At 40.3% G+C, this 85236-nt stretch carries 83 protein-coding genes, 1 tRNA gene and 1 pseudogene; 31 read left to right on the top strand and 54 right to left on the bottom strand.

The window, feature by feature from the left end:
- Nucleotides 1-537, bottom strand: a pseudogene (locus tag PSF42_RS16645) (signal recognition particle-docking protein FtsY); the annotation flags it as partial.
- Nucleotides 538-813: 276 nt separating this feature from the next.
- Between PSF42_RS16645 and rsmD the strand changes: the two are divergent.
- Together rsmD and PSF42_RS16635 are read left to right on the top strand one after the other, a co-directional pair.
- Nucleotides 814-1395, top strand: a complete 582-nt coding sequence (gene rsmD / locus PSF42_RS16640) for a 16S rRNA (guanine(966)-N(2))-methyltransferase (RefSeq protein WP_272680383.1) — start codon at nucleotides 814-816, stop codon at nucleotides 1393-1395.
- Nucleotides 1396-1406: 11 nt separating this feature from the next.
- On the top strand, nucleotides 1407-1703 hold the full coding sequence (locus PSF42_RS16635) for a DUF1145 family protein (protein WP_213914273.1): 297 nt from the start codon (nucleotides 1407-1409) through the stop codon (nucleotides 1701-1703).
- 6 nt (nucleotides 1704-1709) lie between these two features.
- Here the strand turns inward: PSF42_RS16635 and PSF42_RS16630 are convergent, their stop codons facing one another.
- On the bottom strand, nucleotides 1710-2060 hold the full coding sequence (locus PSF42_RS16630; protein WP_125890484.1) for a DUF2500 domain-containing protein: 351 nt from the start codon (nucleotides 2058-2060) through the stop codon (nucleotides 1710-1712).
- 152 nt (nucleotides 2061-2212) lie between these two features.
- On the opposite strand from PSF42_RS16630, the gene PSF42_RS16625 reads away from it, so the two are divergent.
- From PSF42_RS16625 to PSF42_RS16615, 3 genes are all read left to right on the top strand, one after another.
- Nucleotides 2213-2842, top strand: a complete 630-nt coding sequence (locus tag PSF42_RS16625) for a lysoplasmalogenase (RefSeq protein ID WP_125890485.1) — start codon at nucleotides 2213-2215, stop codon at nucleotides 2840-2842.
- Nucleotides 2843-3003: 161 nt separating this feature from the next.
- A complete protein-coding gene (locus tag PSF42_RS16620) occupies nucleotides 3004-5415 on the top strand; it encodes a zinc/cadmium/mercury/lead-transporting ATPase (RefSeq protein WP_272680382.1) in 2412 nt (803 codons plus the stop codon).
- A 229-nt stretch (nucleotides 5416-5644) separates the two neighbouring features.
- Nucleotides 5645-6595 carry an Rpn family recombination-promoting nuclease/putative transposase gene (locus tag PSF42_RS16615; RefSeq protein ID WP_272680381.1) on the top strand — a complete coding sequence of 317 codons (951 nt, stop codon included), beginning with the start codon at nucleotides 5645-5647 and terminating at the stop codon, nucleotides 6593-6595.
- A gap of 52 nt (nucleotides 6596-6647) precedes the next feature.
- Here PSF42_RS16615 and tusA read toward each other — a convergent pair whose 3' ends face one another.
- Nucleotides 6648-6896 carry a sulfurtransferase TusA gene (gene tusA, locus PSF42_RS16610; protein WP_125890488.1) on the bottom strand — a complete coding sequence of 83 codons (249 nt, stop codon included), beginning with the start codon at nucleotides 6894-6896 and terminating at the stop codon, nucleotides 6648-6650.
- Between the two features lie 168 nt (nucleotides 6897-7064).
- Between tusA and PSF42_RS16605 the strand changes: the two genes are divergently transcribed.
- Complete coding sequence (locus PSF42_RS16605) at nucleotides 7065-7733, top strand: 7-cyano-7-deazaguanine/7-aminomethyl-7-deazaguanine transporter (protein ID WP_125890489.1); 669 nt, start codon at nucleotides 7065-7067, stop codon at nucleotides 7731-7733.
- A gap of 94 nt (nucleotides 7734-7827) precedes the next feature.
- Here the strand turns inward: PSF42_RS16605 and glpC are convergent, their stop codons facing one another.
- The 3 genes from glpC to glpA are packed head-to-tail and all read right to left on the bottom strand — an operon-like array spanning nucleotide 7828 to nucleotide 11958.
- Nucleotides 7828-9021 carry an anaerobic glycerol-3-phosphate dehydrogenase subunit GlpC gene (gene glpC, locus PSF42_RS16600; protein ID WP_272680380.1) on the bottom strand — a complete coding sequence of 398 codons (1194 nt, stop codon included), beginning with the start codon at nucleotides 9019-9021 and terminating at the stop codon, nucleotides 7828-7830.
- Entirely contained in the window at nucleotides 9018-10313 is a 1296-nt protein-coding gene (glpB, locus tag PSF42_RS16595) for a glycerol-3-phosphate dehydrogenase subunit GlpB (RefSeq protein ID WP_125890491.1), read from the bottom strand. Before glpB ends, glpC begins: the two co-directional genes overlap by 4 nt.
- Nucleotides 10303-11958 carry an anaerobic glycerol-3-phosphate dehydrogenase subunit A gene (glpA, locus tag PSF42_RS16590; RefSeq protein WP_125890492.1) on the bottom strand — a complete coding sequence of 552 codons (1656 nt, stop codon included), beginning with the start codon at nucleotides 11956-11958 and terminating at the stop codon, nucleotides 10303-10305. Before glpA ends, glpB begins: the two co-directional genes overlap by 11 nt.
- Nucleotides 11959-12394: 436 nt before the next feature.
- On the opposite strand from glpA, the gene glpT reads away from it, so the two are divergent.
- Together glpT and glpQ are read left to right on the top strand one after the other, a co-directional pair.
- A complete protein-coding gene (glpT, locus tag PSF42_RS16585) occupies nucleotides 12395-13744 on the top strand; it encodes a glycerol-3-phosphate transporter (RefSeq protein ID WP_036958039.1) in 1350 nt (449 codons plus the stop codon).
- Nucleotides 13745-13847: 103 nt separating this feature from the next.
- A complete protein-coding gene (gene glpQ / locus PSF42_RS16580) occupies nucleotides 13848-14921 on the top strand; it encodes a glycerophosphodiester phosphodiesterase (protein WP_125890493.1) in 1074 nt (357 codons plus the stop codon).
- Nucleotides 14922-14983: 62 nt separating this feature from the next.
- On the opposite strand, the gene epmA is transcribed toward glpQ, so the two are convergent.
- On the bottom strand, nucleotides 14984-15961 hold the full coding sequence (gene epmA, locus PSF42_RS16575; protein ID WP_272680379.1) for an elongation factor P--(R)-beta-lysine ligase: 978 nt from the start codon (nucleotides 15959-15961) through the stop codon (nucleotides 14984-14986).
- A 799-nt stretch (nucleotides 15962-16760) separates the two neighbouring features.
- On the opposite strand from epmA, the gene frdA reads away from it, so the two are divergent.
- The 4 genes from frdA to frdD are packed head-to-tail and all read left to right on the top strand — an operon-like array spanning nucleotide 16761 to nucleotide 20063.
- Nucleotides 16761-18557 (top strand): fumarate reductase (quinol) flavoprotein subunit, encoded by a 1797-nt coding sequence (gene frdA / locus PSF42_RS16570; RefSeq protein WP_272680378.1) that lies wholly within the window; start codon nucleotides 16761-16763, stop codon nucleotides 18555-18557.
- The gene (locus PSF42_RS16565) at nucleotides 18550-19284 is read left to right on the top strand and encodes a succinate dehydrogenase/fumarate reductase iron-sulfur subunit (protein ID WP_004258616.1); all 735 of its coding nucleotides are present in this window, start codon (nucleotides 18550-18552) and stop codon (nucleotides 19282-19284) included. The genes frdA and PSF42_RS16565 overlap by 8 nt, the downstream gene beginning before the upstream one ends.
- Nucleotides 19285-19298: 14 nt before the next feature.
- Complete coding sequence (gene frdC, locus PSF42_RS16560; RefSeq protein WP_109911650.1) at nucleotides 19299-19694, top strand: fumarate reductase subunit FrdC; 396 nt, start codon at nucleotides 19299-19301, stop codon at nucleotides 19692-19694.
- Between the two features lie 15 nt (nucleotides 19695-19709).
- A complete protein-coding gene (gene frdD / locus PSF42_RS16555) occupies nucleotides 19710-20063 on the top strand; it encodes a fumarate reductase subunit FrdD (RefSeq protein ID WP_248467094.1) in 354 nt (117 codons plus the stop codon).
- 76 nt (nucleotides 20064-20139) lie between these two features.
- Here the strand turns inward: frdD and tetR are convergent, their stop codons facing one another.
- On the bottom strand, nucleotides 20140-20739 hold the full coding sequence (gene tetR / locus PSF42_RS16550; RefSeq protein WP_272680385.1) for a tetracycline resistance transcriptional repressor TetR: 600 nt from the start codon (nucleotides 20737-20739) through the stop codon (nucleotides 20140-20142).
- Nucleotides 20740-20817: 78 nt separating this feature from the next.
- On the opposite strand from tetR, the gene tet reads away from it, so the two are divergent.
- Nucleotides 20818-22020 carry a Tet(A)/Tet(B)/Tet(C) family tetracycline efflux MFS transporter gene (gene tet, locus PSF42_RS16545; protein WP_272680377.1) on the top strand — a complete coding sequence of 401 codons (1203 nt, stop codon included), beginning with the start codon at nucleotides 20818-20820 and terminating at the stop codon, nucleotides 22018-22020.
- A 236-nt stretch (nucleotides 22021-22256) separates the two neighbouring features.
- Here tet and PSF42_RS16540 read toward each other — a convergent pair whose 3' ends face one another.
- The 4 genes from PSF42_RS16540 to PSF42_RS16525 are packed head-to-tail and all read right to left on the bottom strand — an operon-like array spanning nucleotide 22257 to nucleotide 26268.
- Nucleotides 22257-23441 carry an MFS transporter gene (locus tag PSF42_RS16540; RefSeq protein ID WP_125890500.1) on the bottom strand — a complete coding sequence of 395 codons (1185 nt, stop codon included), beginning with the start codon at nucleotides 23439-23441 and terminating at the stop codon, nucleotides 22257-22259.
- Between the two features lie 52 nt (nucleotides 23442-23493).
- Nucleotides 23494-24258 (bottom strand): helix-turn-helix transcriptional regulator, encoded by a 765-nt coding sequence (locus tag PSF42_RS16535; RefSeq protein ID WP_125890501.1) that lies wholly within the window; start codon nucleotides 24256-24258, stop codon nucleotides 23494-23496.
- A gap of 15 nt (nucleotides 24259-24273) precedes the next feature.
- On the bottom strand, nucleotides 24274-25467 hold the full coding sequence (locus PSF42_RS16530) for an MFS transporter (RefSeq protein WP_125890502.1): 1194 nt from the start codon (nucleotides 25465-25467) through the stop codon (nucleotides 24274-24276).
- Between the two features lie 39 nt (nucleotides 25468-25506).
- Entirely contained in the window at nucleotides 25507-26268 is a 762-nt protein-coding gene (locus PSF42_RS16525; RefSeq protein WP_125890503.1) for a hypothetical protein, read from the bottom strand.
- A gap of 206 nt (nucleotides 26269-26474) precedes the next feature.
- On the opposite strand from PSF42_RS16525, the gene PSF42_RS16520 reads away from it, so the two are divergent.
- On the top strand, nucleotides 26475-26684 hold the full coding sequence (locus PSF42_RS16520; protein WP_004908101.1) for a helix-turn-helix domain-containing protein: 210 nt from the start codon (nucleotides 26475-26477) through the stop codon (nucleotides 26682-26684).
- A 108-nt stretch (nucleotides 26685-26792) separates the two neighbouring features.
- Here PSF42_RS16520 and sugE read toward each other — a convergent pair whose 3' ends face one another.
- Nucleotides 26793-27107 carry a quaternary ammonium compound efflux SMR transporter SugE gene (gene sugE / locus PSF42_RS16515; protein WP_125890504.1) on the bottom strand — a complete coding sequence of 105 codons (315 nt, stop codon included), beginning with the start codon at nucleotides 27105-27107 and terminating at the stop codon, nucleotides 26793-26795.
- 268 nt (nucleotides 27108-27375) lie between these two features.
- Here sugE and PSF42_RS16510 point away from each other — a divergent pair, with 268 nt between their 5' ends.
- The 3 genes from PSF42_RS16510 to PSF42_RS16500 all read left to right on the top strand — a co-directional run bounded on the left by PSF42_RS16510 (nucleotide 27376) and on the right by PSF42_RS16500 (nucleotide 31165).
- Nucleotides 27376-28284, top strand: coding sequence for an EamA family transporter (locus PSF42_RS16510; RefSeq protein WP_125890505.1), 909 nt, complete (start codon nucleotides 27376-27378; stop codon nucleotides 28282-28284).
- Nucleotides 28285-28625: 341 nt separating this feature from the next.
- Nucleotides 28626-30719, top strand: a complete 2094-nt coding sequence (gene cstA, locus PSF42_RS16505) for a pyruvate/proton symporter CstA (RefSeq protein WP_102138006.1) — start codon at nucleotides 28626-28628, stop codon at nucleotides 30717-30719.
- Between the two features lie 248 nt (nucleotides 30720-30967).
- Nucleotides 30968-31165 (top strand): YbdD/YjiX family protein, encoded by a 198-nt coding sequence (locus tag PSF42_RS16500; RefSeq protein WP_004258665.1) that lies wholly within the window; start codon nucleotides 30968-30970, stop codon nucleotides 31163-31165.
- 78 nt (nucleotides 31166-31243) lie between these two features.
- On the opposite strand, the gene efp is transcribed toward PSF42_RS16500, so the two are convergent.
- Nucleotides 31244-31810 carry an elongation factor P gene (efp, locus tag PSF42_RS16495; RefSeq protein ID WP_125890506.1) on the bottom strand — a complete coding sequence of 189 codons (567 nt, stop codon included), beginning with the start codon at nucleotides 31808-31810 and terminating at the stop codon, nucleotides 31244-31246.
- Nucleotides 31811-31853: 43 nt separating this feature from the next.
- Between efp and epmB the strand changes: the two genes are divergently transcribed.
- The gene (epmB, locus tag PSF42_RS16490) at nucleotides 31854-32882 is read left to right on the top strand and encodes an EF-P beta-lysylation protein EpmB (RefSeq protein WP_125890507.1); all 1029 of its coding nucleotides are present in this window, start codon (nucleotides 31854-31856) and stop codon (nucleotides 32880-32882) included.
- A 44-nt stretch (nucleotides 32883-32926) separates the two neighbouring features.
- Here the strand turns inward: epmB and PSF42_RS16485 are convergent, their stop codons facing one another.
- From PSF42_RS16485 to PSF42_RS16470, 4 genes are all read right to left on the bottom strand, one after another.
- Nucleotides 32927-33271: a DUF4156 domain-containing protein gene (locus PSF42_RS16485; RefSeq protein WP_004908089.1), complete on the bottom strand. Its 345-nt coding sequence runs from the start codon at nucleotides 33269-33271 to the stop codon at nucleotides 32927-32929.
- 417 nt (nucleotides 33272-33688) lie between these two features.
- A complete protein-coding gene (gene groL, locus PSF42_RS16480) occupies nucleotides 33689-35332 on the bottom strand; it encodes a chaperonin GroEL (protein ID WP_125890508.1) in 1644 nt (547 codons plus the stop codon).
- A 51-nt stretch (nucleotides 35333-35383) separates the two neighbouring features.
- The gene (locus PSF42_RS16475) at nucleotides 35384-35677 is read right to left on the bottom strand and encodes a co-chaperone GroES (protein WP_004908085.1); all 294 of its coding nucleotides are present in this window, start codon (nucleotides 35675-35677) and stop codon (nucleotides 35384-35386) included.
- A 163-nt stretch (nucleotides 35678-35840) separates the two neighbouring features.
- Nucleotides 35841-36356: an FxsA family protein gene (locus tag PSF42_RS16470; protein WP_125890509.1), complete on the bottom strand. Its 516-nt coding sequence runs from the start codon at nucleotides 36354-36356 to the stop codon at nucleotides 35841-35843.
- Nucleotides 36357-36794: 438 nt separating this feature from the next.
- Here PSF42_RS16470 and aspA point away from each other — a divergent pair, with 438 nt between their 5' ends.
- The 6 genes from aspA (at nucleotide 36795) to PSF42_RS16440 (ending at nucleotide 42153) form a co-directional block, all read left to right on the top strand.
- A complete protein-coding gene (gene aspA, locus PSF42_RS16465; protein WP_125890510.1) occupies nucleotides 36795-38219 on the top strand; it encodes an aspartate ammonia-lyase in 1425 nt (474 codons plus the stop codon).
- 144 nt (nucleotides 38220-38363) lie between these two features.
- Nucleotides 38364-39686, top strand: a complete 1323-nt coding sequence (locus PSF42_RS16460; protein WP_125890511.1) for an anaerobic C4-dicarboxylate transporter — start codon at nucleotides 38364-38366, stop codon at nucleotides 39684-39686.
- A 625-nt stretch (nucleotides 39687-40311) separates the two neighbouring features.
- Complete coding sequence (locus PSF42_RS16455; RefSeq protein WP_102138014.1) at nucleotides 40312-40605, top strand: helix-turn-helix domain-containing protein; 294 nt, start codon at nucleotides 40312-40314, stop codon at nucleotides 40603-40605.
- Between the two features lie 218 nt (nucleotides 40606-40823).
- Nucleotides 40824-41396, top strand: coding sequence for a division control transcriptional repressor DicD (gene dicD / locus PSF42_RS16450; protein WP_413776252.1), 573 nt, complete (start codon nucleotides 40824-40826; stop codon nucleotides 41394-41396).
- A gap of 126 nt (nucleotides 41397-41522) precedes the next feature.
- Nucleotides 41523-41598 (top strand) — tRNA-Phe (locus PSF42_RS16445).
- A 237-nt stretch (nucleotides 41599-41835) separates the two neighbouring features.
- Complete coding sequence (locus PSF42_RS16440) at nucleotides 41836-42153, top strand: MGMT family protein (protein ID WP_125890514.1); 318 nt, start codon at nucleotides 41836-41838, stop codon at nucleotides 42151-42153.
- 658 nt (nucleotides 42154-42811) lie between these two features.
- On the opposite strand, the gene ushA is transcribed toward PSF42_RS16440, so the two are convergent.
- Genes ushA through PSF42_RS16410 form a run of 6 tightly spaced genes read right to left on the bottom strand, consistent with a single transcriptional unit; the run spans nucleotide 42812 to nucleotide 49428 of the window.
- A complete protein-coding gene (gene ushA / locus PSF42_RS16435) occupies nucleotides 42812-44416 on the bottom strand; it encodes a bifunctional UDP-sugar hydrolase/5'-nucleotidase UshA (RefSeq protein ID WP_413776242.1) in 1605 nt (534 codons plus the stop codon).
- Nucleotides 44417-44448: 32 nt separating this feature from the next.
- A complete protein-coding gene (locus PSF42_RS16430; protein ID WP_272680376.1) occupies nucleotides 44449-45597 on the bottom strand; it encodes an esterase-like activity of phytase family protein in 1149 nt (382 codons plus the stop codon).
- An 18-nt stretch (nucleotides 45598-45615) separates the two neighbouring features.
- On the bottom strand, nucleotides 45616-46530 hold the full coding sequence (locus tag PSF42_RS16425) for a carbohydrate kinase family protein (protein ID WP_125890517.1): 915 nt from the start codon (nucleotides 46528-46530) through the stop codon (nucleotides 45616-45618).
- Between the two features lie 15 nt (nucleotides 46531-46545).
- On the bottom strand, nucleotides 46546-47589 hold the full coding sequence (locus PSF42_RS16420; protein ID WP_125890518.1) for an SIS domain-containing protein: 1044 nt from the start codon (nucleotides 47587-47589) through the stop codon (nucleotides 46546-46548).
- On the bottom strand, nucleotides 47586-48668 hold the full coding sequence (locus PSF42_RS16415; RefSeq protein WP_125890519.1) for an ADP-ribosylglycohydrolase family protein: 1083 nt from the start codon (nucleotides 48666-48668) through the stop codon (nucleotides 47586-47588). The genes PSF42_RS16420 and PSF42_RS16415 overlap by 4 nt, the downstream gene beginning before the upstream one ends.
- 13 nt (nucleotides 48669-48681) lie before the next feature.
- The gene (locus PSF42_RS16410) at nucleotides 48682-49428 is read right to left on the bottom strand and encodes a GntR family transcriptional regulator (RefSeq protein ID WP_125890520.1); all 747 of its coding nucleotides are present in this window, start codon (nucleotides 49426-49428) and stop codon (nucleotides 48682-48684) included.
- 263 nt (nucleotides 49429-49691) lie between these two features.
- Between PSF42_RS16410 and PSF42_RS16405 the strand changes: the two genes are divergently transcribed.
- From PSF42_RS16405 to add, 3 genes are all read left to right on the top strand, one after another.
- Entirely contained in the window at nucleotides 49692-50459 is a 768-nt protein-coding gene (locus tag PSF42_RS16405; RefSeq protein ID WP_125890521.1) for an oligogalacturonate-specific porin KdgM family protein, read from the top strand.
- Between the two features lie 106 nt (nucleotides 50460-50565).
- Nucleotides 50566-51897 carry an MFS transporter gene (locus tag PSF42_RS16400; protein WP_125890522.1) on the top strand — a complete coding sequence of 444 codons (1332 nt, stop codon included), beginning with the start codon at nucleotides 50566-50568 and terminating at the stop codon, nucleotides 51895-51897.
- Nucleotides 51898-51924: 27 nt separating this feature from the next.
- The gene (gene add / locus PSF42_RS16395; protein ID WP_125890523.1) at nucleotides 51925-53103 is read left to right on the top strand and encodes an adenosine deaminase; all 1179 of its coding nucleotides are present in this window, start codon (nucleotides 51925-51927) and stop codon (nucleotides 53101-53103) included.
- A gap of 186 nt (nucleotides 53104-53289) precedes the next feature.
- Here add and PSF42_RS16390 read toward each other — a convergent pair whose 3' ends face one another.
- Complete coding sequence (locus PSF42_RS16390; RefSeq protein WP_102138017.1) at nucleotides 53290-54861, bottom strand: AbgT family transporter; 1572 nt, start codon at nucleotides 54859-54861, stop codon at nucleotides 53290-53292.
- A 457-nt stretch (nucleotides 54862-55318) separates the two neighbouring features.
- On the opposite strand from PSF42_RS16390, the gene PSF42_RS16385 reads away from it, so the two are divergent.
- Both PSF42_RS16385 and PSF42_RS16380 read left to right on the top strand, forming a co-directional pair.
- The gene (locus PSF42_RS16385; protein WP_125890524.1) at nucleotides 55319-55699 is read left to right on the top strand and encodes a DUF1992 domain-containing protein; all 381 of its coding nucleotides are present in this window, start codon (nucleotides 55319-55321) and stop codon (nucleotides 55697-55699) included.
- Nucleotides 55700-55854: 155 nt separating this feature from the next.
- Complete coding sequence (locus PSF42_RS16380; protein ID WP_125890525.1) at nucleotides 55855-56262, top strand: DUF2628 domain-containing protein; 408 nt, start codon at nucleotides 55855-55857, stop codon at nucleotides 56260-56262.
- A 38-nt stretch (nucleotides 56263-56300) separates the two neighbouring features.
- Here the strand turns inward: PSF42_RS16380 and PSF42_RS16375 are convergent, their stop codons facing one another.
- The 18 genes from PSF42_RS16375 to PSF42_RS16290 form a co-directional block, all read right to left on the bottom strand.
- Nucleotides 56301-57014 (bottom strand): helix-turn-helix domain-containing protein, encoded by a 714-nt coding sequence (locus PSF42_RS16375; protein ID WP_272680375.1) that lies wholly within the window; start codon nucleotides 57012-57014, stop codon nucleotides 56301-56303.
- A gap of 183 nt (nucleotides 57015-57197) precedes the next feature.
- Nucleotides 57198-57533, bottom strand: a complete 336-nt coding sequence (locus PSF42_RS16370) for a tRNA-binding protein (protein ID WP_125890527.1) — start codon at nucleotides 57531-57533, stop codon at nucleotides 57198-57200.
- Between the two features lie 199 nt (nucleotides 57534-57732).
- Nucleotides 57733-58059, bottom strand: a complete 327-nt coding sequence (locus PSF42_RS16365) for a DMT family transporter (protein ID WP_042845455.1) — start codon at nucleotides 58057-58059, stop codon at nucleotides 57733-57735.
- Nucleotides 58060-58080: 21 nt separating this feature from the next.
- A complete protein-coding gene (locus tag PSF42_RS16360; protein WP_272680374.1) occupies nucleotides 58081-58509 on the bottom strand; it encodes a DMT family transporter in 429 nt (142 codons plus the stop codon).
- Between the two features lie 61 nt (nucleotides 58510-58570).
- Nucleotides 58571-59263 carry a hypothetical protein gene (locus PSF42_RS16355; protein WP_272680373.1) on the bottom strand — a complete coding sequence of 231 codons (693 nt, stop codon included), beginning with the start codon at nucleotides 59261-59263 and terminating at the stop codon, nucleotides 58571-58573.
- A 14-nt stretch (nucleotides 59264-59277) separates the two neighbouring features.
- Nucleotides 59278-59922, bottom strand: a complete 645-nt coding sequence (locus PSF42_RS16350) for a phosphate propanoyltransferase (RefSeq protein WP_213913618.1) — start codon at nucleotides 59920-59922, stop codon at nucleotides 59278-59280.
- Nucleotides 59919-60350 (bottom strand): BMC domain-containing protein, encoded by a 432-nt coding sequence (locus tag PSF42_RS16345; RefSeq protein WP_272680372.1) that lies wholly within the window; start codon nucleotides 60348-60350, stop codon nucleotides 59919-59921. The genes PSF42_RS16350 and PSF42_RS16345 overlap by 4 nt, the downstream gene beginning before the upstream one ends.
- A gap of 13 nt (nucleotides 60351-60363) precedes the next feature.
- Nucleotides 60364-61314: a choline TMA-lyase-activating enzyme gene (gene cutD, locus PSF42_RS16340; protein ID WP_213913620.1), complete on the bottom strand. Its 951-nt coding sequence runs from the start codon at nucleotides 61312-61314 to the stop codon at nucleotides 60364-60366.
- Between the two features lie 101 nt (nucleotides 61315-61415).
- A complete protein-coding gene (cutC, locus tag PSF42_RS16335; protein WP_125890533.1) occupies nucleotides 61416-64847 on the bottom strand; it encodes a choline trimethylamine-lyase in 3432 nt (1143 codons plus the stop codon).
- Nucleotides 64848-64905: 58 nt separating this feature from the next.
- A complete protein-coding gene (locus tag PSF42_RS16330) occupies nucleotides 64906-66036 on the bottom strand; it encodes a 1-propanol dehydrogenase PduQ (RefSeq protein WP_125890534.1) in 1131 nt (376 codons plus the stop codon).
- A 7-nt stretch (nucleotides 66037-66043) separates the two neighbouring features.
- Complete coding sequence (locus tag PSF42_RS16325) at nucleotides 66044-66301, bottom strand: EutN/CcmL family microcompartment protein (protein WP_004259057.1); 258 nt, start codon at nucleotides 66299-66301, stop codon at nucleotides 66044-66046.
- Between the two features lie 26 nt (nucleotides 66302-66327).
- The gene (locus PSF42_RS16320; RefSeq protein ID WP_125890535.1) at nucleotides 66328-67956 is read right to left on the bottom strand and encodes an acetaldehyde dehydrogenase (acetylating); all 1629 of its coding nucleotides are present in this window, start codon (nucleotides 67954-67956) and stop codon (nucleotides 66328-66330) included.
- A 69-nt stretch (nucleotides 67957-68025) separates the two neighbouring features.
- Nucleotides 68026-68304 (bottom strand): BMC domain-containing protein, encoded by a 279-nt coding sequence (locus tag PSF42_RS16315; protein WP_004259063.1) that lies wholly within the window; start codon nucleotides 68302-68304, stop codon nucleotides 68026-68028.
- Between the two features lie 15 nt (nucleotides 68305-68319).
- Nucleotides 68320-68604, bottom strand: a complete 285-nt coding sequence (locus tag PSF42_RS16310; protein WP_004259066.1) for a BMC domain-containing protein — start codon at nucleotides 68602-68604, stop codon at nucleotides 68320-68322.
- 20 nt (nucleotides 68605-68624) lie between these two features.
- Nucleotides 68625-68903, bottom strand: coding sequence for a BMC domain-containing protein (locus PSF42_RS16305; protein ID WP_004249182.1), 279 nt, complete (start codon nucleotides 68901-68903; stop codon nucleotides 68625-68627).
- A gap of 618 nt (nucleotides 68904-69521) precedes the next feature.
- Nucleotides 69522-70040 (bottom strand): FidL-like protein, encoded by a 519-nt coding sequence (locus PSF42_RS16300; RefSeq protein WP_125890536.1) that lies wholly within the window; start codon nucleotides 70038-70040, stop codon nucleotides 69522-69524.
- A complete protein-coding gene (locus PSF42_RS16295; protein WP_125890537.1) occupies nucleotides 70037-70879 on the bottom strand; it encodes a transcriptional regulator in 843 nt (280 codons plus the stop codon). The genes PSF42_RS16300 and PSF42_RS16295 overlap by 4 nt, the downstream gene beginning before the upstream one ends.
- Nucleotides 70880-70958: 79 nt before the next feature.
- The gene (locus PSF42_RS16290; protein ID WP_125890722.1) at nucleotides 70959-71531 is read right to left on the bottom strand and encodes a TetR/AcrR family transcriptional regulator; all 573 of its coding nucleotides are present in this window, start codon (nucleotides 71529-71531) and stop codon (nucleotides 70959-70961) included.
- 293 nt (nucleotides 71532-71824) lie between these two features.
- Between PSF42_RS16290 and PSF42_RS16285 the strand changes: the two genes are divergently transcribed.
- Nucleotides 71825-72385 carry an NADPH-dependent FMN reductase gene (locus PSF42_RS16285; RefSeq protein ID WP_213913627.1) on the top strand — a complete coding sequence of 187 codons (561 nt, stop codon included), beginning with the start codon at nucleotides 71825-71827 and terminating at the stop codon, nucleotides 72383-72385.
- A gap of 97 nt (nucleotides 72386-72482) precedes the next feature.
- Here PSF42_RS16285 and PSF42_RS16280 read toward each other — a convergent pair whose 3' ends face one another.
- From PSF42_RS16280 to potA, 7 genes are all read right to left on the bottom strand, one after another.
- On the bottom strand, nucleotides 72483-72962 hold the full coding sequence (locus tag PSF42_RS16280) for an Hcp family type VI secretion system effector (RefSeq protein ID WP_125890539.1): 480 nt from the start codon (nucleotides 72960-72962) through the stop codon (nucleotides 72483-72485).
- Nucleotides 72963-72975: 13 nt separating this feature from the next.
- The gene (locus tag PSF42_RS16275) at nucleotides 72976-73269 is read right to left on the bottom strand and encodes a DUF1240 domain-containing protein (protein ID WP_272680384.1); all 294 of its coding nucleotides are present in this window, start codon (nucleotides 73267-73269) and stop codon (nucleotides 72976-72978) included.
- A gap of 101 nt (nucleotides 73270-73370) precedes the next feature.
- Nucleotides 73371-74282 carry a hypothetical protein gene (locus PSF42_RS16270; RefSeq protein WP_125890541.1) on the bottom strand — a complete coding sequence of 304 codons (912 nt, stop codon included), beginning with the start codon at nucleotides 74280-74282 and terminating at the stop codon, nucleotides 73371-73373.
- A 221-nt stretch (nucleotides 74283-74503) separates the two neighbouring features.
- Nucleotides 74504-75553: a spermidine/putrescine ABC transporter substrate-binding protein PotD gene (gene potD / locus PSF42_RS16265; protein WP_125890542.1), complete on the bottom strand. Its 1050-nt coding sequence runs from the start codon at nucleotides 75551-75553 to the stop codon at nucleotides 74504-74506.
- A gap of 163 nt (nucleotides 75554-75716) precedes the next feature.
- Nucleotides 75717-76505: a spermidine/putrescine ABC transporter permease PotC gene (potC, locus tag PSF42_RS16260; protein WP_125890543.1), complete on the bottom strand. Its 789-nt coding sequence runs from the start codon at nucleotides 76503-76505 to the stop codon at nucleotides 75717-75719.
- Nucleotides 76502-77365, bottom strand: a complete 864-nt coding sequence (potB, locus tag PSF42_RS16255) for a spermidine/putrescine ABC transporter permease PotB (protein WP_125890544.1) — start codon at nucleotides 77363-77365, stop codon at nucleotides 76502-76504. Before potB ends, potC begins: the two co-directional genes overlap by 4 nt.
- A complete protein-coding gene (gene potA / locus PSF42_RS16250) occupies nucleotides 77352-78461 on the bottom strand; it encodes a spermidine/putrescine ABC transporter ATP-binding protein PotA (protein WP_125890545.1) in 1110 nt (369 codons plus the stop codon). The genes potB and potA overlap by 14 nt, the downstream gene beginning before the upstream one ends.
- A gap of 901 nt (nucleotides 78462-79362) precedes the next feature.
- Between potA and PSF42_RS16245 the strand changes: the two genes are divergently transcribed.
- Nucleotides 79363-81009 carry a fumarate hydratase gene (locus PSF42_RS16245; RefSeq protein WP_102138038.1) on the top strand — a complete coding sequence of 549 codons (1647 nt, stop codon included), beginning with the start codon at nucleotides 79363-79365 and terminating at the stop codon, nucleotides 81007-81009.
- Between the two features lie 160 nt (nucleotides 81010-81169).
- Here the strand turns inward: PSF42_RS16245 and PSF42_RS16240 are convergent, their stop codons facing one another.
- From PSF42_RS16240 to PSF42_RS16225, 4 genes are all read right to left on the bottom strand, one after another.
- Entirely contained in the window at nucleotides 81170-82135 is a 966-nt protein-coding gene (locus PSF42_RS16240; protein ID WP_125890547.1) for a fimbrial protein, read from the bottom strand.
- A gap of 12 nt (nucleotides 82136-82147) precedes the next feature.
- The gene (locus PSF42_RS16235; RefSeq protein ID WP_248467109.1) at nucleotides 82148-82624 is read right to left on the bottom strand and encodes a fimbrial protein; all 477 of its coding nucleotides are present in this window, start codon (nucleotides 82622-82624) and stop codon (nucleotides 82148-82150) included.
- 85 nt (nucleotides 82625-82709) lie between these two features.
- Nucleotides 82710-83438 (bottom strand): fimbrial biogenesis chaperone, encoded by a 729-nt coding sequence (locus PSF42_RS16230; RefSeq protein WP_125890548.1) that lies wholly within the window; start codon nucleotides 83436-83438, stop codon nucleotides 82710-82712.
- Nucleotides 83439-83449: 11 nt separating this feature from the next.
- A partial coding sequence (locus tag PSF42_RS16225) for a fimbria/pilus outer membrane usher protein (protein WP_272680371.1) occupies nucleotides 83450-85236 on the bottom strand: 1787 nt, incomplete at its 5' end.

The raw sequence follows: 85236 nt of genomic DNA, 5'->3' as shown, positions 1-85236 counted from the left end.
TTGTTCTTCTGCCGCTTGGATTGCAGCTAACTCTGCTTGACGACGCTGTTCTTCGGCTTCTTCTACAGCCTGGAGCGCCGCTAACTCAACTTGACGCTGACGTTCCATTTCTGCTTCGGCAATACGTATTGCTTCAGTTTCTTGGCGTTCACGCTCTGCTTTTTCTTCCGCGAGTATTTTCTCTTGGGCTTCCTGATGCGCTTGTTCCGCTTGATCTTGAGCTGCTTGGAGCGCCGCTAATTTAGCTTTTCGCTCACGTTCTGCTTGCTCGGTTGCTGCATCAATCGCAGCTTGCTGCGCTTCATACTGTCGCTCTGCTTCATCTTCAGCAGCTTTAATAGCGGCTTGCTCTGCTTGAGCTTGACGTTCCGCTTCGGCGGTTGCGGCATCAACCGCAGTTTCATGGGGTGATTTGTTTTCAACATCCTTGACTACATCATTATCATACTGTTGAGCTTCTTGTTGCTGAGTTTCTTCTTCATTTTTACGCCCAAACCCCAACCATGAGAAAAAACCTTTTTTCTTGTCTTTAGCCATTTGCCACTACACTCCTCGCGGTAAAAATATGGCACTCGATAATCAAATCGCAATAAAATTATATGCAGTCTACCATTTCATCGCTCAGCAACACATATCTGAAAGAAAAATCCTGCCAATTTAATCTGAATTTCCGTGTTAAAACGGTGAAAATGAAGTTCTATAATTGAAAAATGACCAATCAGAGATAACAACACTGCAACTTATCGCCTGACAGGTATACAATAGTAACAATCAAATTTAAGTACATAAACCCGTTAAGTAACAATAAACATTATGGCAAAAAAACCACAATCCCCCTCTTTAGGGCAAATTCGTATTATTGGTGGAAAATGGCGCGGAAGAAAGCTGCCAGTTCGTGATAGTGAGGGCTTACGTCCAACCACAGACAGAATTAAAGAAACGTTATTTAACTGGTTAATGCCAATTATTCGAGATGCGCGTTGCTTAGATTGCTTCGCAGGAAGTGGCTCACTGGGCTTTGAAGCTCTTTCTCGTTTTGCAGAAACGGTCACTTTTATTGAGCTCGATAAACAAAACGCACAACTGTTAACTGAAAACAAAGCTCGCTTACAAGCTGATAACGCAACTATTATTCAGAACAATAGCCTCGCTGTTTTAAGCCAAGCTGGAACCCCTTTTGATGTGGTTTTCATTGATCCACCTTTTCGCAAGGGGCTGCTCAATGAAACCATTCAATTGTTAGAAAAAAACCAATGGTTAGCTGAAGAAAGCTGGATATACGTTGAGTCAGAAGCGGAGTCACCACTTACTGACATTCCGGCAAATTGGCAGCTTCATCGCGAAAAAATAGCGGGGCAAGTCGCATATCGCCTTTTTATTCGGACTTCACTTTAGGAACAAAAAACATGTTTATCAATATTGGGCGCCTACTCATGATTTGCGTTTGGGGCTTTATGGTCTTTAACCTTGTCCATCCATTCCCTAAACCATTGAAATACTTTATGGATATTGCAATGGTTTTTATGGTTTTCATGCACGCATTACAAACTATTTTCCTAAAAGCAACCCTACCAAAAGGCGAGAAAATATCGGGTTTAGCTCAACTGCGCATTTTCTTTTTTGGCGTATTCGAAATGCTAGCGATGCAGAAAAAAAATAAAACTGATTTAGAAGAAGCGAAGAAAAAACAATCAGGTGAATGAGTTATGCTAAGCTGGCTCAAAACGAATAAAGCGGGTACCTTGCATAATCAGCTTACCCTCATGGCCAAGCTCAACGCCTTGATACTGTTCTTCCGTTACAATGGTTTTAATAATTTCGCCGCTTGATAGCGTCTTAAAGTGAATCTCATAGCGAAAAGTTTCAGGAGAAACAACATCCCGCTCTCGAGAGCGCATATTTGGGTATGGATAGTCTTTTTTGCTATCAACTTTGACTAAGTAACTCACAGGCAAGGCGTTATCGTTGATTTCATTTTGCTTGCGTTGATCAAAAAAACGCTTAGTTGCTAGGACAGCAATGACTGCTAAAACAATGATCAATAATATAGGCTTATTCATAATGTATGCTTTTCACTTAAAAAGTCAGTCGCTATAGTTTATCTTATTTAACTAAGCTGGACACATTTCTATACTCTAAATAGCTTGAAATAAACGAGTATAAGTTGCCGGATCACTGTCGTGTCATTCATTGAACATATAAGGATGTGTATATGATTAGTTGGCCATTCCTCGCAGTACTCTTTTCTGGTTGGTTATATGTCGATGCCGCCTATCGAGGACCCGGGTGGCAACGGTGGTTATTTCGCCCGATCACACTGCTACTTTTATTACTTTGGGGCTGGAGTTCCGACGATCTTAACCTGCAGAATTACCTCATTCTTGCGGGGTTGCTAGTCTCGCTCGTCGCAGATCTGTCTCGTATGCTTTCAAGTGAGCACTTACTAGCTTCCGTTGCGTTGATGTTCTTGAGTTACTTGATTTATACCATTAGTTTCGGAATGCAACTCAATTTTGGGCTCTATCTACCTTGGTTGGCCGCCCCTCTGATTGTCGCTGCCATTACTTTAGTGTTTATTTGGGGTAAACTTGAAAATCTTCAAGCCATTGTTTTTGCATCATTAATAATGTGTATGATTATGGCATGGGTTGCTGGCGACCAATATTTTGGTCTCGGTCGTGAATACAATTTTTCAATCATGATTGGTGCGTCACTCCTCTTTCTTTCTAACTGCGTATGGCTAATTGCTCGATTCCGTATCCCATTTAAAGCTTCAAAAGCCGTTGTTGCTGCGCTCTATTTCATCGGGCAATTCTTTATTGTCCGGGCCATTTATTTGTAACTCTTCGGTTAGTAAATACCATGCCAATTGATAAAAAGTGCTATTTGAAAATTTTATCAGTTGGCAGCTCCTCTTTTAGTTTGACTCTGGAGTAGACTCCAGAGTGTAGACTTATCTGCAATGAATAATGAAACGAATTATTGTTAGATAAGGGGGCGCTTATGCACTCACACTCTCATAAAGAAAATCATGTACATACCAGTTCTTGCTGCTCAAGTAGCGCGGCCTGTTCTTCTGTAATAACAGAAAATAGCAAAGAAGTGAGTAATGACTCACATACTCACGAACATGGCTATACAAAGCAACACTCAGATGACGATGAAGAATCTCACCAGCATCAAGGATGCCATTCACCCCATAAGCATGATACAGACGATACGCACCATAGCCATGCAGGCCATGGCCACCAACACGGTGATAGTTGTGGATTAAGCTCGAATATCATCAATGACGTTGAGCCAACCCAAGCCGCAGGGCAACGATTCAGTTGGGTTATTCGCGGTATGGATTGCCCTAGTTGTGCCAATAAAATTGAAACCGCAGTCGGCCAAATTAGTGAAGTTAAACAAGCTAAGGTGTTGTTCGCTACTGAAAAATTAGTGGTTGATGCCAATACGGATATTAGTGCAGCGGTTCGTTCCACGGTTGAAGCTGCTGGCTATGAATTGCTCGAAGTGACTGGTAACAGTGCGGCGGCTATTGCGCCACCACAAAGCTTACTCAGTGAAGCTAAGCCTGTCATTATATTAGCGATTTTGATGGCAATTAGCTGGGGTATTGAATCATTCAGCCCAAAAATTGGTAACATCGCCTTTATTTTGACAACCCTGTTTGGATTGTATCCGATCGCACGTAAATCACTCCGCTTAATGCGTACAGGTTCACCTTTTGCTATCGAAACTTTGATGACCGTTGCCGCTGTGGGCGCTATCTTCATTCAAGCAACAGAAGAAGCCGCGATGGTTATCTTACTGTTTATGTTAGGCGAAATGTTGGAGTCTTATTCTGCTGGTAGAGCCCGACGAGGAGTTAGTGCCTTAATGGCATTGGTTCCAGAAGATGCTGTTTTAATCAAAGATGGGCAAAAATCGACGATCCCTGTTGCGCAATTACGCCCAGGAGACATTATTGAGATTGCTCCGGGTGGGCGTTTACCGACCGATGCCGTATTACTCTCAGGTTTTGCTAGCTTTGATGAAAGTGCGCTAACAGGTGAATCCGTTCCTGTAGAACGCAATGCGGGCGAAAAAGTGGCAGCAGGTTGCTTATCTGTCGATAGATCTGTTCAAATGCAGGTGGTATCAGAGCAAGGCCAAAATGCCATCGACCGTATTTTACAGCTCATTGAAGAAGCTGAAGAACGTCGCGCACCAATAGAACGTTTTATTGATCGCTTTAGCCGTGTATACACACCAATCATCATGCTGATTTCCGCATTAGTGATTGTTATTCCACCCATTTTCTTTGATGCATCATGGGAAACATGGATTTACCGCGGTTTAACACTGTTACTAATCGGTTGCCCTTGTGCTCTAGTGATTTCGACACCTGCAGCCATCACCTCTGCACTCGCAACGGCGACACGACGCGGTGCATTAATTAAAGGCGGTGCAGCACTTGAGCAACTGGGTACAATCACAACAATTGCTTTAGATAAAACAGGCACACTAACGGAAGGTAAACCTCATGTCACTGACCTTGTTCCTGTAAAAGGCATGACAGAAAGTGAATTAGTTCAAATCACGGCGTCTGTTGAGGTTGGCTCTCACCACCCACTCGCTAAAGCAGTGGTGAATAAAGCAGAGTCGCTATCACTGAGCATTACTGAAGCTCAAGACCGTAAAGCGTTAGCAGGAAAAGGCGTCGAAGGCATACTGGGTAGTAAACGTATACTGGTGAGTGCACCAAACCGCCTTGATACTCCACTCAATAGTGAATGGAAAAATAAGGTCGATGTTCTAGAAGCAGAAGGGAAAACGGTTGTTGTCACACTCGAAGATGACAGTGTAATCGGTTTAACTGCGCTGCAAGATACACTACGTGGTGACGCGTCGGATGCGATGAGTATGCTTAAAGCGCTTAACGTTAATGCGGTAATGTTAACGGGTGATAACCCTCGTGCTGCGAGTGCTATTGCAGGGCAACTAGGCATGGAGTTCCGTGCTGGCTTATTACCTGAAGATAAAGTGACTGCAGTAATAGAACTTAATCGTAACCACAGCACCATGATGGTCGGTGATGGCATTAACGACGCTCCGGCAATGAAAGCCTCCAGTATCGGGGTAGCCATGGGAAGTGGTACGGACGTTGCGTTAGAAACCGCCGATGCCGCATTAACCCATAACCGTTTAACGGGGCTAGCTGAAATCATCGCGCTTTCTCGTGCAACGCGAAAAATCATTCGTGAAAATATCGCGATTGCCTTGGGGCTAAAAGCGGTCTTCCTCGTGACCAGTTTATTAGGCATTACCGGGCTTTGGGTTGCTGTACTTGCTGACTCAGGTGCAACAGCACTCGTCACAGCAAATGCAGTGCGTCTACTACGCGTTAAATTACCCCAAGTGAAAAAATAGCTTTAATTAACAGGGCTTCAATCAATCTAGTTTCAATCAACTGATTTAAACGCCACGCTAAGTGGCGTTTTTCATTTGCAACCCTTCCAATAAACGTCTGTATTACAATATGTTAAATACAAATTCAATTAAATAATTAGGACTAACTTTTTCTCCACGAACCTCAATTTTCGCTAAAATACGTTTTATCAATAGACTATTTTGGTATAACGTTTAGTGGGTTCTGAGTATGGTAAAAAATCACAGTTCAACACCGCATGATGCTGCATTTAAAGGGTTTATGTCCAAAATTGATAATGCACGTGATTTTTTTGATATTCACTTACCCAACCATATTAAGCAATTATGTGATTTCAAAACATTAGCAATAACAAATTCATCTTTCATTGATAATCAGCTACGTACTCGTCTTTCGGATGTTCTCTACACTGTCGAGACACAGCAAGGTGAGGGGTATATTTATATGTTAGTTGAACATCAATCAACACCCGATAAACTAATGGGTTGGAGGATGATGCATTATGCGTTCCTTGCCATGAATCAGCACTTACAACAAGGTCATCGCGATTTACCACTGGTTGTCCCAGTTTTATTTTATCATGGGAAAATAACCCCCTACCCATATGCTCAGCCGTGGACACACTGTTTTCCGTGGCCTGAAATTGCGTCAAACTTATACAGTCAGCCATTTCCTCTCGTCGATATTACTGTTATTGATGATAATGAGCTCGTAAACCATCGCAAAGTTGCCGTCATGGAACTTGCTATGAAACATAGAGACCTAAGAGATAACATAGAAAAAATTACGCAATTACTAGCTGAAGCGATGAATCGAAACTATCATCATAGTGATGATATAATTACTATTTTCAATTACTTATTTATTACTATGGATTCACCACATTTTGAAACAGTGGTCAATCAACTTATACACCAACTAGAAAATAACCAAGAGGATATCATGAACATCGCACAACGATTAAAAAACCAAGGGTTACAAGAAGGCATTGATATCGGTGTAAATAGAGGCATTGATATCGGTGTAAATAGGGGCATTGATATCGGAGCAAACAATAAACAACATGAAATTGCTCTTAAAGGCTTACAACTTGGTACAAGTATTGAACTTATCTGTCAACTTACAGGGCTAAGCTATCAGGAAGTATTAAACCTACGTTAATCCCTACTTCTTGGCAGGAATTAACGTACAAAATGAAATTAGCTAATGACTACTAGCTCGACTTTTTACGCAACAAATAACGATACGGGGTATCATCAACCTCTACGGCTAATAAATCATGCTCCATAAAACGGCAAAAGCCCGGAATGTCGCGTGTGGTTGCTGGGTCATCCGCAATAATTAACAACGTTTCCCCATCTGCCATATTACGAACCGTTTTACGCACTAACATAACAGGCTCAGGGCAACGCAACCCAAGTGTGTCAAGGGTTTTAGTGGCATTATCAAAAGAATCAGACATTAAAAAACACTTCCAAAAGGGAACAATAAATTGATTATATAATAAAATAACATTCAATGAATGAACTGTTTTGCTTTTGTTGCGCAACAGGCGTATTATGCGCAGTTCCCAACTGTTGGGATGAATTTCATGGGTTCCCTCACCCCATTGTCACTAAAAAGGTACAATATGTTTAATTTTACTGCGCAGCAAAAAGCCACTGCGTTAATTTGGCTTTCGTTATTTCATATTTTAATTATTACTTCTAGTAACTACCTAGTGCAATTGCCGATTAATATTTTCGGTTTCCATACCACTTGGGGCGCATTTACTTTTCCATTTATTTTCTTAGCAACTGACTTAACCGTCCGTATTTATGGCGCACCGCTTGCACGTAAGATTATCACTGCAGTTATGCTACCCGCACTATTAATATCCTATGTAATTTCAGCGCTATTTTTCCAAGGGGAATGGCAAGGCTTTACCGCATTATCTGAGTTTAACTTATTTGTCGCACGTATTGCCGCAGCAAGCTTTATGGCTTATGTGTTGGGTCAAATATTAGATGTCAGTGTTTTTAATCGATTACGTCAAAATGCACGTTGGTATGTGGCTCCTGCTTGTGCCATGTTCTTTGGTAATTTAATTGATACTATCGCATTCTTCTTTATCGCATTTTTCCGTAGTAGCGACCCATTTATGGCCGCAAACTGGGTAGAGATTGCATTAGTTGACTATGTCTTCAAACTACTTATTTGTATGCTATTTTTCTTACCAGCTTACGGTGTACTTTTGAATTTTATTTTGAAATATTTCTTTGCAAACTCAGATAAAAAACAGTTAGTCAATCAACACTAAAAACAAAAAAGGAGATAGCTAAATGCTATCTCCAAAATAAGTTTAACTGAGCTAAAACAAAAAATAACAACCCTACAATTTGATAAGTAATAGATCACAAAGCTTTTGCTAGAAGTGAAATCGGGTGCTCACACTTCTTACTCGTCGACATCTCAATCTGCCACTTACAAGTCTCGCAGTCTGTGATCACCATATCCGCGCCACTTTCTTCAATTTGGCGAAATAACCCTGCACCAATACCTTGAGAGACTTCATAGTTTTCTTTTTTGAAACCATAGGTTCCTGCGATACCACAACATTGTGAATCCAACACAATCAGTTCAACGCCGGGTACACGCTTAATTAACTCTAATGTGTAGGAAGTCCAGCCCATTTTTTCCATATGGCATGGTGTGTGATAAGCCACTTTTAAAGGCGTATGTTTCAGTTTAAGTTCACGACCTTCTTCCAGTAAACGATAGATATAACGTGTTGCAAGCTCGATGTTATCCCTCATTGCGGAAGTATCAACATCAAGGACATGCGTATATTCATCACGGATGGTAAATGTACAGGTTGATGAAGTTGCAACAACAGGCACATGTTTTTCAAGGATAGTTTCTTGCAACGACTCTAAGTTCACATTTGCTTGACGTTTTGCCTGTTTCATAAAGCCATTGGCAATTAACGCCACACCACAACACTTTTCGCGTTTCAGTAATTGAACGCCAATGTTCATCCCATTGAAGACTTTAATTAAGTCTTTACCTAATTGAGGGTGGTTATAATTCACATAGCAACCATGGAAGAACGCAACTTGCTCTTCGTATTTAGCTTGCTCCGCAGCCTGCTTAGAGTACCAACGACGGAAGGTCCCAAATGAATATTTTGGTAATTCTCGACGATGGTCAATTTTCAAAGCTTTATCAAGAATTTGACGTACAGGTTTTAACCCTGTAATGGTATTCACCACGGGTGCAAATGGTGTCGATAATGACCCCATTAAATCAGTATGGCTGAGAATTGCATCACGAATTTTAGGTTTTTGCTGGCTGTAAGTATTACGCGCACGAGCGATAATATCGCCAATTTTCACATCCGACGGGCAAGCCACTTCACAGCGTTTGCAGTTTGTACAATATTTAAGTGCCTCGTCATATAACATTGGGTCTTTTAAGCGCAAACGCTCACCATCAGGTCCTGCTTGCTTAGGACCAGGGTACAATGGATTGACCTTTGCAACCGGGCAGTAAGTGGTACACACCGTGCATTTAATACAGCTTTCAAAGCTTGCATCTTGAATACTCATTGTGCCACCTCCACCTGCTGGGCTTTACTCTTAATCCGTTCATTAATGATTTCATTAGCGGCATATAATGCGCTAATTATTGATACCCCCGCCCCACAACCTTGGGTGAGAGGGTCAAAACCGCCTAATACAGCGCCGGCGACATAAAGGTTTGAAATAGCGTTGCCCTCTTTTTGAGCGCGCAATTTTTCATCGGTTTTCACACCAAAAGCCATATACGGTTGGGAAGCAAAAAACTCTTTGTTAGTCCATTTTGCACGTTCTGAAATTTCACACAGGTCCAATTGCATCAATGGTTCATACACACGATCGAACTCTGCCACCAATCCATTATTGAAAAAACTCCCCGTTGCCAGAACAAAATGCTTAGCTTTTAAAGAGATATCACCATGATTACGAGTCTGGACAGATTCAATTCGGCCATCCACACAGTTTACCGCGGTGACTTTATCACCTGGCATCACTATGCCACCTTGACGCCGAAACTGACGCAATAACATTTCGTGTAAACGGATCCCCAATAAAGAAGGCGGAAGAGTCGGCAATAAAAATATAGGCTTACCTAAGCTCCTTTGTAACTCCTGTAAAGGTTCATCACTGTCGAGTCCGATACACGCTGGCATGAAAATCGCTTCTGCATCTGCGACCAACGGAGAGATTTCAGCCACCATTTGAGTCATGTTTTCTGGACGATCTAACCAACGAGCAACATTAATAGCTCTAAATTCGCTCGGGTTTTCTCTTAGTCTGTCTAATAAGGGTAAATGCACGTAGTGAGCTGTTGCTTGTAGCCCTTCACGTTGTAGCTCATCAGCCACCATCTGGGGTTGAAAATCCAAGAAACCTTCGATACCAACCACCGCGATTTTGTTAGCATCCATTTTATGGTGCAAGCCGACAGTTGGAACCGATTTAGGACTAAGCCAAGTCATGCGTTTATGGCCTAGAGGGGTAATCCGATAGTGATTTTCCTCGCACGAACCTTTTAAATGAACACCTGCTTGCTGCAATATCGACTGAGCCACATGCGCTAACTCAGTAACCTGCGTTTTTCCAATTAAACTATAAGGGTGTGCTGGCGACTGTTCCTTTAACGCATCAAGCATTTCTAATGGTTTTTCAGCCACTTCCCCATTAGGCAAATGAGTTAATAAATCTAAGGAGCCTGATGAAAAATGCAATGCATTTTGCCCTGCGCTAACTATTGCACAAGATAGCCCAGACTGGGTTAAGCGTATGCCGCTCATTAATCCAGCTAAACCGCCGCCCATGACTACTACATCATATTTCATTGTCCGCCTCCTTCTGTGCATCCTTACCAAGTGTCGCTTCATTCATGCCACATAACCCGTGATATACCCAGCTGGTAAATTCACTTTCACGCAATGCGTCACCCCAAGCAATTGGACGTACACCTTTCCAACGTTCATTCAGGAAGTGACTTAATTGCTGCTCTGTTTCATGGGGCGTTGTGACATTAAAACGGTTGAGTAAGCCAGCTGCGCGGCATGCACATAGCTCACCTTGGCAAGTTCCCATCCCCACACGAGTACGGCGCCTTAAATCAAGTAAATTATTGACTGTTAATGAATTAACGGCATAGCGCACTTCACCCGCAGTAACGGCTTCACACTCACAAACTAAACTTTTATCGAGCCTATCCGCACTGAGAATTGCAGAAGCCCTGTCGCCATGGCGGTAAACCGCTGAGCCACGAATAGGGGCTGGAATGGAAACAACATTGCGTAAGGCTTCTTCTGCACTATGTTGCGAACCCGGTAGTTGCGCTTCTGCTGTTGTACATTTGGCACTGTGGCCTAATTTTTCACAAACTTTATCAGTAGCCCATTCCGCCATCAGGCGATATGTCATTAACTTACCACCAGTGATAGTGATAAACCCTTCTAAGCCATCGCGTTTAGCATGGTCTAACAACACAATACCGCGGCTGACATTACGCCCTGATGGATCATCATCACTGGCAACTAATGGCCGAACACCGGCATATGCACGTAGAATGCGCGTTGTCGCGAGTGCAGGAGACAGCATCGAACCTTCACGAATCAGAATATCCACCTCTTCAGGGGTGACATACATATTATCAATTTGGTCATATTCAATGTGCGTGGATGTGGTACCGATCAGTGAAATGGTGTCGCCAGGCACAAGAATATCAGCATCAGCAGGCTTACGGCAGCGGTTTATCACCATGTTGTTCAAACGGTGACCTAAAATTAATAATGCCCCTTTCGCAGGGAACATTTTAATTTTTAGTTCGCCATATTCTGCAATTTTTTGTCCCCAGATCCCGCCTGCATTGACGACAATTTCTGCGTAAATATCATATTGTTTTTTAGCATGGTGATCATAAACCGTCACGCCACGTACCGTATCGCCATCACGAATCAAGCCAATAACTTCATGATAAGTTAATACTTTCGCGCCATGCTCTCTGGCATCTAACATGTTTGCCGCAGTCAAACGGAATGGGTCAACCGTACCATCAGGAACACGAACCGCACCGATGAGATGTGGGTTAACAGAAGGTTCAAGACGAATTGCCTCTTTAGGGTCAATCGCAGTCGCATCAATACCCGCCGCTTGGCAGGCCGTAATGAATTGCTGCTGATATTCTAAGCTGTCTTCAGGGAGAGTAATAAACAAACCGTCCGTTCGTTCAATACAATGATGTGCGATACGCTTTAAAATTTTGTTCTCTTCGATACATTCTCTGGCAGATTCACCATCGGTGACGGCATAACGCGCGCCACTATGCAATAATCCATGGTTACGACCTGTTGCGCCAGTCGCAATATCATGCCTTTCGAGTAAAACGGTTCTTAGACCTCGGCGAGCGCAGTCACGAGCGACTCCTGCACCTGTTGCGCCACCACCGATAATGATGACATCCGTTTCAGTCACAGATGAGCCATTCATGTCGCATTCCTCACATTAATAAACGTTTCTATAATAAATAAGTATAGGTTCTATTTTTATAATCTATTATTAAATATAGTCCAGAAACGCGATCAATGTTTGATAAGGAACAAAAACGAAAGCATTTAATGCGTATTTAGTGTTCAAAAGAACAAAATCGTGATGAGAATCACAAAATAATTAACATTTCCAGTTCCATTCTATTCACAAATGTCATTTACTATGCAACTTCATAAACAAAATCAATAATTGTGCGTTGGATTACAGATAAATTGTTTTTTAACGACTACAATTTAGAGCAATTAAGAAAACAAAGACTCTTAAATTACTCGATTATTTTCGTTTTTGTTACTTCACCAATAATAAACACTCAATATTTCTCTGAAATAGAGAAATGGAAGTGTAAATAAAAATTAGCATGCCATCGGAGGCGTATATGTTAAGCATTTTTAAACCAGCACCTCATATAGAGAGGCTGCCAGCGGATAAGATAGATCCTGTCTATCGTAAGCTTCGTTGGCAGATCTTCATGGGTATTTTCTTTGGTTACGCAGCGTATTATCTAGTCCGAAAGAACTTTGCGTTAGCGATGCCATATCTTGTTGAACAAGGTTTCTCTAAAGGTGACCTTGGTTTTGCATTATCAGGGATCTCAATTGCTTACGGATTTTCTAAATTTATCATGGGGTCGTTTTCCGACCGTGCAAATCCGCGCTATTTCTTACCCGCAGGTTTGATTCTCGCCTCCGCAGTGATGTTAATCATGGGCTTCGTACCATGGGCAACATCAAGCATCATGGTCATGTTCGTATTACTGTTCCTTTGTGGTTGGTTCCAAGGTATGGGTTGGCCTCCTTGTGGACGTACCATGGTTCACTGGTGGTCACAAAAAGAACGTGGCGGTATCGTTTCGGTTTGGAACTGTGCGCACAACGTCGGTGGTGGTATCCCGCCATTACTGTTCATGTTAGGTATGGCATGGTTTAACGACTGGAAAGCTGCGCTGTATATGCCTGCATTGGCTGCTATTCTAGTTGCAATCATTGCATTTGCGTTAATGCGCGACACTCCGCAATCTTGTGGTCTTCCTCCAATTGAAGAGTACAAAAACGACTATCCAACTGACTATAAAGCATCAGATGAGCAAGAGTTAACCGCAAAAGAAATCTTCATGAAGTATGTTTTCCCTAACAAACTATTATGGATGATTGCGATTGCGAACGTGTTCGTTTACTTACTGCGTTATGGTGTTTTGGACTGGTCTCCAACTTACCTGCGTGAAGTTAAACACTTCGCAATGGACAAATCTTCATGGGCTTACTTCTTATATGAATACGCAGGTATCCCAGGTACGTTACTGTGTGGTTGGATGTCGGATAAAGTCTTCCGTGGTAACCGTGGAGCCACTGGTGTGTTCTTCATGGTTCTGGTAACCATTGCAACTATCGTGTTCTGGATGAACCCAGCGGGTAACCCAAATGTTGATATGGCATGTATGTTGATCATCGGTTTCCTAATCTATGGTCCTGTTATGTTGATTGGTTTGCACGCCCTTGAACTTGCACCGAAAAAAGCAGCAGGTACTGCCGCAGGATTTACAGGCTTGTTCGGCTACCTCGGTGGTTCTGTCGCAGCAAGTGCTATCGTTGGTTATACCGTAGACTACTTCGGTTGGGACGGTGGCTTCGCTGTCATGATCGGTGGTTCAGCATTAGCGGTTGTTCTACTGTTTATCGTCATGTTGAGCGAAAGCAAACATAAACGTGAATTAGCAAACTCACAATAAACATTCATCAAATGTTCATTGTTAATCGCTAGACTCGTGGGCTATATCAAAAAATGATGTAGCCCATTTTTTTACCCAAATAAAGTGCCAAGGAGATATAATCATGAGCTTTCCATTAAAAACATTGGTGGCTAGTATGGTTTTAGTGATGTCAGTGTCTGCTGTAGCTCAAGCTTCAAGTAAAGTTGTCATTGCACATCGTGGTGCAAGTGGTTACTTACCGGAACATACCCTACCTGCAAAAGCAATGGCTTACGCACAAGGTGCTGATTTTCTTGAGCAAGATTTAGTTATGACGAAAGATAACGAGCTCGTGGTCTTACATGACCATTATCTCGATCGCGTGACAGATGTTGCTGAACGTTTCCCTGATCGCGCCCGTAAAGATGGCCGTTACTATGCGATTGACTTTACCCTTGATGAAATCAAATCACTCAATTTTACAGAAGGATTTGATATTGTTGATGGTAAAAAAGTGCAAAGCTATCCGAACCGCTTCCCAATGGGCAAATCAGACTTCCGCGTTCATACCTTCCAAGAAGAGATTGAATTTGTTCAAGGACTAAACAAATCAACGGGTAAAAATATTGGTATCTACCCAGAAATTAAAGCCCCTTGGTTCCACTTACAAGAAGGCAAAGATATCACCAAGAAAACACTCGAAGTCCTTAAAGAGTATGGCTACACCACCAAGGATTCCAACGTTTATCTACAGTCATTTGACCCTAATGACCTAAAACGTATCAAAAATACCTTGATGCCAGAAATGGGAATGGATCTTAAATTAATTCAATTGATTGCTTACACCGATTGGAATGAGACTCAAGAGCAAAAACCTGACGGAACTTGGGTTAATTACAATTATGATTGGATGATGAAACCCGGTGCCATGAAAGAAATTGCGACCTATGCCGATGGTATTGGTCCTGATTATCATATGCTAATTAATGAAGAATCTACACCTACCAATATCAAAGTGAATGGTATGGTCAAAGAAGCCCATGACAACAAAATGGCGGTTCATCCGTTCACTATCCGTGTTGATAAGCTGCCAAAATACGCCAAAGATGGGCAACAGCTTTATGACATCATTTATAACCAAGCCGATGTCGATGGGGCCTTCACCGACTTCCCTGACTTAGGGGTTAAGTTCTTAGAACAACAGAAACAAAAATAGTTTTCTGCACCAAATAAGAATGCAGCCATTTGGCTGCATTTTCTTCAAGTTGGACGCCTTAGTTAAGCGATAGTGACAGGGAATGCGATCACATCACTGATTTTGCCTGCATTTAAAGCAATCATAATCAGCCTATCCACCCCAACAGCGACCCCCGAACAATCGGGTAGACCATGCTCTAAAGCCGCAAGTAAATGCTCATCAATAGGTGCTGTCGGTAGCCCCATTGCCGCACGCTTACGGTTGTCTTGTTCAAATCGCTGACGTTGCTCACTGGCATCAGTTAGCTCGTGAAAGCCATTCGCCAGCTCCATCCCTTTGAAATACACCTCAAAACGCTCGGCGACTCGGTGATCTTCGGTACTGATTACAGCAAGAGAAGCTTGGGTTGCAGGAAAATGATACACAACAGCGGGCTTTTCTTTACCAATATGAGGCTCAACCCCCATGGTAAACAATAACTGCAATAAAGTGTCTTTATCTTCTTCGTTATCAGCGATATTGCTTAAATCTAAGCGCGCTGCAACTTCACGTAATTCACTTTTCTCAGCAGATAATGGGTCAATATCCAAATAGCGTAAAAACGCTTGCTGGTATGAAAGTAGCTCTGCGCTCTCACATTCTAAAACTTGTTGCAGTAAGTCATCCACTTCATTAATCAAACGATACATATCAAAATGCGGGCGATACCACTCTAACATGGTAAATTCAGGGTTATGATGCCGCCCTGCTTCTTCATTTCTAAAGCTGCGACCTAGCTGATAGATAGGACCACTACCTGCAGCTAATAAACGTTTCATGTGGTATTCAGGGCTAGTCATTAAATATAAATTAATGCCTTGTGCCGCACCTGGCCCCACAAAACGCGTTTCAAATGGAACAAGATGAATGTCAGTGACTGTTGCCTGACTCATTGCGGGGGTTTCGACTTCAAGTACACAGCGATCAGTAAAAAAACGTCTGATTTCCGCAACTATTTTTGCGCGCTGTAACAGGTTAGCGATGGGGGCGGTTGGCTGCCAATTCGCTATATCACTCATTAAGATGACTCCAAAATAAACTTAGTCGTGCAGTGTACCCACCTCACTTGCAACACACAATGCATTTACACTGATAAAGCGCATTTATCTGAGCGTCAGCGCTTGTGACTGTCGACATAATGAGTAAGTAGGGATAGCCTGATTATCCCTTGCTTTATACGATTAGGCAAAGCCTTTGCTTTTAGCTTTACATAGACTGATGGGAAGACGTAAATAAAACCGCCTAAAACATGATTATTTCTTATGTTATGTGACATAACTGTTACTAAAAAAACGAAACGATTCGCTTTCTCAATCTATTTTAAAATTTTCGCTTAGAAAATAAATTTATTCTAAAAATAAATAGTGAGACTCCTCGCAAATTAGCATTCAATATGAATTAAACTCTTCAGCTATAATAATAGTATTATTCACTTATTATTGATAAAACCCGACTAATCCACTTGGTTTTATACACTAAAACTCCCTGTGAATTTAATGATAATCATTTGAAATTCCTTTTTATTCGATGTTAACCACCTACAAAATCGAGTAATATAAAAACAATTTACAAAAAGAAGATCTACCTCACACTTTATTGCTAAATTTGGCCAAAACCCCCCTCTATATCAAATTTATCTTGAGTACTATTCGCTATAATTCACAGCATGATAAGTCATTATTAGCTATTATATTATTTACTATTAAAAAACAGATATTTCGTAGTTTAGCTTTAAGTTGAACTGAAAATGACATAGCTAATTATCAAAAGTATTTAAAAGAATTTATCAATTTTACACTTGAACAATGGAGAAGCGCAGTGCAAACCTTCAATGCCGATTTAGCGATTATCGGGGCCGGGGGCGCAGGCTTACGTGCAGCAATTGCTGCCGCTGAAGCAAATCCCAATATCAAGATTGCTCTGGTCTCAAAAGTATACCCAATGCGTAGTCACACTGTGGCCGCAGAGGGGGGATCAGCAGCAGTTACTCAGGCTCATGACTCCTATGACTATCATTTTAATGATACTGTTGCTGGTGGAGACTGGCTGTGTGAGCAAGATGTTGTCGATTATTTCGTCGAACATTGCCCAACAGAAATGACCCAACTAGAGCTATGGGGCTGCCCGTGGAGCCGTAAACCAGATGGTTCAGTTAACGTTCGCCGCTTTGGTGGGATGAAAATTGAGCGGACTTGGTTTGCAGCCGATAAAACAGGCTTCCACATGCTCCACACCCTGTTCCAAACTTCATTAAAATATCCACAAATTCAACGTTTTGACGAACATTTTGTTCTCGATATCATTGTTGATGAAGGCCAAGTCCGTGGTCTTGTCGCGTTAAATATGATGGAAGGAACAAAAGTCCAGATCCGTGCTAATGCCATCGTGATGGCAACTGGCGGTGCTGGACGCGTTTATCGCTACAACACCAATGGCGGTATTGTAACCGGTGATGGTATGGGTATCGCATTCCGCCATGGCGTGCCGCTGCGTGATATGGAATTCGTTCAGTATCACCCAACAGGTCTTCCTGGTTCTGGTATCTTAATGACCGAAGGTTGTCGTGGTGAGGGCGGGATCCTTGTCAATAAAGATGGCTATCGCTATCTGCAAGACTACGGAATGGGCCCTGAAACGCCACTGGGCAAACCTGAAAACAAATATATGGAACTGGGTCCGCGTGACAAAGTTTCCCAAGCGTTCTGGCACGAATGGCGTGCAGGCCGCACTATCAGTACCCACCGCGGTGATGTTGTTTACTTAGATCTTCGCCACCTTGGCGCAGAAAAACTGCATGAGCGTTTACCATTTATTTGTGAGCTGGCGAAAGCCTATGTGGGGGTTGACCCAGTAACAGACCCGATTCCTGTTCGCCCAACCGCTCACTACACCATGGGTGGTATCGAAACGGATCAACGCACAGAAACACGTATCAAAGGCCTGTTTGCAGTCGGTGAGTGTTCCTCTGTTGGCTTGCACGGTGCAAACCGTTTAGGTTCTAACTCATTAGCTGAATTAGTTGTATTTGGTCGTCTGGCAGGTGAAGAAGCCGCTCGCCATGCTGCTGAAGCAACACCTGCAAATGCTAGTGCTATTGAAGCCCGTACCAAAGATATCGAAAATGACCTACAAAAACTCATGAACCAAAAAGGGAAAGAGAGCTGGTCGAAAATCCGTGACGAAATGGGTATTTCAATGGAAGAAGGCTGCGGTATCTACCGTACTCCTGAATTAATGCAAAAAACCGTTGATAAAATTGCTGAACTGAAAGAACGCTTTAAACACGTCGAAATTACCGACCATAGCAGCGTCTTTAACACTGACCTACTGTACACCATTGAGTTAGGCTTTGGCCTTGATGTGGCGGAATGTATGGCTCACTCTGCAATCAACCGTAAAGAATCACGTGGTGCACACCAACGTCTCGATGAAGGCTGTACTGAGCGTGATGATGTTAATTTCCTTAAACATACTTTGGCATTCTATAACCCAGAGGGCTCCCCTCGTTTAGAATACAGTGACGTAAAAATCACGAAATCTCAGCCAGCTAAACGTGTTTACGGTGCCGAAGCTGAAGCTCAAGATAAGGCGAAGAAGGAGCAAGCTAATGGATGATATGAAACACCTAAAAATGGAGATCATGCGTTACAATCCGGAAACGGATAGTGAGCCCCATTTGGTGACGTATGATGTCCCTTACGACGAGCAAACTTCTTTGTTAGATGCGTTAGGCTATATCAAAGATAACCTCGCTCCAGACCTGTCTTACCGCTGGTCCTGTCGTATGGCGATTTGTGGTTCTTGTGGCATGATGGTGGATAAAGTGCCTAAACTGGCTTGTAAAACATTCCTGCGCGAATACCCGCAAGGCATGAAAGTTGAGCCATTAGGTAACTTCCCAATCGAGCGCGACCTTGTTGTTGATATGACACACTTTATTGAGCGTTTAGAGGCGATCAAACCGTACATTATTGGTAATGACCGTAAACCTTCTGAAGGCCCAAATAAGCAAACGCCTGCCCAGATGGCGAAATACCATCAATTTTCAGGCTGTATCAACTGTGGTCTGTGCTATGCAGCTTGCCCACAATTTGGACTGAACCCAGAGTTCATCGGCCCAGCCGCGATCACATTGGCAGAGCGCTACAATTTAGATAACCGAGACCATGGTGCGAAAGAACGCATGACCTTGTTAAACGGTGACAATGGTGTCTGGAGCTGTACGTTTGTAGGCTACTGCTCTGAAGTCTGTCCTAAGCATGTCGACCCTGCGGGCGCGATCCAACAAGGTAAAGTTGCCAGTGCGCAAGACTTTGTTATCGCCATGCTGAAGCCACGATAAGGAGAATTGAAGTCATGACAACGAAACGTAAACCCTATGTTAGGGAAATGAAGGGCGATTGGTGGCAAAAGCTGGGTTTTTATCGCTTTTACATCATGCGTGAAAGTACTTCAGTCCTTCAAGTTTGGTTCAGTATTTTAGTCCTATATGGGGTATTTGCACTGAAAAGTGGCCCTGAATCATGGGCGGGTTTTGTTGGGTTCTTAAGTAACCCAATCATCCTTATCATTAACATTATTACTTTGGCAGCAACGCTATTGCACACCACAACGTGGTTCAAACTTGCACCAAAAGCCGTCAGTATTATTGTAAAAGATAAGAAAATGTCAGAGGAGCCTATCGTTAAAGGCTTCTGGGCACTCACGATTGTTGTAACTGCGGCAATCTTAGCAATCGCATTGTTATTTTAATCTAAGGAGAATCTGATGAATCTAACGCCTAAACGTTCCGATGAGCCGATTTTCTGGGGGTTATTTGGTGCAGGTGGTATGTGGAGTGCCGTGATTGGCCCTGCTATCATCATTCTGTTAGGAATTTTAATTCCGCTGGGTGTTGCACCAGAAATGCTGAGCTATGAGCGCATTATGGCATTTAGCCAAAGCTTTATCGGCCGTATTTTCTTATTATTGATGATTATTTTGCCAGTATGGTGTGGTATGCACCGTATCCACCATACGTTGCACGACTTTAAAATCCATGTCCCAGCGACAAAATGGGTTTTCTATGGCGGCTCAGCAATCATCAGCGTTATTGCAATTATCGGTGTATTCACACTGTAAATAATTCAATCACACATTATTTTAATACAAGGTATGGCAGCAATGGCCATACCTTTTCTTTTTTAAAGCTTAAAAACTACTGCTTAAAGCCTCGAATAAGTGATTCTAAACCGAATAAGAAAGCTGCCGTTCCATCATCACTATCTATGATGTGTATCGCCTGCTTTAATAACAATGGCATTGAGCTATCTTGTTCTACATCCCGCTCACTGATTGCGGCAATATGTTCTTGCTGTTCTAGCACCGAACCTAACGTAAAATGCCCCACCGCGCTAATTGCATATAAACCGTTTTGTAATGAAAAACCGTTATCGACCATAAACTGTAATTGTTTTTCCACAGTAGCATATTGCTCTGAACTAGGGCGAGTCCCCAGATGTACCTTTGCCCCATCACGATAGCGAAGCAAGGCACGGCGAAAACTTAATGCGTTATGACGCAAAAATTCCTGCCACGTTTCCCCTTGGGCTGGTAATGGGTGGTCATGGTGCCGTTTTAGCATTTCAACCGATAATGCATCCAACAACGTGCGCTTATTCTTCACATGCCAATACAGTGTAGGCTGCTCAACGCCCAGTTTTTGAGCCAATTTTCGAGTTGTCAGCCCTTCCATCCCCACTTCATTCAGCAAGTCTAATGCAGCACTAATAATGGTTTCTCTATCTAACCTTGCCATCATGTTCCCCTATTTTTATTGACACTCTATCACTGATAGGGATATATTCCAACTCTATCACTGATAGAGAAATCAATTATGAATAATTTTGCGATCACTGCTTTAACGATCACCGCCCTCGATGCCATGGGGATCGGCATGATCATGCCTGTTTTGCCAGCCTTACTTCGTGAGTATGTAACAATAGAAAATCTGGCAAACCACTACGGCATCTTACTAGCCCTGTATGCCGTCATGCAGGTGTTTTTTGCGCCAATACTGGGAAAATGGTCCGATAAATTCGGTCGCAGAGCTATCTTACTGCTTTCCCTTGCGGGAGCCGCTCTCGACTATACTTTACTAGCTTTATCTAGCTCACTTTGGATACTGTATTTAGGCCGTTTAGTTTCGGGGATCACTGGTGCAACAGGCGCTGTTGCCGCTTCTATTATTGCTGACAACACAGCCCCAAAAGAGCGTACAAAATGGTTTGGACGACTAGGTGCAGCATTTGGTCTTGGCCTAATCGCTGGCCCTGCGATTGGCGGCTTTGCAGGGCAATTCTCTCCACATTTACCTTTTGTTATTGCAGCCGTCTTGAACGCGTGCTCTTTTGCCGTGATCTTGCTTATTTTTAAAGATCAAAACAGACGTGCTATACAGAATGATCAAAATGAAACTGTAGAGCAGCCGGTTTCCTTCATACGGCTGATAAAACCTGTCATTTTGCTCCTTTTTGTCTTTTTTATGGCGCAGCTAATTGGCCAGATCCCTGCAACAACCTGGGTGTTATTTACCGAAAATCGCTTTCAATGGGACAGTATGCAAGTTGGGTTATCTCTGGCGGGTTTAGGCGTCATGCATGCCCTATTTCAAGCCTTTATTGCCGGGGCGATAGCCAAAAAATTCAATGAGAAAGTGACAATTATTGTCGGTTTTATCGCAGATGGCACCGCATTCATTATTTTGTCATTACTGACAGAAGGCTGGATGATTTACCCAACATTGGTCTTACTCGCTGGTGGCAGTATTGCATTGCCAGCGCTACAAGGGCTAATGTCCGCTCAAGTCAATCAAGCTAACCAAGGTAAATTACAAGGGATTTTAGTCAGTTTAACCAATGCCACTGGGGTTATTGGTCCATTATTATTTAGTTTTATTTTTGGTCAAACACTCGCAACATGGGATGGCTGGCTATGGCTGATTGGTGCGATGATGTATGTTTTATTGATCGCATTTATTTTATCTTTTCATAGAAGTAGCAGCCAGATAGTTGAAACAGCAAAACTACCAAAGAGCTAAGTTTTAGCATGCCAACATTAAGTGCAATGATGGCCTTATCAGATTTGCTTTTGGAACATGACGTTAAGAGATATTTCAATGACAATACAACCTAAAAAGCCGAGAACGAAACCTGTAGAAGAAAGGCAAAATATTTATATAGTTAATAAGGTAACAAGCTGATTTTTCGTTACTATAACCCTATGGTGTATTGTTATTTAATCCCCCTTGCGGGGGGGACTAAATCATAGCTAACACTAAACAGGATTTGGTTTTGGCAACCAAGTAGATATAAAGTAAGAAAGCCCACAACCCGCAATAAATAGCCCAACATAGCCTAAGTTAAAGTGACTTAAATAACTAACAATCAGAGGGGTGATCCCCCCGATAGAGGCAGAGGCACCATTGTAGCCTACGCCTAGTATTGTTGCTTGCCCATTAGATTTATCCATCAGTACGGCCGATAAATTACACAATATCATCGCTGAATATGCGGACATAACGACTTGAGCGAAAAAGACGAGAAGTAAATTATCTAGCTGCAATGAAAAATAGAGTGGTACTGAAAGCAATACCATCCCAATGACGCCCATATTAAAAACAGATTTAACTGAGCTATATTTATCGGTTAACCAACCACATATCAGCATAAAAATTAACAATAGACCGGACGAAAATATTTCATAAAAACTCTTTATCTCGTCTATCATTAATTTTTCAATAATTAATGAAGTTGATAAATTTTGAGAGTAGAAAGTGACAGTACCAGGAATGGTAAATAAGAAAACCCAAAATACATGGAGCCAACTGAATATTGGTTTTTCATCTAATTCACTTTTATAATCCGGTAATTTTGCTCTAAACCAAAAACTAATTAAAATATTAATTAAACCAATTAATAGTGGGAGCCTCCAGCCAATTGACTGCATCGCTTCTTCAGAAAATGTGTTCTTTAACATGAAAACGACAGCTAATGATGCGATTACTCCACATAAAGAGCTACCAACAATAATTGACGAAACTCTAGACTGAATATTTCCATCTAAATCCTTAAATAAATACGTAATTAGAGAAGGAAACTCACCTGCAAAACTAAAAGAAAGGGCCAATTGTAAAATTAATATTGCTAATGGCGTATAGTCTCCTAATAATTCAATGGGTAACAGTGCCATCATTAATGTTGCCGTACCGGTTATCATACTTGTTAATACTAGAGCTGATTTTTCCCCTACCGTATCAGCATATCGGCCTATAACATACCCACCTAGTGGGCGGATTAAAAAACGTAATGCAAAAATCCCCCATACCATTTCCGTTGCTTGTGTATAACCTAAATTAGTTAATTCCGTACTTAAATAAGTGGATATAGCCGCAAACACAGCAATATCATAATACTTTAAAGCATTACCTGCGACGGCGCCAAACATGAATCTCCATTTCATTATTTATCCCTTTTCTATTAATCAATTTCCTTGTAGAAAAATATTCTCATATTTAAGGGTAACTCACCAAAGATTCCAAACACGCAAGAGTAATGCCATTTTCTTTTAAAGCCAGAAATAAACCACTAGGTGAAGTATAAGAGCAACCTAGTTTTTCTTTAATGCGTAGAATACGTTTATTTTCTGTCGCTTCCGAACAACCTTGAATATAACTAATTTCCTTTACTCGGCAATGTGATAATAATAAACGAATAGTTATCATTTCCTTACGGGTAAAACGAATGTTACCAAAACGCATATAATGATGAAAATCTAAAATATCTCGGTTATTATCTTCAATTTGTTGAGATAAGCTTATGTCCGCCCTAAGTGGTAAAATAATATTTTCATTATCTTTCCAGACATGCTGAGAGTAATCAGAAATAACAGCTCTTAATTTATAGAGCTCTAATAACTCATTAGATGAGAATTTCTTTCTTGAATTTATTGATGTAATTTCATATACACCGCCATATTGAGTACAAAAATCCACTTTCATTTCTTTCTTATCTGTTTTAGATAATGTTTTTTGAAATTCGGCAGAGTAATTATTCCAATATTGAATACCAGGGATTAATCGCTCCTTTACTTTCTTATCTAAATCATCATCCCAAACCATAAGAACCCAATTATAATTACTAGAAATAGTCCTTACAGAATGATTAATCAAATCTACTCTACTATAAGTAACATCTATATCATTCCAATCGAAGTACTTTAAAAACTTATCACCAAAACCAGAACAAGAAAGTTCTAGGTGTTTATTTTCTATATTCATATGTCACCCTTACATTTAAATAGTTAATAACCTTTGTTTTTTACTCAATAACAATGAAACAAATAGAGTTAACGAACTCAACGAAACAAAAACACCAACCAAGGAAACATCAATGAGGACTAAATAATTGATAATTAAAGGCGTTACCCCTCCTATAATCGTCGATGCAAGATTGTATCCCATACTTAAGGTTGTAACTTGTCCATTGGCGGGTTTTGCCACAGCATAATTCCAATTACATAAAACCATCGCTGAAATAATAATAATTGACGATTGAGAGATAAGTACTAATGATAAAACCTTAGTCGACATTAGGTAATAAATAGGAATTGATAGTATGGCAGCAAGCTTTACCCCTAAGTTAAAAACCCGTTCAGCGTAACTGTATTTATCGGTTAGCCAACCAACTATTGCCATTAAAACCAATAATAACGTTGATGATATCATTGAATATATGCTTTTAAATTCTTCGAGTTCTAACTCTTTAAGTAAAAATGAAGATGAAAAATTTAAGGTATAAAAAATAACTGACCCAGGAATAACAACCAGTAAAATATTAAATACCTTAAGCCAATCTATTTTTTGGCCCCCATCATACTCAATGGGTTGGTCTGGTAAGCGATAGCGAAACCAAAAACAGATCAGTATATTACCTAGACCTAATAGTAGTGGTATCCGCCACCCCACCCTTTGCATGGTTTCAGGGTCTAATATATTTTCGAGAATGAACACGACCCCTAGTGAGCCAATAACACCAACAACCGCACTTCCGGTTAACAACCCAGAAATTCTACCTCGTTCTTGGGGTTTAGAATCTTTATATAAATAGGTAGACAGTGATGGGCTTTCACCCGCATAACTAAAAGATAACAACATTTGAAGAAATAAGATGGCTAAAGGCGTATATACCCCTAAGAGTTCAATAGGCAGAAATGCCATACATAATGTTGCACTACCGGTAAGAATACTGACCAAAATCATGGCCGGTTTTTTACCGACTTTATCTGCATAACGGCCAATCACATACCCACCTAGTGGCCGTATAAGAAAGCGTAAAGCAAAAATACCCCACACCAGCTCCGTTGCTTGCTGATAACCTAAGCGAGTTAATTCTGCACTTAAATATGATGAAATCGCAGCAAAAATTGCAAAATCATAAAACTCAAGAGAATTCCCAACCACAGCGCCAAAACGTAATTTCCATTTCATAAAATGATCCCATATCCCTATAGAAAACCAATAGTTAAATTAATTAATAGGCATTAATTTTTCTAAGCTTGCTAATGTAATCCCATGATCTTTCATTACCGAAAAACATTCCTTTTGAGATGCCATTTCACAGTTTAATTTTTTTTTGATATTGTTAACCCTTATATATTCGTCCTCCTCCGAACAGCCTTGAATACGGCTAATTTCATTTATATTTCGGTGGGAAAGCAACAAACGGATGGTTAATACTTCTTTATTTGAAAATGACAACTGCCCAAAACGTATATAATTAGAGGTTTCATTACCCCTGCAAATAATAGGTGCGGTTTCGTCTAATTCAATTTTTTGGCGTAACGGTAATGCAACCGTTTTATTTTCAGACCATTTTTCATATGCATATTCAGAAACTATTGAACGCCATCGATATAATGAAAATAAATGATCATATGGGACTTTATGGTTCGCATTGAGTGAAAATATCTCAAATAAATTATTGTATCTATTGCAAAAATCAATTTTTTTATTTCCTTTATCTAATTTGGTTAAAATTTTCTGGTATGCATCTGAATAATTACTCCAATATTGAACACCCGCAAATAACCGTTCTTTTAATGATAAATCCATATCATGATGCCAATAAATTAATTGCCATTCATAGTCGCTTGACAATGCATATATCTTTTTTTCGTCAATATCAATAATATTATAATTAACATCAATATCATTCCAATTAAAATAATTACATAGGTCTAATTTCACACTAGCACTTATTTTTTCCATCCTATTGTTTTCTATATCCATAAAAATCACCTTTTAGTTATTTAAATAAAAATAAAGATAATAAAAACGTTGAATTTATATCTTTAACACATAAAAATAAATATTCAAAGGCCAAAATTTAAAGGTATTCAAAATTAAGAATTATTTTTTTATCTTTATATCTCAATTGAATTACAGTTCATTAAAATAATTTAAATTATATTTATATATTAACTATTGGAGATCATATGAAACAAGATTGGCACTCGGCTGATATTATTGCAGCAATAAAGAAAAAAGGTTCTTCTCTTTCACAAATATCACGTTCAGCAGGGTTAAACTCATCAACATTAAATAACGCCCTATCAAGACGCTGGCCAAAAGGAGAGCGCATTATTGCCGAGTTTTTGGGTGTTGCACCATCTGAAATTTGGCCATCGCGTTATAACGAAAAATAACATAAGAATTGTTTTCTCTATGTCCCCAAAAATATCAAAAAAAGCGGGTAACTTTCTCTGTCACCCGCTTATTATTCATTTTTAATTAAAAAATGCTTAATTTGAAAGCTAACTTGACACTTTTAAACCAATTAGCCCTGTAATAATCAAGGCAAGGCTTAATAAGCGAAACATATTCGCTGATTCCCCAAGGAAAATAATCCCAACAATTGCCGTACCCACAGCACCAATACCGGTCCAAATTGCATAAGCCGTGCCGACAGGCAAATCACGCATGGCATAAGCCAATAGCCCCATACTCGCAATAATAGCGATAATAGTGATGATACTTGGTGTTAAACGGGTAAAACCGTGGGTATATTTTAAGCCAACAGCCCATACCACTTCTAATAAACCTGCAAATAAAAGGATAATCCAGGCCATTGCTGGTTACTCCTGTTAAATACTTGGGGCCGTCCCCATAATTAAATGACGTTTTTCAGGTCGTCCTGAATACGTGTGATGTGAGAACACATTATAAACATTCACAGACCCAGACTCAAACAACCAAAAATAACAAATAAGTGCAAATTAACAATAATGTTTAACATTTTTATACTGTATTTTATAATTAAGCATCATAACCATCGCACTCAAAATTATACGCAGGTAAAGTAGGTCTCTTATCTGGCAAGTTCATCGAGAAAATAGCATGAGTCTCAGAGACATCTTACTCGCCCTTTGTGTCGTGGTTATTTGGGGTGTTAACTTCGTTATCATTAAACTCGGCGTGACCGCACTTCCGCCGTTATTATTAGGCGCATTACGTTTCATGTTTGTAGCCTTTCCCGCTATTTTTATTTTTAGACGCCCTAAAATTCCATTCAAATTATTGCTTCTCTATGGGCTAACGATTAGCTTTGGTCAATTCGCCTTCTTATTTTGTGCTATTCGAGTTGGTATGCCTGCGGGTATAACCTCTGTCATATTGCAATCCCAAGCTTTCTTTACCCTATTACTTGGCGCAATGATTTTAAAGGAATCATTACAGCCAACCCACTTTATTGGTATGTTTATCGCGATTGCAGGGCTGACGGTGTTAGCCAATGGCGCCACTGCCGGCGGGCTAGATGATATCCCATTGCTCGGGTTAGCATTTACTTTAATTGCAGGATTATCATGGGCTTGTGGTAATATCACCAATAGAATTATTATGAAACAGGAAGGCTCAGAGAAATGCAGTGCCCTATCTTTAGTCAGTTGGAGTGCACTTATCCCAATCATCCCATTTTTAATTAGTTCATGGATATTAGAAGGTGAAGAAGCAATTATAGAAGGGCTATCCGGTTTTAACTGGTCAGTCTTTGGTGTCATTATCTATTTAGCTTACTTATCAACATTCGTCGGCTATGGGATCTGGGGAGTCTTACTTGGTCGCTATGAAGCGTGGCGAGTTGCTCCTTTTTCATTGTTAGTTCCCGTCTTTGGTTTAAGCAGTAGTGCATTATTTCTTGATGAGCACATTAATGGCGTACAAGTTGCTGGCCTTGTTTTAATCATGTTTGGCCTAATTACTACACTTTTTGGTAAAAAAATAATTCAAAAATTAAGACATTCCTAGTTAACCCATTAATAATCGAAGGTTTTTTAACTTTCGATTATTTACCCTACCTTTATTTATCCCATCATAGAGAAAAATACATCAATAGTCATTAATTTCAAAATCAACAATAAATCAAGATAAAAAACCAATTCAATAGATAACTGCTAGTTCAAAACCAAATAAAATCCAATAAATAATCCTAAATTAGTGATACTGCCTACAATTATGAAATTTATCTCAAATCTCAATTGGGTGTATCGGTTTAGCTACTTTTTCTTTGACTTAAGTCTGGTTATATCTTTCTCAGTTTTACTTAAACAAATAACAAAAAGTAATCAACTGAACAGATGGGGATGGCTATGGGTAAACAATTAATATGGATTGTGCTCGCATTACTTGGTGCTTTTTCACTGGGTTACATCGCCTTAAATCGAGGTGAACAGATTAATGCCCTGTGGATCGTTGTTGCCGCCGTGTGTATTTATCTGATTGCATACCGATATTACGGGCTTTTTATTGCTAAAAAAGTGCTCCAAGTTGATGCAACTCGTATGACACCGGCAATTCGTCATAACGATGGCTTAGATTACGTACCAACAGATAAAAAAGTATTATTTGGCCACCACTTTGCTGCTATCGCAGGAGCTGGCCCACTTGTCGGCCCTGTACTTGCGGCACAGATGGGATATTTACCCGGTATGCTTTGGCTACTTGCCGGGGTTGTCCTAGCGGGTGCCGTACAAGACTTTATGGTGCTGTTTGTTTCAACACGTCGAGACGGCCGCTCACTGGGTGAATTAGTTAAAGAAGAAATGGGCAATACCGCAGGGGTGTTGGCTTTAATCGCTTGTTTTATGATTATGGTGATCATCTTAGCAGTACTGGCCATGATCGTCGTAAAAGCGCTTACTCACAGTCCATGGGGGACTTATACCGTTGCGTTCACGATCCCACTGGCCATTTTTATGGGTATTTATACCCGTTATATACGCCCTGGACGCATTGGTGAAGTTTCTATTATTGGGTTAGTTTTCCTCGTATTTGCCATTATCTCTGGAGGTTGGGTTGCTGAAAGCGAAACTTGGGCACCTTATTTTGACTATACCGGTGTTCAACTTACTTGGATGTTAGTGGGATACGGCTTTGTTGCTGCCGTTTTACCCGTTTGGTTGCTACTTGCTCCCCGTGACTACCTATCAACTTTCTTAAAAATCGGGACTATTATTGGTTTGGCAATTGGTATTTTAATCCTCAATCCAAATCTACAAATGCCATCCCTGACGAAATATATTGATGGTACAGGGCCTGTCTGGGCAGGGGATCTGTTCCCATTCTTATTTATTACCATTGCTTGTGGTGCGGTATCCGGTTTCCACGCACTGATTTCATCAGGCACCACACCAAAAATGTTGGCGAATGAAAACCAAGCTTGTTTTATTGGCTATGGTGGCATGTTAATGGAATCTTTCGTGGCAATTATGGCGTTGGTTGCCGCTTGTGTGATTGACCCGGGTGTTTATTTTGCGATGAACAGCCCGATGGCGATGCTAGCGCCTGCGGGTACACAAGATGTCGTCGCCTCTGCCGCCCAAGTTGTCAGTAGCTGGGGCTTCCAGATCACCCCTGAACAGCTCAACAGCATTGCTAATGACGTGGGTGAAACCAGTATTATTTCACGTGCCGGCGGTGCTCCAACACTGGCTGTTGGGATGGCGTATATTCTCCACGGTGCCCTTGGCGGCCTAATGAATGTTGCCTTCTGGTACCACTTCGCCATTTTATTTGAAGCATTATTTATTTTAACCGCAGTGGATGCAGGAACTCGAGCAGCACGCTTTATGCTGCAAGATTTACTGGGTGTGGTTTCTCCCTCCTTGAAACGCACCGATTCGTTACCCGCAAACTTGATAGCAACAGCTCTGTGTGTGCTGGCTTGGGGCTACTTCCTTCATCAAGGCGTTGTCGACCCACTTGGCGGTATTAACACCTTATGGCCGCTGTTTGGTATCGCGAACCAAATGTTGGCGGGTATGGCATTAATGCTGTGTGCTGTGGTACTGTTCAAAATGAAGCGCCAAAGATACGCATGGGTCGCTTTAGTCCCAACTGCATGGTTGTTAATCTGTACCATGACTGCTGGCTGGGAGAAAACCTTCAGTGAAGATGCCCGTGTTGGTTTCTTAGCTGTCGCAAATAAATTCCAAGCAATGATTGATAGCGGTAATATTCCAGTTCAATATACGGAATCTCAATTAACTCAGTTAATTTTCAATAACCGCTTAGATGCAGGATTAACTATTTTCTTTATGATTGTTGTGGTATTACTGGCTCTATTCTCCATCCGCACTGCGTTGAAGGCATTAAAATCTGACCAACCCACTGCGAATGAAGTACCATACGAACCCATGCCAGCTAATTATGAAGAAATCGTGGCAAATACACGCCATCATTGATTTTCGCGGAAAAGCTTGTCACTGTTTAGGGCATATACTCTTTCTCCAAAATAATTCACGTTGGAGCAAGGCGGCAAAGAAGATAATCCCTAGGAGCATACTCCAGTATGTGACTAGGGTTAGCGAATGAAGCCAACGCAGCAACAGCGTGAAGTATAAAGGAGAAACGAGGAGCATACATAACAGTATGTTACTTGGGTAGCCGAGAGCAGCCAACACCGCTACAACACAAAGTATGACGAGGATTTATGTTTGGAGAACTGGGAAAAGCAGCCCGCTATTTAGGTCAAGCGGCAAAAATGATGGTTGGCGTTCCCGATTACGACAACTACGTCGCTCATATGCAAAAAACGCATCCAGACCAAACTCCCATGACCTATGAAGAGTTTTTTAAAGAGCGGCAAGATGCACGCTATGGTGGCAAAGGTGGTTTTAAGTGCTGTTAGCCACTTAAAATAGACAAAAAAAGCCGTGGCACTCGACCACGGCTTTTTATTTTTAACGATTCAGTATAGGATCAACCGTTATTTTACACGTGCAACATACTCACCAGAACGAGTATCAACACGGATCACTTCACCGATCTGAACAAACAGAGGAACCTTAACCACTGCGCCAGTGCTCAGTGTTGCAGGTTTACCACCTGTACCTGCGGTATCACCTTTCAGGCCAGGGTCAGTGTCGGTAATTTCTAATTCAACAAAGTTAGGTGGGGTAACCGCGATAGGACGACCGTCCCACAGGGTTAAAATACATTCTGCTTGGTCGACTAACCATTTCGCGTTATCGCCAACGGTTTTTTCGTCCGCAGCTAATTGTTCGAAAGTTTCGTTGTTCATGAAATGCCAGAACTCACCATCGTTATACAGGTAAGTTAAGTTCATATCCATGACATCAGCAGCTTCAACAGAGTCAGTAGACTTAAATGTTTTTTCCAACAGTTTGTTAGAAATCAGTTTACGGATACGCACACGTGCGAAAGCTTGACCTTTACCCGGTTTGACGAATTCACTTTCTAAAACGACACAAGGCTCGCCATCTAACATGATTTTAAGACCTGAGCGGAATTCATTGGTACTATAAGTAGCCATGGTGATCCTCTAATTTATAAACTAAAAATGGCATAGCCAAAAAATGGTCGATATTGTAACTCAAAATACCTCATCCAGAGAAGTCTGGATACAACAACTTGCTGAAGCAATCACTAATCCAGATGAATTGCTGCAAATACTTAACCTAGAAAACCACCTTTCATCGAAAGAAGGCAGTGAGGCACGCAAATTATTTCCCTTACGCGTTCCAATGCCCTTTATTTCCCGCATGAAAAAAGGCGATCCACTAGACCCTCTGTTATTGCAAGTATTAACCGCAAAAGCAGAGTTTGATATACATCCAGGTTTTTCTACTGACCCACTAGAAGAGCAGGATAATGAAATTCCAAGTTTACTGCATAAATACCACAACCGCGCATTACTGCTGGTAAAAGGTGGCTGTGCAGTCAACTGTCGCTACTGTTTTCGCCGGCATTTTCCTTATGAAGACAACAAAGGAAATAAAAATAACTGGTTGATGGCTGTGGATTATATAAAAAACCACACCGAACTCAATGAAATCATCTTCTCGGGTGGCGATCCGTTGATGGCAAAAGACCATGAACTCGATTGGCTCATCAGCCAATTAGAAGCAATTCCTCATATAAAACGCCTTAGAATTCATACTCGTTTGCCTGTAGTGATACCAGAACGTATCACTGAAACGCTCTGCAAACGCCTTGCTAGCTCAAGGTTACAAGTCATTATGGTGACACATGTTAACCACGCTAACGAAATCGACGAGTCATTCACCAATGCTATGCAAAAACTAAAGTTATCAGGTGTGACATTATTAAACCAAAGCGTATTACTGCGCCAAGTTAATGACAACGTGACAGCCCTGATAAATTTAAGTAATGCTCTATTTGATGCAGGTATTTTACCTTATTACTTACATGTATTAGATAAAGTCCAAGGCGCTGCACACTTTTTAGTGAGTGATGCTGAAGCTAGACAATTAATACAGCAATTATTAAGTAAGGTCTCAGGGTACCTAGTGCCTAAGCTCGCTCGGGAAATTGGGGGAGAGCCGAGTAAAACACTGCTCGACCTGAACTTAAGGCAGAACTAGAAAGCAAAACGCCCAAATAACCATTTGGGCGCTATGAATTCATTTTAGGGGCACTTATAAACTTGGCCAACCATTTTGCTATCTAATGGAATGAAGCTAGATAACACGGTTTCACTTGGGCTTGATGCACCAAAAATCACGTTACCGCCCATTGCCGCGGCTTTATTACGTAAATCATTAGCTGCACTGCGCATTGAGCTAGATTCATTGTTCACACCGCTCAACCAGTTGCTTTGAGTCCCTGCAACCTGACCGAGAAGTTGGCAATCACTTCCAGGTTGATTCTCAACAAAACGAACTTGTGAGCCTGCCGCAGTTAAATTAGTTGTCGTTGAACAACCAGCTAAAAGCAATAATGCAGCAGCACCAAGCAAGACTTTAATTCGCATGTTTTCCCTCATTTTTCATTGTGTTTTTGCAGCTGGCTTGAAAATCGCTTTAGTTCCAATAGCCTATTGATTGAAATACCTAGGAGGTGATTAACATGCAGCACCATCATTGCCGCACACCACCAGCCGAATAGAGTCTATCACAAATTAACCAAAAACCTGCTCTATTCTTTGCGAATTCAAACCATTTACCTTACGTTAAATATAACCCGCGAAGCAACGTTGACGCAAAAATAAATCGCATAACGCATAAATTGTACATTGTTTCGAGATATTGCTTTCATCAATAATTAATAGTTATTTATTAATTAAAAATCAATAAAAAACCGGCACCGTTAGGAACACTAACGATACCGGTCTTATGGTGGGTAGTCCTAACTGAGTTAGTAACTACTTGAGTTTGATGTCGCCAAAGGCTTACATCATACCGCCCATTCCACCCATGCCGCCCATACCAGCTGCGCCTAAATCAGGTGCGTCTGATTTTGGCAGTTCAGTGATCATCGCTTCAGTGGTGATCATCAGACCCGCGATAGACGCTGCAAATTGCAGAGCAGAACGCGTGACTTTAGTTGGGTCTAAGATACCCATGTCGATCATATCGCCATAAGTATCAGTTGCAGCGTTGTAACCTTCGTTACCTTTAGATGCTTTCACGTTGTTAACAACAACTGAAGCTTCTTCACCTGCGTTGGTGACGATTTGGCGCATAGGCGATTCCATCGCACGCAGAGCAACACGAATACCTACTGTTTGCTCTTCGTTATCACCTTTCATGCCTTCCAGTTTCGCTGCAACACGAACCAGTGCAGTACCACCACCAGCAACAACGCCTTCTTCAACGGCTGCACGAGTTGCATGCAGAGCATCATCAACACGAGCACGTTTTTCTTTCATTTCAACTTCAGTTGCTGCGCCCACTTTGATTACCGCAACACCGCCAGCTAATTTAGCAACACGCTCTTGCAGTTTTTCACGGTCGTAGTCTGAAGAAGATTCTTCGATTTGTTGACGAATTTGTGCAACACGGCCTGCAATCGCAGATTCTTCACCCACACCATCAATGATAGTGGTTGTGTCTTTGTTGATAACAATACGTTTTGCTTGACCTAAATCTTCTAATGTCGCTTTTTCTAACTCCATACCGATCTCTTCAGAGATAACAGTACCGTTGGTCAGAATCGCGATATCTTGCAGCATTGCTTTACGACGGTCACCGAAGCCCGGCGCTTTAACCGCTGCAACTTTAACAATACCGCGCATGGTGTTAACAACCAGAGTTGCCAGCGCTTCACCTTCAACATCTTCAGCGATGATTAACAGTGGTTTGCTTGCTTTAGCAACGCCTTCTAATACTGGCAGTAACTCACGGATGTTAGATACTTTTTTGTCAACTAACAGGATGAATGGGTTTTCTAACTCAACAGCACCTGTTTCTGGTTTGTTGATGAAGTAAGGAGACAGGTAACCGCGGTCAAATTGCATACCTTCAACCACATCCAGCTCATCTTCCAGACCAGTACCTTCTTCAACCGTGATAACGCCTTCTTTACCGACTTTATCCATAGCTTCTGCAATTAATTTACCCACGGTTTCGTCGGAGTTTGCAGAAATAGTACCAACCTGTGCGATTGATTTAGTGTCTGAACAAGGAACAGACAGGGCTTTCAGCTCTTCAACTGCAGCAACAACTGCTTTGTCGATACCGCGTTTCAGGTCCATTGGGTTCATACCCGCAGCAACCGCTTTTAAGCCTTCAGTAATGATAGCTTGAGCCAATACAGTTGCAGTTGTTGTACCGTCACCCGCTGCGTCATTAGCTTTAGAAGCAACTTCTTTCACCATTTGAGCGCCCATGTTTTCGAATTTGTCTTCTAATTCGATTTCACGTGCAACTGAAACACCATCTTTGGTGATAACTGGTGAACCAAAAGATTTATCTAAAACTACGTTACGGCCTTTAGGACCTAAAGTCACTTTTACTGCGTCTGCCAGAACATTCACACCACGAAGCATTTTCGTACGTGCATCACTACCAAATTTAACGTCTTTAGCTGCCATTATCTCTTTCCTTCAAATTCTTTTCGTTCGTTGAGAAGTTTTAAGTGAAAATTACGCTTCAACAATTGCCAGAATGTCACTTTCGGACATGATCAGGACTTCTTCATTGTCGATTTTTTCAGCTTTCACGCCATAACCATCGTTAAAGATTACGATATCGCCAACTTTCACATCCAGTGCTTTGATTTCACCATTTTCGAGGATGCGGCCGTTGCCAACAGCAAGAACTTCACCACGAGTTGATTTGCTTGCAGCAGTACCCGTTAGAACGATCCCGCCTGCAGATTTTGATTCAACTTCTTTACGTTTAACGATAACACGGTCATGCAATGGACGAATTTTCATTAATAGTTCTCCTATAAATAAAGTCCATACTAGGTAAAAGGACGATACCAGCATGTCTTAAATAAACTAGTACCATGTTTGAGCAGATTGGGGCGAAGAAGAGGGACTTCAAGGGGGGAGATAAAAAATTTTTCATTTTTATCTCCCCATAAATAGGGTGGTTTTATGATTTAGGGCGATCGTCTTTATCCGATGAATCTGTTTTATCTGAATTATCGATTGTAAAAGAAGGATCATCTTGCTTACGTTGGAATTCCCCCTCAAAAGTATCGCCACGTTGAAAGCCGCTATTTCCTGTTTGGTTAAAACCTGAACCCGGCTGGTAAAAACGAATATGAGGAATTAAACGCATTACAATAAGCTTTTGAATTGGTGGAAGTAACAATAGTAAGCCAATAAAATCCGTAAAGAACCCAGGCACAATCAACAAGAAACCGGCTAAAACCAGTGCGACGCTCTTGATCATTTCGGCTGCGGGGCTTTCACCTGACGCTAACTTTTGTTGGATTTGCAGTACATTTTTCATGCCTTGATTTTTAACGAGTGACACACCTAAGCACGATGTTAAAACAACTAAAATCAAAGTCATTAAAACACCCACTTCGGATGCAACCCGCACAAAAATGACGGATTCAATGTAAACGAGAATACATATCAGAATGAGTGGTAACCAGCGCACAAGTTCTCCTTTATTTCAATAAGCTATCGATTATTTTACGCCCCTAGGGAAACCTTTGTGAACTGCATCTAAGAGACAACTATCAATATTCGCTTTTTTCTTTAGTATAGCCATAATAATTGGGGCAGATATAACGCTTTTCAACTCACAGATTTTTTTCATTAATGATACTTATCTGTGATGAATATCACACAACGTAAAATCTGTTGCATAAATCAAACTATATAGTGATCTAGGTTCAAGGCAACACATGATTAAAAGCATATCATCTACCCATAAATCAGTAGATCATAATGCTGATAACGTAGTATACGGTGTTAATTGCTTGTAAAGTTTTATTTTACAACATTAATCGCTTGTGAATTTTGTTTTACGAAGTATCAATTTTTTAAAGCGCATAAAACGGACAGTAACTGTAATCTAATTAAGAAGGTTCTCATGTCAAACAATACTCGTATCGAAGAAGACCTGTTAGGTAAAAAAGAAGTTCCAGCCGATGCCTATTATGGTGTTCATACTCTGCGTGCGATTGAAAACTTTTATATCAGCGACCGCACTATTAACGATGTCCCAGAATTTATTCGTGGCATGGTTATGGTTAAAAAAGCGGCGGCTTTAGCCAACAAAGAACTGAAAACTATTCCTCGTAATATCGCAGACACCATCATCAAAGCCTGTGACGTTGTGTTAAATGAAGGCAAATGCATGGATCAGTTCCCTGTTGACGTATTTCAAGGTGGTGCGGGCACATCACTGAATATGAATACCAACGAGGTTCTTGCAAACATCGGTCTTGAACTGATGGGTCATAAAAAAGGTGAATATGAATTCTTAAACCCTAATGACCACCTGAACAAAAGCCAATCCACTAACGATGCTTACCCTACGGGGTTCCGTATCGCAGTGTACAATTCTGTATTGAAGTTAATTGAATCTGTTGAATATCTGAAAAAAGGCTTTGAAGCTAAAGCTGAAGAATACAAAGACATTCTGAAAATGGGCCGTACCCAGTTACAGGATGCCGTTCCAATGACTGTCGGCCAAGAATTCCATGCCTTCGCGACTCTCTTAAAAGAAGAAGAGAAAAACTTAAAACGCAGCATTGAATTACTGCTCGAAGTAAACTTAGGCGCAACTGCTATCGGTACTGGCCTGAATACGGCGCCTGGCTACTCAGAGCTTGCAGTTAAAAAATTAGCCGAAGTGACTGGTTTACCATGCGTTCCAGCTGAAGACTTAATCGAAGCAACCTCTGACTGTGGTGCTTACGTCACTGTTCATGCAGGTTTAAAACGTCTGGCAATGAAACTGTCTAAAATTTGTAACGACTTACGTCTGTTATCTTCCGGTCCTCGTGCAGGTCTGAAAGAAATTAACTTACCTGAGTTACAAGCAGGTTCTTCTATCATGCCAGCAAAAGTTAACCCTGTTATCCCTGAGGTGGTTAACCAAGCTTGTTTTAAAGTTATCGGCAATGATATCTGTGTAACGATGGCTGCAGAAGCAGGCCAATTACAGTTAAACGTAATGGAACCTGCAATTGGCCAAGCGATGTTTGAGTCTATCTCTCTGATGAGCAACGCCTGTCGTAATCTGCAAGAAAAATGCATTAGCGGCATTACAGTAAACAAAGAAATCTGTGAAGCGTTTGTATTTAACTCCATCGGTATCGTTACTTACTTGAACCCATTCATTGGCCACCATAATGGTGACATCGTGGGTAAAATCTGTGCTGAAACCGGTAAGAGCGTGCGCGAAGTTGTTCTTGAACGCGGTTTACTGACTGAAGCTGAACTGGATGATATTTTCTCTGTTGAGAACTTAAAACACCCAGCTTATAAAGCAAAACGCTTTGATGACTAAAATTTTATGTTTATCATAAATAATACTTAAAAATAAAGGCACGCCTCTCAATAGAAAGCGTGCCTTTTTTGATTGATACACACACAAATAATTAACATAACAGTTTCATAATTTTAATTTTCATTTTGTCGAGGAGTAAACACTATGTTAGCCGTAGAATTTATTATTGTTCTGCTGGCCATCTTTTTGGGGGCCCGTTTAGGTGGGATTGGTATCGGCTTTGCCGGTGGCCTTGGTGTACTGGTACTCGCTGCTATTGGCGTAAAACCAGGAACCATTCCATTTGACGTTATCTCAATCATCATGGCTGTTATTGCCGCAATCTCTGCAATGCAAATTGCAGGGGGTCTGGACTATTTAGTTGCTCAAACTGAGAAATTACTGCGTCGTAACCCTAAGTACATTACCATTCTTGCACCTATTGTTACCTACTTCCTGACACTTTTCGCAGGGACTGGTAATATCTCTTTAGCAACGCTACCTGTTATTGCAGAAGTTGCAAAAGAGCAAGGCGTAAAACCGTGTCGTCCATTATCCACTGCGGTTGTTGCAGCACAAATAGGTATCACAGCATCACCAATTTCAGCGGCAGTGGTTTATATGGCGTCAGTCATGGAAAACCCAGCAATGGTGGGGGCAGGTAATACCGTCAGCTATATCACACTTCTGAGTGTACTATTGCCTGCGACATTCCTTGCAATTATTTTGATGTCATTCATTATCTCTTGGACATTCAACTCTAAGCTATCTGATGACCCTATCTACCAAAAACGTTTGGCAGAAGGTTTAGTTGAACTGCGTGGTAGCCAAGCAAAAGAAATTAAAGCAGGTGCTAAATCCTCTGTATTGTTATTCTTACTCGGCGTTATCGGCGTTGTTTGCTATGCCATCATCAATAGCCCAAGCTTAGGAATTGTTGAAACACCATTAATGAATACCACAAATGCAATTTTGATTATCATGCTGACTGTGGCGACACTTATTACGATCCTTTGCCGTGTTAATACTGATGCAATCTTGAACTCAAGTACCTTTAAAGCAGGTATGAGTGCGTGTATTTGTATTTTAGGTGTTGCTTGGTTAGGCGATACTTTCGTACAACACAACATTGACTGGATCAAAGAGACTGCGGGAGATTTAATCCACGAACACTCTTGGATGTTAGCGGTTATTTTCTTCTTCTGCTCAGCTTTACTATACTCGCAAGCCGCTACAGCAAAAGCATTGATGCCAATGGCATTAGCGTTGAATGTTAGCCCATTAACGGCTATCGCATCATTCTCTGCGGTTTCTGGCCTATTTATTCTGCCGACCTACCCAACACTGGTTGCGGCGGTACAAATGGATGACACCGGTACCACACGTATTGGTAAATTTGTCTTTAACCACCCATTCTTTATTCCAGGTACTATTGCCGTCGCATTAGCTGTTTCATTCGGCTTCTTGTTTGGCGGTATGATCATCTAGTTTATATGTGTACCAAGTCATCTTATATCAACCCGTGCAAATCGCACGGGTTTTCTATATTTGCAGAAAATATATTACTTTGGTTTCCATACATAAAGTCACGTAAGTAATTATAAATTGATAATAACTATTTAGGTAAAAATAAAATAGTAATAAGATATATATATTTAACTATAAATAATTAAGACAATGTCAAAAATATTTTATCTAATAATATATGTATATTAATACTTCACATATAAGTGTAACAAATAATGACTATAAGTATGTAACGATAGGCTAACTTAATCATTTTACAATAAACATAAATCAAAATATAGCTTCAATAAAGGCAGTAAAAGAACAAGTTGGCGATACAAAAAACCAAAATAAAAAAATAAAGAGGCAATTAATCCAAAGCAACATTTCGATTACACAAGTTTAGGGTAGTAAAAATAGAAATCATCTATCAAAAATTTAAAATCAATCCGTCATAAATATTGGTAATAATCAACTCATCCTTGTTTAATAATAGCTGGAAGTCTGATTATATTCATTTAATCATTCAAACTGATACCAATAAACAATAAGATTTTTTGGTAGAAATATACTTTATTTTAACAAGATTTATATATTTGGAGGAGGCATGCTCAATACTCAACGAAATGAAAATACAAATGTAACCGTTTATATTGGAACCTTTTTAAAACACCGCAGAAAAGTGGTTGGCTTGACTGGCGCACAATTAGCCTCTCGGTTAAAAATCAGCCAACAACAAGTTTCTCGTTATGAAAGAGGTAAAAACGCCATTACGATCCAAGGTCTTTTGGATATCTTACAAGCTCTCGAATTACGAAAACATGACATCGATGACTTTATGGAGAAAGTCTTTCAGTTTTATTATATTGATGCTGCGTTGGAAGCTAAATTGATCAATTAGGGCCTGATATAAACCCACAAGTTCGTTCCAGGGGGGTTCTTCCCCCTCCTGTTCCCTTTAAACTACCTACTTTTAAATACCCACTCAATTTCCTATTTGATTTAATCCCCCCTCGAAAACAATGTCTCGTGATAACACCGCAAATCGCTATAATTCGCAATTGAACATTGTTATGATGGAGAAAAATCAGACATATTGTGATGGAGTTAACAATGCCTATCCAACGCGAAACTATTTTGAGCCATGCGTTAAATCAATTGGAAATCCAAGGCTTATCCGCATCTACAGAAAATTTACTTAGTGAAATTGAATCTGATTTCTCAGCTATTCGACAGTTCTGGCCAGACGACGAAGCACTTGTTTATGATTGCTTGCGTTTTCATAGCCAGCAAATTGAAGTATGGCAGCGCCAAACCTTGCTAGATGAGTCTCTAAGCCCACATCAAAAGTTAATGGCTCGCTACCAACAATTATCTGAAAAAGTCAGCCAAGGGCGTTTTCCTGGCTGTTTATTCATTTCTGCATGTAATTATTACCCAGATGCAGAGCATCCTATCCACCAATTAAGTCGCTTGCAAAAAGATAATTCATTTCACTTCACTAAAAACCTATTAGATGAGCTAGATATTGAAGACTCTACATTGGTTGCTAACCAAATGGAATTAGTGCTTGAGGGTTGTTTAAACCGCTTATTAGTACAGAGGGATATTCGAGATGTGGAGATCGCACAGCACCTTTCTGAGGATATTCTCACAATCGCGCTGTGCCGTAAAAAAGGGGCGTTAAGTTAAAAAAGCAATTAACGCATACTAAACACACACCTTTTGCTGAAAAAGAAAACACTCAGTAAAAAAAAGTGGTTTTTTATAAAAAATGCATTGACGCAAACGGCTGAATACGGTTTAATGCGCCCCGTTGCCCGGATAGCTCAGTCGGTAGAGCAGGGGATTGAAAATCCCCGTGTCCTTGGTTCGATTCCGAGTCCGGGCACCACTTATTTAAAGAACCCGCCCAAAAGGCGGGTTTTTGCTTTTTATCGCTGAACAAAACCCTGTTTCATAAATATCCAGTACTACCACCAATATTAAACTGCCAGTTGCTCCCCTATCCTATTGGTTTAGCGTAATCGCCATGAGTATTTGCCAATAAAACCAATTTAGAACAGAATAGTTATTAGCATTGCCTATACTTATAGACTGATAATTCCTCATCATAATTAAGACATTCACCATGAACAGTGCGCCATCTTTTCAAGATATCATTTATAGCATTATGGGAAATATCCCTAGTGGCAGGGTCGTCACATATGGCGTACTCGCTAAAATGGCGGGTTACCCTGCTCATGTTCGTCAGGTATGCCGCGCAATTAGAAATATTCCACCTGGCAGTACCCTGCCCTGTCACCGTGTTATTAATAGTCAGGGAAAATTGTCCGTCACGGGAGAATGCTATCTACGCCATAAACAAGCCCTTATACATGAAGGTATTGTTTTTAATGCAAATGATAAGATAAAGTTAAAAGACTACTTATGGGAAGGGGGAGATTAATCCTTTCAAATATATTCATAGAATAAAAATATAAAATTATTTTTTATCTTTTAAATACCGAATTTTTTCATTATAAATATAATAAATATTATATAATCACTAAGTTAATTAGTGATTAATATGTATCATTTATAGTTTACACTACTGATGATGTATCTGAGTGAGATTAACTAATAAAATATTAACTTGTATTGTTTTAGTTATGAACTATATTTAATTCTAAATCCATCTATGTCTCATGTTGATTATTTATTTTTGAAATCGACTTTATTACGGCAAGAAATGTAGCTCCTTGGTCCGCTCCAGATAGAGAGGAGTTAATATTTCTCGCGGATCGAAGATTTAAAGTTGTTGAAATTGATGAGGCGACATTTAATTATAAAACCTTAGCCTTAGTCGTCAGGTTACAAGAAATCCCTGAAAGTTCAGTACCTAAAAAAACCCCTTACAGGGACTTAATATCAGGTGAAACATATTATTCACCCATCCCAATCAATGAGCTAGAACTAAAGAAAATAATTGATTTATCAAATGAAAAACAGAATCCATTAATTAATAAAATCATAAGCTATGTAAAAAATAGATAATATAGTGACGCCTCAGATTGGCTCCGCCACGCTATCGAGCATAAGAATAATTTGAGGCGTTTTTTAAATTATTAAAGATTAATAGGCGTATTCTCTTCTATATACGTTTTTAAAATATCTGCATCTATAGAGCCTGTATTCATGAATCGATCCGTAATAATTGGATAACCATCTCCCCCATTTGCATTATAACTTGGCAAGCTAAAGCGATAGGTTTTGTTTAGTTCAATAGGATTACCTGCAATCTTAATGTTTTTTAATTTCCCATCAGAAAGGTCAAAAGTAATATTAGCGAATTGTGGATATGCTCCTGCACCAGGAGTCATATTGGCAATCGTTGTTAAATAAGGTATTAATTCTTTTCCTGTCATTTCAGCAAAACCGACTGAGTTACCAAAAGGCTGAACGGTTAATATATCACGGTATGTAATATCCCCTTGCTCTATTGGTGCACGAATACTTCCGCTGCTTATCAAGCCAAAATTAGCATCTGTTTTCCACATTTGTGCAAGTATAATTAGTTTGCCGAGATTTGTTTGTTGATGGCGAACAACGCGACGGTCACCTTGTAGTAAATTCTCAGTTTTTCCAATAATCACACCCAGTTTTTCTTCCCCTTGTTGCTGATATGGAGTCAATTCTGTAATCACACTCGGGTCCGCTTTAATTTCTTCCGTGTAATAAACATATTGCTTATTGCCGTCCGAGTCTTTTACGGTATATTTTAGATTAACAGGAAGCATCTGATAGCTTAACAGTGTGATTTTATTCTCAGTAATTTGAAAGTTTGCACGGCCAACAAACTTACCCCACTCACCTGCTTGCATAATCCAGACTCCATTTTGATAATCTGGGCGGCAATCTTCACCCACTTTATATTCAAGATCAATGGAGTTTTCCTTTACCATACAAAGTGTTGAATGTGAATGTGCACTGATAATGCCATCGATATCTCCTGGGCTTAGTGCGCGTGCTAGCTCAACATCGCCATAAGCACTCGTCCCTGATTTACCATCCTCATAGTACCCAAGATGGGATAATACCACGACCATATCTGCAATATTGTCTTTTCTTATCTGGGTTGATAGCGTTTTAACTTCAGTAATCGGGTCAGTAAAGCGCACATTCTGTAAGATTTTTTTACTACCCAGTTTTGGGGTATCTGGTGTCGTTACACCGATAAAAGCAATTTTTACATTCCCTTTTTTTAATACTACGTAAGGGGAAAATAAACGTTGATCCGTGGTTTTATCATAAATATTGGCGGATAAAAAAGGAAAATTTGCCCATTGTTCTTGTTGCTTTAATAACTCAACAGGATGGTCAAACTCATGGTTGCCAATTGCCATCGCATCATAACCAACGAGGTTCATACCGATAAAGTCAGGTTTAGCATTGAGTAAGTCAGATTCTGGAGTACCTGTATTAATATCCCCACCTGACAACAAAAAAGTCTCCCCGCCTTGTTTAGAAACTTCTTCACGGATACTATCCACCAGTGTTTTTTGCGCTGCAAGACCATATTCACCGTGCTTACTTTGCCAAAAGTGCCCATGATGGTCATTGGTGTGCAATAGTGTAACATATGAACTTTTCTGAGGTGCTGAGCAACTAATCAACAACAGAGTCAGCAGTGCAAAACCAAGGCGAGCTGCATATTGTTTTGTAGAACGAATAAGTTTATTCATTATCAAACATCCTTATAGAATTACTTCAATATGTCGTTGCTATCAATAAAAACATAAAACTTATTGCTTTGGTAAGATTGGAAATTGTTATCAGTAACAAAAACCAGGGTTTTATGTCCATCAATAACTGGGCCAAAAGTAATACCTTCAATATTATCTGGGGTCTTGGTATAATCAGAAAAGTCGATGAGTAGTTTCTTCGTTATTGGCTGAAATTGGCTTTTTTCTTTAATATCGCTCAGTGTTTCCATACCTTTAATATTTGTGCTTTTAGAAATATCTCCTAAATAGACTCGAATATTAAAATCCCAATCATCATAACCTTTGCTGGCATTACGACCCGCTCTCTCAATAAATAACAATTGATGTTCATTAACGGCTAAAATATCAGAAACGCCATTATCATTAACTGCAAACTCAGACACGTCAGGAATAGGATCAATATTATAAATATACTCGCCCACTAAAGTTAATTCATTGGTTTGTGAGTTTGCATCATATTTCAATAGCCTAGCAGGGCTAGAATTTAATGGCGTTGAAATAGGCCCATCTTGTTTTAATGCCGTTTCAACAGAAATAAATACATTTTTTTTATCTGGCGTGAGAGATACTCCCTCAAAACTAGTTCCTGAACGAACACCAACTTTCGAGGTTTTATCAGCAATACCTAACACATTATAGTATGGGGGGATAACATCATTATAATCAGCAATAAATGAGCCATCAAAGTCTGTGATACGTAATGCGATTCCTAATTCAGATGTCCAAAACAAGCCCTTTCCATTTGGCGTTGGTGCAATTCCTTCCGCATCAACTTGCCCATTTGACCAAATTTTACCGTCTTTATCGAGAAGGTTTTTCATGCCCATAATATTGACGCTATGAATCCCTTGCTTATCAATATTCATTGTTAAGGTATAAAAGCGAGAAACACCTTCTTGTTTAGTATTTCGTGCATCAGAGATACCATAATAAATGGATTTTTCAGCATCAAAATACAATCCTGAAACACCTCCAAATAATACATCTTGATATGATGTACTCGTCGGAAGTGAATATTCCCCTATAAAGTCAAGTTTTTCGAGTGCGGTTGAAAATTGACTATAAAATAAAGTCGATGCAGTAAATAGGCTAGCAACTAGTTTCCATGATTTATTTTTTTTCTTCATAATTACCCCTGATTAATATTATTTGTAATCGTTAATAAATTTTTCAACTTTACTTTTGGTTAATATGGAGTTTCGAGCCCCCAAATAACCAATAGAAATAGCGGCTGATGCACAAGCAAAAGCCAATGCTTCTTTCAATGTTATTTCTGCAAGTAAGGCGTGGATAAAAGACGCATTAAAGGTATCTCCAGCCCCAGTGGTATCAATCACGTCAACACAAAAGCCATCATGTTTCTCATCGCTATCTTTTGTAACAGCGATAGCGCCTTGCGCACCACAAGTGACAACAATCACATCAAGTTGATATTGCACAACCAAATGTCGTAATGCATTAACAGTGAGTTCAAGCCCTGTACAGGTAAGAAATCCTTCTAAATTGAAAATAACGATATTGCTAGCGGTTAAAATCGTTTCAAGCTTATCTTGGGTGTCCGCGATATGAGGCTCAATATCCACTGCAATTTTAGTGTCATGTATTTGGCAGATTTCAGACATGTATTTGAATTTTTCAATATTCCCCGGCATGGTATACAGCACCTTACTTTCTTTAATTGCCTGAGTGTAATTCGCCTGATTGATTTTAGTTTCTTCACCGGGGGAAAATACCAATGCCTTTTCTCCACTATGATCAAGGAAGATAATGGCCAAATTCGGAGAAAGACGAGGAATAATTTCAACAAAACACGTATCGACACGGAAGCGTTTAAAGTCATTTAAAATCATTTGCCCATAATTGTCATCCCCCACCGATGAAAGGGATAAAGTCTTAGAGCCCAATTGCCCAAGAACACAAGCGCTATTAGCGACTGTCCCTCCGACGCATTCATTAATTTTTTCACCGACGACTTTACTGTCATATCTTGGCAAACTAGGCACTCTAAACATGAGATCAATATTGGCATCGCCCACCGCAACAACATCATATTTTTTCATTATTATTCCCTTTCTTTAGTTATTGCTAAAAGCTCTAACGCCACCTTGAGCGACCCAATGCTCAGCGAGCTTTAGAGATAAAACTTGTAAAAAATTGAGGCTATAAAAGCTAAATTCCGTTGAAGTACTGCAAGGAAAAGTTATTACCATAAAACCATTCATGTCATTTTCTTTTAGTGGATAAGCAGATAGCAATATGACGCTAGCCCCTTGTGCAACTAATGTTTTTGCAGTATTCAAGAAAATAGACTCATGTTTTTTATCACTAAGTAACAGAATAAAACGACGTAAATGGTTGTCATGTAGAAGGCGTAAACTATGGTGATATTCTTCTATAAGGAATGAATGGGCTAATAATTGTGGCCCGCAAGCGAGTAAATTGCACCCCATTTCGGCAATAAAAGAGGTTATTCCTGTTGATAGGAATACATGAGCAGCTTCGAATGGGTAGTTTCTGTCTATCTGATATTCAATAGTTTTTTTCTGAATAATCGGGGCGGCCAGATTCTCAACGATTAATCGGAGCTCAGCTAAAGCATCATTAATATCTGATGACTTCAGATAAATAGATAATTGAATTAATAGCAATAAACTTGCAGTTGTGCTTTGAGTGGGAATCCCTTGCTTTTCTGCACCGGTATACAACACAAAATTAGCTTGTTCACGTATCCTGTCATTTTTATGATTTGTCACTACAACAACAAATGCACTTGAGTCTGAGGCAATGGCTAAAGCATCGATAACCGGTGAGGGACGACCACTGGCTGTAATAATAAAAACGACACTATCCTTCAGGAGCAGGCGTGCCCCATTGACAAACTCATAAGACTGAATCGCTTTGCAATCTATACCTAATTGCTTTTCATAATATATAGCTATGAATTGAGCAATCGCATAGGAGTCACCAGAACCAACAAACAACATCTGTGTGATTGTTTGTTGTTTGATACCAATTGCTAACTCACGAACAAGATGAGGTTCTTCCAATAAGTACGCCAGAACCCTAGGCGTACTTGTTATCTCTTGCCATGTTTTATCTAATGGCATGATGGCATTCATTGCGCTTCACCCTGCAAAGCTTGCCATGCGAGCTCTGATAACCCTTGTGCAATTTTAGGGATATCAAAATCATGGCTGTTTACTTTGCTAAAGAACTGGTACTGGTCTTGTGGAAGACTATCAAACCCTTGTAGTGCCCCTGCCATGGCCCCTACCATCGTGGCAATACTGTCGGTGTCATTTCCTACGTTTGTTGCAGCAACAATGCCATCCCAAACTTGACCTTTAGTGAATGCAAATAACCCAATAGCCGTTGGAATAGATTCATGTGCCGCTACGGAATTTCCAACATATCCTTCAAGCTGTCTTAAGCAAATCTCTAAGTCTGTATTTTCACGGGCGATTCTAAGGGCTAATTGAATACGCATTTCAATACTTGGCCCAGCAACAACACGCCCTATTTTTTTAGCTAAAACTTCACCATACCGTGCACCGTATAAACACGCTTCAACCACAGACTCTACTGTTGCACTCACCATCATTGCCTGGCTCACACCAGCCGCAATAGCACAGGCACTCGCTATCGCGATGTTGGTGTCATGAGACGGAATGCAAGTCAATGCTGCGAGTTCACAGGCTTTGTCTAGCTGCCCTGGATAAATAAGCCCTGCAGGCGCAATGCGCATACCAGCTCCATTTGTCGTACCAATATTTGGCGCTTGGCGTTCAGAAGTCCCTATGCGGCCTATTGTGTTAGTTGCTTGCCCTGATTTTAACGCATTAACAATCAGTTCAGTGGTCGGCCCCTTATAGTTTGCATAAGGTTGCATATCCGCCCAGCGTAATAAACAATTCACCCAATCTTGGTTAGTAAATCTATTATAACCCGCAGAGATGAGACCTTCTGATAAAACATACATTTGACTTGAGTCATCGGTAATTAAACCTGCGACCCCGTTTAATGACCCGGCGAATGTATCTTTAGGCGGTGTAATAAAATGGTCTAGAAAGCCTCGATGAGCAGCGATAATTTCATCAATACTGTATAACTCCGTGGGTGCACCAAGCGCATCTCCCATGCCTGCTGCAGCGAGTGAGCCGTATATTTTGTTATAAATAACTTTCTGAGTAAGTTGCATTTTTTATCCTTAATTATTTATTGCGACCAAAACTATCGCGATTGATTTTCATGTTGTAGGTATAGCGGCTCGCGGGATAAACCATTTCAACGTATTCCATTGGTTTTAGTGCTTCAGATAATGTAATTCGAGTACAAGCGAGTACGACCCCTTCATGATCCAACTCTAAAAAACTTCGCTCTGAAGAAGAGGCTAAACGAGCACTAATTGACTCATAGGCTTCCAATGGAAATAAATTATATTTTTCTTTCAATACCTTATATAAAGAACCATACTCAAGAAGCGTTTCTTTTTCGATAGGCATATTATGCGGTAACGGTATATATGAGGTATGGATCCCCATTGGGGTTGTTTCTGAAAAACGAATACGTTTAATACGAAAAATAGTGCGTTCATGTAGCGATAATTGCAAATTTTGCCTAATTATATTGCTAAGAGGAACGAACCCAATTTCCAAAATTTCTTGTGATGGAGTCCCACCTCGAGACGAAATATCATCGGTAAAACTGTGCAATGAGCGCCTAGATAACCGGCTTTTCTCTGGTAAAACAAATGTACCTCGACCATGTTGACTAAACAGATAACCATCTTGCTTCAGTAACTCAATGGTTTTTCTAATCGTGGTACGGCTAGTTTGATAAACTTCAGCAAGCTCCCGCTCTGTTGGAATGACATCCTCCTCCTGCCATTCTTGCTGATCAATTTTATTTTTAATATCCAGATAAATTTCCTGATATTTCAAAATATAGTTTTTTGACATTATTTATATCTCTAAGATTGGTAACTACCAATATTGTTAACTAAAAAAGAAAAAGAACAATTATTATTGCTATTTTTTGCGATCAAAATCAAAATTTAATATTTTTTTAATAAAAACAAATAGTTATTTTTATTTTCATTTATTAGTGACATCGTTCACAATTTAAACAATGGTTTATTGTGGTATATACCAATATTATTAATCTCTAAATCAAACAGAGAGAAAAAATATAAATAATGTTAATTGAGAATAAGGAATGAAATATGTTTAATCAAAAAAATAAAGCCGAATGTTCACGAAGAAAACCCTATTACTTATCATTAAGCACCCTAGCTTTTACGACTATTTTCATCTCATCCTCGTATGCAGGTGGTGGTTACCTTGATTACCGTAATGAATATTTAACTAAGCAACGCGTTTCCAATGATCGCGTTAAAATGGGGTACTTTTTTGATAGTGGACTAGATGTACACCTTGAATTAATGTGGAAACAAAAAAACAATGATAAAAGAGGGGAACTTCCCGCTAACCGTGATAGTTGGGGTCATTTTGAAAATAATGGTCATGGTATTATCTTAAATTATCCACTTCGATTTGAACCTTTAAAGAATTGGACATTTACCCCCACTTTTTCCGTCTATAGTTCAAGTTATTGGACAACCTATGAGCCCGGTCTTGAAGTCGCTTATAAAATTAATGCCGACCATCGCATTCGTTCAAGATTCCGTGTGGATTTAGATCATCCAAGTTCCAGTAATTCTGCGGATAAACAAAAAACCTATAGAACCGATTTTTGGTATGACTGGCGCCCTAAAGATTTACCAATTGGGATCACCTACAACTTTGTTTGGTATGACACTGAAAATGTACGTTGGGATAATAAAAAACGCGACTATGCCCAAGATATTAAAGTCCAATATACCATCGAGAATTGGACACCTTATATTGCAATCGGTGATGTAAAAGGATATAGCAAATACAGTGATAACCGCCAGTTAAGATTAAGAACAGGAATATCATATAGTTTTTGATTATCAAAAATACAAGGACGTAATTATTCCAAAGCAAATAAAAGCGCAGCTTGGTAGTAAGGAATTAAAAGCTAACTATCATGCCGCTCTATAAAGGTTAAATAAGATGAAACTATCTATTTATGAAAAAGTTGGCTTTGGTGCAGGTGACATGGCAATTGCCATTGTCATGATCTCCATGCAACTATTATTAGCGTATTTTTATACTGATATTTATGGCTTGTCTGCGGCCGACACTGGTGTTTTATTTATTATTGTTCGCTTTGTTGATGCTTTAGTTGACCCAATGATTGGCATATTTACTGATCGAATAAATACGCGTTGGGGACGGTATCGCCCTTACCTACTCTTTTTGGCTGTCCCATTCGGCTTTGCTATTTACTTAATGTTTGTCACCCCTGATATCGCCTATACAGGTAAACTAATTTGGGCGTATACAAGCTATATCTTACTTACCATTATCTATACATTTATTGCCATTCCTTATGTTTCTCTCATTAGTGTTATTAGTGACGAACCATTAGATAGACTGAGTGCAAATGGCTATCGTTTTGTCATGACCAAAATAGCTGCCTTTATTGTCACTATCATCGTGCCCTTAATGGCGGTGTATTTTGGCCAAGGACAATTAGCTAAAGGCTACCAGAGCTCAATGGCCATTATGGGGATATTAGGTACGGTACTTATTTTATTCTGTTTTTTTTCCACCAAAGAAAGGGTCTCTGTAAATATAGAAAAAACACCAATAAAACAGCAGGTAAAATTATTATTTAAAAACGACCAGTGGATTATTTTAGGTATTGTTCTGACATTAATTATGTGTGGTGGGACGATCCGCGCATCTGTATCAGCCTATTATGCTAAATACTATTTATCCGGTGGCGATAGCTTAATTCCTGCATTCTTAACCACAGGAGTGATTGCTTCGGTGTTAGCTATGATTGTGAGTACATGGATGACTAAATTTTATGATAAAATAAAGTTGTTTCGTTATTCCCAAATCGCGACCTTTCTATTTAGCACATTAATGTACTTTATGGTGGGACAGGGCGATATTGCTCTCGCCTTTATATTCTATTTTGCCGTTTCATTCTTATGTGATTTACAACTACCTATTTTTTGGTCATCGATTGCTGAGTCTGTCGATTATGGTGAAGTAAAAACAGGAACTCGAGTTTCTGGGCTGGCTTTTGGTGGCATCTTATTTTTCCAAAAATTTGGAATGGGGGTCGCAGGTGGTGCCTTAGGTTTTGCCCTAGCTTATATAGGCTACCAACCCGATGTTGAACAAACAGTGTCATCCCTTATCGGCATATCACTCATGATGACATTAATACCGGCAATATTTCATTTGTTAGTCGGGTTATTAATGTTCAAATTTATTATTAATAACCAATATTACCAAAAAATAAAAAACGAGTTACTCAAAATAGCCTAGTTATTTATCACATAAAATGAGAAAGAAATGAACATAGATCAACAGAGTTATTTACCTAAAGTCATTTTACATGAGCATTTGGAAGGATCGGTTACCCCTAAAATTGCCAAGCAATTAGCCATGAATAATGCCATTAATTTACCATCATCGTTATTTTATCCAGTAGGGGAGTATGATGATATACAATTTCCTGATGGGCGCTATTTTTATGATGAAAGCCAGTTTAATGAATTTATTACCATCTATGATCGTGTTGCTTCACTCATTCAAACCGCAGATGACTACTATCTGATCACCGAAGATTATCTCACTCGAAATGCGCAGCAAGGGCTAATTTATTGCGAATTATTGATCTCCCCCTATCATATGAGCGCCAGTGAAGTTAACGGGAAAGTATCCTGGGACAGCACGCGCTATATGGATAGGCTATTAGCCATTACACGAGCCATTGAGGATGTGAATCAGTTGTATCCTTTAATTGTCAGGTTACATGCCGTGGGAGTCAGGCATTTAGGTCCTGATATTGTCTATCAAACGCTCCAGTTTGTTCAGCAAAATCCCCATGATGTAATAACTGGTTTTAATATTGCAGGTAATGAGTTGAGCTACCAATTTGCTGATTTTTCCATGAGCCACCAATTAGCAAAACAACTGGGGCTGGGCCGGTCATACCATGCAGGTGAAATTGGTTCAGACCAGCAAATACAAAATGCAGTTAAAGCTGGTGCTGTACGTATTGGCCATGGTATTCGCGCCATTGATAATGAGGCTTTAATAAAGCAATTAATTGAGAACAAGATCCTCTTAGAAATCTCGATGACAAGTAACCGTATATTAGTCCCTGAGTTAAATGGCGATATTCATCAACACCCTATTCGCAAACTGTATGATAAGGGAGTGCGTATTGCGATTAATACTGATGATGCAGGGATTTTTGGTACAGATATCAACAAAGAATACCAAATCGCCCAACAGACTTTTCAATTTACACGCATCGAATTATTAGACATCACTCTTTGTTCCCTTGAAGCCGCTTTTTTAGAGGATGAGTATAAAGAACTCGCACTGCAACAGGTTTACAAAACTTTTACCGAGGACGATATTAAACAACTACAGAAGTATGTTGACAGACCATCAATTAGTTCCGCATTAGTCTCTCGGTTAAATAACCATTTACACTATTTAAAAAATTATTTATTACCGTGACATTATGATTATTGGTGTTTGGTAAAATAAACTGCTTCACTCACGGCAGTTTATTTTTATAATCTTTATTTAATCTAGATTCTCTGCTCATAACAACAAAATCACACTTTATACCCTCACTGGTTGCCCCTAACCTAATGAACTAAAATAGGGCAACCAATGATTTTCTAATTACACATCAAAAGGCTAACTTCCCGGTGTGAAATAAATTGGGGAACCAGGACCTACAGGAATACCCAATACAAATACCCACACAATAAAGAACAGCGACCAGCCAATGAAGAAAATGATGGAATATGGCAACATCATTGAAACCAATGTCCCTATTCCTGCATCTTTTTTATATTTAACCACTATCGCCATAATCAACCCAAAATAGCTCATCATTGGCGTGATAATATTGGTTACCGAATCCCCAATACGATAAGCGGCTTGGATAGTTTCAGGCGCATAACCTGCCAACATCAACATGGGGACGAAAATAGGCGCGGTGACAGCCCACTGAGCCGATGCAGAGCCAATCATTAAGTTGATAAAAGCACAAATAAGAATAAAGCCAATAAACAGCACCCCACCGTGAAGGTCGATACTATTTAAGAAGTTGGCACCTTTAACCGCAATAACTTGCCCGATATTTGTCCAACCAAAGAAAGCAACAAATTGTGCAGCAAAGAAAATGATAACCAGATATAAGCCAAGAGTGCTCATTGCCCCTGCCATTGCGTCAACAATGTCTTTATCAGAACGCATGGTTTTAGCGATATAGCCGTACACAATACCCGGGACAGCAAAGAACACAAAAATGAATACCACTATGCCTTTTAGGAAAGGCGAGTTGCTGACTAACCCAGTATCTTGGTTACGTAATATTCCGTTTTCGGGTACCACCATTAACGCCAAAATCGCGGCTAATCCCCAAAACGTCACTGATGCCCAAAATAACGCTTTTTTCTCTAGCGGAGTGACATTTGCTGAGGCATAGAGGCTATTTTCATCTTCGTCAACTGCACCGCCAGTGTATGGACCAAGCTGTGGCTCAACTATTTTTTCTGTGATCAAGTAACCTAAAATAGTAATCAAAAACGTACTCGCAAACATAAAGTACCAGTTCGCTTCCGCTCCCACAATATAAGTCGGGTCAATGATTTGCGCAGCCTGCTGGGTGATACCTGACAGTAACGGGTCAACCGTACCTAATAATAAGTTTGCTGAATAACCGCCTGAAACCCCTGCAAATGCAGCGGCAAGGCCAGCTAAAGGATGACGTCCTAATGAGTGGAAAATGATAGCGGCTAACGGAATAAGTACCACATAGCCCAGTTCTGCCGCGGTGTTTGACATAATACCTGCAAACACGATCGCCATCGTCGTTAATTTACGTGGGGCTTTGGTTACAACCAAACGCATGGCCGCAGAAAGCAAACCGGCTCGTTCTGCAATTCCAACCCCTAATAACGCAACTAATACCGTCCCTAATGGCGCGAAGCCGGTGAAGTTAGTAACGACATTAGCAATAATTTTTCGGATCCCTTCAGCATCCAATAAACTGACAATGTGAATAATACCGTCTTCTGCACGCCCTTTCGCCCCTTCTGGGCGAGGATCTGGCACGCTGACACCAAAATACTGACCAATTGCTGAAGAAACTAATAAAATTGCAATTAAAATAATAAATAAGATGACGGGATGTGGTAGTGCATTACCTAGCCACTCAACCGTTCGCAAAAAACGGCTTCCCTCTTGTTTCTTTTGTTCCATATTTTCTCCTTATAAACAAGCAAAACGGACATTACACAATGTTTTTCCTTTTTGCTATTTACAAACAGATAATTTCAATCCAACAAAAATCATACAAATTAGACATAAAATTCAACATAATTAGAAATTATTTATCCAAACCAGTTATTAATATCACTTATTTATATCAAGGCGAAAATTAAGACCAAAATAAACAAGATAAATTAATTTCCATAAGTGTGGTCAATATAACAATTTTCATATTATTCTTCGCTTTTTTACCTCATTTATCACTAATTAAACATCATTTTTCAGCCGTTTTATTTTATAAAAATAACCAACCCTTCATTTATAAACCCTCGGTAAAACCTTACTGATAACTCGGAATAATAACCATAATAAAGAATAATCTGCCAACTTCCTTTATATTGATATGGAGGGCTATAATAGTAAAAAATCAACTTTTGGAGCCACTATCATGTCAGTTATCGACCTTTGGGCTGAGCGCCATATTCAAGCCGCACTGAATAAAGGGGAATTATCGAGTTTAGATGGGGAAGGCAAGCCACTGCAGCTCGAAGACGATAGCTTAATTCCACCTGAACTTAGGGCTGGATATCGGATATTAAAAAACTCAGGCTATTTGCCTGTAGAATTACAACAAAGAAAAGATGCATTAACGTTAAGTCAAATGCTACAAAGCTTATCTATAGACGACCCAAATTACACATCCATAAGCAAACAGTTAGCGTTACTCGAATTAAAGCTCAAACAAGCCAATGTCAATACCGATTTTTTACATGGCAACTATGCAGTTTCAATTTCTGAACAAATAACAAGAAAATCAGATACAAAATAATGCTAAGTAAGCCGATCTCTCAGTAAATGAAGATATTACCCTTTTATTAAGAAAACTCTGTAATAGTCAAATTAAGAATATCCCTCCTGCATTTATAGAAGCATCCAAGTATTATCAATCCCGATTTTATAAGTATAAATAGATAAGGGATGAAGATGGAACAGAAACAATATTCTAATAAATGGCAAAAACGGTTCGATTTCTTTGATAAGCATGGTGCTCCAGATACGCCTGAATTCAAAGCAGCGTTAAAAGCGGCCTCTTTCGGTGAGCGTATTCTCATTAATATGAACATTTTTGCCTTCTTCTTCGGCATTATTTATTTCTTGATTTTAGGGCTATGGAAGAAAGGGTTAGTAATGCTTGGCATCACTCTTGGGGTTGCTATCGTTTTGAATATTATTGATTTTATGATTGGTGGAACGATTCCTAACGCCGTCTTTACTGGGGTATCTGTCGGTATGTCAGCGCTGTGGGCCATGGTTGCCAACTATGCTTACTATATTAAAGAAACCAAAGGATTGGATAACTGGAACCCATTTGAAGGGATCCGCATGCTGTAGATAGCAAATATTGTAAAGATTGGTGGCTAGCAAGGCTGCTAATTTTTACAAGGTACTAAGTTAATGCCCTGAATTCGATATTCATTTGGTGTTCTGCCATAAAATCGACGAAAAGCTTGGCTAAATGCCGAATGAGATTCATAACCGACAGATAATGCAATTTGTTCTATTGAAGTATTTGTTAGTAATAAGCTTCCTGCGATTTCCATGCGTTTTTGTAATAGAAATTGCATCGCTGTTAATTGTGTTTCTGCTTTTATTCGCCGCTGCAATGTACTCACCGACATACAAAAAGCAATCGCCATATCTTCACAACTAATAGGATGATGCAAACGCAACTCCACCCATTGAGAAACTTCATCAATCCACTTATTTTCAGGTTTTAATTGAGCCAATAATAGACGAGCAACGGTAAAATTATGTTCGGGAGCTTGTGGAAAACTTTGTAACCAACTCAAAAGACCGACTGCGGCTGGAGTCAGAGTGAATTGTGTCATCTTTTCATTTAATGCCCACTGCGCTGTATTTGGCATTTCTAATACATAATTTTGATTTCCTAGCTGGCCACTAAATGCATGATTGACACTCGGAGGGATCACGACGCCCTTCCCTGCATTTAACAAGAAATGTTGCCGATACATATTGATTTCCATCTGCCCAGATAACGACAACACGACTTGCCACTGCCCATCATGTTGATGAGAAATGACTTCGTCTGAATATTGGCGAAAATGTAGTTCAGGTAATCGCAAAGGGTCACACTCCTATTGATACAGAGAATAGCAGTATAACCTTTTTACTAATAAATAGCAGTGATGGCACCGACGACACTAGGCGGCAAGCAAGCGAGACCCTAAATATGGCCCCACTGAACCAGGTAAGTATAACCAAAAAGCCATATCAAATTAATGTATTAACACGAAGTATAACGAGTATTATGCTAATAAAGCACCGTTTGGCAAAGGCAGGTTAAATTCAGCAAGAACGATCGCCCCCGTTTCGTCAGGCGCCCCCGTGATCAATACTTCTGATTTAATGCCTGCTATACGCTTTACTTCAAAATTACACACGCACAGCACTCGCTTACCAATCAAATCTTCAGGCGTATAATTGACGGTGATCTGTGCACTTGAACGCTTAATACCCAATTCGCCGAGATCAACCTCCATAATATAAGCGGGTTTTTTAGCTTTAATATTCACTTCTGCACTAATAATCGTACCGACGCGCATTTCAACCCGAGTAAAATCGTCCCATTCAATTATGTTCATTCATTTTTTCCTAATTAGATTATTTATAGAACGTAAATTAACATAGGATAGATCCTTTCTTTTATCGCCAAACCATCACTTTGTATCGTGAAACAGTCATACTATCGCATGATAAAAACGGATGATAAAAAAATAGCCCTCACGAAAATACATGGAGGGCCAAACAATGAACGAAAGAAAGAATGCAATAATGAGTCAATTACATCGTTGAGAATGTATTCATAATAATCCCACCACTAATGATGAGCCCCATCGCGAATACCGCTGGAAAATCGGGTTTTTGTTTATATAAAACCATAGAAACGAGTGTCACACCGACAATACCAAACCCACACCATAATGAATAAGCCACACCAACTGGGATATAGCCCATTGCACGAGTTAAAGCGAAATAACACAAACAATACGCAATAATGACTAATACAGATGGCCCCAATTTACTAAAGCTATTGGTCTTTTTAATCATTGAGGTGCCCGTTATTTCAGAGCCAATAGAAAGTGCTAACCATAGAAATCCAGTAAACATAATATTCCCCTTAGCTTTAAATTAATGCGCTGTATTATTTTTTGCGGATAATAATGAAGACTCAGTGTCATCTTGAGATGCTTCGGTTTCTTCTGGATCATCTGAGCCCATTTTGGAAAATAGATTCATGATCACAATACCACTTGCGATCACCGCCATGCCAATCATGGCTGCGGTATCGGGATGTTGTCCATAAAATAGCATACCAAGGGTTGAAACCATTAGGATCCCCGTACCTGACCATGTTGCATACGCTAAGCCAACAGGAATATATTTTACTGCGCGGGAAAGTGAGTAATAGCAAATAACATACAGTACAACAATTAATGCTAATAATAATGATTTGGTCATACCTTCACTGTTATCAAACATTTTTAAGGTCGATGTTGCTGAGGTTTCAGAAATAATAACCGCCAGCATCCAAAGCCATGCTTTTGCTTTAGGGGACATAGATAATACTCCTACGATAAATAGAAAGATTAGAATTAATTTTTAATTTAATTAAATAGCCTTATTTTTTCAGAGACTTTAAATAATCGATTGCTGAATCCGTTAATTTATTTTCATTCGCAAAACACCCCCTAGGGTTATTCATCACTTCTTTTAAAGTAATATAGCGATTTGGATGTTTATTATTTAGTTCAGGTTTTAAATCTTCAGTAACTTCATTAATTAAAAAGTTTTTTTCTATTTCGTTTAATGAACCGAAACGAATTCCTAAATTAATAGCCTTACTGATATTTTCTTTAATCAGACGATTATAATTTTCGTTTTTATTTAAACCTAAAACCTGACTTAACTCACTTTCAGGGCAACAATGGTATTTCAAGGCGAATATTGGCATGTTTTGTGATAATGCATGCAAGACCAATTCACTTTCTTCACTGACAAATAAACCATTGGCAATTTCACCCACTACTTTTGCATCAATGAATGGTAAAAATAGACTGCCATAGTGGCTTAACGTGTTTATTGAGACGACATTTTTATCTACAATACTTCCCAATTCAGCCCATTTTTCAACATCAGAAGACTGAAGCATGGATGCGGTGGCATAAAAGGAAAAAGAAATAGAATCTAGCTGTGCCAGCCTTCGGTAAATCGCTTGCTGATACCCCTCAACTGGCGATAACACCACCAAAACCTGTCGCTTTAACTGACGTAAAACTTGCTGCACAATTTGTTCAATCAGCTTTTCGTTCATTTTGCCACCATCCCTTAACCCGCGATGAATACGCTATCGTTATTACGTAATCCCGCTGCGTTTGCCTCATCGGTATCGATATGAAACTCAAGGGAAAATCGTTCATCAACCCTCACGATAACTTCATCGAAAACTAAGCTGCGTTCACCTTCAGTACGGATATTCACCTTTTGCCCATTCACCACATTTAAGGCTCTTGAGTCCATCACACTCATATGAATATGACGCTGAGCACAAATGACTTGTGACTCAAGATTGACATGTCCTGCAGGGCCAATCAGTAACGCATTACCCGAGTTCGTCATATCCCCTGACTCTCTCACTGGCGCTTTAATCCCAAGGGCAAAACAATCGGCTTTAGACACTTCCAGTTGTGTTTTTGGGCGAACAGGCCCTAGCACTCTGACTTTGCTAATTGACCCTTTTGGTCCCACTACCATCACGCACTCTTTCGCCGCAAATTGCCCCGGCTGTTTTAAATCTTTAAATGGCGTCAGCTGATAGCCTTGACCAAACAAGGCTTCAACGTCCTGCTGTGAAAGGTGAACATGACGGTTAGATATGCCAACAGGGATAGCGATGTTAGAAACGCCATTTTGTGCCGGTGTATAGGCTGAAAGCCGAGCCAGTATTTTCCCCATCAATTGCTCATTCATCATGATTTTTTCCCTTTACGTGGGTCATTTTTGATGTCTTTCACATTGATATCGGTTTTAACTTCAGCTACTGGTGCTTCAGTTTTGGCTTCAACAACCGTTTTTTCCACTAGTTTTTCTGCTTTTGCTTCAACACTTTTCTCTAATTCGCCTTTTTTACTTTTTACAGTAAGCAATTTGCTGATCACACTTTCTTCAGGTCGTGCAATCACTAATGAGCCGACTAATAGTTGGCTACTGGCGATCACTTCAATGCCGTGGTCAACTGCGGTGCGAACGGCACTGATTTCGCCTTGAAAACAAACGGATACCAGTCCAGAACCGATTTTTCGATAACCTACAATTTCTACACTGGCCGCTTTGCATGCCGCATCCGCAGCCTGTATGGCGGATGTCAGTCCCCGAGTTTCAATTACACCTAAACTTTTCATCTGTCTCTCCTACTTAATGACGAACCAGTCGAATATCGAAATCAAATTGTTTGAAGAATGCTTCAAGTTGGTCTAATTCTTCTGCGCTATAGGTTGGGTCTTGTTTAACGGGATAAATCATATCCAGTTTGTCGTATTTGCCGCGGCCCAACTGGTGATAAGGCAAAATATCAATGCGTTTTACATTGCCGCGTTTGGATAATTCCATCGCATAGTGAATCGCCCCTGTAATGGCATCAAACGAGTCGTTATAGCCACGAACTAAGGGCATTCTGACCACGATGTTAGCGCCGAGGTCGACCAATCTTTCTAGGTTGCGACGAACATTTTCATTGCCAATACCGAACAGATTTTTATGCTGCGCCGTATCAATATGTTTAATGTCATAGAGGAATAGGTCGACAACTTCGGCTAACTTTTCATAGTTTTCTAACGATGTCGTACCTTGGGTTTCTATTGCGGTGTTGATCATCATTTTTTTACACTCACGCAGTAGCGCAACGGCAAAATCGGTTTGTAGGCTCATTTCGCCGCCACCGATTGTCACGCCACCACCGGAAGAAATATAAAAATCATAATCTTGCATGATGATTTCCATCATTTCGGCGACCGTGACATCTTTCCCCATAATGTCTAATGCACCACCAATACATACCTCTTCGCATTTACGGCAGCCAATGCAGTCAATGCTACGATTGACTCGATGAATTTGTTCACCTTGCTCATTAATAGTTTTGTAGTGGATCCCTGTAGGGCAGACATCAACACATTTTCCGCAGTTGACGCATTTGTCGTGGGAAAACATCACTTGGAACTGACTGCTTAACCCTTCTGGATTGGCGCACCATGGACAACGAATATTGCACCCTTTTAAGAAAATCAGCGTTCTGATACCGTCGCCATCATAAATCGAGTATTTTTGGATATTAAATATCCGACCTTTCATCTCTGCCGCGCTCATCATTGCACCTCTAAAACTATGTTTATAAATCAAAATTTATTATTGTTGTTATGAAATAGCTGGTATGAAATGGCAGGTATAGATTCATACCTGCCTACATGGGTTTAGAACTTCTCAATTACAGTACGGCTAATAATTTCATCTTGAACTTCTTTACAGAGTTCAACGAAGTAAGCACTGTACCCTGCGACACGAACGATTAAATCACGATATTTTTCAGGCTCTTGCTGAGCTTTTTTCAGCATTTCGTTATCCACATAGCTGAACTGCATTTGCCCGTTTCCTAAGATAGACGCGGTTCTCAGCAAGGTGATTAAGCCATGACGGCCTTCTGGCGTGTCCAATAAGCCTTTTAAGAACTTAAAGTTATGCACCATACCAATATTCATCGTTTCAACATTCATTTTACTGATTGATTTAATGATGGCTGTTGGGCCTTGTTTATCCGCACCTTGTGTTGGGCTGATGCCATCTGATAACGGCATCCACGCCAAGCGACCATTGGCACTCGCTGCAGTTAATTCGCCAATCGGCGTGTTGTTAGAGATGGATAAGGTTCCGTGACTCAGTGTTGAATACAGCATGTCGTACTTACGGCACTCACGCTCTGTCCACTCCGTAATATCCAGTGCATATTGGTCAACATAATCATCATCGTTACCAAACTTAGGCGCATTTAAGCAGTCACGACGCAGTTCGTCGTAGCCTTCAAAGTTGGCTAGCAGGCCATCGCGAATTTGTTCAAGGGTGTAGCGGCCATCTTCATAAACCAATTTGCGGATCGCGACAATGGAGTCAACATAGGTTGCCAGACCAGAGAAAATCAGCCCTGGGCCGTGGTTGATCATCGCCCCACCCGCTGCAACGTCTTTCCCTTTTTCCATACAGCCTTCCACTAGCAAGGACATTAATGGTTTGGGTGCCACATCGCGGTGGACACGTTGACTGATGACGGTACCGATAGCCGATAAGCGAACAATATGGGCAATCTGCGCTTTCACTGCATTATCAAAGTCTTCGAATGTTTTCAGGTCTCGTAAATCACCGGTATCTAAGCCTTGATAGCTATCGAATAACACCATGCGACCACGGTTTAATACGAATTCAATCGCAATTGGCCATTGGGTGTAACCCGTTGAAGTCCACTGATAAATACGGCCTGATTTTTGTGGCTCAACACAGCCCATCAAGCAGTAATCACGCGCATCTTCAAAGTCGAAGCCCTTACGCAGCATCATTTTGATGTGGGAATCGTCGAAGTGACAGGCAGGGAAGCCCATACCGGCTTTCACAACATCAACGATTTTTTCCATGTATTTCTGTGGTGATTGGTTATGAATACGGCATGCCAGCGATGGCTGATACACTTTAACGAAACGAACCGCATCCATAATCAAGTAGGTCAGGTCGTTACAAGCGTCACCGCCTGAACGTTTTTGTCCACCCACCGTTAAGTTGATAAATGGCTGATAACCGGCAAAATATTTCGCACCCAGCTCACTCGACATCCACATTAACTCAGCACATTTAATGATAAACGCCTGCATCATTTCCAATGCTTGGTCTTGGGTTAAACGGCCTGTTTTGATGTCGTTTTCATACATTGGGAAGCAGTACTGGTCGAGACGTCCTAGAGAAAGACCGGTTTGGTTTTCTTCAATTTCAAACAGTGACTCAACCGTCCAAATGCTCTGTAATGCTTCTTGTAACGTCGTCGGTGGGTTCGCTGGCACGTTTTCGTTGACTTGTGCGATAGTCAGCAATTCTTCGCGGCGTTTTTGGTCTGATTCCAACACCGCTAGTTCGCGAGCGTGGGCAGCAATACGGTGTGAATACGCCACCACCCCTTCACAGGTTTCAATTGATGCTTTATAGAAATAAATGCGGTCAATGTCATCAGGGTTTTCCATGCTTAATTCAGCCAGTTTCGCCTGAGCATCTGCTTTAATGCCATTCATTCCTTTGGTGAATAACAGCACGTCATAACCCGGACAAGTATCTCCACCACCGTTGATTTGGTGATAAGACAAATCACTGACAAACGTTTCACCGCTGAATTCCCATACCCCCGCTTCGCGGTATTGAGCCTCACAAATTTCATCCAGTGAGCGCCCTTCCCAGAATGGCGCGATTTCCTCACGGATCACTTTTTTGTCTTCTTCAGAGATAACAAACGGGTCTTGTGGACGCGTGCTCATGGTATCGAGTTCTTCGACCACCCAGCGCCATGCGATATCCGGTGAGAAAGCCCCCGCACGAGCTTTACCACATGGATGACCTACAATCAGTTCTTCCGGCTGAATTAAGATTGGCGCGGTTTCACAAGCGCGGCGGAAAGCTTTCGCACGCAATAGAATTGGCGGTAAACCTGGGTTATTTTTAACGACGTCAGTGAAGGCCAGTGCGCGATAAATAGAGACACTTGGACGCGCTTCTAAGTAACGGTTACGCAAGCGTTGTAAGCGAGGCGTTAAGCCTTCCATCACGTTGAATTCAGTTTCCGCTTGTGCCGTTGGAGCAACATAGCTGGCATTTGGCGCGGCGTATTGCGGCTGAGCGCTGTTCTTTCCACAATATAAGCGAACTTTCAATCCATTATTGATAGCACTGATATTTTCATGAGCGGATAACATCATGGCAGATAATTCGTTAATGCAGACACGCGGGTCATTCAGATAAATGCCATCTTTCAATGCATCGAACATGGGGTAGCCATCGACTAGCTTGGTTGAACGAACTTCAGACAGCTCAGCCAGTTTCAACCATAAACTTTCTACAATCTCATAAGCTTGTGCTTGGGTTAAGCGGCCTTGTTCAATATCGCGTTGGTAGAATGGATAAACGGCTTTATCGAATCCCATTGGGTTAACTGCATAACTACCATTTTCTAAATGCAAAATAAGTTGCAGTAAATAGAAGGCTTGGCAAGCTTCTTTGAAGGTTTGCGCGGGTTTTGCTGGCACATTGCGTAAAATGGCTGCACTTTCTTGCAATTCTGCACGGCGATATTGATTAGATTCTGCTGCCGCCATGCTCTCTGCTTTAGACGCTAAAGCTTGTGCAAAATGCATAGCCGCATCACATGCGTAAATTGCTGAGCGGCAGTTATTCGCTTCATCAATGCTATTACGGCTAACTGCACTGCCAATGTTTCTGACTTTGTTTTCTAATTGGGCTTTGATAGCCAAGAAACCAATATTTAAAACTGCTAAGTAATCAGGCGCATCAACTGTGCTATCGCCTGCTAAAAAGGTATAAATACTGTGGCTGTTGATTTCATTTTCAGTATGGAAAATGGCTCCGCGTGGGGTTGATGATTGGCTACCAATAATCAACTCATCTTGGCCAATAAATGTAGGAAAGTGGCGGATAAACTCATAAAAACGTTGTGCAGGTTTAATTGCCTGCGGTGCGCCAGATAGTTGGTTGCCAAGCGCTTCTAAAATATTGGCACGTTCAGTAATAATTGAGCTATTGCGGGCACTTAAGCGTTCAGCCAGCATTTTTACGCGTGGGGTCAAAGCATATTTATTCATGTTAGCCTATCCTGATGTTCTTTCTAGTTTGTTGTTCATCACATAAAAGCGTTAACTGTTAAAAAGACTGTCTATACAGCACTTCCAGTTGCACCTTGCTCACATCCCGTGGATTGGTCGGAGTGCAACTATCGCGCAGTGCTTGCCCAACCATTTCCCCTAAACGGGCGTTAAAATCGAATTCATTGGTACCGGTTGCTTGAATGCCTTTTGGCATATTCATTTCATCTTTCAATACGTTGATTGCCATAATTAAACTTTCAACGCCTTCACGAATTGTTGATGCGGGTAAATTTAAATTTTTCGCGAGATGGGCGTAACGTTTCGCGGCTTCGTTATCACAACGTCCTTCTAAATCTGCATTGAAAGCCACAACTTGCGCCATCAATAACGCATTTGCACGGCCATGTGGAATGTGGAATACACCGCCTAATGCATGGGCTAAGCTGTGCGTTATCCCAAGTGATGCGTTAGTAAAGGCCATTCCCGCAATGCATGAAGCGTTGTGCATTTTTTCGCGTGCCACTAAGTTGCTACCGTCGCGATAGCAGTCAATTAAATGACCAAATACTAATTGCACCGCTTTTTCAGCTAAGGCATCAGAAAAATCAGATGCAGTACGAGAAACATAGGCCTCTAGCGCGTGGCACAGCACGTCCATACCTGTGTCAGCCGTAATAGAAGCGGGTACTGACTTCACCAGTGCGGGATCTAAAATGGCGACATCTGGCAACATAAATTCGTCAACCAAAACCAACTTTTCAGACTGGGACTTGATCACTGAAAACGAAGTGACTTCCGAGCCCGTCCCACTGGTAGTTGGGATCGCGATAAACTGCGGTTTAACTCGATTGACGTCTTTTTTCGTGTGCCAGAGGGAGTAAATAACAGCTTTCGCAGCATCAATAACCGACCCACCACCGAGTGCAATCACCACATCTGGATATTGCCTATCCATGATTTTCATACCTTTAACGATGGCTGAAATATCGGGATCGGGCTCAACATCGTCGTAAATCGAAAATGCGATGCCACTTTGGGTTAGCCTGCGAGTGACTTCATCAGCTAAGCCAAATTTCACCATCGCTTTGTCAGTGACGATAAAGGCATGGTGAGCACTCATTTGTGAGATAAAATCCAATGCGTTAGCACCGAATTGGACTTTAGGTTTAATCAAAAACTGGTTCATGCTGTTTTTACTCCTTGGTATAAACCTTCTCAACAATGGCAACCACTGACATGGCTTTGTAATTGTCTTTATTCAAAGCGAAGTAAGCTTCAGCTAACACAATGTCGTTAATACCTGCGCCAACACTGTCGACTGCCACATACGTTTTGTTTTTCAACGGTTCAAGGTCATCCCCTAGCTTGGTAACCATTAATAAGTTACTGCCACTAAGTTCTTGGCATTTCTGCGTTGCAACAACATGTCCAACTACCTTTGCGAGGATCATGGTTTATACCGCCTTATTTCAATAAGTTACTTACTTAGGCGTCCAAGAACGGCCTTGATGATTTGCTCAACATTCTCTTCAGTGATATCTCCTTGAGAAACCACCGCCTCAGCAATCGCAGCCGTTGTTACCGCACTGCCAAATCGGTCATCACCTGCAGGGTTAGCGGTCACTGGTGACGCGGTTGCCGCAACAGGATTACGGAAACGGCTATCATCAAAAATGCTGACTTGCGGTTGATTGACCGTAGCCGGTGCCTGAGCCACTGTACAAGGCTGGGCGGGTTGCCTTAAATCATCAATAGAACGTACGCCATAACCCACTTTACGAATATTCAGTAAATTCATTGGGCCAACGTTATCAGAGCTAGAACCGCCGCCAACCGCGCCACAGCCCAGTGTTAACGCAGGTGTGATATTGGTCGTTGCCCCAATCCCACCGAGTGCAGCCGGTGTATTAATCAAAATGCGATTAACGGGTTTTTCTAAAGAGAACTGACGAATAACATCTTCGTTTTGTGTGTGGATCACCAAGGTATGGCCGAGGCCTTCGTTGGTCAGCAAATCAACCACGCGATGGCACGCGGATTGCCAATCTTCCTCGATATACATCCCTAAAATTGGGCATAATTTTTCGCGGGAGTATGGGTTTTTCGGTGATACGGTGTCTTGCAACGCAATCAACACACGTGTGTTAGCTGGAACAGTGAAACCTGCACGTTGGCTGAGTGTGATAGCATCTTTACCCACTACTTCTGGGTTGATGGTGCCGTTCGCTCTAAGCAACATTGAGGCCATGCGTTTCGCTTCGTCTTCATTCATGAAATAAGCGCCTTGAGCGAGTAATTCACGATGAACTTCGTTATAAATACAGCGTTCCACAATGATGGATTGCTCAGAAGCACAGATCACGCCGTTATCAAACGTTTTACTGGTGATAATGTCACTCACCGCCTGCTTGATATTGGCGCTACGTTCAATAAATGCAGGGCCATTGCCTGGACCGCCACTAATGGTTGGTGTACCGGATGCGTAAGCTGCACGCACCATGCCTTCACCGCCCGTCGCCAAGATTAAAGAGACGTCTTTGCTGTGCATCAGTTCTTTCGTTGCTTCTAAAGTCAGCATTGTGACAGCATCGACAATTCCAGCTGGAGCACCCGCTTCTAATGCGGCTTTTTTGACAATTTCTAATGTTCGGAAACTGCAGGCTTTGGCATTTGGATGAGGGGAGAAGACAATGGCATTACCCGCCTTCAAGGCAATCAACGTTTTGTAGATGATGGTAGATGTTGGGTTAGTAGAAGGAACTAACGCCGTGATCACACCAAGAGGAACCCCCACATCCATGACTTTGTTGATTTTGTCATCATTAATGATGCCAACGGTTTTGAGATCTTTAATGTGTTCATAAACACGCATTGAAGCAAAAGTGTTTTTCAGGACTTTATCTTGCCACTTACCAAACCCAGTTTCTTCGTTGGCCATTTTTGCCAGCTCTTCGGCATGAAGTGCGGACTCAATTGCGATGTGTTTAACAATATTATCGATTTTTTCCTGCGAAAATGTCGCAAACTCTTTCTGCGCTTGTTTCGCGTTTCTAACTAGCTCTCTTGCCAGTTGTCTGGATTGCAGATCTTTGTCTAATGCAACCATGTCTTCCCCCGTATCGGAGCCAAAATTAATTCATTCACTTTTCGTGTTATTGGCTTATTAGCCAATGACTTAGGCTTTATGTTGTTGTGCAATTTTGCCAATATCGTTGTGTGGTCTTGCAATCACACGTGAAGTCACCACTGTTCCGATACGTTTTGCAGCCTCAACACCTGACTCAACTGCAGCGTTAACGGCACCGACATCGCCTTTAACCATCGCTGTTACCAGCCCTGAACCGACATTCTCATAACCGATTAGCTCGACATTGGCGGCTTTACACATGGCATCAGCAGCTTCAATACACGCGACTAAACCTTTGGTTTCAATCAGACCAAGTGCTTCTTTCATAAGTAATTTCCTGTTTTATTCCGTGACTTTATACTGGGCGACGATTTTCTGAATATCGCTATGGGGACGCGCGATAACCAGTGATGTCACAACGGTGCCAATACGAGAGGCAGATTCAACACCTGAATCCACTGCAGCTTTCACCGCACCCACATCGCCTTTGACCATGGCGGTAACTAAACCTGACCCAACATTTTCATAACCAATCAGCACAACATTTGCGGCTTTACACATCGAGTCTGCAGCTTCAATACAAGCCACTAACCCTTGAGTTTCAATAAGACCTAATGCGTCACCCATATTTTTTCCTCCGGAAAAAGTTATGCCTTATGCTTAATAACGATTTTGTTGATATCGTTGTGTGGACGCGCAATGACCAGTGAAGTGACAACTTCACCAACACGCTGCGCTGATTCAACACCCGAATCGACAGCTGCTTTGACTGCGCCGACATCGCCTTTAACCATTGCGGTAACGAGACCTGAACCGACATTTTCGTAGCCAATTAGCTCAACATTTGCCGCTTTGCACATGGCATCAGCTGCTTCGATACAAGCCACCAGACCTTTTGTTTCAATAAGACCTAATGCATCACCCATTGTTGTTTCCTCCGAGAAGCCTTCTTTATTTTTCTTTACCTTCCATATTCCAAGCTAATGTGTCCGAGTACATGTCCCTTGCAATATCTGGGTAAACATTTACGCCAATGGTGTCTGCGCGGTGATCTATTGAACGCAACCTTTGGCTTCAGACTCACTATAGAACCGAAAAATAAAAACGAAATATAAATCCACATACGGTAGATAATTAGTGTTTTAATCTAAAATTTAGTGTGATTTATTGAATTATTTATATGTAAACTCTGAAAAAGCCAAAAATTCACGTATCTATATGGTCAGAAAAAATGGGCCAAACATGGATTTAGCATTAGCTAATTAGATTGTTAATAAAATATTATTAGGCTGATAAATGGGGGTGATTTGTGGGATGATAACTGTGGGTTCGCTCACTCAGTTATAAGCTTTACCTACTAGCCGACACCGCAAGCTAAGTGCAGCACAAGAGAGAAACTCCCCCTTCATGATGACAAGTCTCTGCGAGGTTGTGCCCGCTATCATTTGTGAATAGGACAAAAAGGAAATAAACAGAAAAGAGGTATCGTCAATTAACGATGAAGCGCACTACTTCACCGCTAAACTGATTCAATAAGAACTGAATTAATCAAATTTACTGCCAGGCTTTAACGTACAGATATAAAGTGGGGAATTAATTGAACTGAGTAGTAAAGCTTTGTCATTGAGCTTTTGCGCATTAAGAAATAGCCCATCATGGCTATCTGACATTTCTCTCATAAAATAATCAAATATCACATTTGGCGATTCATCAATAGAAGAAGCGCTCGCCTCCCACTGACTAATACTATAATGACGCTCCGTCGGTGATATCCGTTTTGTCGTATAGTTGAATTTCACATAGCGCTGTAAATACAACCAGCCCGCTTTAGAATCGGTATAGCCCTCCACCACAATTGAGCCCTTTCCATTCGCGCCAAAATTGAAGTGAATATTGCCGTTAACGTTTTCGTCTTTCATATTTTCAAAGCGCATGATGCCTTTAGTAGAGCACACCATTAAACCATCTTGTTTATTGGAAAATAAGACTGACTGGGTATAAATCGCCACAACAATAAATAACAAAAAACTCAGTAAGCATAATACTTTTCCTGATATCTTCATGATGGTTTCCAAGAATAGTAAAAGTAGTTATCGCAATAGCTAAATGGGTTATCTTCATTGACTGCACAATGTGCAAGAAATACTCGGCCTAGTCCGTTAGTCTGTAATTTGTCCCCATAGAAAAAAACAAACCGTTCTTTCTCAACACACTCTAGATTTAAGTTATTCCTAACCTTATCAAAGTTTTGTACATAGTTTAGTGCGACAGTGTTATTGATCATTTTTTCATTCGACAATACATCACAATGAGTATGCTCAAGCACGGTCATATTAATCGGCACTGATGGTTGATTTGATAAATAAGCCATGACAGCTAATAAAATGGAACACAATAGAAAAGCACCACTGGCAAGATACCAACAGATTTCTTTTTTTTCTGGTGTCAGTGTTGAATCTATTTTTTGAGGGTCTGTAGGATCAGAGATAGGTTGGGAAGTTGGAGATAAAACAACCGCTGTTTCTTCTATTTCACTTAAGCTAGTTATTAATTCAGTTGGCTGAGTTTTAATATCATCAATTAGTTCAAGGGAAACATCAGAATTAAACTCTAATCGCCCCCGAGCAACTGTCACAATAATATTTTCAATACCATATGGGCGAAATGCTTTTCGTAATATACTGAGATATTGGTTTAAATTACTGTTTGATGACACTAATCCATTATCATCCCATACTGCTTTTAATACCTCATCTCGGGAAACAACCCCCCTATGTTGAATAAAATAAAATAATAATGCATTCGCCGTTATCGACAGTTGGGTATCCACCTCGTCTTCTTTTAAAGATAAAGTGCCATCAACCGCATCATATAGAATGAAAGCATTGATTTTATATTTCACTGTCGCCTCATGTGCTTATTTTTGGAATAAAATTGCACTACCGTTATCACTGCTATTTTTACTTACATAATATTTTTATTTATAGAATTTTTTCAAATGAAATAGTCGTTAACCGACTAACAATCGCATCACGTTCTTGCTGTGACAATGTTTCGCCCTCCGTCAATGATGAAAGCCATAGCCCATCCGCGGCATAGCGTACTAACGCGCCTAAATAACTGTTATCAAACTCATCCCCCTTCGCCAGATGGTTGCTTACCCAATCTCGCCAACACTGACGCAATACGGGTTCCGTTGGCATCGCTAAAGAGAGTAAAGCAAGTTGAAAACTTTCATCAGACTCTTTCAGCTCACCAATGTAGTGCAAATAAGCACGAGAAAACCGGCCATAGGGATTTGAGTCATTACCCATAATGGTATGGATCCGCTCATCCATAATTTCGAGTAATTGGAGAAAAAGCGCATGAATAAGCTCCTGTTTGGAGGGGAAATGGTGCATCAGCCCTCCTTTGCTAACACCCGCCTCCCTTGCCACTGCATTAAGAGAGAGCGAAGAGATCCCTTCTCTGCCAGCAATAATGCGAGCCGCTTTCAGGAGCTCCACTTGAAGCTTGATAGGGTCTTTTTTTCTGTGTTGCGCGGATTTATTCATGCAACGAATGATACCGACCAGTCGGTATGTTTCATTTTGACTAAAATCAAGTAACCCTGATTTGTTCATGGGTAAATCTAAATAGTGGAAGAGGACTCACAATATCGAATAGCGATACGTTATAACTCTATAATTAATTTAAAAATATCAAATGTTTTTGAGGGTATTTAATTTGACTTAGTTTTGCACATATTCGTATTATGATGTTTAATAATGACAACAAAATAAAATTCTGACGACGTAAAAACGGTTTGCAATGTTCCTAATTAACTATCCGTAAAAGAGGTTTTATCATGTCAAATCAATACAATATTGGCGTTATTGTTGGTAGCTTACGTGCTGATTCTTATAATTTAGTTGTTGCTAAAGCCATAACTAAATTATTCCCTGCGAATTTCACGTTTAAGTTTATCGATATTGGTGAGTTACCTCTCTACAACCAAGATGCAGACCAAAATGTACCTTCTGTTGTGGCTAATTTCAAATCTCAAATCAAAGCCTGTGATGGCATTATTTTCGCCACCCCTGAATATAACCGTTCAATGCCTGGCGTATTGAAAAATGCGATTGACCAAGGCTCTCGCCCATGGGGAGATAACTCGTGGGATGGTATTCCTGCGGGGGTTTTAGGGGTTTCTATTGGCAATATCAGTACGGCTATTGCCCAACAGCACTTGCGCAATAGTCTGGCATTTTTAAATATGCCAACGATGAACCAACCAGAGTGCTATTTGAAGTGGTATGAAGGAATGGTTGATGAACAAGGTAATATTTCCCCAAAAAGCAAAGATTTCTTACAGCCGTGGGCCGATACCTTTGCCAAATTTGTTGCCCATAATGCAGCGAGTAAATAAGTCGCTGAGCTTATTTAGCCAAATTATTCGATGATGTACTTAATCTGGCAGCTACCAATTTTGATAGCGGTAACTGTCAGGTTAAATTGCACTCTTCTTACTTAACCATATCACTGTTAATACTATAGCTTGATGTATTTGCCATTACATGACGCCTTGATATTGAAGTGTATTTCATCTGAATATACTGATGCGGTATTAATTCACTACTTTTTATTGAATCAGGAAAGATATCAGAAACCTCAATCAGAGAAACGCCCGAGAGTTTAACCTCGTAATATTTCTCAAGCTGTCCATGCTGACTGGTACGATAAAAAACAAATACAGCCTCTAATACTTCATTACTATCTAGCGAGGTGGAAAGTAAAGGTGATGATTTATCAATTAATTTAGTAAACACAACGGGTTGATAAGCTGCATTTTGAGCTCTAAATGAACCACTGTTTAAACTAATAACTTGAATTTCATCTTCGTGACCAATCTGGTGACGATTACCAATTGAATCAATGGTGGAACATCCTGCAGAAATTAAACCTTGGTTCTTGCCAGTTAAGGTTAAATAAATCGGCTCAGCCATAAAAAGTCCTTTGTTAATCACATAAAGATATGTTTTTGACATACGTCGTTGGAGACATCCACGATATTCTATCGCATGTAAAATACCCCTCACTTTTAAGGTAATAATTAACCGCAAAAGCAATAGGAACCCCACTGAATATCCCCAAAAACAATAGATACATAAGGTACTTAAATATTATTTTGTTATATTTAGGAAGTCTATTGAAAACAATGGAGTACACACTCCCACCAAGAGCATACAAAACAGTTGGAAAGCCTATAGCACACATAGCAATAGGGCCTGAAAAAATAATAATATCCTTCATTTGAAATAATGATAAAACATAATCGTATATCAATATGCTAATTAAAAAACAGACAATAAAAAGTAGTATGCCTAATAACAACATCGCCCATTTTGGCATAATTACCCCTTAGGCCACATATGAAATGCTTTATTAATATCCGCAGTCGGCTTGTATTCTCTTTCCCATGTGGTTTTTAATAATTCAATCACTTTCGCACTAATTTGATACTTCTTATCTAAATACTCCAACCCAACCGCAACACCAAATCCAACTAAAAAAACAATTCCAGCAACAGCAATAATACTTCCCCCCACCAAAGCAGTACCGAGTAAAAACGTACCAGTAGCCCATGAAGCAGCAGCGACTAAAGCCGTTTTTGCCATATCTACCGTGATATTGCCAAGAAAATCCGCAAAGGCATAATCATCTTTAAAAAACCATTCAAGTCCGCGATAAACGGCAGAAAATACAAGACAAAAACGAATACCTCTTGCAATACCTGCCTCTAACCCTTGTTGCCCGATCCCCATATTCAACATCACAGGGTTAGCGGCACCATACCGGGTTCCAGTCACTATATGTCTTACGCCGGCATAGCCGGATATGTGTATCATTCGGTTGCCATTAGCAGCAATATGTTCAGTCGCTGTTATGCCTAATTGTCTGAATTCACGGATCAAAACATAGATATCCGGAGTATCACGAAGCGTTCCTGCATAAGGAGAAATAGGGTCTGTCACATTGAAAATATGTCTAAAGGGGTTATTTCTTCGCTCATCTTCTTTTCGTCTTGCGTTGATATCACCTGCATTGACGATCTCTCTGGGCTTAATATCGTCAATAATTCCAGCTGCCTCATGAAGGCTAATCAATGCATCATATTGAATATTTGCATTTAAAGCTTCAGTCACACCAATCGCATCAAAGTACTCATGCCGAGGCTTTAACTGGTTAACCCCCACATTACCTTTAAGGTAATCTCCTAGATATCCGCTCAATGTCGGATCATATTTTTTAACCACAACCACCATCCTTAATATTATTCACCTTAAAATTTAACTTAAGGCTAATTTAATTATAATTATTAATCAACCCAAGCTACAGATAAAAGTTGAGTTACAGAATCTAACCTGTAAAAATCTAAGCTACCGTCCATTCGAAGCATACCGTAGACAGGTAGCACCATGCTCAACGCACCACCATAAAAAAAGGCACTTCAATGAGTGCCCTTTGCAAAGAATTAATCAAGCCATTAACGCCCGGCTTTTAGCTTTTGGAAATACTCTTCGTACAAAATGTTGGTATTCCCGACATCACTTTGCCATTCGCCTTTTTGCAGAACTTCTTCGCTTGGGTAAAGTGATGGGTCATTGGCAATTTCAGCAGGTAATAATTTTTTAGCTTCTAAATTTGGTGTTGGGTAACCAATAGATTCAGCCACTTGAGCCGCAATCTCTGGACGCAATAAGAAATTAATCAGCTTATGAGCCCCTTCCACATTTTTGGCATTCGCTGGGATGGCTAGGCTGTCCATCCAGAAAATTCCGCCTTCTTTAGGCCACACCACTTCAATCGGTAAGCCAGCTTGCCTTGCCACAAATGCAGAGCCATTCCATAACATACCCACATCCACCTCACCTTCAATAAATGGTGTTGCTGGGTTGTCTGAGTTAAAGGCTAAAATATTTGGACGCAATTTTTGCAGTTCTTTATATGCCTCTTCAATCTGTTTCGGGTCGGTCGTGTTGCCTGAATAACCTAATTTTGTCAGCGCCACTTGGAATACTTCCCGTGCGTCATCCATCATCAGCAGGCTATTTTTATATTCCGGTTTCCAAAAATCCGCCCATGAGGTGACAGACTGCGGATCAACTGCTTCACCATTAATGCCTATCCCCGTCGCACCCCAAATATAAGGCACAGAATAGTCATTGTTTGGATCGAATTCTTTATGGGTCAGGTTCGGATCAAGGTTTTTAAAATTGCTCAATTGACTTTGATCGATTTTTTGCAGCATGCCTTCCTTACTCATTTTGGCAATAAAATAAGTGGATGGCACCACCAAATCATAAGCCCCTTCTTTATAGGTCTTTAATTTGGTGTACATGCTTTCGTTTGATTCGTAGGTGGAGTAAATCACCTTGATGCCCGTTTCTTTGGTAAATTGCTCTAATAAACCCGGGGGAACATATTCTGTCCAGTTATAGAAATACAGTACGTCTTTATTATCGTCAGCGGCAGTTGCCGCGCCAATACTTGCAGCCATTACACCAGCCGCCAGTAGATAGGACCATTTTTTCATGACTGAGCTTCCCTCAACAACGTGTTTTTTATCCCTTAATTCATCAAGCAACTCGAATTATTTGGGAAATGTATCGTATAGGCTCAATTGGAGCCCACCCTCTCGCCTAATGGCTGTGAAAAAAGATGCTGATAGATAAAACTTTCAGCATCATCGTATTAATCTATTGTTTGGCTTTTTTGGCGTATTTATCGCGCATCACCCACTGGCTTAAACACACTAGTAAAAGGGACATAATCAACAACACCGTGGCCAATGCATTGACTTCAGGAGAAACGCCCACCTTCACCATGGAGTAAATTTTCAATGGTAAAATTTCATAGCTTGGCCCCGTGACAAATGAGGAAACCACCACATCATCCATCGACAAGGTAAAACTGAGTAACCACCCTGCAATAACCGCAGGTAATGCCAAAGGCAGAATGATTTTGCGCAAAATGGTAAATTCCCCCGCCCCAAGGTCACGCGCTGCTTCTAACATCTTCACATCAAAATCTTTCAACCTTGCATAGACAGTCACGACGACAAACGGCAAGCAAAAGGTAATGTGCGAAAATAATAACGACCAAAAACCGAGTGAAACCCCAAGGAGCATAAAGAGAACCAATAATGAAATCGCCATAACGATATCAGGAGACATCATCACCACAAATAACATGCCACCGACGAAAGGTTTTCCCCTAAAACGATAGCGAAATAAGGCAACGGCTGTGAGTGTACCAATGGCTGTCGCGAAAGTTGCTGACAAAACAGCCATGGTTAATGAGTGCCCCGCTGCTTCTAATAAGCTATCGTTATTACTCAGTAATTCATACCATTTAGTTGAAAACCCTTGCCACTGAATACCAAAACGTGACTCATTAAAGGAATTAACAATCAAAATAATGATTGGAATATAAAGATAAGCGTAGATAATGGCCATAAAGCCACCACGGAGAGTACGTCCGATCATTCTTCATATGCCTTTTTATTCAGAAGCTTAGCTGCTCGGTAATAGACATACAGCAATAATCCCATCATCACTGTAAGGAAAATACTGGTTGCTGCCCCGAATGGCCAATCACGAATATTTAAGAACTGGCTCTTAATTACGTTGCCGATCAGTAGATTTTTTGCACCCCCCATTAAATCCGCCACATAGAACAGCCCCATTGCGGGTAATAACACCAGCAAGCAGCCTGCAATAATTCCTGGCATCGTTAACGGAATGATGATTTTCACAAACCGCTGAAATTTATTCGCACCGAGATCTTTCGCCGCCTCTATATATGACTTATCCAATTTTTCAATACTTGAATACAGCGGCATCACCATAAACGGCAGTAATATATAAATAAGCCCCAATATCACTGCCTCAGGGGTATACATAATTTTCAATGGTTTATCGATAACACCAACCCAGAGCAAAAAGTCATTTAAATACCCTTTGGTACTGAGAAAAACTTTTAACCCATAAATGCGAATCAATGAATTGGTCCAAAATGGCACAATTAACAGAAACAGCATCAAAGGTTGCACTCGTTTAGGTAGCCTTGCCAATATAAAGGCAAATGGATAACCGATAACTAAACAGAAAAAAGTTGCGATCACCGCCATATTGAGTGAATGCAACATGACCTCTGCGTACATCGGGTCAGACAAGCGAATGTAATTATCCCATGTAAAAACCAAGTCAACTAAGTTGGTGTCGCTACGCGTCAAAAAGCTAGTGCCGATAATCATAATATTAGGCAAAAAGACGAACAGCAGCAGCCAGCCGACTACCCCGGTGATAATCACATTCTGCAAAATTTTATGTTTACGAATGATCATCCAGAACTACCTCCCAACTTTCAACCCAAGTCACTGCAACTTTTTGGTTAAGGGAGTGGTCGACATCAGGGTCATCTTCATTGAAAAATTCACTTACCATGACAATTTTGCCATCTTCCATTTCAACCACTGAGTCTAACGTCATGCCTTTATAGTTACGCTCACGAACGTAGCCAATCAACCCAGGATAGTTATCTGCATCATTGACTTCTTCAACACGCAAGTCTTCAGGACGCAATAACACACTAACCTGTTGCCCTTCATTGACAGAAAGCTCAGTGAAAATATCGCATTCATGGCCTTCAACATTGGCACGAATACGTTTATCATCAATGCGATACAATACTTTTGCATCAAAAATATTAATTTCACCAATAAATTGAGCAACAAATAGGTTTTTCGGTTCTTCATAGATTTCACGAGGTGTGCCGTCTTGCTCAATTCGCCCTTCACGCATCACAATGATCCGGTCAGACATTGCTAAGGCTTCTTCTTGATCGTGGGTCACAAAAATAAACGTGATCCCCAGTTTTCGTTGAAGGGCTTTTAGCTCATTTTGCATTTGTTTGCGCAGTTTATAATCGAGCGCAGACAATGACTCATCCAGTAGTAGGACTTTCGGGCGATTCACTACCGCACGGGCTATCGCCACACGCTGTTGTTGGCCACCAGACAGTTGGTTGGGCCTACGCTCAGCAAAATCGTCTAGTTGCACCATACGTAAGGCTTGGTCCACACGTTTTTGAATTTCAGCCGCAGGCGTTTTTTGCATGCGTAAGCCAAAAGCAACGTTATCGAAAACCGTCATATGAGGAAATAAGGCGTAGCTTTGGAACACTGTATTCACAAAACGCTGTTCTGCAGGAATATCTGTAATATCTTGACCATCAAGAATAATTTGACCGCCATCAGCGTCTTCTAACCCAGCAATAAGACGTAAAACTGTGGTTTTACCGCAACCAGAAGGCCCAAGAATGGTCAAAAACTCACCGTTCTGAATGGTTAAGTCAAACTCAGAAATAATTTGTTTGTCATCAAAACCTTTACTTAAAGATTTTAATTCAATGAGTGGTGTCAGAGAGGTTGTCTCAGTCATTTATTATACACTCTATCCCTAGGAATAATGCAGATAGAACCGCCACCGTTAAAGACTGTATAAGCTTGTCGGAGGTTTACTCTGTCGACTTGTGACATAAGCAAATAGTTTCCCCAGCAAAGCCCAAAACCAGTAGCGCCATTTAAACTTCATAAGGCATGCATGATAAACACTGTTTTTGTAAATTGAAAGCCATTTTCACAACTTCGTTTGCCTTTCATTATGAATTCTCAATAAATAAAACAGATTTTTGAGAAAAATAAGCAACATAGCGATATATAGAATCAATTCATCTATATCTATAGATTTACATGATACATTAGAGCACGAAACTTAAGTCAAACCCACTAAAATTCATAGCGTTAAAACAATTCATAATAAAAATAATAATTATGGAATTAATAGTTTTTATTATTTTTAATAAATTTTAATTCCTACATTCAGTGATATAGGATTTGCTATTATATGCACAAGAAAAATACGATAAGAACTGTATAACAAAATTAGCAAGGCATGGTAATAATTATATCCAATAGATATATATCTTGATTACACATGGAAAAAGCCAATAACTGGTAACATCTATAACAAATAATTAAAGTCGCAGTTAATAATATTATTATGTGATTTAAATCTAATTTTCATTGATCCTTATTTTTTATCTCAATAACTTTAACCAACATCATATTATCACCCGCATCTCTTTGAATATAATAATCAAATTGGTATAATTTCAATCTAAATTGTAACTTTTAGTGACTTGTTTTGTGATTTTTGTTTCATTATTACACCTACAAATTTTACTTTGTATCTTTCGCGTTAAACCAATTAAAGAATAAACATAAGCCTGCGGGTGACTATTTTTGGAAATTCCACTGAAATTAATATGTGAGTGAGCAAAATGGCTAATAAAGAGTTTTTTTATCAAGAACCTTATCCATTATCTGAGGATAAAACCGAGTATTTCCAAGTCTCTGACAAATATGTTTCTGTAGAACAATTTGCGGGAAAGCAAATTCTAAAGGTTGAACCAGAAGCTTTAACCCTCCTTGCCGAACACGCAATTTATGAATCTCAGTTTTTTTTAAGGGCCGCGCACCAGAAACAAGTCGCGGCTATCTTACATGACCCAGAAGCCAGTGAAAACGACAGGTATGTTGCATTACAATTACTTCGTAATGCTGAAATTTCGGCAAAAGGTATATTACCAAACTGCCAAGATACGGGCACTGTCGCGGTTGTTGGGAAAAAAGGCCAACAAGTTTGGACAGACTGCGACGACGAAGAGTACCTCTCCCGAGGAATTTATAACGTCTTCCAACACGAAAATCTGCGTTTTTCTCAAAATGCTCCGCTAGATATGTTTAATGAGGTCAATACTGGTACAAACCTACCTGCCCAGTTTGATATTTTTGCCACCACCGGTGATGAATATCACTTCCTGTTTGTCAATAAAGGCGGCGGTTCTGCCAATAAATCAGCCCTTTATCAAGAAACTAAAGCAACACTGACCCCGGCTAAGTTGAAAAACTTCTTAATTGAAAAAATGAGAAATTTAGGTACAACAGCTTGCCCGCCTTATCATATTGCTTTTGTTATCGGTGGCACTTCTGCGGAAACTACCCTGAAAACCGCCAAACTTGCCTCTGCAAAATATTACGATAATCTACCAACCACAGGTAATGAGTATGGTCGTGCTTTCCGTGATATTGAGCTAGAAAATGAGTTATTAGAAGCTTCACGTCATCTTGGCTTTGGTGCACAATTTGGTGGTAAATATTTTGCTCACGATGTTCGTGTTGTCCGTTTACCTCGTCATGGCGCCTCTTGTCCTATCGGCTTAGCTATTTCTTGTTCTGCAGACCGAAACATTAAAGCGAAAATTACCAAAAGCGGTTTATGGCTCGAAAAAATGGAGCACAACCCTGCCCAATACATTCCTGAGTCGATGCGTAATCAAGCTGAAGGAAAAGTGGTACATATCGACCTCAATCGCCCAATGAAAGACATTTTAGCTGAACTGAGTAAACACCCTGTATCCACACGTGTATCTCTCAGTGGGCCGCTTATCATTGCTCGGGATATTGCGCATACTAAACTGAAAGAGCGTTTAGATAGCGGCGAAGAATTGCCTCAATACTTTAAAGACCATATGGTGTATTACGCAGGTCCAGCTAAAAAACCTGAAGACATGGTTTCCGGTTCTTTGGGCCCAACCACAGGTAACCGGATGGACCCTTATGTTGACCTATTCCAGTCTCACGGTGGCAGCATGTTAATGTTGGCGAAAGGTAACCGAACTCAATTGGTGACAGATGCCTGCAAAAAACATGGTGGGTTCTATTTAGGCAGTATTGGTGGGTCCGCAGCAATACTCGCACAGGAATATGTGAAAAGTCTAAATTGCCTTGAATATCCAGAACTTGGAATGGAAGCGATTTGGAAAATGGAAGTTGAAGGGTTACCTGCGTTCATTTTGGTTGATGACAAAGGGAATAACTTCTTTGAGCAAGTGCAAAATGAAACTTGCGGAAAATGTGTTAAATAGAGTTAGCCAATCAAGCGCAAAGGAGTGCGCTAACATTCGTTAGCCAGTATGGCGATGTAGCATAATAGCCAAGCAGTTATATAATCATACTGTTACAGAGTAAAAGAGCAGGCCGGATGCCCACTCTTTTACTATTATTCACATCGATATATTACCTAAATCAATAATAGTTAATTCGAACAATGGTTGAGGCGTTAAACCCACCCGTTTTGACCGTTCCCACTTTTTTAATTGTTGCACTGTAATCGCGAGTTACTGAAGTACTGCCTTGCGGTAAGCTACCAAAAAACTGGAAGTAATTGAATCTCATATTATTACTTTTGTCATCCATAATTGTTAAGTTGGTACCATTTTTTAAATCAATCGCATATTCACCATTTAGTGGATCGGTCGTTTCAAAATTAATATTCATAGAGAAATTATCAAGACACCCTCTTTTCACTGCTTGAATTTGAAAATCCTTTTTAAACTCTTTCCCTTGATTCAAGTCTGTAATCATTAGCTGGCCAAAATCAATTTGCTGTGACTCAGGAAAAACTTTAATATCCGCACCGCATTTTAAGAAACGGATCCCCCGTAATCCCGATATCGAATAGCGTAAGTTTTTCGCCCCAGGCGACGTATTGATCCCCCCGCTTCCATCAAATTGGAAAACCGTAAATTGGTTATCACCGTCATAGTTTCCTGATGGTGGAACTATGCCCGTCACCTTAATATATAAGGTAAATGTGACTGTCACTGTGACGTTTTGATTACCGCTAATAGGTGCGGTTCCCAAGCTGACTCTTTGTTGGTCACGTTCCAGTTGTTGACCTTGATAGTTGGCACCAAGTAGCAACCCGGTTCCTAATTTTTGCGATGTCGGGTTAAAATACATATGAACAACGTCAATCATATTCCCAAGTACGTTATCGCAAAAAACGGTGACTGTTAGTGGGTCAGATTGCCAAACAATCGTTCCCGCAGGCGTATCCGATGGAATCGCTAATTGCCCAACAGGTACAGCAGGTTTAATGACCACCCCAGTTCCGGCTTCAACACAATCTAAAGCAAATGTTTTTGGGCTAATAAAGACAAATAGAAATAAAATATAAAAACCATATTTTCGAATAAGCCTGTGTATCATGATTTATACACCTTATAGGTAAGTAATATTCAAGGTAATTTGCGTTTTAATATTACCCACTGTTAATTCATTTCTGGGTCGATAACTCTCTAGCATGGAATAAATCGTAATTTGCTGGTTATCATCAAAATAGATTGGATAACTACGGTATTCACCATTAGGAACAATATTGCCATCTTTATCCATTAAGCGAATGCCATAGCCATTTAGAATAGTTTTGCCACCAAATAAATTACGGTCTGTACTTGCAGTTGGCTCTGAAATAAACATGATCCGGACAACAGGCTCCCTATCATCACGATCGTGTTTTGGGAAAATGCAGTCATCAAATTTTAATTTGATTTCATGTTTAGGGCTTCTATCCCCAATCTCATTAAAATAATTCAGAGATATTGGGCCTAATTCAATATTTTGATCTATCGAGTAAAATGAAATTTTACAAGGCAATGCCACGACATTCCCTGTAAAATTAAGATCACCTCTCATCATGCTACTATCTGCATAACTTTGACTTCCACATAGAGATAGCATGAAAAGACATATTGAAAAGTAGCAATTTCTCATATCTAAAATCCTATTGGCTCTCTTTTGACAGCTGGCAGGTCGATGCGGCGCATTGGTAAGTCAACATTTTCATTCCACCGTAATCATCCATATAGCCGGTATATAACTGATTAAAACTGCTTGTCGGCACAGAGACACTTTCCTTAGAAAACGGAGCAATCATCACGCTGTCAAAACCAGGGAAATTTTTCTGGTTGTTATTACTAAGATAGCCCAGTGTCACGTAATATTTAGTTGGATTTTCAATTAATAATTGTCCACCCGTGTGCGTATATTTCAGCTCTTTAGCCCATACCTTATCGCTGTTATTTTCGATTTGAGGTGGTCGATAAAACATTTTTAGGCGGCTTTGAATTGCAATCTGCACGACATTTTCTTTATCTGTCACTGGTGGAATTTCACGAACATTTAAATAGAACAGAGATTCCCTATCCTGTGGAAGGGCATCAACGCCCTCTGTTTTAATGATTTTTATTTGGTTTTTAGCATTAGGCTCAACACGTTGCATTGGCGGTAAAACCGTAAAAGGTTCAGAAACCTTATTTCCTTTTTCATCTTCTATCCAAGATTGAGCTAAATAAGGCATTGTTTTGCTTTGGTTATTAATAACCAAACTTATTGACTTATCTTTGCCAGGAAAAATAATCCGTGTGCGGTCAATATTAATCGCAGCAGACGCAACTTGCATGCCCACAAAAACTAATGAAAATCCTAAAGCTACTACATACTTTTTACTCATACATCATTCCTTTATTGGCAAGGGATCAGGACTTTACCCTGACTTTTTTCGGCAATATTAGGTAAATTCAAACTACATTGGTTTGCGCCTGCAGCCCATTTCACTATGTAGCTTTCTTTTGGATCTACACCCGTTAAATATGCAACTCCACTATCTGCAATAATTCCGACTTCTCTTCCTGTGCTTGATTCAATCACACTGGTGCCAAGCGGTGGATAATTTCCATTATTCAGACGGATAATTGCTAAAATACGTTTTCCTTGGTTTGCTTTTATCCTCTGATAGCCAATTGCCCCTTCAGTCAGGGTTTTACCAATAATATTGTCATTGACATCTACATCATCAGGTAATGTATTCATATCAATATAAACATCTGAATTAGAAAAACTGTTTAAGCTTGTCGCTACACCAATTCCGAATCGGTTTGTAACTGACTCACCATTGTCAATGGAAATCCCTGCAACATTGTCACTATCAATCATCACACGAGGTTCATTGTTAGTCCCATTGCGGTGCATAGCTGCACCATATTTTGTTGCTGTCATGGAGCCATACCAACTACCACCAACAGCACGATATGAGTTCACATTTTCAGTCGCATTAACATTTAATACGCCATAAGGTGATGAATACTGATAACTACCACTGATATTTGGTTCTGCGCGTCCTAATTTGTGCTGGTCACCACCAACACGCATACTCCAGTAGTTATTATTCTCGTTTGCACTGTAATAACCCACTGATTGACCAAAGCTATGATCATTGTCTGCATATTGAGCGTCATAACTAACCGAAGCGCCATTTTCGAGTGGCACAGAGAAAGACAGATATATTTGATTATCATCCGTCTCTTCATATTTAATTTTATTGAGTGATAATGTTCCGGAAATATTTTTAATTTGCCCAATGCTAAATAACTTACTAAAACTCATTCCAAAGTTTGTTGTTGATTCGCTATTCCAAAATTGGCGATGAGAAGCATTAAAATAAATCGTTAAATCAAGTGGGCTAATGTATTGATTAAAAGACGCGGTATAGACGTTTTTATCACGCCTAAAATCAAGCACACCATTAGCTGCATCAATGTATTGAGGCATCGTTAAGAATTCTTTTTCAGAAAACTTATAGCCTGCGAATGTTATCTGTGAATTAGTAGATTCAAAACGTTTAGAATAATTTAAACGATAGCTATTACCTGAATAAGACCCAAAATTATCTAAATTTGCATGGGTACGAGTAATATCAACAGAGATAGCACCAAACATATTCATATTTTGCCCTATCCCCAAGTTCATCGCTTGATAATTGTTATTATCTACTGTTGCAATTAACCCACCGAAGATAGATGTATCACCAAATAAACCATAGGAAATTTCTCCTACAATAAACTTAGGATCAACTTTCTGTGAGCGACCAAATGGGTCAGATTGCCCCATGGTAAATTTATAAAGGAACTGGCCCTGACGCGTTAAAAACGGCAACGATGCCGCTGTCACTTGGTAAGTGGTCTTTGAACCATCTTCTTCCTCGATCGTTACATCTAAAGTGCCTTGTACCGCTTCAGTAATATCTTGGATGTTAAATGGCCCTGGAGCAACTTTAACCTGCTTAATCACACGGCCATTCTGTGAAATAATCACCGTCGCATTCGTTTTCGCAATACCGGTAACCTGAGGCGCATAACCACGTAATGAAGGTGGCAGCATCCGGTTATCACTAAAAATAGACGCTCCGATAAAGCGAAAGCTATCAAATAAATCAGTCTTTAAATAAGACTCACCGAGTAAAACCTTTGCCC

Origin of the sequence: Providencia sp. PROV032 (assembly GCF_028484875.1) — a bacterium.
GTDB classification, from domain to species: domain Bacteria; phylum Pseudomonadota; class Gammaproteobacteria; order Enterobacterales; family Enterobacteriaceae; genus Providencia; species Providencia rettgeri_E.
Note: the sequence above shows the minus strand (reverse complement) of the source record. Positions and strands in the feature narration are given on the sequence as shown.

What these genes read in the sequence shown, in the direction of transcription:
- rsmD (WP_272680383.1), top strand. Translation starts at nt 814, where the DNA reads ATGGCAAAAAAACCACAATCCCCCTCTTTAGGGCAAATTCGTATTATT.
- PSF42_RS16635 (WP_213914273.1), top strand. Translation starts at nt 1,407, where the DNA reads ATGTTTATCAATATTGGGCGCCTACTCATGATTTGCGTTTGGGGCTTT.
- PSF42_RS16630 (WP_125890484.1), bottom strand. Translation starts at nt 2,060, where the DNA reads ATGAATAAGCCTATATTATTGATCATTGTTTTAGCAGTCATTGCTGTC.
- PSF42_RS16625 (WP_125890485.1), top strand. Translation starts at nt 2,213, where the DNA reads ATGATTAGTTGGCCATTCCTCGCAGTACTCTTTTCTGGTTGGTTATAT.
- PSF42_RS16620 (WP_272680382.1), top strand. Translation starts at nt 3,004, where the DNA reads ATGCACTCACACTCTCATAAAGAAAATCATGTACATACCAGTTCTTGC.
- PSF42_RS16615 (WP_272680381.1), top strand. Translation starts at nt 5,645, where the DNA reads ATGGTAAAAAATCACAGTTCAACACCGCATGATGCTGCATTTAAAGGG.
- tusA (WP_125890488.1), bottom strand. Translation starts at nt 6,896, where the DNA reads ATGTCTGATTCTTTTGATAATGCCACTAAAACCCTTGACACACTTGGG.
- PSF42_RS16605 (WP_125890489.1), top strand. Translation starts at nt 7,065, where the DNA reads ATGTTTAATTTTACTGCGCAGCAAAAAGCCACTGCGTTAATTTGGCTT.
- glpC (WP_272680380.1), bottom strand. Translation starts at nt 9,021, where the DNA reads ATGAGTATTCAAGATGCAAGCTTTGAAAGCTGTATTAAATGCACGGTG.
- glpB (WP_125890491.1), bottom strand. Translation starts at nt 10,313, where the DNA reads ATGAAATATGATGTAGTAGTCATGGGCGGCGGTTTAGCTGGATTAATG.
- glpA (WP_125890492.1), bottom strand. Translation starts at nt 11,958, where the DNA reads ATGAATGGCTCATCTGTGACTGAAACGGATGTCATCATTATCGGTGGT.
- glpT (WP_036958039.1), top strand. Translation starts at nt 12,395, where the DNA reads ATGTTAAGCATTTTTAAACCAGCACCTCATATAGAGAGGCTGCCAGCG.
- glpQ (WP_125890493.1), top strand. Translation starts at nt 13,848, where the DNA reads ATGAGCTTTCCATTAAAAACATTGGTGGCTAGTATGGTTTTAGTGATG.
- epmA (WP_272680379.1), bottom strand. Translation starts at nt 15,961, where the DNA reads ATGAGTGATATAGCGAATTGGCAGCCAACCGCCCCCATCGCTAACCTG.
- PSF42_RS16565 (WP_004258616.1), top strand. Translation starts at nt 18,550, where the DNA reads ATGGATGATATGAAACACCTAAAAATGGAGATCATGCGTTACAATCCG.
- frdC (WP_109911650.1), top strand. Translation starts at nt 19,299, where the DNA reads ATGACAACGAAACGTAAACCCTATGTTAGGGAAATGAAGGGCGATTGG.
- frdD (WP_248467094.1), top strand. Translation starts at nt 19,710, where the DNA reads ATGAATCTAACGCCTAAACGTTCCGATGAGCCGATTTTCTGGGGGTTA.
- tetR (WP_272680385.1), bottom strand. Translation starts at nt 20,739, where the DNA reads ATGGCAAGGTTAGATAGAGAAACCATTATTAGTGCTGCATTAGACTTG.
- tet (WP_272680377.1), top strand. Translation starts at nt 20,818, where the DNA reads ATGAATAATTTTGCGATCACTGCTTTAACGATCACCGCCCTCGATGCC.
- PSF42_RS16540 (WP_125890500.1), bottom strand. Translation starts at nt 23,441, where the DNA reads ATGAAATGGAGATTCATGTTTGGCGCCGTCGCAGGTAATGCTTTAAAG.
- PSF42_RS16535 (WP_125890501.1), bottom strand. Translation starts at nt 24,258, where the DNA reads ATGAATATAGAAAATAAACACCTAGAACTTTCTTGTTCTGGTTTTGGT.
- PSF42_RS16530 (WP_125890502.1), bottom strand. Translation starts at nt 25,467, where the DNA reads ATGAAATGGAAATTACGTTTTGGCGCTGTGGTTGGGAATTCTCTTGAG.
- PSF42_RS16525 (WP_125890503.1), bottom strand. Translation starts at nt 26,268, where the DNA reads ATGGATATAGAAAACAATAGGATGGAAAAAATAAGTGCTAGTGTGAAA.
- PSF42_RS16520 (WP_004908101.1), top strand. Translation starts at nt 26,475, where the DNA reads ATGAAACAAGATTGGCACTCGGCTGATATTATTGCAGCAATAAAGAAA.
- sugE (WP_125890504.1), bottom strand. Translation starts at nt 27,107, where the DNA reads ATGGCCTGGATTATCCTTTTATTTGCAGGTTTATTAGAAGTGGTATGG.
- PSF42_RS16510 (WP_125890505.1), top strand. Translation starts at nt 27,376, where the DNA reads ATGAGTCTCAGAGACATCTTACTCGCCCTTTGTGTCGTGGTTATTTGG.
- cstA (WP_102138006.1), top strand. Translation starts at nt 28,626, where the DNA reads ATGGGTAAACAATTAATATGGATTGTGCTCGCATTACTTGGTGCTTTT.
- PSF42_RS16500 (WP_004258665.1), top strand. Translation starts at nt 30,968, where the DNA reads ATGTTTGGAGAACTGGGAAAAGCAGCCCGCTATTTAGGTCAAGCGGCA.
- efp (WP_125890506.1), bottom strand. Translation starts at nt 31,810, where the DNA reads ATGGCTACTTATAGTACCAATGAATTCCGCTCAGGTCTTAAAATCATG.
- epmB (WP_125890507.1), top strand. Translation starts at nt 31,854, where the DNA reads ATGGTCGATATTGTAACTCAAAATACCTCATCCAGAGAAGTCTGGATA.
- PSF42_RS16485 (WP_004908089.1), bottom strand. Translation starts at nt 33,271, where the DNA reads ATGCGAATTAAAGTCTTGCTTGGTGCTGCTGCATTATTGCTTTTAGCT.
- groL (WP_125890508.1), bottom strand. Translation starts at nt 35,332, where the DNA reads ATGGCAGCTAAAGACGTTAAATTTGGTAGTGATGCACGTACGAAAATG.
- PSF42_RS16475 (WP_004908085.1), bottom strand. Translation starts at nt 35,677, where the DNA reads ATGAAAATTCGTCCATTGCATGACCGTGTTATCGTTAAACGTAAAGAA.
- aspA (WP_125890510.1), top strand. Translation starts at nt 36,795, where the DNA reads ATGTCAAACAATACTCGTATCGAAGAAGACCTGTTAGGTAAAAAAGAA.
- PSF42_RS16460 (WP_125890511.1), top strand. Translation starts at nt 38,364, where the DNA reads ATGTTAGCCGTAGAATTTATTATTGTTCTGCTGGCCATCTTTTTGGGG.
- PSF42_RS16455 (WP_102138014.1), top strand. Translation starts at nt 40,312, where the DNA reads ATGCTCAATACTCAACGAAATGAAAATACAAATGTAACCGTTTATATT.
- PSF42_RS16440 (WP_125890514.1), top strand. Translation starts at nt 41,836, where the DNA reads ATGAACAGTGCGCCATCTTTTCAAGATATCATTTATAGCATTATGGGA.
- PSF42_RS16430 (WP_272680376.1), bottom strand. Translation starts at nt 45,597, where the DNA reads ATGAAGAAAAAAAATAAATCATGGAAACTAGTTGCTAGCCTATTTACT.
- PSF42_RS16425 (WP_125890517.1), bottom strand. Translation starts at nt 46,530, where the DNA reads ATGAAAAAATATGATGTTGTTGCGGTGGGCGATGCCAATATTGATCTC.
- PSF42_RS16420 (WP_125890518.1), bottom strand. Translation starts at nt 47,589, where the DNA reads ATGAATGCCATCATGCCATTAGATAAAACATGGCAAGAGATAACAAGT.
- PSF42_RS16415 (WP_125890519.1), bottom strand. Translation starts at nt 48,668, where the DNA reads ATGCAACTTACTCAGAAAGTTATTTATAACAAAATATACGGCTCACTC.
- PSF42_RS16410 (WP_125890520.1), bottom strand. Translation starts at nt 49,428, where the DNA reads ATGTCAAAAAACTATATTTTGAAATATCAGGAAATTTATCTGGATATT.
- PSF42_RS16405 (WP_125890521.1), top strand. Translation starts at nt 49,692, where the DNA reads ATGTTTAATCAAAAAAATAAAGCCGAATGTTCACGAAGAAAACCCTAT.
- PSF42_RS16400 (WP_125890522.1), top strand. Translation starts at nt 50,566, where the DNA reads ATGAAACTATCTATTTATGAAAAAGTTGGCTTTGGTGCAGGTGACATG.
- add (WP_125890523.1), top strand. Translation starts at nt 51,925, where the DNA reads ATGAACATAGATCAACAGAGTTATTTACCTAAAGTCATTTTACATGAG.
- PSF42_RS16390 (WP_102138017.1), bottom strand. Translation starts at nt 54,861, where the DNA reads ATGGAACAAAAGAAACAAGAGGGAAGCCGTTTTTTGCGAACGGTTGAG.
- PSF42_RS16385 (WP_125890524.1), top strand. Translation starts at nt 55,319, where the DNA reads ATGTCAGTTATCGACCTTTGGGCTGAGCGCCATATTCAAGCCGCACTG.
- PSF42_RS16380 (WP_125890525.1), top strand. Translation starts at nt 55,855, where the DNA reads ATGGAACAGAAACAATATTCTAATAAATGGCAAAAACGGTTCGATTTC.
- PSF42_RS16370 (WP_125890527.1), bottom strand. Translation starts at nt 57,533, where the DNA reads ATGAACATAATTGAATGGGACGATTTTACTCGGGTTGAAATGCGCGTC.
- PSF42_RS16365 (WP_042845455.1), bottom strand. Translation starts at nt 58,059, where the DNA reads ATGTTTACTGGATTTCTATGGTTAGCACTTTCTATTGGCTCTGAAATA.
- PSF42_RS16360 (WP_272680374.1), bottom strand. Translation starts at nt 58,509, where the DNA reads ATGTCCCCTAAAGCAAAAGCATGGCTTTGGATGCTGGCGGTTATTATT.
- PSF42_RS16355 (WP_272680373.1), bottom strand. Translation starts at nt 59,263, where the DNA reads ATGAACGAAAAGCTGATTGAACAAATTGTGCAGCAAGTTTTACGTCAG.
- PSF42_RS16350 (WP_213913618.1), bottom strand. Translation starts at nt 59,922, where the DNA reads ATGATGAATGAGCAATTGATGGGGAAAATACTGGCTCGGCTTTCAGCC.
- PSF42_RS16345 (WP_272680372.1), bottom strand. Translation starts at nt 60,350, where the DNA reads ATGAAAAGTTTAGGTGTAATTGAAACTCGGGGACTGACATCCGCCATA.
- cutD (WP_213913620.1), bottom strand. Translation starts at nt 61,314, where the DNA reads ATGATGAGCGCGGCAGAGATGAAAGGTCGGATATTTAATATCCAAAAA.
- cutC (WP_125890533.1), bottom strand. Translation starts at nt 64,847, where the DNA reads ATGAATAAATATGCTTTGACCCCACGCGTAAAAATGCTGGCTGAACGC.
- PSF42_RS16330 (WP_125890534.1), bottom strand. Translation starts at nt 66,036, where the DNA reads ATGAACCAGTTTTTGATTAAACCTAAAGTCCAATTCGGTGCTAACGCA.
- PSF42_RS16325 (WP_004259057.1), bottom strand. Translation starts at nt 66,301, where the DNA reads ATGATCCTCGCAAAGGTAGTTGGACATGTTGTTGCAACGCAGAAATGC.
- PSF42_RS16320 (WP_125890535.1), bottom strand. Translation starts at nt 67,956, where the DNA reads ATGGTTGCATTAGACAAAGATCTGCAATCCAGACAACTGGCAAGAGAG.
- PSF42_RS16315 (WP_004259063.1), bottom strand. Translation starts at nt 68,304, where the DNA reads ATGAAAGAAGCACTTGGTCTGATTGAAACCAAAGGTTTAGTCGCGTGT.
- PSF42_RS16310 (WP_004259066.1), bottom strand. Translation starts at nt 68,604, where the DNA reads ATGGGTGACGCATTAGGTCTTATTGAAACTCAAGGGTTAGTGGCTTGT.
- PSF42_RS16305 (WP_004249182.1), bottom strand. Translation starts at nt 68,903, where the DNA reads ATGGGTGATGCATTAGGTCTTATTGAAACAAAAGGTCTGGTGGCTTGT.
- PSF42_RS16300 (WP_125890536.1), bottom strand. Translation starts at nt 70,040, where the DNA reads ATGAAGATATCAGGAAAAGTATTATGCTTACTGAGTTTTTTGTTATTT.
- PSF42_RS16290 (WP_125890722.1), bottom strand. Translation starts at nt 71,531, where the DNA reads ATGAATAAATCCGCGCAACACAGAAAAAAAGACCCTATCAAGCTTCAA.
- PSF42_RS16285 (WP_213913627.1), top strand. Translation starts at nt 71,825, where the DNA reads ATGTCAAATCAATACAATATTGGCGTTATTGTTGGTAGCTTACGTGCT.
- PSF42_RS16280 (WP_125890539.1), bottom strand. Translation starts at nt 72,962, where the DNA reads ATGGCTGAGCCGATTTATTTAACCTTAACTGGCAAGAACCAAGGTTTA.
- PSF42_RS16275 (WP_272680384.1), bottom strand. Translation starts at nt 73,269, where the DNA reads ATGAAGGATATTATTATTTTTTCAGGCCCTATTGCTATGTGTGCTATA.
- PSF42_RS16270 (WP_125890541.1), bottom strand. Translation starts at nt 74,282, where the DNA reads ATGGTGGTTGTGGTTAAAAAATATGATCCGACATTGAGCGGATATCTA.
- potD (WP_125890542.1), bottom strand. Translation starts at nt 75,553, where the DNA reads ATGAAAAAATGGTCCTATCTACTGGCGGCTGGTGTAATGGCTGCAAGT.
- potC (WP_125890543.1), bottom strand. Translation starts at nt 76,505, where the DNA reads ATGATCGGACGTACTCTCCGTGGTGGCTTTATGGCCATTATCTACGCT.
- potB (WP_125890544.1), bottom strand. Translation starts at nt 77,365, where the DNA reads ATGATCATTCGTAAACATAAAATTTTGCAGAATGTGATTATCACCGGG.
- potA (WP_125890545.1), bottom strand. Translation starts at nt 78,461, where the DNA reads ATGACTGAGACAACCTCTCTGACACCACTCATTGAATTAAAATCTTTA.
- PSF42_RS16245 (WP_102138038.1), top strand. Translation starts at nt 79,363, where the DNA reads ATGGCTAATAAAGAGTTTTTTTATCAAGAACCTTATCCATTATCTGAG.
- PSF42_RS16240 (WP_125890547.1), bottom strand. Translation starts at nt 82,135, where the DNA reads ATGATACACAGGCTTATTCGAAAATATGGTTTTTATATTTTATTTCTA.
- PSF42_RS16235 (WP_248467109.1), bottom strand. Translation starts at nt 82,624, where the DNA reads ATGATGAGAGGTGATCTTAATTTTACAGGGAATGTCGTGGCATTGCCT.
- PSF42_RS16230 (WP_125890548.1), bottom strand. Translation starts at nt 83,438, where the DNA reads ATGAGTAAAAAGTATGTAGTAGCTTTAGGATTTTCATTAGTTTTTGTG.